Source organism: Zooshikella sp. RANM57, assembly GCF_050749885.1.
Classification (GTDB): domain Bacteria; phylum Pseudomonadota; class Gammaproteobacteria; order Pseudomonadales; family Zooshikellaceae; genus Zooshikella.
In genome coordinates this window covers 1-115,343 of sequence record NZ_JBOIUB010000010.1, presented here as the reverse complement: position 1 = coordinate 115,343, position 115,343 = coordinate 1, and the positions used below count along the sequence as shown (strand labels likewise).

At 39.8% G+C, this 115,343-nt stretch carries 91 protein-coding genes (1 of these 91 running past the window's edge); 35 read left to right on the top strand and 56 right to left on the bottom strand.

Annotated elements, in window-relative coordinates; all coding sequences use genetic code 11:
* Both ACQ96U_RS19595 and ACQ96U_RS19590 read right to left on the bottom strand, forming a co-directional pair.
* Nucleotides 1-1,058, bottom strand: partial view of a DUF3541 domain-containing protein gene (locus ACQ96U_RS19595; RefSeq protein WP_431722959.1) — the 5' portion only. It extends 37 nt beyond the left edge of the window; only the first 1,058 of its 1,095 coding nucleotides appear in the window; its start codon is at nucleotides 1,056-1,058; its stop codon lies off the left edge, out of view.
* A gap of 4 nt (nucleotides 1,059-1,062) precedes the next feature.
* Nucleotides 1,063-2,229 carry a DUF3541 domain-containing protein gene (locus ACQ96U_RS19590; protein ID WP_431722958.1) on the bottom strand — a complete coding sequence of 389 codons (1,167 nt, stop codon included), beginning with the start codon at nucleotides 2,227-2,229 and terminating at the stop codon, nucleotides 1,063-1,065.
* Nucleotides 2,230-2,468: 239 nt separating this feature from the next.
* Here ACQ96U_RS19590 and ACQ96U_RS19585 point away from each other — a divergent pair, with 239 nt between their 5' ends.
* From ACQ96U_RS19585 to ACQ96U_RS19575, 3 genes are all read left to right on the top strand, one after another.
* Complete coding sequence (locus ACQ96U_RS19585) at nucleotides 2,469-3,134, top strand: ABC transporter ATP-binding protein (protein ID WP_431722957.1); 666 nt, start codon at nucleotides 2,469-2,471, stop codon at nucleotides 3,132-3,134.
* On the top strand, nucleotides 3,127-3,924 hold the full coding sequence (locus tag ACQ96U_RS19580; RefSeq protein WP_431723041.1) for an ABC transporter permease: 798 nt from the start codon (nucleotides 3,127-3,129) through the stop codon (nucleotides 3,922-3,924). The genes ACQ96U_RS19585 and ACQ96U_RS19580 overlap by 8 nt, the downstream gene beginning before the upstream one ends.
* A 140-nt stretch (nucleotides 3,925-4,064) precedes the next feature.
* The gene (locus ACQ96U_RS19575; protein ID WP_431722956.1) at nucleotides 4,065-4,943 is read left to right on the top strand and encodes an alpha/beta fold hydrolase; all 879 of its coding nucleotides are present in this window, start codon (nucleotides 4,065-4,067) and stop codon (nucleotides 4,941-4,943) included.
* 81 nt (nucleotides 4,944-5,024) lie between these two features.
* On the opposite strand, the gene ACQ96U_RS19570 is transcribed toward ACQ96U_RS19575, so the two are convergent.
* The 3 genes from ACQ96U_RS19570 to ACQ96U_RS19560 form a co-directional block, all read right to left on the bottom strand.
* Nucleotides 5,025-6,254 (bottom strand): aminotransferase class I/II-fold pyridoxal phosphate-dependent enzyme, encoded by a 1,230-nt coding sequence (locus ACQ96U_RS19570; RefSeq protein WP_431722955.1) that lies wholly within the window; start codon nucleotides 6,252-6,254, stop codon nucleotides 5,025-5,027.
* Between the two features lie 160 nt (nucleotides 6,255-6,414).
* A complete protein-coding gene (locus ACQ96U_RS19565; protein ID WP_431722954.1) occupies nucleotides 6,415-6,834 on the bottom strand; it encodes a hypothetical protein in 420 nt (139 codons plus the stop codon).
* Between the two features lie 262 nt (nucleotides 6,835-7,096).
* Nucleotides 7,097-8,101, bottom strand: a complete 1,005-nt coding sequence (locus ACQ96U_RS19560; RefSeq protein WP_431722953.1) for an amino acid ABC transporter substrate-binding protein — start codon at nucleotides 8,099-8,101, stop codon at nucleotides 7,097-7,099.
* Nucleotides 8,102-8,588: 487 nt separating this feature from the next.
* Between ACQ96U_RS19560 and ACQ96U_RS19555 the strand changes: the two genes are divergently transcribed.
* The 4 genes from ACQ96U_RS19555 to ACQ96U_RS19540 all read left to right on the top strand — a co-directional run bounded on the left by ACQ96U_RS19555 (nucleotide 8,589) and on the right by ACQ96U_RS19540 (nucleotide 19,763).
* Nucleotides 8,589-10,577 (top strand): glycoside hydrolase family 18 protein, encoded by a 1,989-nt coding sequence (locus ACQ96U_RS19555; RefSeq protein WP_431722952.1) that lies wholly within the window; start codon nucleotides 8,589-8,591, stop codon nucleotides 10,575-10,577.
* Nucleotides 10,578-10,788: 211 nt separating this feature from the next.
* Complete coding sequence (locus ACQ96U_RS19550; protein ID WP_431722951.1) at nucleotides 10,789-11,658, top strand: hypothetical protein; 870 nt, start codon at nucleotides 10,789-10,791, stop codon at nucleotides 11,656-11,658.
* A 172-nt stretch (nucleotides 11,659-11,830) separates the two neighbouring features.
* Nucleotides 11,831-12,493 carry a hypothetical protein gene (locus ACQ96U_RS19545; protein WP_431722950.1) on the top strand — a complete coding sequence of 221 codons (663 nt, stop codon included), beginning with the start codon at nucleotides 11,831-11,833 and terminating at the stop codon, nucleotides 12,491-12,493.
* A 589-nt stretch (nucleotides 12,494-13,082) separates the two neighbouring features.
* Nucleotides 13,083-19,763: a hypothetical protein gene (locus tag ACQ96U_RS19540; protein WP_431722949.1), complete on the top strand. Its 6,681-nt coding sequence runs from the start codon at nucleotides 13,083-13,085 to the stop codon at nucleotides 19,761-19,763.
* A gap of 123 nt (nucleotides 19,764-19,886) precedes the next feature.
* On the opposite strand, the gene ACQ96U_RS19535 is transcribed toward ACQ96U_RS19540, so the two are convergent.
* The 6 genes from ACQ96U_RS19535 to ACQ96U_RS19510 form a co-directional block, all read right to left on the bottom strand.
* Complete coding sequence (locus ACQ96U_RS19535; protein WP_431722948.1) at nucleotides 19,887-20,534, bottom strand: PEP-CTERM sorting domain-containing protein; 648 nt, start codon at nucleotides 20,532-20,534, stop codon at nucleotides 19,887-19,889.
* A gap of 806 nt (nucleotides 20,535-21,340) precedes the next feature.
* Nucleotides 21,341-21,883: a hypothetical protein gene (locus ACQ96U_RS19530; protein ID WP_431722947.1), complete on the bottom strand. Its 543-nt coding sequence runs from the start codon at nucleotides 21,881-21,883 to the stop codon at nucleotides 21,341-21,343.
* Nucleotides 21,884-21,980: 97 nt separating this feature from the next.
* Nucleotides 21,981-22,370 carry a hypothetical protein gene (locus ACQ96U_RS19525; protein WP_431722946.1) on the bottom strand — a complete coding sequence of 130 codons (390 nt, stop codon included), beginning with the start codon at nucleotides 22,368-22,370 and terminating at the stop codon, nucleotides 21,981-21,983.
* 366 nt (nucleotides 22,371-22,736) lie between these two features.
* Nucleotides 22,737-23,771: a hypothetical protein gene (locus tag ACQ96U_RS19520; protein ID WP_431722945.1), complete on the bottom strand. Its 1,035-nt coding sequence runs from the start codon at nucleotides 23,769-23,771 to the stop codon at nucleotides 22,737-22,739.
* Complete coding sequence (locus tag ACQ96U_RS19515; protein ID WP_431722944.1) at nucleotides 23,768-27,283, bottom strand: toxin VasX; 3,516 nt, start codon at nucleotides 27,281-27,283, stop codon at nucleotides 23,768-23,770. Before ACQ96U_RS19515 ends, ACQ96U_RS19520 begins: the two co-directional genes overlap by 4 nt.
* Nucleotides 27,276-28,184 (bottom strand): DUF4123 domain-containing protein, encoded by a 909-nt coding sequence (locus ACQ96U_RS19510; protein WP_431722943.1) that lies wholly within the window; start codon nucleotides 28,182-28,184, stop codon nucleotides 27,276-27,278. Before ACQ96U_RS19510 ends, ACQ96U_RS19515 begins: the two co-directional genes overlap by 8 nt.
* 223 nt (nucleotides 28,185-28,407) lie before the next feature.
* Between ACQ96U_RS19510 and tssI the strand changes: the two genes are divergently transcribed.
* The 3 genes from tssI (at nucleotide 28,408) to ACQ96U_RS19495 (ending at nucleotide 33,120) form a co-directional block, all read left to right on the top strand.
* Nucleotides 28,408-30,420, top strand: coding sequence for a type VI secretion system tip protein TssI/VgrG (gene tssI / locus ACQ96U_RS19505; RefSeq protein ID WP_431722942.1), 2,013 nt, complete (start codon nucleotides 28,408-28,410; stop codon nucleotides 30,418-30,420).
* A 178-nt stretch (nucleotides 30,421-30,598) separates the two neighbouring features.
* The gene (locus ACQ96U_RS19500; protein WP_431722941.1) at nucleotides 30,599-32,020 is read left to right on the top strand and encodes a YcjX family protein; all 1,422 of its coding nucleotides are present in this window, start codon (nucleotides 30,599-30,601) and stop codon (nucleotides 32,018-32,020) included.
* Entirely contained in the window at nucleotides 32,017-33,120 is a 1,104-nt protein-coding gene (locus tag ACQ96U_RS19495; protein ID WP_431722940.1) for a YcjF family protein, read from the top strand. The genes ACQ96U_RS19500 and ACQ96U_RS19495 overlap by 4 nt, the downstream gene beginning before the upstream one ends.
* A 145-nt stretch (nucleotides 33,121-33,265) precedes the next feature.
* On the opposite strand, the gene ACQ96U_RS19490 is transcribed toward ACQ96U_RS19495, so the two are convergent.
* The 10 genes from ACQ96U_RS19490 to ACQ96U_RS19445 all read right to left on the bottom strand — a co-directional run bounded on the left by ACQ96U_RS19490 (nucleotide 33,266) and on the right by ACQ96U_RS19445 (nucleotide 42,684).
* Complete coding sequence (locus ACQ96U_RS19490; RefSeq protein WP_431722939.1) at nucleotides 33,266-33,949, bottom strand: helix-turn-helix domain-containing protein; 684 nt, start codon at nucleotides 33,947-33,949, stop codon at nucleotides 33,266-33,268.
* 838 nt (nucleotides 33,950-34,787) lie between these two features.
* Nucleotides 34,788-35,465: a 7-cyano-7-deazaguanine synthase QueC gene (queC, locus tag ACQ96U_RS19485; RefSeq protein ID WP_431722938.1), complete on the bottom strand. Its 678-nt coding sequence runs from the start codon at nucleotides 35,463-35,465 to the stop codon at nucleotides 34,788-34,790.
* Between the two features lie 463 nt (nucleotides 35,466-35,928).
* Entirely contained in the window at nucleotides 35,929-36,654 is a 726-nt protein-coding gene (locus tag ACQ96U_RS19480) for a queuosine precursor transporter (protein WP_431722937.1), read from the bottom strand.
* On the bottom strand, nucleotides 36,651-36,941 hold the full coding sequence (locus ACQ96U_RS19475; protein WP_431722936.1) for a hypothetical protein: 291 nt from the start codon (nucleotides 36,939-36,941) through the stop codon (nucleotides 36,651-36,653). The genes ACQ96U_RS19480 and ACQ96U_RS19475 overlap by 4 nt, the downstream gene beginning before the upstream one ends.
* Before the next feature lie 481 nt (nucleotides 36,942-37,422).
* Nucleotides 37,423-38,655, bottom strand: a complete 1,233-nt coding sequence (locus tag ACQ96U_RS19470) for a tetratricopeptide repeat protein (protein WP_431722935.1) — start codon at nucleotides 38,653-38,655, stop codon at nucleotides 37,423-37,425.
* Nucleotides 38,656-38,669: 14 nt separating this feature from the next.
* The gene (locus ACQ96U_RS19465; protein WP_431722934.1) at nucleotides 38,670-39,488 is read right to left on the bottom strand and encodes a TonB family protein; all 819 of its coding nucleotides are present in this window, start codon (nucleotides 39,486-39,488) and stop codon (nucleotides 38,670-38,672) included.
* Nucleotides 39,485-39,892 carry an ExbD/TolR family protein gene (locus ACQ96U_RS19460; protein WP_431722933.1) on the bottom strand — a complete coding sequence of 136 codons (408 nt, stop codon included), beginning with the start codon at nucleotides 39,890-39,892 and terminating at the stop codon, nucleotides 39,485-39,487. Before ACQ96U_RS19460 ends, ACQ96U_RS19465 begins: the two co-directional genes overlap by 4 nt.
* A 13-nt stretch (nucleotides 39,893-39,905) precedes the next feature.
* Nucleotides 39,906-40,430, bottom strand: a complete 525-nt coding sequence (locus ACQ96U_RS19455; protein WP_431722932.1) for a MotA/TolQ/ExbB proton channel family protein — start codon at nucleotides 40,428-40,430, stop codon at nucleotides 39,906-39,908.
* Nucleotides 40,430-41,800, bottom strand: a complete 1,371-nt coding sequence (locus tag ACQ96U_RS19450; RefSeq protein ID WP_431722931.1) for a MotA/TolQ/ExbB proton channel family protein — start codon at nucleotides 41,798-41,800, stop codon at nucleotides 40,430-40,432. Before ACQ96U_RS19450 ends, ACQ96U_RS19455 begins: the two co-directional genes overlap by 1 nt.
* A 41-nt stretch (nucleotides 41,801-41,841) precedes the next feature.
* Nucleotides 41,842-42,684, bottom strand: coding sequence for a DUF3450 domain-containing protein (locus tag ACQ96U_RS19445; RefSeq protein WP_431722930.1), 843 nt, complete (start codon nucleotides 42,682-42,684; stop codon nucleotides 41,842-41,844).
* Nucleotides 42,685-43,112: 428 nt separating this feature from the next.
* On the opposite strand from ACQ96U_RS19445, the gene ACQ96U_RS19440 reads away from it, so the two are divergent.
* Nucleotides 43,113-43,793, top strand: coding sequence for an OmpW family outer membrane protein (locus ACQ96U_RS19440; protein ID WP_431722929.1), 681 nt, complete (start codon nucleotides 43,113-43,115; stop codon nucleotides 43,791-43,793).
* 74 nt (nucleotides 43,794-43,867) lie between these two features.
* Here ACQ96U_RS19440 and ACQ96U_RS19435 read toward each other — a convergent pair whose 3' ends face one another.
* Nucleotides 43,868-44,749: an SDR family oxidoreductase gene (locus ACQ96U_RS19435; RefSeq protein WP_431722928.1), complete on the bottom strand. Its 882-nt coding sequence runs from the start codon at nucleotides 44,747-44,749 to the stop codon at nucleotides 43,868-43,870.
* Between the two features lie 657 nt (nucleotides 44,750-45,406).
* Between ACQ96U_RS19435 and ACQ96U_RS19430 the strand changes: the two genes are divergently transcribed.
* The 3 genes from ACQ96U_RS19430 (at nucleotide 45,407) to ACQ96U_RS19420 (ending at nucleotide 51,784) form a co-directional block, all read left to right on the top strand.
* Nucleotides 45,407-47,848, top strand: a complete 2,442-nt coding sequence (locus ACQ96U_RS19430) for an EAL domain-containing protein (protein WP_431722927.1) — start codon at nucleotides 45,407-45,409, stop codon at nucleotides 47,846-47,848.
* A gap of 166 nt (nucleotides 47,849-48,014) precedes the next feature.
* Entirely contained in the window at nucleotides 48,015-49,760 is a 1,746-nt protein-coding gene (locus ACQ96U_RS19425) for a PAS domain S-box protein (protein WP_431722926.1), read from the top strand.
* 452 nt (nucleotides 49,761-50,212) lie between these two features.
* Nucleotides 50,213-51,784, top strand: coding sequence for an ATP-binding response regulator (locus ACQ96U_RS19420; RefSeq protein ID WP_431722925.1), 1,572 nt, complete (start codon nucleotides 50,213-50,215; stop codon nucleotides 51,782-51,784).
* Between the two features lie 120 nt (nucleotides 51,785-51,904).
* Here ACQ96U_RS19420 and ACQ96U_RS19415 read toward each other — a convergent pair whose 3' ends face one another.
* Nucleotides 51,905-52,258: a hypothetical protein gene (locus tag ACQ96U_RS19415; protein WP_431722924.1), complete on the bottom strand. Its 354-nt coding sequence runs from the start codon at nucleotides 52,256-52,258 to the stop codon at nucleotides 51,905-51,907.
* A 377-nt stretch (nucleotides 52,259-52,635) separates the two neighbouring features.
* Here ACQ96U_RS19415 and ACQ96U_RS19410 point away from each other — a divergent pair, with 377 nt between their 5' ends.
* A complete protein-coding gene (locus ACQ96U_RS19410) occupies nucleotides 52,636-53,406 on the top strand; it encodes a substrate-binding periplasmic protein (protein ID WP_431722923.1) in 771 nt (256 codons plus the stop codon).
* Nucleotides 53,407-53,408: 2 nt separating this feature from the next.
* Here the strand turns inward: ACQ96U_RS19410 and ACQ96U_RS19405 are convergent, their stop codons facing one another.
* A complete protein-coding gene (locus ACQ96U_RS19405; RefSeq protein WP_431722922.1) occupies nucleotides 53,409-54,242 on the bottom strand; it encodes a substrate-binding periplasmic protein in 834 nt (277 codons plus the stop codon).
* A 340-nt stretch (nucleotides 54,243-54,582) separates the two neighbouring features.
* Here ACQ96U_RS19405 and ACQ96U_RS19400 point away from each other — a divergent pair, with 340 nt between their 5' ends.
* Entirely contained in the window at nucleotides 54,583-55,251 is a 669-nt protein-coding gene (locus ACQ96U_RS19400) for a hypothetical protein (RefSeq protein ID WP_431722921.1), read from the top strand.
* Between the two features lie 112 nt (nucleotides 55,252-55,363).
* Here ACQ96U_RS19400 and ACQ96U_RS19395 read toward each other — a convergent pair whose 3' ends face one another.
* Nucleotides 55,364-56,590: an RtcB family protein gene (locus ACQ96U_RS19395; RefSeq protein WP_431722920.1), complete on the bottom strand. Its 1,227-nt coding sequence runs from the start codon at nucleotides 56,588-56,590 to the stop codon at nucleotides 55,364-55,366.
* A 158-nt stretch (nucleotides 56,591-56,748) separates the two neighbouring features.
* On the opposite strand from ACQ96U_RS19395, the gene ACQ96U_RS19390 reads away from it, so the two are divergent.
* Nucleotides 56,749-57,459, top strand: coding sequence for an HD domain-containing protein (locus ACQ96U_RS19390; protein WP_431722919.1), 711 nt, complete (start codon nucleotides 56,749-56,751; stop codon nucleotides 57,457-57,459).
* An 82-nt stretch (nucleotides 57,460-57,541) separates the two neighbouring features.
* Here ACQ96U_RS19390 and ACQ96U_RS19385 read toward each other — a convergent pair whose 3' ends face one another.
* Nucleotides 57,542-58,408, bottom strand: a complete 867-nt coding sequence (locus ACQ96U_RS19385) for a helix-hairpin-helix domain-containing protein (RefSeq protein WP_431722918.1) — start codon at nucleotides 58,406-58,408, stop codon at nucleotides 57,542-57,544.
* 511 nt (nucleotides 58,409-58,919) lie between these two features.
* Entirely contained in the window at nucleotides 58,920-59,663 is a 744-nt protein-coding gene (gene mtgA, locus ACQ96U_RS19380) for a monofunctional biosynthetic peptidoglycan transglycosylase (protein ID WP_431722917.1), read from the bottom strand.
* Nucleotides 59,664-60,096: 433 nt separating this feature from the next.
* On the opposite strand from mtgA, the gene ACQ96U_RS19375 reads away from it, so the two are divergent.
* On the top strand, nucleotides 60,097-60,597 hold the full coding sequence (locus tag ACQ96U_RS19375; protein WP_431722916.1) for a DUF2059 domain-containing protein: 501 nt from the start codon (nucleotides 60,097-60,099) through the stop codon (nucleotides 60,595-60,597).
* 547 nt (nucleotides 60,598-61,144) lie between these two features.
* Nucleotides 61,145-61,804 carry a carbonate dehydratase gene (gene can / locus ACQ96U_RS19370; protein WP_431722915.1) on the top strand — a complete coding sequence of 220 codons (660 nt, stop codon included), beginning with the start codon at nucleotides 61,145-61,147 and terminating at the stop codon, nucleotides 61,802-61,804.
* Here can and ACQ96U_RS19365 read toward each other — a convergent pair.
* The 4 genes from ACQ96U_RS19365 to ACQ96U_RS19350 form a co-directional block, all read right to left on the bottom strand.
* Nucleotides 61,801-62,631, bottom strand: coding sequence for a substrate-binding periplasmic protein (locus tag ACQ96U_RS19365; protein ID WP_431722914.1), 831 nt, complete (start codon nucleotides 62,629-62,631; stop codon nucleotides 61,801-61,803). The two genes, can and ACQ96U_RS19365, sit on opposite strands and share 4 nt — an antisense overlap.
* A gap of 10 nt (nucleotides 62,632-62,641) precedes the next feature.
* Complete coding sequence (locus ACQ96U_RS19360) at nucleotides 62,642-63,400, bottom strand: substrate-binding periplasmic protein (protein ID WP_431722913.1); 759 nt, start codon at nucleotides 63,398-63,400, stop codon at nucleotides 62,642-62,644.
* A gap of 279 nt (nucleotides 63,401-63,679) precedes the next feature.
* Nucleotides 63,680-64,441: a 3-oxoacyl-ACP reductase FabG gene (gene fabG, locus ACQ96U_RS19355; protein WP_431722912.1), complete on the bottom strand. Its 762-nt coding sequence runs from the start codon at nucleotides 64,439-64,441 to the stop codon at nucleotides 63,680-63,682.
* A 23-nt stretch (nucleotides 64,442-64,464) separates the two neighbouring features.
* A complete protein-coding gene (locus ACQ96U_RS19350; RefSeq protein ID WP_431722911.1) occupies nucleotides 64,465-64,638 on the bottom strand; it encodes a hypothetical protein in 174 nt (57 codons plus the stop codon).
* 580 nt (nucleotides 64,639-65,218) lie between these two features.
* Here ACQ96U_RS19350 and ACQ96U_RS19345 point away from each other — a divergent pair.
* The 3 genes from ACQ96U_RS19345 to ACQ96U_RS19335 all read left to right on the top strand — a co-directional run bounded on the left by ACQ96U_RS19345 (nucleotide 65,219) and on the right by ACQ96U_RS19335 (nucleotide 73,718).
* On the top strand, nucleotides 65,219-65,689 hold the full coding sequence (locus tag ACQ96U_RS19345) for an FKBP-type peptidyl-prolyl cis-trans isomerase (RefSeq protein ID WP_431722910.1): 471 nt from the start codon (nucleotides 65,219-65,221) through the stop codon (nucleotides 65,687-65,689).
* 925 nt (nucleotides 65,690-66,614) lie between these two features.
* Nucleotides 66,615-73,106 carry an AvrE-family type 3 secretion system effector gene (locus ACQ96U_RS19340; RefSeq protein ID WP_431722909.1) on the top strand — a complete coding sequence of 2,164 codons (6,492 nt, stop codon included), beginning with the start codon at nucleotides 66,615-66,617 and terminating at the stop codon, nucleotides 73,104-73,106.
* A gap of 228 nt (nucleotides 73,107-73,334) precedes the next feature.
* Nucleotides 73,335-73,718: a hypothetical protein gene (locus ACQ96U_RS19335; RefSeq protein WP_431722908.1), complete on the top strand. Its 384-nt coding sequence runs from the start codon at nucleotides 73,335-73,337 to the stop codon at nucleotides 73,716-73,718.
* 40 nt (nucleotides 73,719-73,758) lie between these two features.
* Here ACQ96U_RS19335 and ACQ96U_RS19330 read toward each other — a convergent pair whose 3' ends face one another.
* On the bottom strand, nucleotides 73,759-74,748 hold the full coding sequence (locus tag ACQ96U_RS19330) for a class I SAM-dependent methyltransferase (RefSeq protein ID WP_431722907.1): 990 nt from the start codon (nucleotides 74,746-74,748) through the stop codon (nucleotides 73,759-73,761).
* 371 nt (nucleotides 74,749-75,119) lie between these two features.
* Between ACQ96U_RS19330 and ACQ96U_RS19325 the strand changes: the two genes are divergently transcribed.
* Together ACQ96U_RS19325 and ACQ96U_RS19320 are read left to right on the top strand one after the other, a co-directional pair.
* A complete protein-coding gene (locus ACQ96U_RS19325) occupies nucleotides 75,120-75,722 on the top strand; it encodes a TetR/AcrR family transcriptional regulator (RefSeq protein ID WP_431722906.1) in 603 nt (200 codons plus the stop codon).
* A gap of 3 nt (nucleotides 75,723-75,725) precedes the next feature.
* Nucleotides 75,726-77,636 carry an MFS transporter gene (locus tag ACQ96U_RS19320; protein WP_431722905.1) on the top strand — a complete coding sequence of 637 codons (1,911 nt, stop codon included), beginning with the start codon at nucleotides 75,726-75,728 and terminating at the stop codon, nucleotides 77,634-77,636.
* Nucleotides 77,637-77,724: 88 nt separating this feature from the next.
* Here ACQ96U_RS19320 and ACQ96U_RS19315 read toward each other — a convergent pair whose 3' ends face one another.
* Complete coding sequence (locus tag ACQ96U_RS19315; protein ID WP_431722904.1) at nucleotides 77,725-78,759, bottom strand: DUF4062 domain-containing protein; 1,035 nt, start codon at nucleotides 78,757-78,759, stop codon at nucleotides 77,725-77,727.
* A gap of 801 nt (nucleotides 78,760-79,560) precedes the next feature.
* Here ACQ96U_RS19315 and ACQ96U_RS19310 point away from each other — a divergent pair.
* Complete coding sequence (locus ACQ96U_RS19310) at nucleotides 79,561-81,000, top strand: alanine/glycine:cation symporter family protein (protein ID WP_431722903.1); 1,440 nt, start codon at nucleotides 79,561-79,563, stop codon at nucleotides 80,998-81,000.
* A gap of 34 nt (nucleotides 81,001-81,034) precedes the next feature.
* Here the strand turns inward: ACQ96U_RS19310 and ACQ96U_RS19305 are convergent, their stop codons facing one another.
* The 3 genes from ACQ96U_RS19305 to pomA are packed head-to-tail and all read right to left on the bottom strand — an operon-like array spanning nucleotide 81,035 to nucleotide 83,439.
* Nucleotides 81,035-81,664: a hypothetical protein gene (locus ACQ96U_RS19305; protein WP_431722902.1), complete on the bottom strand. Its 630-nt coding sequence runs from the start codon at nucleotides 81,662-81,664 to the stop codon at nucleotides 81,035-81,037.
* A gap of 17 nt (nucleotides 81,665-81,681) precedes the next feature.
* Complete coding sequence (locus tag ACQ96U_RS19300) at nucleotides 81,682-82,662, bottom strand: MotB family protein (protein WP_431722901.1); 981 nt, start codon at nucleotides 82,660-82,662, stop codon at nucleotides 81,682-81,684.
* A gap of 9 nt (nucleotides 82,663-82,671) precedes the next feature.
* Entirely contained in the window at nucleotides 82,672-83,439 is a 768-nt protein-coding gene (gene pomA, locus ACQ96U_RS19295; RefSeq protein ID WP_431722900.1) for a flagellar motor protein PomA, read from the bottom strand.
* 361 nt (nucleotides 83,440-83,800) lie between these two features.
* Here pomA and ACQ96U_RS19290 point away from each other — a divergent pair, with 361 nt between their 5' ends.
* The 3 genes from ACQ96U_RS19290 (at nucleotide 83,801) to dxs (ending at nucleotide 87,036) form a co-directional block, all read left to right on the top strand.
* Nucleotides 83,801-84,046 carry an exodeoxyribonuclease VII small subunit gene (locus tag ACQ96U_RS19290; RefSeq protein WP_215820905.1) on the top strand — a complete coding sequence of 82 codons (246 nt, stop codon included), beginning with the start codon at nucleotides 83,801-83,803 and terminating at the stop codon, nucleotides 84,044-84,046.
* Nucleotides 84,046-84,942, top strand: a complete 897-nt coding sequence (locus tag ACQ96U_RS19285; protein ID WP_431722899.1) for a polyprenyl synthetase family protein — start codon at nucleotides 84,046-84,048, stop codon at nucleotides 84,940-84,942. The genes ACQ96U_RS19290 and ACQ96U_RS19285 overlap by 1 nt, the downstream gene beginning before the upstream one ends.
* 186 nt (nucleotides 84,943-85,128) lie before the next feature.
* Nucleotides 85,129-87,036, top strand: coding sequence for a 1-deoxy-D-xylulose-5-phosphate synthase (gene dxs / locus ACQ96U_RS19280; protein WP_431722898.1), 1,908 nt, complete (start codon nucleotides 85,129-85,131; stop codon nucleotides 87,034-87,036).
* Nucleotides 87,037-87,136: 100 nt separating this feature from the next.
* Here dxs and ACQ96U_RS19275 read toward each other — a convergent pair whose 3' ends face one another.
* The 13 genes from ACQ96U_RS19275 to nrdR all read right to left on the bottom strand — a co-directional run bounded on the left by ACQ96U_RS19275 (nucleotide 87,137) and on the right by nrdR (nucleotide 96,178).
* The gene (locus ACQ96U_RS19275; RefSeq protein WP_431722897.1) at nucleotides 87,137-87,436 is read right to left on the bottom strand and encodes an ArsR/SmtB family transcription factor; all 300 of its coding nucleotides are present in this window, start codon (nucleotides 87,434-87,436) and stop codon (nucleotides 87,137-87,139) included.
* Between the two features lie 14 nt (nucleotides 87,437-87,450).
* A complete protein-coding gene (locus ACQ96U_RS19270) occupies nucleotides 87,451-87,873 on the bottom strand; it encodes a DUF6691 family protein (protein ID WP_431722896.1) in 423 nt (140 codons plus the stop codon).
* A gap of 17 nt (nucleotides 87,874-87,890) precedes the next feature.
* Nucleotides 87,891-88,310, bottom strand: coding sequence for a YeeE/YedE family protein (locus ACQ96U_RS19265; protein ID WP_431722895.1), 420 nt, complete (start codon nucleotides 88,308-88,310; stop codon nucleotides 87,891-87,893).
* Between the two features lie 215 nt (nucleotides 88,311-88,525).
* Nucleotides 88,526-89,113 (bottom strand): GTP cyclohydrolase II, encoded by a 588-nt coding sequence (ribA, locus tag ACQ96U_RS19260; protein WP_431722894.1) that lies wholly within the window; start codon nucleotides 89,111-89,113, stop codon nucleotides 88,526-88,528.
* Nucleotides 89,114-89,301: 188 nt separating this feature from the next.
* Nucleotides 89,302-89,952 (bottom strand): retropepsin-like aspartic protease family protein, encoded by a 651-nt coding sequence (locus ACQ96U_RS19255; protein WP_431722893.1) that lies wholly within the window; start codon nucleotides 89,950-89,952, stop codon nucleotides 89,302-89,304.
* 73 nt (nucleotides 89,953-90,025) lie between these two features.
* Nucleotides 90,026-90,505: a phosphatidylglycerophosphatase A family protein gene (locus tag ACQ96U_RS19250; protein ID WP_431722892.1), complete on the bottom strand. Its 480-nt coding sequence runs from the start codon at nucleotides 90,503-90,505 to the stop codon at nucleotides 90,026-90,028.
* A gap of 60 nt (nucleotides 90,506-90,565) precedes the next feature.
* Entirely contained in the window at nucleotides 90,566-91,543 is a 978-nt protein-coding gene (gene thiL / locus ACQ96U_RS19245) for a thiamine-phosphate kinase (protein ID WP_431722891.1), read from the bottom strand.
* Nucleotides 91,544-91,546: 3 nt separating this feature from the next.
* On the bottom strand, nucleotides 91,547-92,023 hold the full coding sequence (nusB, locus tag ACQ96U_RS19240; RefSeq protein ID WP_431722890.1) for a transcription antitermination factor NusB: 477 nt from the start codon (nucleotides 92,021-92,023) through the stop codon (nucleotides 91,547-91,549).
* A complete protein-coding gene (gene ribH / locus ACQ96U_RS19235; protein WP_431722889.1) occupies nucleotides 92,024-92,500 on the bottom strand; it encodes a 6,7-dimethyl-8-ribityllumazine synthase in 477 nt (158 codons plus the stop codon).
* Between the two features lie 54 nt (nucleotides 92,501-92,554).
* Entirely contained in the window at nucleotides 92,555-93,673 is a 1,119-nt protein-coding gene (ribBA, locus tag ACQ96U_RS19230; RefSeq protein WP_431722888.1) for a bifunctional 3,4-dihydroxy-2-butanone-4-phosphate synthase/GTP cyclohydrolase II, read from the bottom strand.
* Between the two features lie 92 nt (nucleotides 93,674-93,765).
* Nucleotides 93,766-94,440: a riboflavin synthase gene (locus ACQ96U_RS19225; RefSeq protein ID WP_431722887.1), complete on the bottom strand. Its 675-nt coding sequence runs from the start codon at nucleotides 94,438-94,440 to the stop codon at nucleotides 93,766-93,768.
* A gap of 109 nt (nucleotides 94,441-94,549) precedes the next feature.
* The gene (gene ribD / locus ACQ96U_RS19220) at nucleotides 94,550-95,683 is read right to left on the bottom strand and encodes a bifunctional diaminohydroxyphosphoribosylaminopyrimidine deaminase/5-amino-6-(5-phosphoribosylamino)uracil reductase RibD (protein ID WP_431722886.1); all 1,134 of its coding nucleotides are present in this window, start codon (nucleotides 95,681-95,683) and stop codon (nucleotides 94,550-94,552) included.
* Between the two features lie 3 nt (nucleotides 95,684-95,686).
* Nucleotides 95,687-96,178: a transcriptional regulator NrdR gene (nrdR, locus tag ACQ96U_RS19215; RefSeq protein WP_431722885.1), complete on the bottom strand. Its 492-nt coding sequence runs from the start codon at nucleotides 96,176-96,178 to the stop codon at nucleotides 95,687-95,689.
* A 353-nt stretch (nucleotides 96,179-96,531) separates the two neighbouring features.
* Here nrdR and ACQ96U_RS19210 point away from each other — a divergent pair, with 353 nt between their 5' ends.
* Complete coding sequence (locus ACQ96U_RS19210; RefSeq protein WP_431722884.1) at nucleotides 96,532-97,002, top strand: DUF962 domain-containing protein; 471 nt, start codon at nucleotides 96,532-96,534, stop codon at nucleotides 97,000-97,002.
* A gap of 195 nt (nucleotides 97,003-97,197) precedes the next feature.
* On the opposite strand, the gene ACQ96U_RS19205 is transcribed toward ACQ96U_RS19210, so the two are convergent.
* Together ACQ96U_RS19205 and ACQ96U_RS19200 are read right to left on the bottom strand one after the other, a co-directional pair.
* Nucleotides 97,198-97,977, bottom strand: coding sequence for an arylamine N-acetyltransferase family protein (locus ACQ96U_RS19205; protein ID WP_431722883.1), 780 nt, complete (start codon nucleotides 97,975-97,977; stop codon nucleotides 97,198-97,200).
* Between the two features lie 17 nt (nucleotides 97,978-97,994).
* On the bottom strand, nucleotides 97,995-98,522 hold the full coding sequence (locus tag ACQ96U_RS19200) for a GNAT family N-acetyltransferase (RefSeq protein ID WP_431722882.1): 528 nt from the start codon (nucleotides 98,520-98,522) through the stop codon (nucleotides 97,995-97,997).
* A 780-nt stretch (nucleotides 98,523-99,302) separates the two neighbouring features.
* Here ACQ96U_RS19200 and ACQ96U_RS19195 point away from each other — a divergent pair.
* The 6 genes from ACQ96U_RS19195 to ACQ96U_RS19170 all read left to right on the top strand — a co-directional run bounded on the left by ACQ96U_RS19195 (nucleotide 99,303) and on the right by ACQ96U_RS19170 (nucleotide 110,384).
* Nucleotides 99,303-103,895, top strand: coding sequence for a DUF4347 domain-containing protein (locus ACQ96U_RS19195; RefSeq protein ID WP_431722881.1), 4,593 nt, complete (start codon nucleotides 99,303-99,305; stop codon nucleotides 103,893-103,895).
* A 93-nt stretch (nucleotides 103,896-103,988) separates the two neighbouring features.
* Complete coding sequence (locus ACQ96U_RS19190; protein WP_431722880.1) at nucleotides 103,989-105,473, top strand: TolC family protein; 1,485 nt, start codon at nucleotides 103,989-103,991, stop codon at nucleotides 105,471-105,473.
* 40 nt (nucleotides 105,474-105,513) lie between these two features.
* On the top strand, nucleotides 105,514-106,296 hold the full coding sequence (locus ACQ96U_RS19185) for an efflux RND transporter periplasmic adaptor subunit (RefSeq protein ID WP_431722879.1): 783 nt from the start codon (nucleotides 105,514-105,516) through the stop codon (nucleotides 106,294-106,296).
* Nucleotides 106,297-106,298: 2 nt separating this feature from the next.
* Nucleotides 106,299-107,672 (top strand): efflux RND transporter periplasmic adaptor subunit, encoded by a 1,374-nt coding sequence (locus ACQ96U_RS19180; protein WP_431722878.1) that lies wholly within the window; start codon nucleotides 106,299-106,301, stop codon nucleotides 107,670-107,672.
* Nucleotides 107,669-109,735: a site-2 protease family protein gene (locus tag ACQ96U_RS19175; RefSeq protein WP_431722877.1), complete on the top strand. Its 2,067-nt coding sequence runs from the start codon at nucleotides 107,669-107,671 to the stop codon at nucleotides 109,733-109,735. Before ACQ96U_RS19180 ends, ACQ96U_RS19175 begins: the two co-directional genes overlap by 4 nt.
* Nucleotides 109,736-110,060: 325 nt before the next feature.
* Nucleotides 110,061-110,384 (top strand): hypothetical protein, encoded by a 324-nt coding sequence (locus ACQ96U_RS19170; RefSeq protein WP_431722876.1) that lies wholly within the window; start codon nucleotides 110,061-110,063, stop codon nucleotides 110,382-110,384.
* A gap of 123 nt (nucleotides 110,385-110,507) precedes the next feature.
* On the opposite strand, the gene ACQ96U_RS19165 is transcribed toward ACQ96U_RS19170, so the two are convergent.
* The 5 genes from ACQ96U_RS19165 to ACQ96U_RS19145 form a co-directional block, all read right to left on the bottom strand.
* A complete protein-coding gene (locus ACQ96U_RS19165; RefSeq protein WP_431722875.1) occupies nucleotides 110,508-110,849 on the bottom strand; it encodes a hypothetical protein in 342 nt (113 codons plus the stop codon).
* A 72-nt stretch (nucleotides 110,850-110,921) separates the two neighbouring features.
* Nucleotides 110,922-111,254, bottom strand: a complete 333-nt coding sequence (locus tag ACQ96U_RS19160) for a hypothetical protein (protein WP_431722874.1) — start codon at nucleotides 111,252-111,254, stop codon at nucleotides 110,922-110,924.
* A 352-nt stretch (nucleotides 111,255-111,606) separates the two neighbouring features.
* Complete coding sequence (locus ACQ96U_RS19155; RefSeq protein WP_431722873.1) at nucleotides 111,607-112,674, bottom strand: transposase; 1,068 nt, start codon at nucleotides 112,672-112,674, stop codon at nucleotides 111,607-111,609.
* Nucleotides 112,675-112,787: 113 nt separating this feature from the next.
* Nucleotides 112,788-113,033 carry a hypothetical protein gene (locus tag ACQ96U_RS19150; RefSeq protein ID WP_431722872.1) on the bottom strand — a complete coding sequence of 82 codons (246 nt, stop codon included), beginning with the start codon at nucleotides 113,031-113,033 and terminating at the stop codon, nucleotides 112,788-112,790.
* On the bottom strand, nucleotides 113,026-115,343 hold a 2,318-nt coding region (locus tag ACQ96U_RS19145), incomplete at its 5' end, for a zincin-like metallopeptidase toxin domain-containing protein (protein WP_431722871.1). The genes ACQ96U_RS19145 and ACQ96U_RS19150, both read right to left, overlap by 8 nt.

Sequence of the window (115,343 nt, the reverse complement as noted above, 5' to 3'; positions counted from 1 at the left end):
CAGGTTGACGTTTGTGTTAAATTGGGTCCTGGCGTCAACTGATTCGGCCAATTAAAAAAAGCATAGGTAAGCACATTACGATGCTCTCCAGAGCTGAGTGAAACATTACCCTCAGCTCCAGGAATAATGTAGTGTTTTTTATCAACCATTGCCAACAACTGGCGTTTCAGCCGGTGTAAAACCACTTGATCAGAAAAACCAACCAACTTCAAACATACACCAATTTCAGCCAATACATCCGCTTTAGCTCGCTTTTCAATAGTGTCTAATGTACTCACAAAGTACTTTGTTATCCATGCAAACTGCTCATCAGAAACAGGCTTCTGATAGTAACGACTTGCTGACAAAATAATATGAGTTAAGCCATATAGCTTATTCTGATATTCCAACTGTGACAGTTCAGTATCCTTTGAGATTGGGTAAATCGTTTGAAATTTCGTTATAAACTTTTCTGATAACTTAGCGATCCCCAGTTCCTCTAACCAAAAAACATAATTTGCAGCTTGCGCTGCATAAACACGAATAAAGGCTTCATCCAGGAGTAACTTAGCGATTGGTTGTTTTTGTAAATGATTGAGTAAATTAGAAAAATGTGTTGGTTTAATACCTAATTGATTTAGTTGCGCTAGTAGATAAATACTATGTAATTCAAAACGCAGTGCTCTAAACTTTGTTTGCTGCCAAAAAAGTCTCCGCTGAAGTCCACGACTTTTTTGGCCAAATGCGGATGTTAGATTATCAACTATCTGCAGCCTAAATTTTTCATCGTTTACATGTGCATCATACCAGCCTACACGAGACACTAAACGATACACATGATTAATAATTTCACCAACATACTTTTCCTGGCCAGTCAGGCGGTACATTCGTAAAGCATAATGTGCCTTGCGTTTGGGTGTCAGGTGCAGTTGGTTTGTATCATAAACCTCTTGAATTTTGAGTGCTGCCTTGTTTGCAGCTTGCTGCTCGGCATTTGTTGTTATGGCTGCTTGCACTCCATTACTTAACAGCCATGATAAAATAAGTAAACTCGCTTTATACCTACTGAATAGCTTCATACACTCATCGCTGTACAGATTTAATAACTACGTTTTTGGGTAAATACGAACGAAACTTGTCATCATTAGCCAGATAAGGTCCAGGATGTAATGGCCTCGGTAAATAAAACAACATAAATGCTAATACATTGCGATGCTCACCTCGCGCTAAATCCCACTCCCCATCGACAGAAGGAATCATTTTATGCTCTTTATCTATGGCTTGCCGAATAGACTGACGACACTGCTTGACCACAGGATGATAAGCTTCCCCCGCGAGTAAAAAACTTACGCCCACCTCGGCGATTACATCTGGCTTAGTTTCGCTTAAAATACGCGCTATATTTTTTTCAAAATAATCATAAATCCAGGCAAATTCTTTTTTATCTATTGGCTGCTGGTAATAGCGACTTGCCGCAAAAATAAAATGTGTTAATCCATAAACCTTATTGATGTAAGCATCCCCTTTTAACCTCGATTCATCCTCAAATGTTTTTATAAAAGCTTCTTTATAGGGCTTCCTTAAATCAACAATACCTAATTGATGCAGCCAATAAACCCAATTAGCAGACTGTGCTGCCCATGCACGTATGACTTCAGGTTTCAAAAGCGTTGACTTAAAATCATACTTTTTAAGTGCTGCATAGAGTTGTTCGTTATGAACTGACTTTAAACCTAATTCATCCAACCGGTTCATAAAAGGCAAAATAGCCGAACTATAAAATAAAAACTCACTATTTCCAGCTAACACTGCACGTCTTAAATTACCTTTATAATTATCAGGTTGTTTTCGTTGAGCTCGTTTTATATAGGATTTAATATAGCTTTCGTCACCTAAGCGATTAGCAATAAAATCCAAGTGATCTGCAACGACATATGTATCGTATAAACTTGTGGATAAATATTTTTTATTGCCTGTTAACCGGTACAAGCGGATGCCATAGTGGCCCTGTTTTCGTGGTGGTAATGTAAAAAGTGATTTTTCTAGCGTATGACGAAGTACATTTGAGGTTTGTTGGTTTTGCACGAGAGATTCATTATTACTCTCACTTGATGCCCAGGTATAAGCCCCGACAGTCACTGTTTGCATGATTGAAAAAACAACAAATGCCTTAAGGACACCTCTAAGACAAAGACCAAAATACGTTTTATTTTTTTGGGCATATACTGGTTTATTTTTGATTAACTTCATAATTTACTTCCAGTTTTCTGTTTTTATAATGTAATAAACCTAATGTTCTTACAACTCCTTCTAGCCAGTGATCATTTTGTTTAGTTAAGCCAGTTTCAACTCATGATTACCTAGAATGCCTTGTTGGCTATACTTAAGTAAATGATTAATACAGCTCTACTTGACACACAGGACATGCCTCTTGGATATAATGTGACAAACATCTACAAAACTTCTAAGTCTTCGTACACCTACAGCAAATGGTTTATATTCGTGAAAACCAAGTTAACGGCTGTTTAAATCCCAAACTAAGCATGAATAATTTTACGCCCTTACTGCAGGTCAAACATTTATCTGTACACACAATACAACAGATCAGCTTCAACCTTTTCGCCCAGGTATGTATGTGTATTCAAGGTGCTTCAGGAACAGGAAAAAGCCTGCTTTTAAAAGCACTGGCAGACTTAATCCCTGCACAAGGAGAAGTATTATTACAGAACCAAAAACAAACTGACATTGAGCCATCGCAATGGCGTCGCTATGTAACATTAGTACCCGCGATGCCAAGCTGGTGGCATCCAACGGCCAGAGATCACTTCTCCTGCAATATTGATAACTGGCTCACACAATTAGGATTATCTCATTCAATCATACAGCAGCCTATACATACGCTTTCTACAGGAGAAAAACAACGATTAGCTATTTTAAGAGCACTTCAACATAATCCTTATGTCTTATTGCTGGACGAACCCACTGCTAATCTCGATCCTGTTAGTCAATCACACCTGGAACAGTTTTTATTTGACCACTTTTTACAACAAACAGATCGCAGTATTATCTGGGTTGCCCATCATCCATCCCCCTGGTTGGTTAACCGAGCCAAAAACTTCACTTTACATGGAGGTTGCTTAAGTGAAGATGATTGAACTCAGCTACGCAGATTTAGCACTTTGTATACTACTGCTCAGTGTGCTTGCTTTATTTCAACGAAACCTAGCCCCTGGTCTTACACGACAGCTCTTTATCAGTATGGTACGGATGTTACTACAACTCAGCATTATTGGCCTGGTTCTAACGTGGCTGTTCAGCCATGTTCAGCTCAGTTGGGTTCTAGGAATTTCACTACTGATGATACTCGCGGCAGGGCGTGAAGCAAATGCTCGACAAACCTACGCTTGGGTAACACGTTGGAATATCTGGATTAGTACTGTCGCTTTATTTATCTCAACAACGAGCATGTTGTTTCTGATGCTTTTGGCTTTTATCCAAGCAACCCCCTGGTATCACCCACAGTACTTTATTCCATTGCTAGGTATGCTGCTAGGTAACAGTCTAAATGGCGTATCATTAGCGAGGGAGTACATGACAGTTACAGCACATGATGCTCAAGATCGCATTGAAGGACAGTTGATGCAAGGTGCTACTTGGTTACAAGCAACAGCTTTCCTTCGTCGACAAGCACAACACAATGCCATGATCCCCGCCATTAATTCGATGGCTGCCGCTGGTATCATCAGTTTACCTGGTATGATGACAGGACAAATTCTTGCCGGCACAGATCCATCACAAGCAATACGTTACCAAATTGCCATTTTAATCTTAATTACCATAGCCACTGGATTGGGAAGCTTTATTACAACATTTTTTACCGCACGACAACTGTTTGATAAACGTCAACGATTACGTCTCGATCAATTAAAGCCAGCCCGTCATTAAGCTTATTTATAATGAAAACTTTGTTTCTACGAGGTATACCGATTCCAAGCAGAATACCTGATTTTAACTTTCATTCCCAAGCTTGTTATACTGCTCGCAAAAGGCATAAATCGCCGTACAATTACAGGAAGTAACATACTATGCAACACATGCTACACTCGTGGACAATTAACCCCAAACAACATAAGCAATCTATTTTATTTGTGCATGGTGGACCAGGAAGCCACTCTCACTACTTTAAACACTGGGTGAGCCAACACCCACATTTCACGCAACACTTTGGCTGGGTATCCTACGACCAACGCGGTTGTGGACAGTCCAAGCCACATGACATGTACAGTCATGCCGCTAATATTGATGATTTTTTATTAATGCTGGAAACATTTGCAGATAGTGGTATCAATATCTCTGCTATTGCTGCCCATAGTTATGGTGCAAAGCTTGTGTATGATGCTTTATTAAATAAGCCTGAAATTAACAAAAAAATAATTCTTTTAGGACGTTCATTACGAGCCGATATTCCAGCCAAAAGAAACTTTATGATGGATATGATCCTCATGAAACTTTTTCAAAAAGAGGATTATAAAGACATTATGGCCTCCACTCAGTTTGACGTAAACGACCCTACAAGTTTATGGGAGGTCAAACAAAAATTTAAAGATGCCCTTAAAAACAGGGCTATCAGAAGCTTATTTAATTGGTCTAATTTTGCAGCCATGGAATCATTTGAAGCGATAAAAGCACAGTGCACGCTCACCGACAATGATGATATCTTTAAAGCGGTTGTCAGCAATATTCACCAGGATAGTAGCAGTACGCCATACTATGATATTGCCAAATTAACACAGCAGGTATTACATATTATGGGCAGCAACGACTTTCTCATGGCAGGAGATCTATTTCAACCGGAACATCACGACAATTACACGGCTTGTGTCTTTTCTAAATCAGGCCATTACCCCCATTTTGAAGAACCTACTAAGTTTATTGAAACCGTAAATGACTTCATAAAATCCTAATAATTATTCATGACTTGCTCTTGCAGGTTGTCGCTTTACAGCGACAACCTATAGATTAAGAATGACATGTCAGAATTAACATTAGATAATCTGGCAGGCAGCCAGTGCTGTTTTTAATTGATCCCAGCGCTGCGTTAAACTGCCAGTATACCCCATTGAAAATCGTACTAAGCCTGATGAAATATGAGCAAGTTGTTTATCTTCTTCAGTCATTTCACTCGATGTTGAACTGCCAGAACAGGACATCAATGTATCACTATAGCCCAGGCTAACCGCCATAAGCCCAAAATGCTGTTCATTTTGCAAAATATTCATTAATGCATTGGCTTTTTTTTCTGAACCAAGGTCTAACGTAAATAGCCCTCCAAAACCATATTCATCCACATTTCCACTGCTTTTTAATAGCCGATAATCTGGGTGATTAGACAAACCAGGATAAGTCACGGGTAACCCCATTTCATGTAGCTGCTGTGCTATATACATTGCTCTTTGACTATGGGCTTGAATACGCAATGGTAAGTGCGCTAATCGTGCACTAATACGAAAAGCAACGTCTGGATCCATGGTTGGTCCAAGCAGCATTAAAGACCCTGTGTGCAAATCCATTAACTGGCTGACAAAGTCAGTCGATGCACAAACTACCCCAGCTACCGTATCAGAAGCCCCGTTAATAAACTTAGTTAAACTATGTATGACAATATCCGCGCCCAGGGCAATCGGCTCAATAATGAGGGGAGAAAAGGTATTATCAACCACAAGAGTTAATTGATGCTTTTTAGCGAGTGTAGCTAATGATCTAATATCTGCGACACGTAGCGTAGGGTTTGCTATCGACTCAACATAAATAACCTTGGTTTTTGCCGTAATTTTTTGCTCAATTAGCGAGTGCTGATGAATATCGACAAAATGTGTATGTATATTATTCTTGAGAGGAAAGTAATCATGTAAAAGTGCGTAAGTCCCTCCATAGATCGTATGAGAAGCAATAATCTCATCACCAGGACACAACAGCTGGAGTAAAGTACTCGATATTGCCGCCATACCACTGGCCGTACAATAGGCTGACTCACTACCTTCTATACATGCCAGTTGTCTCGCTAGATTATAGACTGTTGGGTTAAAATGACGCCCATACAAATAACATCCACCCTGTTGAGGCCCTTTTTGACCTTGAAAGATTTCAGGCAGTGTATTAGCTTCCATCACAGTAAAGGTAGAACTGGCTTCAATTGACATGTTAACGCCACCATGTTCACCAAATTCATGTTTAGCGTTTGCAAGTCGTTCTACAGCATTCTTATTATTATTCATGTTTATGTCCCTATTTTTTATATAAAAATAAAACAATAATATTTTAATTATTTCTCTGGAGAATATAGGAAGATGCGCTAGGAGTGAAGGGTTAGCTCAATAAGACTTCATGTTTTATCGGAAACTTTTTATAACAGCCACGCAGGCTACTGTCCTAATCTTAAGTTTCAGTAGTAGTATTATCCCAATGAAAAACCAAATGATCAGTGCGAGCATGTGTAGACTCAGTGGTTAACTGGATATTACTGTGGTGTTTTAACCTCATGATGGTCTGTTTAACTGACTGCTCGTTCCCCTCCAATCCAGATAAAAAATCAACCAACTGATAATTCGTTACCTGCTTTTCCTTTTCAATATAGTCTAATGCTTGCTGTAAAAGGGAGGGCTTATGACGAGTAGTCTTACTATGAGTTGATGTAGGTACTGTATTTTCTAATTCACTTTCACAAGGAGTGGCAGCTTTGTTTTGTCTGCTCCAAACATCAAGGAGTTCAGATGCCATATTAAGCACGTCTTCATCACACGTTATTGTCAAGTCAATGGGTGTATTACCAACAGAACCCTTGATTCGCATAGCCATCAGCGCATACCTAATCAACCATTATTAATAAGCTACCATTATTCTTAAAGGTGCTTCTCATTACTAGGGCCTGTTAACAGGCCCTAGCTAAACCATATCCTTCAGAAGAAACGAATGCATTAAATTGTACGCTTAATATAAGCCTCTGAGAGCTTTCTTTTCAAGGTATACCTTTCGTTTTTAACGTTTATTACATTAATGGCATAAAATGAAAAACTAGCTAATCACCTCCGAAATAGTCTGAAATAGCGTCAAAAAGAACTTAAAGCATCTTAGTTAAAATATCACTCGGTTCAAACCATAATGATCGATTTGAGAGTGGGGTTTTCGCTGGTAGTTCTGGGTTATCCAGTCTAATCAAGCGACGTTTATTAAGATTAGCGCGTAAAATTTTATCTCGATGATACTTATAAAATATTTTATCAAAGGTTCCATTCGCGATTAATTTATTAAGCCCAATTTCAACCCGATTCGCCAGCTTGGCATTTTTCTTCGACATAAAAAAGTAGTAAGGCCATGGATAATACAATACCAACTCTTTTTCAACAGACAAGTTAGGATACTTATCTTTTCGACGCTCCAGAATACCATGAGCTTCATTTACGCCCAGAGGTAATAAATCAAACCGTTTTTTGGCTAGCTGAGGAAAGAGTAACTCAAATTTAAATACTTTATAAGGATCGATACCATTAGCCTGGTAAACTTTCACATCCCCCCAGTCCTGACCTTGACCAATTTTTAACTGCTGTAAATCTGCTAATGTTTGCACCTGCTGAGCTTTTAACTGCCCTTCAGGGTTGGCTAAGCTCAACCTATAACCAAGTAACCCTTTACGAAGAGGTATGCGAATGGGGTATAACTGCTCTTCTCTCTGTTGACTGGTTGAACTCCAGGTGATATTGATTAGCCGGTCCTTCTCAATTTCAACCAGCATTCTATCTTCGGTTAACCTCGCTCGAGTACTACTAAGTTCATAATCGCCATGACTTTCTTTTGTTATTTCCAGTGCTTGTGTCAACAGCTCTTTAACATCTTCCAGCCGAGCAGGCACTATAGGAAGTACGTACGAATCAACTGCGTTAGCTGAAAAGGAGGTAACCAGTAATGTCAGCGCACTTATTGTACAACTAAACCAGCGTTTTACTACGTGCATAGCATTGGTCTCTTTATTATTGGAAATGTATGACTTCTTACAGCGTCTGTATTCCATCTCCAGCAAAATATCCATGATGCCAAAGGCTGACTGCCGGCCAGACACTGTATACATTCAGCCCTGGTGACTCATATTACCCTGAATTCTTAGCAAATTGTAACCATTGCACTTTTGTTAAGCAATTGGTTATAAGCTAAAACTATTGTGCAAAAGAAAATGCACTTGATTCTTATTTTTTTTCTTATATCAATAAGGGCCTCAATGTAAACAGTATCCTATCAAAATAATGGTTAGCCTGATTGGGATGTTAAAAACTATTAATAGCATTAACAGTATACGTATAGTTTCGCCTGACTCTATTCGCTGGGTATTATGTTTCCATTTCTGTAACCAGCCGAATTACGCAACTCATATCCTTTTATTTTTCACGATTTCACTTAATTTCTTTCTGGAACGAAAGCCCCTATTCCAAAAAAGCATAATAAAAAAATAGCGAGTCAGTTTATTCGCATTTAAATTTATGTTTTGAAAGTGTACCAATTAATTTCGCATCAAAAAGAAAGTATTCATCTTAGTGTCATCAAACTGAATGGAGTCAGTCATGGCATCATTAATAAGCGCTATTTTTACGAGTAAACGTATAACCTCAGTCAGTACGGTATTGATGAGTCTTTGTATATTACCTACCAAGAGCTATGCAGTCGAAATATCACAACAGGAATCGGGTAATATATCATCCCAACAAATATCCGCCCCCTGGAATCTTATTTCCAGTAAATATACGGGCGAACGTGTTCACCTAAAATTATTTTATGATTGGGTGTGGGATAATAACGATCCCGATCGAAATTTTGCAGGGTTTAGACCATCTGATTACAATATTTATGTTGCTAAACGTACAGGGGTTGATTGGAAAAATGAAATTCAATATCAAAAACAACATAAAGCAACTGACAGTGATACTAACTGGGAAGCCAATAAAGAATATCATCGCCCTTTTAATGTAACTTCCAGCGGTAAAATTGTTGGCTTATACATGGGCGAATGGGGTGTGTGGGAACGTGCATTTCCTGCAGAACTTATCGCCGCAAATAATATAACGCATTTATTTTACTCATTTGCTGCAATTTGCGACTACGATCGTCCTAACGCTACAAAAAATGATGGATTAAATCGAGAGTTTAGTCCAGACGGCGGCGAAAGTCGTAGTTGGAAAGTCATGCGAGCCAGCTGCGGAAAAGGATTAGCGCCAGATGTCAATAATAATGAACGTGGAGACTTGGTTAAGCTTGGTGTCGTCGAACGCAATAATGACTTTGAAGTTTCAGAATACGACTATATTGCCGTTCCGCATTCAGTCGCCGCAATAAAAAAAATAAAACAACGTTACCCTCACTTAAAAGCCATGTTGTCCATTGGTGGCTGGACGCTCAGTGATCCCTTTTACGATATGGTCAGCAATCCAACATGGCGACAAACATTTGTCGACTCGGTTGTAGCTTTTATGGCACGTCATGATAATGTTTTTGATGGTGTTGATATCGATTGGGAGTTCCCAGGAGGAAGTGGACTCAGCCCCAATTTAACGAAAGGTTATATGCAAGACCGAGACAACTTAACCGCTTTAATTAAATTATTAAGAGCACGGTTAACCGCTGAGTTTGGAACCAAGTTTGAGTTATCAGCGGCACTATCCGCCTCTCCAGCAAAACTTGCTGCGGTAGACTTAAATGCATTACGGGATGAATTTACTTTCATTAACCTGATGACATACGACTTATACGGCGCCTGGGCTAAAGACCCAAGTCATCATGCAGCAGTCAATGCTAAACCCGTGATGGGTACTTACAACAGTTTATCAGGTATCGCCACGGATGAACTAGGTAATCCTATTCTCTTCAATGGAAACACTCGAACCAATAGTGAAGTTGCTCGTGGCTTCAGTACCCGAGGTGCTATCGAGACAGTTCGTACATTGTATCCAGATTTCCCGACAAATAAACTGGTTATTGGTGTAGCCAGTTACAGTCGTGGCTGGGAATATTTAAAAAACCGTAAATCATTCGGCAAGTTTTTCTGGCATGGACAAGCGCAGCATTGGCGCAACAGTCGTGGTTCTGGCTTGGGAGCAGCAGGAACCTTTCAGTTTGGTGTAAGCGATTTTCGTGATATTTATGACCATTATATGAAAGCGGGTAACAGTTACTTGTACTATGATACCCAGGCTGAATCAGCGTATATCTGGAAACCACATAATATGAATGATTCCACTTATCAATTCGCAAAAGTTGAAACATTCGACTCTCCTAGAAGTGTTATTGCTAAAGGCGAACTCGTTAAAGAATATAATTTGGCGGGTTTATTTATGTGGGAAGCCCAAACCGATAATGGCTTAATTTTAAATGCTATGAATGCAGCCGTTTGCAATAGACTAAAATCAGGAGGCTATTATCAATTTACTCAGCAATATGCCGGCGAAAGTAATACCGTTGTTACACAATGGGATAAAAACGGTATTCCATCGGCTGTAGAAGAGTCTATGTCTGGGCCATCCACTTATACTTTTAACGGTGCTGAATATTGTAAATAATGCGGGTGCAGCAAAATGAAGGGGGGGGAATCTCGCCTCCTTCTTCAGGAGAGTGTCGCCAAACTACTTATAACACTGTATTTAAAATCAAGGATACCTTCACAGTAATCATAGCTGTTAGACTGTCTTGCTAAAAAAATTGTTAATTTCACCAATATTTTCTGATAACATAAATTTAAGGGAGTGATTTAAACAGATAATAGTGAACCTCATGGATAACTTGTTTACGCAGTTGGCTGAAGACATAGGACCAATTGATAATTGCCAGTCACTTAGCCATAAAGTTTCTCTAATTAGTACTGGCAATCGTCAATTAATTGTTAAGAAAACCTCTCAGGTTGAGCTGTATTGTTACATAAGCCTGCCACACCAAATTCAGTCCTTTCAAATTAACTTTCCTCGTCTAATACACAGTATCAAATCAAATAATAATACAGTAATTGTTTTAGAGTTTATCAAAAATGCTAATCAGGATATTAACCAAAATGAACTCTTTAAACGTTTAGTCGAGTTTCATCAAACCAACCTTATGAATCTCAATCTTGGTTCACTGGCAAACCACTACTGGCAACCAGAGGATAATTATCTACTCTTACAACTGGCACCACCGTCCGATCAGCGCTGTTTACGTAATGTTTTGGATAATTTCTATTATGAATTCCAACATCTCTTTGCACCTGGCTGGCTAATTACAGGTGACAACTGCCTTGACAACTGGTGCTGCAGTACTGCTGGTGAGGTATATCGGATGGACTTAGAACACGTCAGTCTAGGCAGTCCCGCTATAGATTTAGCCTGTTTACAACCCAACTGGCCTTCTTTTAGCCAATGTCTACATACTGCAGACAATTACTTAAACTACAATCAACAGTTTAAACGTAACCGCTTCCAGTTAGCGGCTGACATTGTTGCTGCAACATTATGGCTCTTTGCTAAACGTTGTAACACACTACTTAACCCTGAAGATAATCAACCTATTCATCCTATCATTTCAGAAGCGAGAGAACGTCTGACAACATGGCTGAGAGGGATTTTTCAGCAGGTATATCAACACCCTGACTTCTATCAATTTTCATTATAATTACCTTTTACCTCGCAAAAGTCATCTCAGTCGATGTGCGTTTCACTTTTGCGGAAAATTAACTCTTTATCCATTGATCATTGCCTCAAAAGAACAAGATTAGGGTTACCTTTTTTTTCTTTATTAGCTATTGTTAAGATACATACATGATATAGACACAAGCTAATTTATTATGGATATAAAGCAATACGCCTATACACCTTTATATGTAACACGTATTATAAATAAATACTTGCTACTTACTGGATACGTCATGCTTTTGAGTGGTTGCTCAGGCTCTATCCCCTACTTGCAACCCGCCGTGTCTGAGCAGGATTTACTGGCCGCCGACTCCTCCATTAACCAATGCTTTATTAGCAGTGGTATTGCCTATGAGCTCATTAATAAAATCAACCAATATCAATTAGCAAAGATTGATGCAGAAGACGAATTAATTGCCAGTCAGGGTAATAATTTATCAGACTATTACTTGATGAAAGACTTGCTCGATGAGTACTACAACGTTAGTCCAGAAAAAGACGAGCACTCTCGTTTCATCGCGTCTTATTACTCTCGTTGCCTTAAAAAGTCCCAAGTGAACCCAGAGTTAATACCACAAGATACCCTCGCTCAATGTTTAGAACATAACAACCAACTTCATACCCTTTATCAACAAAGCAAACTTAAGCAATGGAGCGAAATCGCAAGCCTTGCTCAACAATACAATATAGCAACTGATGACGCTAAACAGGCTTTTCAATTTGGTACAGAGTATAACCAGCGTTATATCGCTTTACTGATGAAAAAATTTCGTCAATGTACAGATACTGAGTTAGTATCAGATACATCTAATTAAGTATAGGCTAGGTTGCCGACTCCTGCCGGCAACCAATTCAACGTGTGTTATCCAGTCTTTGTCTACCCCTGCTGCTCATCAAAATACCATAAGGTACTTTTTTTCATATTTTTTAATAAGTCATTCATTATTCTTTCCTTCCCTCCCCTTATATGTACTAATACGTAAAAATAGATTGACAACGATCTCTTTTTATTAGAAGTTATATTTTGCTCTCACATAGCGGGCAGATCCCCATATGTGTATAAAAATAAAAAATATTTATGGTGTTTACAAAAAAGCATCATTAAACGCAGTACCCCTTGCGTAACAATAAAAATAGATAAAAAACCCTTTAATAGGCTTTTTCTGGGTGAATTGCTAGTTATTTTATTTCTGTATTTATTAAGACGTAAATTATGCGCAAACGTACATCCTTACGAAAGACCTCATTATAGACATATTAAAATATTAACTAATTATAAATTATCGCACCTTGGGCTTTTAGTATGCCCAGCTATTAAAGACAGTCCAAGTAAAGTGCGATTTTTAAAACCATTTATTTACTGATTTAAACCGTCCATCTATTATAATTTTTGTGGTGTATTTCATGGAGTCATCAGTAGTTAATAATAATTCGCCATCGAACTCACGTTCTGTTTTATCATTATGCACCACGGAAGGAAAGCCAATAACCAGTGAAACGTTAGCCGTTGTTAATAAGCTTGCAAACCAACTAAATTCGCTTAAAGATACTGCACTCAGCCAAAATAATAAAAAAAATGCAAAAAAGATATCACAGGCAATTTCTCTTTTAGAAAATGTTCAGCTAAAGTTAAATTCACTCATTACAACAGAGGGTGAACACAGTACCCTGTCAACAACAGATACCGCATTTTTGTCATCTCAACTGGAAAAAACCAGCCAGCTACTAAATAAGTCTGACACAAAGACCCTAACCGCATTATTAGGCCAATATTTTTTTGCAAGTTGGTTAAACCAGGCTCGTAGTGAAATCAAAACTGATGTCTTTAATAAACTAAAAGGCATTGGCAACCCTGGGGCCGCAAACTCAACCACCTTGAAAATTGAAGTGAAAGGTGGTGGTAATATCGTTGCTACTAATCTTTATGGCAGTATAGGTTACAGTCATACGGATACATTAGACTCAGATGATGAAGGTTTATTTTTCCGCTCAAAAACTCGAGCCGCTAGCTTAGGATTAACAGCAGGTATTAAAGTTATAGCTGCAAAACTGGGGGGCAATCTAACCGGTAGCCATGCTTACACCACGTTTAAAGAATATAATAATGTCAAAACCTATGTGGACATGGAGGTTAGTAATTTAGCCTCATTAAATCGTGATGATACCTCACTTACAAAAACGTCCAAACAACTTGCTTGGCAAATTATCAGCAAGGTTTTTGCAGGGCCTCAACATAGTGCAATTGGGTCAGAATTAAAGCAGTATCATCAACAGCTACAAGCAGCCGTCAACAATCAACATAAACTTAATACATTATTATCAGAACAGCTTGGTATTGACAGTAAAGTCAATGTTACCTTACCCGTTATTCCTGAGACCCTTAGCGGCTATGTTAACACCACCTCAGCCAGTGCAACTGGCTCTGCTAGCATTGGCATTAACGGTACTGAATTACCGCTTGCAGCTTCAGCAGGTATTAACGTCACACTACGCCGAACTGAAATCTATGAGTTTGTGCCAGCTTACTTTTGGACGGTTATTGCAGAAAATGCTCAACGCTTAAAAGAATTGCCAGCATCTCTAACCACTTATGCAAAAACACTGCTAAATCAAGACAGTGCTAACAAATCGATCGTTGATCGATCTACCCACGCATTAGCAACACTTAATAGTGATTTTGATCGTTATATGACTGTTGTTCAAAAATATGATGCGGGTGATCAGTCCTCTCGTGGAGAAAAGCATGCGATTGAGTCACGGTGGGGAGTTCAAGGAAGACATGAATTTCTTCAAGCAATACACGCTTCCTACACACTACTAGCAGACCGTATTTGGAATGCAAATACAACACCTGAACAGTTTCAGCAAGCTACAGCACTATTAGATACAATAAGCAAAAATATCACGCAACCTACGATCACATATTCTAAAAGTAAGCTTGAAAATATCGCATCTTTTAAACAGCTGATTAGACTGAGCATCACGGATAAAAGCTTTAGTTTAAGTGGTTCTGTGGGTAATTTTGGACTTGAAGCCACCGTTTTACACAGAAACCGAATACACCCAAGCCGTTTACGTCACGGTGATTATATTGATATTTACCTTAGCTTTAAGGCAGGTATCACCAGCGGTGATGTCACAGGCTTTATTGATAACATGGTGTCAAAAATCAAAGGACAATATGATGCCACCGTTGATTCTGAGCAAATAAAAAACACCCTATCTGACCTCATTAATAATCATGTAGATGCCTCTGCATCAGGTAAATTTACCTTACAGTTACGCTACTTTAAAGCCGGCTATCAACATGATTATGGCGATAATCACTATCATAAACAGTTTTCTCGCTATTTATTTACCCATTCAGCCAACTTAGGTGTAAATGGTGAAGTACCCGTTGGTGGTGGTGCCAGTGTGGGTGGAAAAATTGGTATCGCTCACAGCAACACCGAAGTTTTAAAAGAGTCGCCTACAGCAGATACCCTCAGTTATGTTCTTACTCGATACAATCGTTGGTATCGAAACAAAGAAACTGAAGGCGAGTGGCAAGACTACTTTAAAGATCATAAAACAGAATTTAGTCAATTATTTAAACAGTTAGGCAACGCTGACACTACTGCATTTCTAGAAGCTCAACATTGGTTACAAGAGTTAATTTCAACAGCCGATACCGATAAAGCCTATTTCCAGACGCTACAAGAAGCGTTTAATACGGCTATGAACGCTTATCGAGAAGACAGCTCAGAACAAGCATTTAACACAGCAAAACACGTTTTTAATCAGTTTATGAGTGAGCAAATAACTCCTTGGTGGAACGCTCACCGTAGCCATTGGCAAGACCTTCCTTTTCAACCCAAACGTAGCTTTCTAGAAAAGCTAGCAAAACGCTTATCGAGCTTCCCTGATCAAATAAAAGACTCATTCAATCAGCTATTAAAAAGTAATGCTGTACTACCACAGCAAGATTTGTCGGATACAAGAGCTTTAACCAAAGCGTTAACACTTGACGATCAGCACTTATTAGACAGCTTCTTGCTGGTTTATAAACAGAAAGGTCTCAGTGCTGCCACCAGTTATACACGAAATATTTTGGCTTTGGGTTATCAACAATGGCTGCAACCAGATCAGGAGAATGTTCAAGCAAGTGGATTGACTGAACGCGTAAAACAGTTGCCTTCTCTTTATTTTAACGCTGTAAATAACGGGCAAGGAGCCAAACGTTTACGAAAAGCACTCGAACCATTCACTGAGGCAGGGGTATTAAAACTTCGTGTTGATGGTAACGACTTAGCGTTATTAATAAAAAATAAATCGGTCACCTTATTTAATGTCACCACAAGTGAAATCGTTACCACCAATACTATTCGTAAAGCAGTTGACTATATTTCATCTCAATATGACTTAAAACAACAAACATGGTCACTTGCACACACCACATTAGACCAAACCATAAGTGATACGCTTATTACCCAGATTAGCCGCCCTTATGTCACCGATCTGGACCTATTAGCACAAGCGGATAAAAACCTTGGCTTGCTTCCTATGGGCGAACAACACATCAGTCGTATAGAACTTTGGTTAGCAGGTGCTAAACTCAATAATGTAACGTTAACAACAGAGAATTTAATTTCACTGTCAACAATTGATGGATCACTTACACTCAACGCTGATCAAACACAACGCTGGATGAAACAACTCGATGGAAACCAGCGTTATACAGCTTTAGCGCGACTAAATCAGTGGTTAACAGCATCTCCTGCACTATTGCCCCAAAATACCAATTCCGTTGAAATCGTTAAACTGCGCAAACAGGCAGAGGCTATTAATTGGTTAGATCACCAGCTCCCTCTACTGTCATCATTAGATGAAAAATTAAATCGCTCTTTAGCTTCTGTATCAGAATTGCATGATCGTCAACAACGCTTATTTGGTTCTACCCCAGTCCCTAACCAAAAACTCAATAAGCTCGCAAGCAAAATTAATGGTGTAAATACCGCCATGAGCGTCATACGGCTACCAGGGAATATTTACCAAACCGTTGACGCATTTGCCCAAGGCGATACCTATCATGCTGTACAGTCACTAGCCGATACACTGACTGATAATCTTGATATTACACTGGATGTATTAGCTAACAGCACTAAAGTTCAGGCTGTTTCTACACGCCTTGCCAGTGTGGCCACAAAATTGGGGGCTATCACCAATTTCGCTGGAGCAGGCCTAGGTATTTGGTCTGCTGTCGATAATTTTAATGCCGCGGCAACTACGACAAATACCGATGAACGTATTGATTATATAGTTAATGGCTCGCTAGCCGTGGCAGGTGTTATTGTTTCTATTGCCACTGGTATTGCCTCATTAATTACGGCAGCAGCTGGGCCTATTGGGGCAGCTATTGGTTTAGCCATTGGTATTGCTGCCAGTATCTATAATACTGTTCGGGTCAGACAGCAACTTGCAGAAGCGGGGATTACTGGCTCTGATCTTGATCTAGCTGGTGCCGCTGTCTTTTTTGGTTTTCCTGTGCCTGAGCATATTGCCAATAAAGCTGCAACCAATATTGGTGAACGTCAATGGAATGAGATGCAACAAAAACGTTTAGAAATGTATGCCCAGCTTGGTGTGGATAAACTGGTTTATAGTACACCTAAAGTGTTTACTGCCTACGGTAAACTAACCAATATTAGCGAAGGTTATGATTACTATAATTTATCGCCTGCTGAGTTAAGAGAATATCATCGAAATAATCCAGGAGAGGTTGATTCTGGCTGGGTATTTCGGCAAGAGCCTAAAGCAGCCCAAGTTAAAAAACTTGATACATATAATGAAGAAGATGGTGTGACTCTCATTCAATTAGGTAAAGGCTTTGATTGGGCAAATGGTGATTTAAACCGCCGAAACATTTTTCTGATTGACCACAACCGCAGTGCATTTCAACGGCGATACAAAGGGGGCAATAAAGCAGATACGTTTGAAATACGTTCCCCGAATGCGCTTCAACGTTTTACCAGTACAGATTATTCCATTGTTGATGGTGGTGCGGGCATTGATACTATTTCATTCCGTTCAATGTATGCATTTACAGGAAAGAAAAAAGGTCTAGAAATTAGCCTTGACCCCCATAGCCACTTTGGCAATAAAGGAACTGTACAAATTCGTGATGGCCGACAAGACTTTTTCCTGATTGAAAATATTGAAAATGTTATCGGCTCTGAAGGTAATGATGAAATCATTGGTAACCGCTTAAGTAATTTTTTACAAGGCTCAGAGGGTGATGATGTCATTAGTGGCTTATATGGCGATGATCATTTAGTAGGAGGACAAGGCAGCGACTATTTAAGTGGTGGTGAAGGCACTGACACTTATACAATTACTGCTGATGACTGGGAAACAGACACTGACCACGACACAATCGATAACAAAGTAGAGGCCGGAGAACAGTTTTACCGAGTAAAATTGGATTATTTAGCCGAACACCCTGAAGCCTCCGATGAAGAAGCAAAGTTATATGCTTATCAACATACCCCAAAATCGCTAGCAACGGATCAGTTAATTACAAACTTTGGTGATTTAAGCGGCTATAAAGAAAATGACGATCTTAAACTCACGGTAAGTCAAGGCTGGTTAAATGCGCTGCGTTTAGCGAAAAGACTATTTTTAAGTCACCAAGCGGGTAATGATATACTACAGCTCACGGATGAATTATCTCTCACTAACACTGTTCTTAGTCATATAAAGACAGCGCTTGCAACAACCAAAGATCATTGGGAATTATTAACCTCTGAAAGCTTTAAATCTGTATTAGATCATTATCAGGAAAATGCACCTACACGTATCAATGTCATTACCCTGACGAATTACTTTAAAGGTAAACAGTACCAGCATATTCAATTCCGAGATTTAGCGGGTCATTTATATATCCCCTCTCTTCAAACTGATGGTCAGGTTATTTTTGATACCTTGGTTACCCGTGCTGCAGATGAGGGACATTATAAAGTTAACTTGAATAACGGTTACACTCACTTGTTCAATGGTGATGTACAACAACGCTTTAATTTACTTTCTACAAACATTACCAATGTCATTGGTTCTAAAGAAGATGACACCCTTAGAGGCAATAACCTTGATAACTTGATTGATGGTGGTGCCGGCTTTGATCAGCTGTTTGGTGAAGATGGCAACGATATTCTTGTATCGGGTGCAGATGGTGCACAATTAAGTGGTGGAAATGGCCATGATACTTATATGATTGGCGCCAATCAGAATATGGTTGTTATTACCAGTGATGACACAGATAATCAACGCGATACCATTAGTTTCCAAAATGGATTTAATGGTTTTTCTCACCGCTATAGCGCTGAAGAAAGTCGTTATTATCTCAATTATCAAGGTACAGAAATTATCCTAGGGAATCGCTACCAGCAGAATATCAATAAAAAACTCACCTTTGCTTTCCAGTCAACAACACAATCTGGCCAAGGTATCTTGTACGGTACATTTAATGAAGACCATAAATTCCAACTTTCAGAACTGGATTTAACTGCTCAAACTAATGATGGTTATACCATTGATGTGGGTAAACAAGCTTACCAGTCTTCCTCAGAAAGATTTGAGCTTTCCTATCCATTAATGTCGTTGTTTAAACTACGGACGGGTGATGGAGATGATACGCTTTATACAGGTAAACATGATGGCGTACTTATTGCCAACCTTGGCGCAGGGAATAACACTGTAAACATGAATAAGCACTCCAGTATTATTTATTTAGAGCAGTCATCACATACTACACTCACTGTGCAATGGGAAAACCTGGACTGGAATGATTTTAAAGTTTTATATAAAGAGGGTAATTTATCATTAATTAATAAAGCAAATTCTGATCAGGCACTTATTTTAAATAAAACTGAAGACGCATCAGATTTATCCATAAACATCATTGATAAAAATCATAACAGTCATTCCGTCGATATTAATTTACTCATTCAAATGGCAAGCCAAATGAGTGAATCTGATATTGAAGGAATTACTGTTCATGACATGCCACAACTTAATAATGTATTAACGTCATTGGTGCATACGGTCTAGATCTGTACTTAAACATTAATCCATAAAAAGATCAGTTACTTTAACGACAATCATGACATATGATTAGAAGTAACTGATCTGTATGCATCTATACACTTTACTGCAGGTTACAAGGATAAAAATCTAGTACATTTTCCGTCTAAGAAAAATACCTGTTAATAATGCAAATAACCCTAGTGTTCCAGGCTCAGGAATAGGATCTGGTTCAGGTGTTGTACCTGCATTATTGAACTGTAAATCATCAATATAATGGAATAACCCTACATCAGAACCAGTACCATAACGTAAAGTTACGCTAGTTACTGCTTCGTCACTGACAAAGCCAATAAACTGGTCAGCAAAGTCATTCATATTGGCTACAACACTGATGGTATCAATCAAACCACCTACATCAAAAATATCAAGAAAAGCTGTAAAGGTACTACTACAACACGTGTCGTCATTACCAAAATACATACCAACAGATGAGGCAGGTGTGTCAAAGTCAATCATAATAGGATCAGGGTATGTATTAGTTGATAACCCTTGAGTTCCAGAAGGTGTAACCCCGCTTGTATGACTACTAGCACTGGCTAGAGCAACTCCCGATGATGACGAAGCAGTGAACCCAGGAACAAAACTACCATCCTCAAAATCTTCTAACGCATAAGGACCTTGACTCATTCCAGCCGTTGAGCCAACCTGGGTAATAACTGCGTGTGCGGAAAAGCTTAAAGCGAGTATTGTCGTAACAAATAAATACTTAAATGACTGACCACATCGACTATTCATAAAATCATCTCCATGTGTGAATTTATGTAAAAGCTTTTTCAAGGTACATGCCAATCTTTATACTATCTGCTACATATGAGGTAAAATCACAAATATAACACCAGTAACCTCATATCAGAAAAGCAATAAAAGCATATTATGTAAATAAATTGGACAAAAACGTATGAGTCATAATTTTTAATGACGTCAACCCTGTACTTTTTTTGATATATGGCCAATATAAACACTCTATAAACCAGTCCGTATTCTCACCTATAATCTTACATTCATCTGCAACAATAAATTTTTAATAATTCAATTAAACCTTCATTATTAATGATAATGCAATGGAAAACTTTTGAACGCATTTAAAGTGCCCACATGTTAAATATTACTATTGCTAAAACAAATATATCCTGCTTCACTATCAGAGGGGTTATAAACCAGATCCAGTATCACTGAAATCCATCATTTGACACTTCCTATTTGTTTAAAGTCCTCGATCAATATTGGCTCTGGCCAGTACTACCTATAAGTTAACCGTCATATAGACTCACCACTTGCCAGACGACTTAATCCCCTACGCACACCATCCATGGAGGCTCAACTGCCGCTAGCTTGCGGCAGAAGGTTCTCCGTGGATCAAATCGTCTTTACCCTTTAGTGTACATACAACACGTTTGGTAGTTACAGTTTAAAGGGTGATTTTTAGGTTTGAAAATTGCGTAAGGTGAATGGAGCCGTTGAGGATTGTTTATGTAACAGACGCCAATAACGCTTAACGACTAACAGCACTAACACTAATCACATACTTGCTCAGCATTCATTTATTCTTTTACCTGATCTCTCCTGACCTTTTTTCTAGGGTCATACACTGGCATGTTTTCATCACCCAATTTTCCTCCCTGCTCATAATAAGTCATAGCTAATGCATTGGCTTCCTCTAATTCTGGTGAGGGTTTACGCCACTGACTTTCTGGGATAGGCTCAGACCAACGTTTAAGCTCATCTGATAATGTGACTTTTGGAATTTTTTTTTCATGCCAATCACTCAGCCAGTATGCAAAGTATGAATAATGCATCCAGTCCCAAATTTTTTGTTTGTATATTTGCCAACCAACTAAAATACCATTTTCTTTCCAACGACGGCGACTATCTTTATATTCTTCTAAAGTATCAAGATTACTTGGTGAAGGGCAAGCATCTGGCCCCTCTTCCATAAATGCACGAATACATTCCCATTGCATAATACAGTTTATTTCAGCTCCACACGCGACTTCATAGCGTCCTCTAAAATTAGTTACATCGGTAGGACTGGCCATCGTAATGGTTAATGTGGATAAAGGTATAGCAGTCGTATCTGATAACATCAGTGTAGTGCCAGCCCATGCGTATATTTTTTCCCAAGGAATAATTATAAACTGGCCTTTTTCACCAAACGGTAAAGCAACCTGTCTACGCTGGCGATTAAAGCGGATAAAACGCTGTTTTTTTTAATGCAAAGTAACCTCTTGCTATAATATGAAAATAAAACAAATGTAGCCCAAAGAAAACCATTAGAAAAGCATTTAAAAAAAACTGATAACCAGATCTGGACACAGGGAGAAATATAATAGTTAATAACAGTGCTCCTCCAAATATTAAATAAACCAAATTGCAAAGTAGTGCTAAGTTTTGCGCCCCTACCCTCACACTTTTATGACCAATATCTAAATAGACATCATTTTTTGCTTTTATAACTCCTTGCCCATCCATACAAGGGTTATTAGTAGTAATAGGTAATGGAGATAACACCAAAATCCGATTTAATTTATCTTCAAAAGATTTGCCCGCTATCATTTGCTGTCGGCTGATCATTCGTGCTCACAACATAACCCATTATCAGTACTTATTAGCATAGGCTAACAATGTCCCAGACTGTCAAATCTGCTTCGAACACGCCGTCAATCCTTCCCTGGAAGCTCAACTGCCGCTTCCCTGCAGCAGATGGTTCTGCGCAAATCTGACAGTCCTAATACCTGTGTGCTCATACTCATCAGCAACATAAAAAGGTTTCTAATAGTGACTTAAACATTCATTCTAGATGAATAGTGCAATGGTAATCAGGCCGTTGAGGATTGTTTGTGAAACAGGCGCCGGGAGTGCCGTACCCATTGCAGGCCAGGGATTGGCCTTGTGATGGGTGTGGAGCAAATAACTCTCAACGAGCCAACACGACAAATGTCATGGTTCATCAGGCTTTTTTTCTTGTTGGTTAAATGTCACTTTTTTGCGAGGGTCATACACGGGCATATTTACATCACCTAAATGTCCACCGACATCATAGAAATCGTGTGCAAGAAAATTCGCTTCCATAAATTCATCTGAAGGCTGTTGCCATTGATCTTCTGGAATGGGCTCTGACCAACGTTTAATATTTTCTGGAATAGTTACCTTGGGTAGTTTTTTTTCATGCCAGTCACTCAACCAATGCGCAAAATAGGAATAATGTAGCCAATCAATCAATTTTTGTTTTATCCATTGCCAAGGACCCAATTCCTTACGCATCTGCCTTCGGGCCGCTTTATACTCTGTCAGCGTATTCACTTTACTGGGTTCAGGACAAGCATCTGGCCCGTCTTCCATAAAGGCTCGAATACACTCCCATTGCATAATACAGTTGATTTCTTCACCTCCAGCTACTTCATAACGGCCTTTAAAATCTGTCGCATCGGTAGGGCTCGCCATGGTGATGGTCAATGTTGATAACGGAATGGCTGTTGATTCAGTAATCATCATAGATGTCCCCGCCCAGGCATAGAGTTTTTCCCAGGGGATAATCACAAAATCCTGAGTATCCGTAAACGGTAAAGCCACCTCCCGACGCTGGCGATTAAAACGAATAAATTTAAATTGTTTTAAACTGAAATAATTTCGAATAATAGATTGAAAATAAAGAAAGTGGGTTCCAATTAAAGTCCCAAAAAGCCAGTATAATAAATAATAAGTCCCCCCCCTCATTTCAAGCCAGAAGTACGATAATAAAAGAGCGCCACCAAACCCCACATTAACAATATTAATCATCAACGCTAAGTTTTCGGTCCCTTCACACACACTCTTATGACCAATATCCAAATACACATCAGTTTTAGCTTTAATAATGTGTGCACCATCATGAGCGTTATGTTGGGTCTCAATAGGCAGGGGCGATAACACCAGAATCCGGTTTAATTTATCTTTAAAGATTTTACCCGCCATCATTTGTTGGCGGCTGATCATGGTGTATTGCCTGTTGTATCAATATGTTCAAAGCGTAAAGCCTTAAGGGGTTGCTGGTCGACGCGAAGGAGTACATCGGAGAATTTAAGTGCCTTTAAGTTACCCACCTGTTGGATATTATCACTGCTATAGCGGATATAGCCTTCTGTGCTATTCAGAGGCTTATGCGCCAAATCAGGTATAACGGAAAGAATCCACTCAACACTCCCTTGGGCCGTCGTTAAATATTCAGGCAGGGTAAATTCAAGGACTAATCCTTGTTCTAATAGGGTATAGTCACTGGTTAATAACACATCGTCGGTAATATCCAGCCATACGTCTTTTGCTGATTTTGCTATCTGTTGATAAGTTGATGTTGTGGCTACTGCCGAGCTAAGTTGCACCGCAACGGATAATGCGATGGGCGATGGTTCATTGGGTTTAAGGCTAAATAAACGAGCAGGTGAAAACCCCATAATAGACAACACATACTTTATGGTTTTCGCGGTTTGTTTTATCCCATACCCAGCAGTACCTAACTGTTTAGACCTTTTGCCAGCTTTCACTTGCAAGGTGGGTACGGTAATGGCTTCTGCCAGTAATTGGTGGGAGGTTTGCTCATCATATCCGCGATTATCTTTGCCCCATGGAGATTCTTTCACCCATTTAATCAGCTTAGTGGGGTTAAAATACTCATAAATTACCGTGCCAATCACCACAAGCACTATCGCTGCTAACAACCAGACATTAAAACGTGCTAACACAGTGGTACGACTGGCCAAGGCACCACGCCAGGTTTCGGTCCGCTTAAAAATAACACTGTTGACAATATCAACATAGATATGAGTTTGTCGTGTTGAAGCGTATAAATTGATAACATTCCCCACTTGTTTTACCCCCAAGCCCACCTTAGCACCAGTATTACCCTCCTTAATTGCTGTTTCTAAACTCTCCATATCATGCAGCATAGTGCTGAAGCTTGAAAGAAAATTTAGTAATGCACCTGCACCACCTGTTAACACGGTGACTTTCGCTAACCTATCGGCCAATAAGCGCGATGGATTTTGCTCTAAGGATGCTTTGATACGGTTACGCTTCATTTCGGATATGACGGTATTAACCGCACCTGCAGCACCTGCTAAAGCACTAACATACAACTTGAGATCCGTTCCACTCATTTTGCTTTTAGCATTGACTTCACTTTGCACCTTCACAAAATTCACCACATTGGCGATAAGAACCGCCAGTGATAAATAGCCAGGCTTAGCTACTTTGAGTGCTGCTGCTTTTGACTTCGCTGCATAATAGGTCTTTAACAGCGCTTGCTTGAGGTTGTTATAGTGTGTTCTTAGGGCCGGTAGTTCGGAATGGGTCACGGATACGGCGATCACACCACGGCCAGCACTGTTAAGTGGGTCCGTCATATCCGCAATATCGTCTAAAAGCGTCATTTGCTGTTGTCGTATTTTACTAATTTCCCCCCTAATGTGCTTATATTCTCTAATAGCCTGTTGTCTCATAGACTGATTTGTAGCTGTCTTACAACGCTGTTTTAATTGACGACTAGTCTGAGTGAACTGCTTTAAGGTAGACTGGGTTTGATTCAGTTGCCGCATTAATTGATCAAATTGATTGATATCCGCCTCAGAGGCAAGCTTCATACCACCACCCTCAGTGCTTAATATCCCTTCAATAAACAAACTCCGCATGCCAGGGCCAGCTTTCTCCATCAACGTGATAAAGGGGTTGGTGCCAGTAATGCCACCTGTCTTTCCCACTTCTCGCAGGCTGGTTAATTCAGCTTTAAAGGTTTGCTCAACTTCAAGAAGATACGCTGGCTCTAGCGCATTACGAATCATATGGGTAGCAGGTGATGACTGCTTCATTCGGTCAACCAGCTGCTGATCGACATCTGCCGATAGCAATAAGTCGGATAGTTTATTTGCATCTTCAAGTGCATTGACATAGGACTTGATTTTATCAGGAACAGATAGCGCCTTTCGGGTACTGGCCACGATACCTTGCCAATCAGTATCATCGCTCGGCATCAACTCCAGCATATTTTGAATACCGGCTTGCTGGATAAAATAATCATGGGCAAACGCGGTGCCGGCGTGGGTATCACAAATGTAATTAATGCTGGCAAATAACGCATTGCTGTAATACTTATGTTGGTCTTGATCTAAAGAGTCGAAGAACCACGCAGCTTGATAAAAGCGTGGGATCACCTTAGTGCGATCCTTTACCACTAAATCACGGAGTTGATCATGCCGCCGTAACCAGGCTCGGTATTGTTTTAGGTAGGCGGTCATTTCCTTAAAACGGGTTTGGTTTTTGACTCGAGGCGCCCAGCCACCCATGTCTGATTTCATAGAATCTTTTGCATCAGCGTATTGATCAAACGCATCATTGGCTGTTTCATAATGTTTACCTAGTTGACCTTCCAAGGTTGAGTCTATTGCTGTTATTTCTTGGTTTATTGTGGCCAGTCGATCTTGCTTTTCTTTAGTCGCAGGAGTCCACTCTATCTGTTGATAGCTATACCCTGATCCTTTCAGCAAGTCTCTAAGATTGCTTCTTTCTCGCTCTAACTCTCTACGTTGTTTTAATAATTCATACTGTTTTTCAGTGACCTGTATTTTTTGTTCAGTCTGTTCCTCAATACTTTGTTTGGCTTCATCAAATTTATAGGTATACAACCCTTCAATAAAGTCTGCGGTAAAAAACTTATGTTGTTCTTCTGTGCGCCATTTTTCTTCCCACTCGGCTAGATAGCCCTGATAGTTGGTTAAATCTCTTAATACGGCTAACACATCAAACATTAATATAAATGCAGATTGATCTGTTGGAGTTTTATCAAAAAGACTTAAGTGATGGCCTCCTGGAGACTTAATTTTATTGAGTGACCAATAAAAACCAGATGTTTCAAACTTAAAAAGTGAATCATTTTTTGTCTGTTTAGATTGCTGTTGAGTATCCGTCGATGTTTGTTTAGCTAATGGATCACTAAGGATTAAAGGTTTACATTCAGCAATACGCACAGAGCCTTCAGACCATGGCATTAAATGATCAGAACCATCACATGCAGAAAAACCACTTAAAAACACTTTTTGCATAAGTTTATCGCGCATTCCCAGTTCATTAGTAACAATCATTGTCTCCTTTTTCTCAGTCCACTTTATTTCCGAAAAATAAAACCATAACATGCCCTGCTTAGGAAGTTTAATTGGACTTTCTCCAGCAAATGCTCCCTTACTGGTAATAATCTTTAAACGTAGCCTATCTGGTTTATCTGAGTGAATATAATAAAAGTAACCTTTTCTTGCTAAACGCAACCCCATTGGTTTGATTTTAGTATCAATTCCAGGCTGAAACGCAGGATGGGAATCATTTGTTTCTTCTACTAAGGCATAACGTAATGGGTAAATAAAAATATGGTCATAGGTATACGGACAAGCTTGACCACTTTGTTTTGGCGACTGGGTAGATGCCTGATATGCTGCAGTATTAGGATCTTTAATTGCTTTAGCCATTACTAACCTTGCTGTTTACGGTTTGCTGTGCTTTTATCGAAGCTTCCTTGATACGCTGGGAGGGTGTAAGCGAACTTGACTGTGTTAATAAGGTATATATTTCTGGGTAAATATTTGGTTGCAAAACATCATGTCCTAAAAAGCCAAGAACATTACAATAAAAAAGGATGTCCTGTTCTGTCTCGAACTTTAAAGAAGCTGCTTCATTACATAAGCTATCCGCACGATTTAACTTTTGTTGCAGATCCAATCCAGCAAAATATACAGGAAAAAAATTATCCATATGCTGAACTAAACGCTTTAGAAAAAAATGATACTTTGCCTCAAACACAGCACTCCATTGATTTTGTCCTAGTGTTAGTAATTCATCGTACGCATTATCAGCATTAGGTTGAGGATTTTTCACGACCAACCAGGAATCCTCACTATAACAATACAATTCACTAACAGGCCCAAGTAAGTAGCTTATCTGCTGCGCAGAACTTGCTTTAAACAGCCAACCACACAAGTTCGGATCATATAGTCGACAAACTGCTATATCATTGCACTGATTTAATACCCTGCACCACCATTGACAATGAATGATTAATTTTTCAAATGAAAATTCACTCCATAAAATAATACCTGCTTGCAAGTTTAGCCCTTCATCCATAAAGCGCGTCCATAGTTGTGAGTACATTTCAACCTTGACCAACACTGGAGAAACAGCAGCTATATCATGTAACTCAGTGTTCAAATATAATGTTCTCATTTCAGGAATAGGTTCAGCCTCATAAATCCAACGTTTAATATTATCAAAGCGTACCGCATCCAATAATAAATAAGCTGTAGTATCAGGCCATTCAATATTTTCTTCATTTAAGAACAAACGGCAATTGTTTTGAGTTGAGCTTGCATTCATAATCTAAAACATCATTTTTCATCGTCAGTCTATTTCCAGAATAGGCGATTAACAGCGTTCACTTAAACTTGAATACTTAATTTTAAGCATATAAATACCTTTTATAGCGTATACTTTAACGATAGACCTAGCTCACCAACTAAATACCAACACTGTAAAGTGTATACATCACAGCATTTTCATTAATAACCATTTTGCCATAGGGTTAACGAAAAGGTTTATTATGGAATACGGTCATACTAGTGTATTTAACTGTGCTATAGATGGCTGCGAAGAAACATTAAGGGTGGTTTCATTTGAAGTGTGTGAAGAGATATCATCACTTTATAGTGTATCTATTACTTTTGCCTGTACAAATGCAGATCTTGAATTAAAAGCATTACTCAATAAATCAGGTTTTTTATCACTATTTGATGAAAATCAACCACGCTATTTTCACGGCAAGGTCTGTGAAATTAGTTATTTGGATACCGGACGGCGCTTTTCACAATATCATATGGTCCTTAAACCGGAAATATGGATGTTGACCCAACGTCGTAATATGAAAATATTTCAAGATGTGGACTGCCTTGATATTATTTATACCCTTCTACTTAATGCGGGTTTACAGGAAAAACAGCATTTTAGAATAGAAGTCGGTAACCGTCCTCCCAAACGTACCTATTGTACACAGTATAAAGAAACCGATCTTAGTTTTATCCTGCGATTAATGAGTGAAGATGGCCTGCACTATCACTTTGAACATGAAAAAGACAAGCATATTTTAGTGATCAGTGATTCCAAATATATTTTTAAACCAATCGCCTCATCAGAATTACCACTCATTAATGACCGAGGTATGATAAAAGCTGAATATGTTATCCACCGCTTCAATTTGAGGGAACATTTAACCGTTAATAAGATTACCTTAAGAGATTATAATTTTACAAAACCAAATCTTGACTTAGAACAACAAGCACAACTTACCCCAGAAGCTCAACGGGAGTTGTACTACCATAGTGGTCTGTATCAAACCATATCCACTGGATCACACCAGGCCAATGTAAAACTCCTTCAGGCACAAAGCCAAATAACTCTAGGCCACGGAGAGAGTAATTGCATTTATCTTTTACCTGGCGGACTCTTTGCGCTACAAGAACATACCAACCCTCAATTAAATCAGCAGTATCTCGTTACAAAAACCCGTCATCATGGTAAACAGCCGCAATCACTCGAGGAAGGCGCCAGTGACGAGCCGACTACTTATAACTGTCATTTTAATTGTACTCGCTTTGAAGATATTGAATACAAATCCATCGCCTCTCCCAAAGTTATCAAAAAAAATCGATGTTATAGCGTTGAATCTGCCACAGTCGCTGGGCCAAAAGGCGAAGAAATCTACACCGATCAATATGGCCGAATTAAAGTTCAATTTCACTGGGACCGTGATGGTCATTATTCAGAACACGCTTCTTGTTGGATACGTGTGGTACAACCTTGGACAGGCTCAGGCTGGGGAGCCTTGCAATTACCACGAGTAGGTCAGGAGGTTTTAGTTAGCTTTATTAATAGTGATCCTGATCGCCCAATCATTAAAGGAGGGTTTTACAATGGACTGAATATGCCACCTTATCAATTACCTGAGCATAAAACCAAAACTACGATTAAAACCTGTAGCACACCCAATGCCGAGGGATTTAACGAATGGCGCTATGAAGATAAAAAAGGTCAGGAGCAAATTTTTGTTCATGCCGAACGCAATATTGATATCCATGTCAATCATAATAAAACGACATATATAGGTAATCAACAACATGAAATTGTTGATCAATCACACCATAGTCATATCCACCAAAATTTTACACAACACATACATGGACAACTCAATACCCAGGTGGAACAACAGCAATACATTACTGTACATGGCAATCTGCATGAAAAGTCCAAACAAAAAACGTTTACAGACAGCACTCAAGAAATCCATTTACAATCCAGTAGTAAATTGATCATTGATGCTGGAATGGAGTTAATCGCCAAGGGTAATAACAGTTTTTTTAAGTTAAATCCCGGTGGGGTCACCATGAATGGCCCAAGTATACGTATTAATGCTGGAGGAACACCAGGTGTTGGTACACCAGCACAATCAGTTGCATTAAAAAGTATGGCATGGGATGTTGATGCACAAATTGTTAATGTTAAAAAAGCCGCTGCTGTTGCTGATATACAATGTGATTTGTGCAAAAAAAATAATACGTAATGGCAGTTAATGCATTACATCAATTAATATTCTCCTCCCTTAATAGAAGACTATCCTTGATCTCTACTGCTAATCCGCTTTTTGCCATACCTCGATCATTATACTCATTACCAGAACTTGGCAATCCTTGACTAGTCGAATTACTATGAAGTACACCACACCTGGTTAAGGAGTATGAATGAAAATAACGTCTGGTAGTGCTTGGCAGCGTATACAACAGCAGGGGTTTGATATACTACAACGGGGCCTGGATCGCCATATCCGGCTAGCCGTCACCGGCTTAAGCCGCAGTGGCAAAACCGCTTTTATTACATCCCTGGTCAACCAGTTATTAGAAGGCTGTGATAACCAGCATCTGCCGTTTTTTGATGTCGTACGCCAGGATCGATTTTTGGGTTGTCGCCGTATCAGTCAGCCCCACCCCCATATTCCAAGCTTTCGCTATGATCAGGCGCTACAGGTTTTATCATCACAACCAGCTCAGTGGCCAGAACCAACTCGTGGACTCAGTGAGCTACGATTAGCTATTCGTTTTCGGCCTGAAAAAGGCGTCACCAGTTGGCTAACGGATACGGCTACCCTATTTTTAGATATTGTTGACTACCCAGGCGAGTGGCTTCTCGACTTACCTATGCTCAACCAGCAGTATTTGATATGGTCACGAGAGCAACTACAGCTTTTACAAAGTGAACCCCGTGCGACGAAAGCCGCATCGTGGCTACAAAAAGCACAACAAATTAAGCCTGATGATCCTGTAAATGAAGATTTACTGAGAGACTTAGCAGAAGAGTATACTGAGCTACTGCACTACTTTAGAGAAACACTTGGCTTACATTTACTTCAGCCAGGACGTTTTTTATTACCAGGTGAAATGGCAGGTGCTCCCCTACTACACTTTTTTCCACTGCCTGCTGCCGCTAAATTGGAAGACAATATAACACCATCCCCTGACAGCCAATTAGAACAACTGGTTAAACGCTTTGATGCCTATCGCGACCATGTTGTAAAAGGCTTTTATAAAGAACACTTTGCTCAGTTTGATCGACAAATTGTGCTGGCTGATTGCTTACAGCCCCTTAATGCGGGCCCTGCAAGTTTTCGTGATTTAAAACGAGCTATTGAATTAATACTCGAAAGCTTTAACTATGGTCGAAGCAGTTTATTAAACCGATTATTTGCCCCTAAAATAGACCGACTTTTATTTGCTGCCACCAAGGCAGACCACATTACTCCAGAACAACACAGCCATTTAGTGGCTTTACTGGGTCAATTGGTTCATGGTGCAAAACAACATATCCGTTTTGATGGCATTCCCTGTGACACCATGGCTTTAGCCTCTATTCGGGCAACGTCTGCCGGTTATTGTCAGCATCAAGGCGAATCCATACCTGCTATCCAAGGTCATAAAGCCAATACCGGTGAAGCCATAACCTTATTCCCAGGTGAAGTGCCCAATGTGTTACCCAACGATACGTATTGGCAAGACAACCATTTTGAGTTTATAAGCTTTGCACCTCAAGCCAAAAAACCAGATCAACCTTTAGCCCATATTCGCTTAGACCAAGCATTAGCTTTTTTGTTAGGGGATAAACTGCAATGACAGCTAATAACAATACGCCAAACAATCAAGCTAAACCACTTAAAGCCGCTATTCGCTTTGATGACAATATCAATAATACCCCTTCACCAACCCCCACACTAAAATCACAACAGGTGTTGGATAGTGATCTCACACTTGAAGAAATCCCCGCTTCCGAACTTGAACAGACATTAGAACAGCTTGCCAAGCAAAAAAATGTTCCCAAAAAGTCTCGCAGTATTTTACTTCGTTTAGGACTCATTACTCTGGGTGCAGCTGCAGTTATCGAATTAGGACAATTTTTATGGAATAGCTGGCAGGAATCACCTATTCTCGCTGGGCTTTTTATGACGGGAATTGGCTGCCTCTCAATCGCAACACTGAGACTTATTTTCCGCGAATTAGGGTCGCTTAAACGCCTGCGTGGTGTGCATCATTTTCAAGAACGGGCAGCTCAATTATTAGCCAGCGAGCAACAAGGTGAAGGTGTTGTCTTTTGTGAAAAACTGGCAAAACGTTGCAACCACGATAAACATGATTGTTTTCAGCAATGGACCGCACAACTTACCAATGTACACACAGATAAAGAAACACTACAGCTTTATAACCACACCGTATTAAGCGCCTTTGATCAACAAGCAAAACACACTGTAAATCGTAGTGCATCTGAATCCGCTTTATTTATTGCAATCAGTCCTCTCGCATTAACCGATATGATGATTATGATGCTGCGCAATGTAAAACTCATCAATGATATTGCAGCAATTTATGGAGTAAATTTAGGCTACTGGAGTCGTATAAAACTCGTCAAGTCGGTATTATTTAATGTGTTTTTTGCTGGAGCCAGTGAACTTATTGCGGATTTGGGTATGGAATTATTGGGAACAGAACTCGCAGGCAAGCTTTCAGCCCGAATGGCTCAGGGAATAGGTGCGGGATTAATGACTGCCAGACTCGGCTATCAAACCATGGCATTGTGCCGCCCATTAGCCTTTACTGAACAAGAGCGGCCAAAGCTAAAACAAATCCACCAACAGTTACTAACAGAACTCAAACAAACACTGTGGCAAACATCGACTCAGTCACTGAAAAATTCCATCAAACAAAAAGATCCCTTTTAACAGTCAGCTCATTCGATCCATCAACCTTACTTCAATAACTAGAAGGGGCATGTGAGCTATCTGCCGCAAAATCGCGGCAGTAAAAACAATCAAGTAATGAAGTGTATAGCTGATCTATAAAATACTCTTTGCAAAGGCTATAGGATCACTTGTGGTGTGTATTTGCATACACCTGAATAACACCACCCACAACTTGATAACTGCTGCTAACACCGATTTTTATGATTTGGCTTTCTGGGTAATATGACAATAAAAGCTCATCATTATGACTGATAATGTACTTTCCTATTGTCAGTTCATTTTTACCTTCAAACCGTATGGCAACCAACATATTGACTGATGGCTGCAAATTAGTATCAACAAAAAAGATTGAACCAGGCTTAAACATTGGTTGAATATCTCGATCTAACTGGAAAGCCATGAGTGTTTCATTGGCCTCAACCAATTTTGTTTCCACGACGCCTAACGATTCGCCAAAAGGATCAGATAAAGAATAAAGCGGAACAGAAACCTCTTCAGTTAACAGGCCTGTCTGTTGCGTCTGGATATCAACAACGTGTTTACGCAGTCCCAGCAAATCATCCAATGTGACATCAAAACCATCAGACCGAAAATAATCAATAATTTTGATTAGTGTCTCTATGGTCGGATTTGTTACACGCTTACTGGGATCAGAATGAATTAACCTGGACACTAGTGATCTAGGCACATTTAACTCTTTAGCTAATCGAGAAGCCGTGAACTTGACATTATCCCGTTTCGATTTCTGCTGAATAAGATCACTAATCACCCAGTGAATAGCATCTGTTGTAATGTCACTTCTGGTCACAATTCCACACCGCCTACTTCTTACTAATAACCAATCATTAATGATATATCCTTCTTTGCGGTCAAAATGAAACACTCGTTAACAGAAATTTATAAACCTAGTGTAGTATATTAAAAAACTTTAATTTTTTGTTAACCATGACCGTTTCTAAGGATACTGAACATTCGCTGTATTTCTAAATATAAGCTTTTAAGAGCGCTACGAAAAGACTGTATTTCATGATAGCTATATTTGCGCTCTCCTTAACAGTGACTGTCAATCTACAGAGCAACCTTGCTACGTCCTAAAATAACTATTTTTAGATACGCCTATCAGCCTTTCCTACCATACAGCTTTTAACAAAAACCAAGCAGACTTTTTTGGATAGCTTACATTGAAATACAGCGAAACATTTATATAAACACTATATATAATATACACTTTGTTTTAAGGCTAAAAGCCTCAGCACTCACTACAGATCCAAATGCCAAACGCTAGCCACGCACTAAAAATCAACCTCAATATGCATACCTTTTTTCAGACGATACAAGTACGTATTAGTACTATCAATTTTAGTAAATCCCTATTATACGTATTTTGTTGTATATTATGAAAAGATTCAATAATGTTTTTTACTAATACGACTCTATATAACTACAACGAATCATTTTTAGTAGTTTTAACTAGCTTAATTTCCCAATGAATGAGAGCAACACAGCAATGGTGACACTCATAACGAAAGGCTTACTACTTTGACGAAAGAGGAGGAGAAAGGTTCAAGCGCTACATCCTTGGCTTCAAGCACTGACCCCAGCCTCTATGAGGCTGGAATGATAAAGAAATTAACGCGTATTACTCGCTATGACTGAACATAATGGGTAGGGTCTTCAACACCCGCTTCACTAAAACCTTTTTTACGTAAATAGCAGCTATCGCATTCACCACACGCCTCTCCATCGTCATTAGCACGATAACAGGAGACTGTTAACCCATAATCTACACCTAACTTGTGTCCAAGCTGTATGGTTTCCGCTTTATTGAGACGAATAAGCGGTGTTTCAATGCGAATAGGTTTTCCTTCAACACCCACTTTAGTGGCTAACTCAGCCAGCTTTTGATACGCCTCAATATACTCTGGCCGACAATCTGGATAACCAGAATAGTCAACTGAACTCACACCTATAAAAATAGCGTCAGCTTCCAGTACTTCAGCCCATCCCAAAGCAACCGCAATTAAAATGGTATTACGCGCAGGAACATAAGTAACAGGAATCTCACCATCATCAGCATAATCAGGAATATCAATTGACTGATCTGTGAGTGCTGAACGCGTTAGCTGGTTAAGCTGTAGAGGAAGTACTTCGTGTCTAACGACATTCATTGCCTGTGCAATTCGCTTGGCGGCTTCCAGCTCAGAGTTATGCTTCTGACCATAATCAAAGCTTATCGCATAACACTCATAACCTTGTGACTTTGCATAGGCCAAACATGTAGTAGAATCCAACCCCCCAGAAAGGAGCACAACAGCCTTCTTCATCAGTAGTCCTCTAACTATTTATAACTTGACTTAACCTTCTATACTCAACACCAACAGATGTGAGTCTCCATAGCAGACTCTTCCTCGTCAAGAGTATACATTTTGTAAAAGCGCTCATCAGGTTAATATCAGAAATCCACTTAAGTAAATGTTATTTTATATCCTGACGTCAAGTCTCTGAGTCATTTTAATGACACATGGTAAGAATACAGTGGTTAGTTTTATCCTCGTTGCATTAAATTTAAATCTTTCACCACTAGAGAAAAGTAGCAAAAAAAGGAGAACATAGGATAAAGACTAAGTAATGGCTGGTTTAGTCAGTAATAAGAGAGGCCGTTGATATTAAGGGCATCTCTAAAAATGTATTTTTTAAGAAGTGCCCTTAATATCAATGGTCCCCTTAGCAGAAATAAGCTCCCTTGCAGGATACAGATCCAGTTATACGCGAAGAATTTTATATACCTCAAAACCGGTTTTGTTGCTTAGAATAGTCAGCATCCATACTGAACAAAGAAAAGTCAGTAAGATCATCATACATATCCAGTTGTTCTTGGCGCTTTATATACTTTGATAAGCTGACAGAAAGAGGCAAGCCTAAAATCTCAATTAAAATTTTGATGGCACAAACATTTATAATCAAATCAACCACATCAGAAAAGCTATACATACCGTAAAATGCAATCAAGACAAAAATAATGGTATCTATCGAAGCAGCAACAATCGTCGACAAAACAAAACGTAATCCGACATAAGCCCCATTCATTAACACTTTCATCTTGGCAACAATGTATGAGTTAACAGGCTCACATAGCATATAAGCGACAATTGACCCTAAAATGATCCGACTATCCGTATTTATTAACTTATTAAAACACTCGTTATTGGTTGCAAATGATGGACTCGGCAAACTGACCAATAAATGACCATAACCAATAATTAATATATTAAATAACAAAGCGGACCAAATAGCCCGCCTGGCATGCTTATAACCATAAACTTCAGTAATAATATCCGAGATTAAAAAACTTAATGGAAAGATCAATGTTCCAGGTGATATCACTAAACCAAATACTTCGATCAACCTACCATCAAACCAGTTCGCTGTCGCTATGATCATGGAGTAGGATAAAATTAAAAACCATAAGTACTTTGGCTGGACAATTGCTTTACCACTAATGACTTCTTTCACTTTTTACACTTCCTAACTACTGGTTTATCAAACGTAACAACCAAATTATCCGCGATTGATTTGCCAATAGCCAATCCTAATTTTTCTACTTCGCTTTTATTTAACGACGTTACGGTTGTACTGCAAAACTTATCATGATAAATATGTCGCTTAAAAGCCTCGTGACTCGTTACTATCAAAGACTCACCATCGTATACAATGCTATCTAAACGCGTTTGAGCAGGATTAAGCTGCAAATATTTACAACACCACTGATCCAGGGTTGCAATCACTTTTTTAATTTTCATTAACCCCTAGCCTATTTATTTTTTATAACACGTTATTTTTTTCAAAAATTATTAAGGATTAGCCTAGAATCCTTTAGGCCAGCAACACTATTTCCAATTAAACTTCATGCTGTAAAGTGTCCGTATATATAAGAATATTACTTACTGTTCTTGCTGCACATAGGCTACATATATTTCCCTCCCCCTATTTACAATTTACGCTATCTTTCCTTCTTTATATTTGCAATTGCATTATTATATACAACACACCCTATATACATAGCGCAAACAAGCTAAAAAGTGTTTCCTAAACTGTCAAGTAATTCATAAAGGAAGACTTCATATTAAACCGGAATAGAATACTATACTCAATACAATAACCTGTTAAGGACAATCGCTGAGTAATAATGCCCCACTGTTGAGTAGTAATAAAGTACCACCAATGTATCAAGAGTACATTAAAACAACTAGGCAGGCCCATTAGGAAAATGACGTGGTACTTTTATGACTGGTAGAGCTTAGTCCGTTGCTGTAAATAGCTCAACCACTGACGCGCTGTTTTTTCTGAGTGGCTGTACTTCAAGGCTTGCTGGAAATAACTTTCAGCCTTATCAAAGTGCTCTGACTCCATAGCAGCCATACCAGCAATAACTAAATGTGCGCCTTGATCTTTATCACTCTTCAAATGCTTAAATACCGTTGAGTGTATTTGTTCAATACGACTCCACAACTGCATTTCATAATACAACTGTACCAATATTTTATAAAATTCTGTATCAGGTGTTGCCACCAAATAGTTTTCCAAAACCTGAACCGCTTTCTTCCGTTCTCGGGCTTGCAACCAGGCATTGACCAGTAATTGATAATCCTGTCGTGTACCTGTCAAAAGGCCTTGTTTTAAATACTTCGTCTGAAGTGTCGCGGCTTGATATGGGTTTTTTTGCTGTAAATATAAAGAAACCAACTGTTTTACATCTTTAGCTTGCTGCAAAATTCCTTTTTTTATCCCAAGCTCTAATGTTGCTACTGCAGTGGTCATGTCTTTCAGCTGATAACTCACAAAGCTTAGTTGTCGCCAGTAATTAGCCTGTTTAGGATAGAGAACAATCAGTCTTTGTTGCAGGAGTTTTTGTGCTGCAGCATAACGTTGAGTCTGCATATAAGCAGATAAAAGCAGTTGATATGCATTTTTCGGAGGCTTTGTGTAAAGTGTTAATGTACGTTTAACGGGATGAATAACTGCCGGATAGTTTCCCAGCTGATAATACGCATAACCGAGCGTCATAAGGCCTGTTGCAACCTTAGCTGAAGTCTTTCCTGTCACTCGCTGATACCAGGGTTGTAACCACTTTACAGCCTCTTTTGCCTGACCTTGTTGGACTAAAAGCTGTCCTAATGTCACGGTTAAATCATCGAGCGTAGTTGTGGGTAATTTTTTAACTGCTAATACTTTTCGTAATCTGATGATGGCTAAATCAGGTTTTCCCTGTTGCAAAGCATTATGTACGCCTAACTGAATAACCAATGAATAGCCATAACTTTGAGGTTTAAGTTGCTTTTCAAGCGCAGTAATTTTATTAGCCGCTACCTGCCATTGTTGGTTATGCTGCAACTGCTGAATAGTTTCAATTTGACGATATAATGCAGGCGGTAATGCTGGTGCTTTCGCATAGGCAGCTTCGGCAGCAAAGTGACACCCAAAACTTAAGAGTATGACTGCAAGTGTTTTTTTCATCGCCTGCCCCTAAACTAAAGCTTATATTCGATCACTTGAATCATGTTATGGCGCATAACCGCTTTGCCATTTACCTGTTTGGGTTTAAAGCGCCAATGTTGCAAAGATTGCAGTGCAGAGCGATCAAACATCCCTTGAGGCTTGGCCTCCACCACCTGTAGATTGGTGGCTCGTCCTTGAGCAGTCACATCAAAACGAATTTTTACCCAGCCCTCCTGACGCCGCTGTAAGGCTCGCCTGGGGTATTGAGGAGTGGCTTTGTGGAGCACCATAACTTCCTGCCCTACTGATAAATCACCGATTACCGATGAAGGGCTCGCAAGACGATCAGTGGTAGAGAGGTTAGTTGCAACGGCAGAAGGTGCCATAACTGGCTGAACTTGCTGTTTCTGGGTAGGTACAGACCTGCTCTGGACACCAGCCAGTACACTTCCTGATACGGCAGGCGTTATTTCAGGTAAATCCAGTTTAGGTGCATCAACCTTTGGGGAAGACATAGCAGTAACAGGCTGAATGATTGGCTCAACCATTGGATTTGGCAGCTCTGGTGGCTGGTCAGCGGCAGGCGGTGGAGATGTCTCCGGTAAAGGTTCTGGTAATTCGGCAATGGGAGAGTCAACCATCATTCGTAAGAACGATACACTGGGAGAAACTGATATAGATTCAGGTTCAGGCGCTTTTGTCAGATGACTCATTAATAAAAAAAGCGCCAGAGAAATACCGACTGCACCACCAAAAGCAATGCCAGAACGTAACCATACACTTTTATCCTGCCATACGTTACGACACTTGTCGTTGTTACTAACTTGATAGGTGGTGTATGTACTCATCATGGTTGTACCGTTGCCACTGCGATTTGCGATATTCCGGCCAGTTTAATCTGATCCATCACGTTAATCAGGATGCCTGTTCGTGCCTCACGATCGGCTTGAATAACGGCACTTGCTTCAGGCATCTCAGCTTTAAGTCGCTCAATATGCGCACGTACACGCCTAATATCAACCTGTCGTTTATCAATCCAGATATCACCTCCGGGTTTGATAGCAACTAAAATAGCACCCACAGGTTGAGTTTGAGCAGTTTGGGCTTCTGGGCGACTGATGGTCACCCCCGACTCCCGAACAAATGAGCTAGTCACAATAAAAAAAATCAGCATGATAAACACCACATCCAGCATGGGTGTCAAATCAATCCCCGACTCATCAGCGTCACTGCTTGCATGCCTATTAACTCTCATAACTTATACTGGCTCATAACTGATCTGCTAACTCATGAAGATAAATTCGGGTTCGCTGCTGTATTAGCGCACGAAAATAAATACCTGACAGCGCAACAACCATTCCTGCCATGGTTGGCATGGTGGCACTCGCCACGCCATTAGCCATTGCCCGCATATTTCCAGCCACCATTAGTGCCTCAAAAACCTGAATCATGCCCGTTACCGTTCCTAATAACCCTAATAATGGACATATCACCACCAATAGTTTGATATAACGCTGACCTTGTTCCAGTAACTGTTGATACTGATTTAAAAGATGAGCCTTATACCACTGCCATAAACGGTTATATGCAGGCTCCTCCAGGCTTGGACTCCCCTGACGAAAAGTAGCTCCTAACGCTAATAAGGATTGAGCATCCTGTTTACGCTGTCCAAAAAAATACAGTAAGCGCTCAAGAATCAGCACCCACAGCACCAGGCAAACACCGGCAATCAGCCAAAGAACCCATCCGCCCTGCTGTAAAAAAACAGAGATATGCCACCCTATCGTTTCCATCAGGCTACACGCTGTGTTGTGACTGCAGAGTGATCCTGAATAAATTGCTGCGCTAATAATCCTGCCGCCTGTTTATCCAAAACCTGAATTAATGCTTTACTACGTGAAGAAATGGCTGTGTGTAAAAACAATAAAGGAATCGCGGCTATCAAGCCTAATACTGTTGTGATTAATGCCTGGGAAATACCCGCAGCCATCAACTTGGGATCACCCGTCCCAAAAAGGGTAATTGTTTGAAAGGTAACAATCATCCCAGTCACTGTACCCAGCAGCCCCATTAATGGCGCAACTCCCGCCAGCAACTTAACAGTGCCTTGCCACCGCTCTAATTTCGGCACTTCATGCATAATCGCCTCATCCAAACAAAGCTCTAATTGATCAAGATTCTTTGTTTGTTGTTGATGATAAACGGCTAGCACTCGACCTAAAGGGTTATTTTGTTGAGGCGATGCAGGCTGAGCAAGCTGTTGCTTAACCTTCTTTTGAATCAACATAAGTTGTAGCAGTCGGCCAACACCTAACAGCATACCTATGGTGCCTAATACACCAATAATCATGCCTACAACCCCTCCCTGCTGCCACCGTTCTACCCACGTTGGTTGCTGCTGTAGAATATTCAGTACATCACCTTGGGTTGGATCAATCGTAAGCGGTGCTGTTGCCTCTTTAGACTGTAACCAGCTCTTCATTTGGGCCAATGTACTACTTGAAGGCTGGCTCGCTAACATTTGCAAAGGGCCATCAGGTACATAACGCAAATAACCTTGAGTGGTCACTACATTGAATGAGCCAACCCGAGTGACCTCTTTTTTTTCTGTCTTTCCACCCTCACTCGTCACGGGTACCGTAAAAGATGTTACTTCACCTGAAGCGGTCATTTCCCGTTGCAGCTCATACCATAACTGTCGTAGCTGATGGGTCGTTGGCAACTGTTTTGTTTCAGATAATGGGCGTAGTTGTGTAATACGTTCTGGGTATTGCGCGGTAATCAACGACTGCTGTAGTGTAGTTTGAGCATCATTGGCTAACTGACGTACCTGGCCAAATAACTCACCTAAATGGCCACTGCGTTGCTTTAATGTTTGCTTAAGCGATATTAATGATTCTGCTTGCTCATCAAATGTTTGCTGAAGTTTTTCATTTTCAGCCTGAGTCTGCGCCAGCGCCGCCTCAGCTTCAGCCAATAATTTAGCTTGTTGTGCTTGCGCCTTTAAAAAGGCCGCTTCACGCTGCTGATTAAGGGTTTGCTGCTGTTGTTGCTGCTGTAATATTTGCTGTAATAACTGCTGGGGAGTTCCAGGCACTGGTTGATCAGCTGCTAGCCCCGTACAGCCAAAACCCGCCATCAACACTAATAATAAGTACTTCATATTTCTCTTCATTGCTCCTGCCACTACCTTCACTCTGTCTTTTACTGTGTGCTGACAGCATTTTGTTTATAGGTTACATGTGTTGGTGTACTGACAGGCAGCGATAATAATTGAGGTGCTTGCTGCTGATGCGCCAAGCGTATGGCATGCTGTAATTCAGATAAATACTGCTGATCAAGAGGTTGCCAGTGCCGCTGTTGGTTATTCCACATCCCTAATTCACTACCATCAGGTGTTATGTAGTACAACCCTAAACGCCCCAGTCGGAAAAACTGTACCCATTGCACATCCTCAGATTTTTCCTTAGGACCAGATTGATTTTTATTGGTGACTAATGGGCCTTCATAGGCTTCAATGGTGTTGCCATATTCAATTTCTATTTGAAAAGCTTCCAACAACTGTCGGTATTTTTCCGCAACACTGACCTCACTATTAACCAGTAACTGGTCAAGCTTATCCAGTCGTGCTTTACGCTCGGTTGTTAAAAAAGGGATATCCATTGCTACAAACTGTTTCAGCCCTTGGAGCATTTGCTGCATAAGGGGAAGAATTGACCGTTGAGTTTCTTCAATACTCTCAATCTGGTCAGACAACTCACTTATTTTTTGCTGCTGCGAATCAGTCAGCAACGTTAATTGTTGATTGTAAAGTGACAGGCTCTGTTGCTCAGCAACCACTTGCCGATAAGACTGCAACATCTGCTGAGTTTGATCATCGGTTTTATCAATATGTTGCTGAGTTTTTACGCCAGACGTATGAGTCTTCTCCAACGATTCAAAAGCTTGGCCTAAGTCATCAGCCAAGACAAATTGACTCATAAAAAAACCAACTGTACCGACTATTAATCCAGTGACGATTTGATTACGCCTTTTTTCACATGTCATGCTTCACAACCTATACAACAGTGAGTGGCCTTGAAGAAGGACTCGTTTATAGAGAGCATGTTTACCACAAATGATAACGATTCTCAATTAATTTAATCATACTAGCGCATCGCTACTTAACCAACCTATCAAACTTTATGTCTATTGCGTCAAATCAACTTTTATTAACAATTTATTTTTACAATACGAATCCTGAAGTATAAGTCATAAGTCGTTTACCTTTCGTCACTTGGTGCCATCATGAGGAAGGATCAAGGGTATACAACAAAAGCAGCATGGATAAAACCTGCGACGTAATAAAACATTTTCATTAATAAACGTAATTTTTTGCAGCTATTTATGTAATTTCTCTCACCTCTGTACGCCACCTTTTGTTGAGAGTTATTGCGGTTAATAACAACCTGTGAACACACTAAAAGGTAACTCCTATGAAGTTAACGCCTATCGCGCTTATCACATTAACCAGTGTCAGCCTTTCTTTACTCCCTTCGCTAGCCTCTGCCCACAAAGCGGGTGATTTCATCCTACGTGCAGGTGCTGCAACAGTTGACCCTAATGAGGATAGTGGTTCAGTGTTTGTTGGGGGAGCAAATACAGGAATGGAAGTTGGAGCTGACAGCAATACCCAGCTGGGTTTAACGTTTACCTACATGCTTGCAGACCACTGGGGAATAGGCTTATTAGCGGCTACCCCCTTTGAGCACACCTTAAGCTTAAAGAAAAGTGTACTGGGTTTAGGTGATGGTACGCTTGCAGATATGAAACACCTGCCGCCTACCGTCACTTTACAATATTATTTCAATCAACCAACAAGTACTTTTCAGCCTTATGTTGGTGCAGGTATTAACTACACAACATTTTTTGATGAAGATTTCAGTTCTACCCGAAAAAATCAAGGGTTTAGTAGCTTAGATTTAGATGACTCCTGGGGTTGGGCTGCTGAAGTTGGCCTAGACTATCAAATCAATGATAAATGGGTTGTTAATGGTGCATTGTGGTACCTTGATATTGATACCACTGCAGAATTTAGATTTGGTGGATCAAAATCCAAAGTTGATGTTGATATTGACCCTTGGGTTTACATGCTGGGTGTAGGTTATAAGTTTTAACCTTCTTCTATTCTGCTAATCATTGTTGGTTTGTCTGCCATATTGACACGACAGACAAACTAACAAGCTAGGCCTCAATTATTTTGCTCATACAGTTTTTTCATTATTCTAACCAATCCAGTTCGCCACGGTTTAGCATGAATACCAAAGGTGCGCAGAATTTTTCGATTGGCTAGTCGGTCATTACGACGAGCACGGAGTCGCTCTAATTGCTCCGTCTCAACCACATTAATACAGTTAATCGGTAAATCTTCAAACTGAGACGCTTCGTTATAAATCACCTCATTAAACTTACTCTCTGATACGGCTTCTACACCCGCATAATGATAGGTACCAAACACCTGCGCATCACAGTCCAATTGATATAGGATTGTCATAAACACTTTGGCAACATTTTCAGCAGGGGTCGGATTCCCTAGCTTATCACTGGCAACCGTTATTGGTTTGTGTAACCGCAACGCCGTTAATGTACGATTGACCATATTCTCTCGCCGAGCACTAATAACCCAGCCCACACGTAGAATAATATGTCGAGGACAACGGTCACGGATCTGTTGTTCTCCCTGCCAGATACTACATGCCAATACACCTTGAGGGTTTGGCTCATCTTCCTCGGTATAAGGGTCAGATTTACAACCATCAAACACCAGATACGATGATAAGTGTATAAGTATCATACCCATTGCATGACACAAGTCTGCCAGGGCTGCAACAGCATCCCGGTTAATTGCAAAACAGCGGGAAGGCTCTTGCTCCGCACGACTTAGGCTTCTGTAACCTGCACAGTTAACAACCATGGAGGGTTGAAACTCATTCAAAATATCATGAAGTGCTTGTGCATTAGCAATATCCAGTTCACTTCTGGAAGGTGCCAAAAACTCAATATCTTTTTGGCGTAATATTTCACACAAGCGATGTCCAGTTTGGCCTGAACCACCAATTGCCAGAACTTTCATGCTGTTTTTCTACTAACTCCTATACATGTTACCCTCTGACAGTCAATGAACGCTCTCCCATCAGAAAGTCTTCATATACCCACCATCTCAGTTGTTATGTACAACGATCAAGCAATAAAGCTCAGGAGCTTATATTAATAAGTGGTTGGGGTGAAGAGCTTCAACGTAAAACCTTAGCTAACTTATCAAAGAAAATAGTGAGAAGAATATAAGCACACTAACACTTTTGATTAAACACTAAGAACATTCATGGTCAACTAGACCTCGTATAAATCCTTTCCAGACTCGTTTTAATCATAGGCTGTTCATTTTACTTTTATGTCCGCACTTATACGCGTAATCAATTTGCAATAAAATATTATATTAAGAACGCTATTCTTAAAAACGTCATCCCGCCTTCACAAATCACTTTTATCGTACTCCTGCAAAATATAACCAAATATAGAAACAATATAATGGCACATAACGAAGACACTTCATTGTTCTATTATGGTATGAACTATAATTCATATATGAGTTAATACTACAGTCAGCAATGACTAATAAAATAACATGCTCTAGCGACAAGGACGTTATTGTTTAAACCACTTGTATAATGAAAATTAGGCAGCTGATTATGCTTATTTTCAAAATCAGTAGGACGAGGGCTGCGTCTTTATGAATACGTCAAACATTCTTGTCGTTGAGGATGAAAAAGTAGTTGCCCTGGATATAAAAAGGCGCTTGATACGTCTCGGGTACAATGTGACAGGCATGGCTTCAAGTGCTGTACATGCCGAGCGACTTATCATTAAAACGCTGCCTGATCTGGTCTTAATGGATATTCATATTCAGGGAGATACTGATGGAATTGAACTCGCTAGTGTTTTGCAAAAACGCTATCACATTCCTGTCATTTATCTAACCGCTTATTCAGAAGAAAAAACCATAGCCCGTGCCAGTGAAACAAAACCCTATGGTTATCTTCTTAAACCTTTTTCAGAAAGAGAGTTACATGTAGCGATTCAAGTAGCAATCGAACGGTTTAAATCAGATCATTCATTGAGAAAAAGTGAAACACACCTAAGACTCGCTTTAGAAGCAGCCAACTTGGCCACATGGGAAACCAACCCCAATATTTGTGAAGTTTATTTTACCAAAAATACTCAAGGCGTCTTATCTCCAGTTGAAAGCTGGAATGAGTTACTGGAAAAAATCCATAGAGAAGATAAAAGTAAAGTCCTCAAGAGTATTAATCTACTACGACAGCAGCATGAACAACGTATGGAGTTTGAGTTCCGTGTCGTCGATACTTTATCCCACTTGAGGTGGTTCAAGCTTTATGGAAAATCATTTTGTATTGAAAATACAGATGAGGTTCAAGTGGTTGGTGTTATACAGGATATTACACAATTAAAAGAAACCGAAGAGCAACTGAGTAGTGCCGCGATCGTATTTCAAAGTACGGCAGAAGGGATAGCTATCCTAAATACCTCAAAAAAAGTAGATAGTATCAATAATGCATTCACCGTTATTACCGGTTTTGATCAAGAAGACTTATTAGATAAAGAGCTGCCTATACTGTCAAAAATCAATCTTGGCAATACACGTTACCAAACGATTTGGCAACACGTTTCTCAAGAGCGATATTGGCAGGGAGAGATTACAACATTTAGACATAATGAACAGCTGGTTTATATGTGGGTTAATATTTCCACCGTAACTAATGCTAATGGCTCGATTTCGAAGTTCATTGTGGTTATTTCTGATATTTCTGCGATGCGTGAGGCCCAAGAAAAACTCTCTTACATTGCTTACTTTGATGGCTTAACAGATTTACCCAATCGTACCTTACTCATGAATCGACTTGAGCAGGAGCTTAAGCGGAGTAAACGCTATAAGCAAAAACTGGCACTTCTTTTTATTGACTTAGACCACTTCAAAAGAATCAACGACACTCTGGGCCATCAAGTAGGTGATAAGATGTTACGCGCTGTGGCTAAACGTTTAAAATCGGTCTTACGTGATTCAGATATAGTCGGTCGACTCGGTGGTGATGAATTTATTGTTATTATGTCTAATTTACCTAAAGATGAAGATGCCGCCATTCTATCCAAAAAAATTCTGAAAACACTCACAGAACCCATGTTATTAAGTAATACTGAAATAATCCCAAGTTGTAGTATTGGTATAAGCCTTTACCCCAAAGATTCGAATAAACAAGATTCACTGATTCAAATGGCTGATACCGCCATGTATGCCGCAAAAGAAAAAGGTCGTAATAATTATTCCTTTTACTCACCAGAGATGACCGAATATGCCGTTCATTACTTAACCCGAGAAAATGAATTAAGAAAGGCTGTACAAAAAAATGAATTTAAACTCTTTTTTCAACCTCAAGTTGATACCAACACCGGGAAACTCATTGGTTTGGAGTCGCTCATCCGCTGGGAAACCGAAAAACACGGTTTAATGCCCGCCTCTGAAATCATTCCTATTGCTGAATCAAGCCACTTAATTATCAGTGTGGGCAACTGGGTCTTAACAGAAACATGCCGGCAAATAAGAGCATGGCTTGATCAAGGGATACCATTGCTGCGTGTAGCCGTCAATATCTCAATTCGTCAACTCACTGATGGAAAACTTCCTCAGTTTATTAGTGAACTCCTAAAAAAATATCGTCTGCCTCCAGACTGCCTTGAGTTGGAGGTAACAGAATCCTGTTTACAGGACGATGATATGTGCCTGCTCACATTAAGGAAAATAAATGGGTTAGGCATTACTATTTCAATAGATGACTTTGGTACAGGCTACTCTTGCATGGGATCACTGAAACAATTACCCATACAACGTTTAAAAATAGACCAAATATTTGTTAAAGATATTCCTAAGCAAGATGATGATTGTGCTATTGTTTCTGCGATCATTGCGCTAGGTCACCAACTACATTTAAGGGTGATCGCTGAGGGCGTTGAAACATTAGAACAATATAATTACTTGAAGAATATTCATTGTGATGAATTACAAGGATATTATTTTTGTATTCCCATGAATGCACAAGATACTGAGGAATACTTACTTTCAGCCGTTAAAAATAATAAATTTGAGCCACTGAAATAATTTACATTATTTTAACTCTCCTAAAAAAACCTACCCTATTTCATCGATAATGGTACTATTAATTGATTAAATGCATTAAATTGTCATACGTATACTATAGTTGTTACATACTTACACTACACAATAGTTGTTAATCGTCATTCATTCTCTCCTTCGTTGGTAGAATATGGAAAGTTCGATAAAAACCAAAGATATGGTGCACCTTGCGGTCGAAGCATCGCCAAACGGTATGATACTTACCAATAAACAGGGCCATATTTTACTGGTAAATAAAACAACTGAAGCCTTATTTGGTTACCAACGAGAAGAACTCATTGATCAACCGATTGATATTTTAATACCAGAGCGCCATAGAGAGAACCACCCTCAACTTTTACAAACCTATTTCAATGATCCCAAAGCACGACCAATGGGATTAGGCCTGAACTTATTTGGCTTACATAAAAGTGGTAAAGAAATTCCCATCGAAATAGGCTTAAACCCAATACAAGCCGATGAAGACATTTATGTTTTAGCCGCCATTGTTGATATCCGAAAACAAAAACATGCTGAAGAAATGATGCACTTAGCGGTTGAAGCCTCCCCCAACGGTATGATCATGGCTGACGCCAAAGGTATCATTGTACTGGTCAACTCTGCGACTGAATCCATGTTTGGCTATTCACGAGATGAACTTATGGGACATGAGCTTGATAAGCTTATCCCACAACGCTTTCGTGCGCGCCACCCGGTATTACGTGAAGAATATCTGAAACACCCTAAAACCAGACCCATGGGGCAAGGTAGAGAACTTTTTGGACTGCATAAGGCAGGCCATGAGTTCCCTGTAGAAATTGGTTTAAACCCTATAGAAACCTCTCATGGTCTGCTAGTACTGGCCTCTGTCATCAATATTACCGAACGCCACCACGCTGAAGAAATGGTCTCTCTAGCCGTTGAAGCCTCACCCAACGGCATGGTGATGGTTAACCGTGATGGCGCCATTATTATGGTAAACACAACTGCAGAGACATTATTTGGCTACGCTCGGTCTGAGCTTATTGGGCAGCCGATTGAAATTTTGGTACCAAGCCGCTTTAGAAAGCTCCATCCTGAACTTCGTATGAATTACTTATATTCACCGAAAGCTCGTGCTATGGGACATGGCAGAGATCTCTATGGGTTACACAAAAATGGAACTGAATTTCCTGTAGAAATTGGGCTTACGCCTATAAAAATGAAATCAGGTATGAGTATACTTGCTTCCATTGTGGATATTACCGAGCGTAAAGCGCAAGAAGGCCAACTACGAAGTGCGTTGCATGAAAAAGACGTACTCTTGGCCGAAGTACACCATCGAGTGAAAAATAATTTACAAATTATCGATAGTTTATTGGGCATGCAGTCAGATCAGGTTTTTGATGGGAAAGCACTGGAAATACTGACAGAAAGCCAAAACCGTGTTCGCTCGATGGCACTTATTCATCAAACACTTTATGAGTCCCGAGATTTCTCCAGCGTTGATATCTATGATGTCATTCCAAGCTTGGTTGATAACCTTTGCTACTCTTACACTCTCGATGCGACCCAAATTAATGTCGAAATGAACATTGTCAAAGCCCAGCTTCCTATTGATATCAGTATTCCATTGGGACTGATCATTAACGAACTCTGTTCAAATGCTATTAAACATGCATTTCCAGACAATCTCGAAGGTACCATTCAAATTTGCTTTAAAGATATGGGGAATGGCCAATACCAACTATCTGTCACTGATGATGGTATTGGTATTCCTGAAAGTTTTGATATTGAAGCCTCCTCATCATTGGGCCTTCTGCTCATCCAGCACTTAAGCGAGCAGCTCAATGGCAACCTTGTCATCAACCGCGCGAAACCTACTCGGTTTGAGCTAACATTTCCTGTTGACGCCTAGCTTTTTCCACAAAAAACCAGACCACATCAGCGCTTACCTACAATTACAAGTGCCATGAATGCGTATTTTTTTACATTCACCTCTTAAGGGATGACACGAAAAATGTTATTTTCTGCAAAATCAATCATAATAACCACGTTTAAATGATAGCTCAGCGAATACAATCCCCTCTTCTTCTAAGTATTATTCGTTAAGCTACAAACACTAAACGCCATCGTATTTGGTTTTAAGGATGGCATATTGGCTATAAAGTATTCAGCACACTGTTTTCTTTGAAACAAGTCTCAAGTTGAAACATCGATAAATGAAACGCAGATGGAGCCAAACCAAACACAAATAACAAATTGAAAGTTAGCGTACTGAACCCTAGGTATACATGTTCAGCTTATGAAAGATCCATTAAACACACAGTACAAATTCAGGTTTAAACGTACACAGGAACGGCAGTATCCATGAACTCTGTTGAGCAAAGCCAAGCAAATAACAAGAATGCCGAGAATGACCGAATTTTGCTGGTTGACGACAATCCCGCCAACCTGCATGTGCTATTACAAACGTTAAATGGCCGTGGTTATAAGCTGCTCATCGCGAAAAATGGTGAAAGTGCGCTTAAAATTGCTCAACAAGAAAAACCAGCCTTAATATTACTGGATATTATCATGCCAGGGATAGATGGTTATGAGGTCTGCCAAATACTCAAAGCGGACCCTTTGACTCAGGATATTGCTATTATTTTCCTTTCATCCCTGGATGAAACCAAAGACAAAGTTAAGGGACTCAAGTTAGGTGCCACGGACTTTATTTCCAAGCCCTTTCAATCAGAAGAAGTCATTGCACGCGTTGAAAGCCAACTGAAAATCCACCAACTTGAACAAGCACTCGCTAAACGTAATAGACAGCTTGAGGCAGATAATGAACGCATTCTAGCCTCTATGACAGAAGGCGTCATTGGTGTTGATCAGCAAGCGCATATTACCTTTGTCAACCATGCCGCGACTCAATTGACGGGTTGGCATGAAGAACAATTGATCGGCCAAAACTTTCACCCACTTTTGCTGCATAGTTATGCAGATATGACACCTTGTGATTTTGATGAAACACCACTGTGGTATGTGCTACATCATGGACAACCACAACAGGTGGAGGATAGTATTTTTTGGCACCAACAAGGACATTGTTTTGCTGTTGACTATTCCTGCACACCGATTATAGAAAGTGGTCACACAACAGGTGCTGTCATTGTATTTAAAGATATCACTGAACGTAAACGCAGTGAGCAAGCACTTCAGCAAGCATTATCAGAACTGCAAGAACAACAGGATCGGTTAACTCATGTCTCTCGTTTGAGTACCATGGGGGAGATGGCCGCCGGGTTTGCCCATGAAGTCAACCAGCCACTCACTGCCATATCAAATTACTCACAAGTTTGTACTCGTATTTTAAAGCGAGATAATGTTGATTCAGACGTTCTCACTGATGCACTGGAAAAAATCGCAACTCAAGCGCGTCGTGCGGGTGAAATTATTGCACGTATCCGAAGCTTCGTTAAAAAGCCTGAACATTGTATTGAACAGGTTGATTGCAACAAGTTGATTAGTGATGTTGTAAAACTGGCGGAAGTGGATGCACGTCATAACACCATCCAAATACACTTTCACCCAGGGGAAGATATTCCACCCATAGCCGCTGATCCAGTACAAATTCAACAAGTTGCACTTAACTTGTTGCGTAATGCTATGGAAGCTATGAAAGGATTAGAAACCCAAGAAGAAGGCGTTCATATTTCAACCAATAAAATCAATGAACAGTTTGTCAAAGTGATGGTGATTGATCGAGGCCATGGATTATCACCAGAAGTAGCCGAAAACCTGTTTACGCCCTTCTTTACCACCAAGTCTACTGGTATGGGCATTGGCTTATCCGTGTGTGAATCCATTATGTCTTCTCATGGTGGAAAGTTAGGATTTGAGAATAATCCAGAGGGAGGCACTATTTTTTACTTTACCATTCCTATTGCGCAGTAAGTGCCTCACCTATTACTTATAGCACTGCACTCTTTTATTAATACATCATTTAATACCCAGCTTCAGCCAGACCATAGGCCTGCACATGCAGGCTATGTATTAAAATAACTACAAAGTGCCTTATGGCTTTCTAGGCTGCATCCGTTGGTCCACTTCTACATAATCAATAACAGCTAATTGCTCAACCCCTTGCACCATTTGCTTTAAATGTGCTTCATCTGTAGGTTCTGTACAGATAATAAGTCCTTTCTCTTGAAAACGTCGAATAACATAAAATGGATTCAGAATACTCACCTTACTTAACTCTTCAGTATATGCATCCTCCAATGGTTTCTTACCAGGATGGACTTGGTCATTAAAAACGACGATAAGGCGAACGCCACCTGAAGTAGGTGTTGTGCAGTCTGCCGCTGTTACACCAGCCATGGAGTACCCCAATACCAGCAAGCATATTAGAATTGATTTCTTGATCATTTGCTAATCCTTTAACCACTGTTTTTTCACGATAATACTACACATAGCGCATGTGTCCAGTCATCCGCATACATATAACCACATTACAATAAGCGACTATTTGCCATTTTCAGCAAACTCATACTAAGCTATCCATAGCGCACTTCATATCATTAAAACAATGCTGACTAAAAACTATCATTTGATGGTATGCCTAAATCCTCTCCATTATGTCAATTTCCTACACTGTATTTTATGTGTAATAGCACAATTAAATATATCCTTAACGAAGGATTTTTAGTGAAACTAGCCAGATATATTCAGGCTAGTGATGGCAGCATACAAACTGGAGTGTAAAGCGTCGATAACAGACCCTAAGTGACTCGTAAAGGGTATAAATGAAGATTCATATTATTTTAGCCATATTTTTTTCAATTTTTTGGCCATTCAATGTGGCAGCAAAAGAAGAAATCAGTATTGCAATTGGTGAATGGCTTCCTTTCATCAGCAAAGATCTTCCCCATTATGGAGTTGTCCCTCATATTTTGACAACCATTTTTTCCGCTAAGAATATCGATATTAAATATGGCTTTTTCCCCTGGAAACGATCATACCTTTATGTTCAGACAGGAAAGTGGCATGCTTCAGCTTTATGGGGAAAAACGAAAGAACGGCTTAACGACTGTTACTTTTCAGACATTGTTTATAGCGGTGAACTGGTTTTATTTCATCTAAAAACAACACCCATCACCTGGCAAGGTGATCCTGAAAAGCTTTATCAATTAAAAGGACTACATATTGGTATACCCATGGAATCTGCTAAAGCTAAACTCCTTGTCAAAGCAGAACAAGCGAAACTTATTAACTACATCACTGGAACAGATAAAATATCAACATTCCGCATGCTCATTGCCAAGCGATTTGAAGCACTTGATGAAAATAAAGATGTGGGGTTACATATCATCCATTCTCAGCTGCCTGCCGAATATCTAGATGAAATCTCCTTTACCAAGCCGTATGAACGTTGGGATTACCACTTAATATTTTCAAAAGAAATAGAGCAAAATAAATCCTTTTTGAAGATTTTTAACGAAGGATTAAAAGAATTAAAATCTACAGGCCAATACCAACGACTTTGGAATGATTTTTATAATGGAAAGTATCATTAGATTCATTGCCAGTCTTTTACGCCATATTTTTTTAAGATTTCCTCCAACTTGCCACTTGCTCTCAAACTGTCCATTCCGTCGCTCAAAATATCAGCATACTCTTTTGCTCTATCGTTCACAGGGGAAAAGGCAACGTACATTTTATCTTTAGAAATACACCCAGCCTCTCTAATTGTTTTTGCTTTTTTATTTTTAAAATAATAATCCATCACTTCACGACCATCGATGATAACATCAACGCGTCCCTGCTCTACTCGTCGGATATTGGTATTAAGTGCATCCTTATCCTCACCTGAAATAGGTATTACCCAATAGCCATTGATTTCCTGTTGAATATATTGATCCAACTCCCCCCCATTATCATAGTCATAATCTTGTACGACCCCCAAACGTAGACTGGCTAAAGACTTAATGCCATCGTACTGCCAAGTAGAATTAAGTCGTGTAAAAAAGCACATATGATAGTAGGATTGACCTTTTTCAGGAAAAATAAAATCCGGTACTGTGGCCGGAACAGTGCCCAACAAACCATCATAAATACCATTTTGAGCACCACGAATAGCCCTGGTCCATGGGACAACAACGAGATTAACTTGATGTCCATGCTCACTCAATATTTCATGAACAATCTCTACAAAAAAACCAGGTTGATCATTTAAGCCTGTTTCACTTGAAGCATCAGGACAAATATAAGGACACCAACTCCCTGTCGCTAATACAATGGTATCACATGCCCCTTTTATAGGGATGCAAGCCGCAAAGCATAATGCTATCAGGAAGATGAAATGTAATTGTCTTTTGCTGTTCACTCTGACGTCAATCTCAAAGTCTGCCATATTAATACTTATGGGTACCTCTAAAAAAAGTGCACTTTTAGAGGTGTCCTTACAATAAACTATAGACATTAATTGTGACCACGATAGTTTTTTAAAGCTCCTTCAAATAAATCACGCTAAGTAGTAAATTAACTCACCCAAAAACTGATTACATTATAAATACATTGACTCACCTTATTCACAAAGATGAACTAAATTTAATATTTCGCACTTTCAAGCAATAATTAAATTTAATTATCATCAATCTTATAAAGATATATTTACTTTACTAACGCTATTAGGTTTAATCTATCTTGCTCACTTGTTTTCACACTCTATTTTCACACTTCAAGAGGCACCTATGTATCACCTTAAAACAAAGGTTTCTACGTTATTCGTTTGGTTTCTTATTATCTTTAGCAGCTCTGCGCTTGCATCCCAAACACCCTTAACAGTCGATAATAAAAAACTTCGCCCTCTACTGAATAGCGAGCGTATTGAGTTAAAGTTTGGAAGCTATGGGATAGATGTACTGGAATCAGGCGCATCAACGAGAGTCTCTCGCTTATACAGTACTCATGGTGCTAACAAAACAACCAGAACATTAGCCATTGTGCGTTACCCCGAACACGTTGACTCATCTTTTTCCACTGCACATAAAAAAATCCTCGGTGGCGGCTCCATTGGTGCCGTGTTAAAAGCCGCAGGTTGGAAAATAACTAAACAGCCTATGTACTTTGGTGAACTAAAATCTAGCAGTGATCTGGCGCCATTATACAAAAGCTTTCATGTAACAATGAAAGAAAATTTGGCCATTCATATATACTCGCTATATATTGAGAAAAATAATCAAAAATTCATGTATGCTACGATCGCAGAAGTTCATCAACCAACTTACTTAACGCTCAATGATTTAAAAGAAATATATAATAAAGATTATGATAATTTTAATAAACCGACTGACCATGTTCAGCAAATAATATCGCTTATTCACGATAAAATTAAATCCTTAACTATACCAACAACATAATATCCCTATTTAATTAAAACAAAAAATAAGCACTATTATAAGCGCTTATGCTTCCCCCTCATTAAAGGGCACCTCTAAAGTATCTTAAGGCTAAGACTTAATCTTACCAAAACTAACCTTTTACACAGACAATTTGTTTGAGCGTATAAACGACTTCTATCAAGTCAGACTGCGCAGCCATGACTTTATCAATCGGTTTATACGCGGCGGGCGTTTCATCTATAACAGCTTCATCTTTACGACACTCTACTCCTTGTGTTGCCGCTAAGTGTTCTGCCAATGTAACCACTTTCTTTGCTTGAGTTCGAGACATAACACGCCCAGCACCATGGCTACAGCTATGAAAGCTTTCAGGATTACCCTTACCTCGCACAATAAACGATTTTGCCCCCATGCTTCCAGGAATAATCCCTAACTGTCCCTCTTTGGCACTCACAGCACCTTTGCGAGTAACCCATACATCATTACCATAATGATGCTCACGATTCACATAGTTATGATGGCAGTTAACGGCCTCAACATGCGCCTCAAACGTTCGATGCAATACCTTTTGGACAGCCTGAATCACCCGCTGCATCATGACCTCTCGATTAATACGAGCATAGTTTTGAGCCCATTCAACACTTTGCATATAGTCCGCAAATAACTCAGAACCTTCAGGCAAGTAAGCCAAATCTCGGTCAGGCAACTGAATTTGCCAACGCTCCATTTCTTTCTTAGCAAGTTCAATAAAGTGGGTTCCAATTCTGTTACCCACACCACGGGAGCCACTATGCAACATAAACCACACACTGTCTTTTTCATCCAGACACACTTCGATAAAGTGATTGCCTGTGCCTAAGGTTCCCAAGTGATTCACATTATTGGTTTGTTTTAATACAGCATGCTTTTCCTGCAGCTGATCAAAGACAGTAGCTAATGAACGCCATGCACAAGCTACATCATGAGGAATATCTCCCCAGGCACCTTTATCACGCCCTTTTCTGGCTCTCGCTGACCGCCCATGAGGAACAGCTTGCTCAATTGCACTTCGAATTCCGCCAAGATTTTCAGGTAAGTCACTGGCTGTTAAGGAAGTTTTGCACGCCATCATACCGCAACCGATATCCACACCTACTGCAGCGGGGATGACACAATCAATAGTAGGTACCACACTACCTATTGTGGCTCCCTTACCAAGATGCACATCAGGCATTACCGCCAACCACTTATATACAAAGGGCAATTGCGCTATATTCAATAATTGTTGTTTAGCAGCTTGTTCAAAGGCAACATCACATGTCCACGCTTTAATGGGTACACCTTTTTGCCCTTGAACAACTTCATATTTTCTACACATTGGAATGTTATCTCGTTTAGTCAAATAAAAGTAAGATAATCAACATTAAACAAAGACCATGCCAAAAATTTTTTACTTAAAATTCAATGGGATATTAAATAACTCTCTAACTCTGACTATCTATAAAGATAGATAGTTATCAATAAAGTGAAAGCCATATGTCCGCCGACTCTATATCTTCCCAATTACTGCATCATCCAGTCATTCGTAAACTTTATGGTACCTGGCGACAATCCCTTTATGCGGCAAAAGCAGAGTGTGACCACCAAACTCAATATGAGGTTTTTGCCCATCTCATTTCACAATATCAACAGCCTCACCGCCACTACCATACTATCTACCATCTGGCACATTTGATAACGCTTGCAGAACGGTTTGCTCACTTATGTCAGGACTTGCCAAGCATTATTTTGACCATCTTTTATCATGATAGTGTGTATAAAAGATTCAGTAAGAAAAACGAAATAGAAAGTGCCAAACAAGCTGCACAAGCATTACCACTACTGGGTGTGGATACGACTCACATTGAAAAAATCAGCCAATGGATACTTGCTACAGAGCAACATCAACCCAGTTCAAACAGTAAAGATGAGCAATTTTTTCTTGATTTAGATCTAGCTATACTTGCAACACCTGAAGCACTTTATCGGAGGTACCAGCAACAAGTGCGTATGGAGCACCGTTATATACCCTTATGGTTATACCGACGCTTAAGGAACAAAGTACTTTCCAGGTTAATATCGCGCCCAACCCTTTATTTTACACCTACATTACAATCACGTTGGGAAGAGCAGGCTAGAATCAATATCCGACAAGAAATTCTGGGAGAAAGGGCCACTACATCTGACTATAAGGAATGTGGTATTTGAAACATTTTCAATAGCAAAAAAAAGCTACCTTTCGGTAGCTAGCAACATGTTGTTGGAAACAAAAATTGGTCTACAGGCCGTGCTAAGAAGCAGCCTGACGAATATTCTCAAGTGTTTTCTTGCCCACTCTTGGCAAAGAGGTCAGTACCTCTTCAGGAGCTGCAGCAATTGCGTCTAATGACGTATAGCCTTGATTAAACAGTGTTTTTGCATTAGCGAGTGATAAACCGGTGATGACACGAGTTTCCTCTTTAATAATCAAGTCACTCATCCAGTTTTCTTTGCTTTTAAGCTTTTTTTGCCCCCAGCTATTCCACAGTGGATTTGCATCCATTTTAGCGCTCAACACTTTTAACTTTTCCTCATACGCTAAATTGCTTTCAACTGTTTCTCGGCAGGTTATTAAAAATGCTAAATACTCTGACTCCTCAACAAAGCCAATATCACTTTTAAACATGCCATTTTCATCAGTACGAAGTGCAAAATCAGCTGAACTTATCCACTCACCATTTTTCTTTTGTGTCAGCTCTTCAGGCAGTTCAGCAACGTGTTTACCATGCTGCTGAAGCACATCCAATGAAGTATATAATGTTAAGTTAGCAGCAAATACAAACGCGCCTCCTTCGGCCAGTGTTTGTGGCTCTATAGGAGTATCTTCACGTTCATCTTGTGTCACTGTAACCTGTTTAACATCCTCATCTTGTTCACTCGACTCAGGACAAGTCGAGTCAAACTGCGTTGACTTGTCTTGTGGCTCATTCTCTGCCACGGCAGCTTGAATATCCTCTGAAGACTGATCGTGAATAACTGGCTGATTATTCGCAATATTTTCTTGAGCCTGATGCGTTTTATCCTGCTGATCATTCAGATGATCATTATTATTTGTCTTATCACTAGTGTCATCTTCACTAGTTTTAGCACTAAACCATGAAAAGAGTTTTTTAAACATTCAGCCTCCGTCATTAAAACGTACTGAAAGTATCTTCAATAATGACTTACTTATGATGACTACTACTTCCATTTCGTAAACATGAACAACATGCCGTATAGGTTTTCATATCACCACATTCTCTGTATATCCCTTGTTATCAGCATATACAACTTATGGCAAATGATAAGCGTCATAAATTCAAGTCCCTATTGAAAATATAATATATACAGTGAAATAAAGTTACACGGGGTAAGAAGTCAATACTACTCTATGATAAAAAGCGTTGACCAGTTACAAACCAATAATCAAATAAAAAAACACTATATTTATGAGATAACTCACACTATAAAATAGTACTTAAGCAATATGAATATCACAACAATACACAAAAAAACATAATGTCACATGAATATATCCTCAACGAAAGATCGTTAAGTGCAACTATCAAGTAACGATAATGTATCATGCTTCGAAATTTTAAGCTAAAGAGTAGCACCCTTAAATATCTAACAATTAATTTAGCTGTTATTTATTTACCCTTAGGTACAAACTGCGACAAATAATTAAATCCACCCAACTGCTTAACTTGCCGTCTAATCCAGTTACTGCGTTTAACAACATAGTTTGATGGCCGATCGACTCGATAAATAACAGGGTTTGGTAATACCGCTGCTAATCTTGCAGCCTGCCAACCATTGAGTTCACTGGCGTTAATACGATAATACTGTTGTGCGGCTTGTTCTACACCAAAGGTACATTCACCAAACTGTGCCACATTTAAATAAACTTCTAAAATACGCTGTTTAGACCAAAACAGCTCAATTAAAACTGTAAAATAAACTTCCAAGGCCTTTCTAAATATGTTTTTAGCAGGCCAAAGAAAGACATTTTTTGCAACTTGCTGTGATATAGTGCTACCACCACGTATTTTTCCAGTCTTTAAGCGTGTCTGTAGGGCACTTTTCAACGCAGAAAAATCTAATCCCCAATGCGTTGCGAACTTTTGATCTTCTGCCGCTATTACCGCTATTGCAAGTTGCTTAGACGTTTGAGACCAAGGGGTCCACTGATAGCGAATAGATGAACAAGAAGTATCTGCAGATAACCGTTGCTGCAACATAAAAGATGTTGTTGGTAGCGGTAACCAACGAAAAAGCAGAACAAGCATGACCGAAAAGAAAACCCAGATTAGCATTAAACGCTTCATAAAATGCGTTACACGCATCATTAAGTTTTGTTTTTTACGTTTATGCCGAGCGTTTTTAGTCGCCATATGTCTTGAACTGTTAGGTCTGAAGTTGACAAGAAATACTCTAAACCGAGCTATTTATCTGGTTCACCTGAGAGCTGTTGGGCTCATAAAAACGTAAATAGTTCCTACTAACCTATTGTTATCCACCACTTTTCTGCTCTCTCTTGCATTGACTGTAAAACGGTACTTACCGTGTACTCCTTCAGCAACAGTATGTCTAAATAGCTACTCTTTATCGCTGCACAACATAGTTATACAAACTAAGCACGTTGATATAATCAGATTTTAAAAGTATGAGTTATATCATACTTTTAAAATCTCCGCGAAACCCCAGGGATGAGGAAGTGACTAACCCTAGAACACATAAGCCCCATCACAACGGTAAAACTTTTTGTTCATTGCTGATGTAGGGGATGCTTCTGATATCACGTTAAACTTACTCAAAAGGTCAATAATGAAAAATGCGTTAAAGCTTACCCTGTTAGCGACTGTACTCTGCGTCCAAGTTCCTGCAAACGCTGATACTGCAAGCCATCAAGCCGCAGCAGAAACGTTACTGACAGTAATGAAAGTAGAAAACATGTATGAACCTCTTTTCAGCCAATACAAAACGATGTTCACATCTCAGCTGACACAATATGCTAAAGATCCAGCAACCAAAGCAAAAGTTGAAAAACATGTTGCTCAAATCACATCCATTCTTCAAACAGAGCTCACTTGGAGTGCAATCAAAAAAGACTTCGTTAACATTTATATGAAGCACTACAATGAAAACGAATTAAAAGAAATGACCAAGTTTTACCAAACACCTGTTGGGCAGAAAACAATTAGTATCATGCCAACAATTTCTAAAGAATCGATGCAGATAGCACAAGAACGGGCCAAAAAGCTAACCCCTCAAATTCAAAAAATATCAATGGATCTCATCAAATCATTAAATGCAGAAAAGAAATAGCCACTGCATACCACAAGTAAGTACTTGACCCGTTTATACCCTTAAGACAAAGGGTATAAACTTACTTCCCATTTCACCCATCATATTAAACGTGTTTTAGTGATGGTTGGATCAACATCTTAAACACCCATTTTAAATGCCTGTCCACTTTATGAAACATGTTGGTGGATGTTGTCTTTGATTCGAGGCAATTTCTTGATACATGACTAGGTTTTTGATAAAAACTGACTCGTCTTTCGAACGTCATAACCACTTAAGTTGTGTAGCCTCAGTAATCACCTTTACTAAAGGCTAAGTAAACCCATAACAAGTAGGGTTATGACTTCACAAGTTTTATACATTTAACCAGTCACTATGGGCTCTCTCATTAATCACCACCTCAGAGGTAAAGGCCTAGAACACGAGTATGCGAATAACAAAGCGTTCACTTTAGCCCGTACAGGTTAAATTCAGGTACTACCTCACTCGTCCAAGGTACACTGGTCAACCCAAAAGCAATAAGCAAATGTAATGCACTTTGCTTTCCTTGCAACAAAGTCGGATATGTATGAAAACCTTAAAACCCTTATTTGATAAGAACCAAGCATGGGCGGCCCGGGTTACTCAAGAAAGCCCTAATTTTTTCGCCAACTTATCAGCCCAGCAATCGCCAGAAATACTGTGGATTGGCTGCTCTGATAGCCGAGTACCAGCCAATCAGATAGTTGATATGGAACCTGGCCAACTGTTTGTTCACCGAAATATCGCCAACCAGGTCATCCAAAGTGATCTTAACTGTTTATCTGTTGTGGAGTATGCAGTCAACATTTTAAAGATTAAGCACATCATTATTTGCGGGCATTATGGGTGTGGGGGCGTACAAGCAGCCTATGATAATGTACAGAATGGCTTGGTGGCTTACTGGCTTGCACATATTCGAGACATTAACTTGAAGCACCAAGCTAAGCTGATGACATTTAGTAAAGAGGATCAGCTTGCCAAGCTTTATGAACTCAATGTCATTGAACAGGTTTACAACCTTTGTCGTACCCCAGTCATACAAAAAGCCTGGCAACGAGACCAAACACTCTCTATTCACGGATGGATTTATAGTCTTCACACAGGACTGATAACTGATTTATCGGTATGTGTTACTCAGGAAAACGAGTTAGAGCAAGAATACAGCAGCGCAATTGAAAATTGCTATCAATCAGAAACGAAGTGTTAATGCTCCAATGGGGCCTGCTCTTGAGTAACTTTGCGGGTCCCAGGCACAGTATATTGGTCATATAGCGCATGGTAAAAGTCCATTTGCTTGGCCTGTTGAATTATCTTATTCAAATATTCCACATCAGCAGCAGGTACGCTCGCTCGACTAAAAATAATAAAAAGAGGATTGTCATGTACTTTATAAGGATGAATATCCACTAAATCTGCAACCCCTGTTTTTTTCATATGGTGCTTAAGAAATATCACATCATTGACAACACCATCTGTCCGGCGATTAACCAATCGGGCAAGGTGTTTATCCATATCAGGATCAAGAGTGAGCAAGTGCTTATACTTAGGGTTATTATCTAACAAGGCAAACTCAGAACCATACCAGGCGCCAAGTAACCCCGTTAAACGCATATCCAAACTTGCAATATCACTTAGGTGATTCAGCGGCCACCGACGAACTTCACCTTTTCTGACCGCAATTCGCATCTGCTCCCAACGATATTCTTCAGAGTAATAGGCATACTGGCTACGCTCTGTAACCCAGGATGACGCAGCTGTCAGGTCAATAGATCCCTGTTTAATTTCATATAAAACACGATTCCAAGGTCGCGACTTAAAGGTTAATTGACACTTAGCTTGACGAAATACTTCTTTTACAAATTTAATATCTAGCCCTGTGACTCCCTCATTTACATCGTAATACATCAGTGGCTCGGAGTGTTCATCCCAGCCCATGATAAATTCTTTCTTGATGCAATTGGCTGATACCCATAATGAGCCGATTAAACCTATCGCGAGTATTAACCATCTAATGTTAAAAAATCCATCATTCATCTTAACCGCCCTACAGGTATTTCTTGATGATAATATCGAGCGGCGAGTAAAAGCCGTCTTTGGGTTTACCTTTAATAATATCTACGCCTTTTTGTAATAACTTAACGGCATCTGGATTTGATTTTTTGTTAAAAGCAAAGTGGGTTTTTGTTTTAGAAACCACATAAACAACTTCAAAATCTTTCGAGTTATAACCTAAATTATCTAACATCCAGTAACCAACAATATCGTCATAAGACCACGCGTGAATACGTCCTTGTGCAAGCATTTTAGCAAGATTTTGAGGATAGCTTGAAAAGTAAATACCTGATTTTGGTATTCCCAAATTAACTATCACTCTTTCGCCAATATCATCACGTACTGCACCAATGCGTAAGTTATGTAAATCTGCGACGGTAGTTACTTTTATTTTACTATCTTTACGTGCAATTAAACTATTATTTACCTCCATAATAGGTCCCACCCAAGTAAATAGCTTTTCTCGCTCTACTGTTCTACTCATTCCAAAAAGCACAACATTGCTTTCAGACAAAACACGCTTATACCCCCTGGCCCAGGGTAAAACTCTAATCGCGGTGCGTTCTACTTTGCATTTCACTGAGGTTGAGGCTGCAATTAAAATATCAACAACTATGCCTTGCAGCACATTATTTTCTATATAGCTATGTGGCGGGTATTCTTCAGTAATAAAGGTAATATCCTGTAAAGGACAGGTAATAGCCGAGATTGAATAGGCAATAAAAAAAAATATACTAATGAATTTAATCATTTAAACAAATAATCATACAAGAATATTTTATTTAACTTGAAGGTACCTCTAAAAATAGTATTTTTTTTGTGAGAGCAAGGAAACACGGCACGGAGGACCACAGTGTATAAGGCATACATGAGGATCCGAGTACAGCGCTGACACAACTTTCACGAAAAAGTGCATTTTTAGAGGTGCCCTTGACTTAATTCTAGACTTTATTTGGAAGGAACACATTTATGCCCCCTTGCGGGGGATTAATATATGCACAAGAGGGCCTAAATGGGTACAACAGTAAGCTTACAAGGCACCCTCAGGTAACAGCTGTCCACCATCAACGACCAGTGTCTGGCCGGTAATAAAACTGGCATCCTGACTGGCAAAAAAAGCAACCGCACGCGCAATATCATAAGGTGTGCCAAGTTTACCGGTAGGAATGGCTTGAGCTACCGCATTGATATAATCGTCTCCCTGCTCCAAAAGCGACTCTGTAAGAATATTTCCGGGTAACACCGCATTAATCGTCACATTATGTGATACTAACTCTAAGGCTGCACTTCTCATAAAACCTAGCATTGCAGCCTTACTAGCACCATAGTGAGTCCAACCTGGATACCCGGTAAAAGGACCCGTAATGGATGACATTAATACCACTCTTCCATAGTTTTGCTGTTTCATAAGAGGTAAAAACCCCTTAATGGTAAAGAAAACACTTTTCAGATTGATATTTAAGACAGCATCCCACTCTGACTCCGTTATTTTATCCATCGTCGTACTAGGGTAAATACCTGCACTACAACACAAAACATCAAGCTTGCCATAAGTATTGCTGATAAAAGCGACTAACTCTTGTTGACTTTGCTTGTCCGTTAAATCACCTTGAAAAAATACAACGTGTTTATCCTGTTTTTTATAATGCTCAACCAGCTGCGCACCTTGCTCCTGATCTCGACCGACAAAAACCACATTAGCATTTTTAACAGCAAAATAGTCGACAATTCCCTTACCAATCCCCTTCGTACCTCCTGTAACAACAACCACTTGATTACTAAACTGGCTCATTAGAACTCCTTTTTCTTAAAGTGCTACTTACTTTCAGGTGTTGCCTGATCCAACGTTGATAGAATCATGCAATAACCACGCTCATCGAACGTTGCAACCACTATTGCAATCGCTCGTCTTGACATATTTGACAACGCCCGAACGATGCTTTTTTGAGTATAAAAAATAACGCTACTGCATGCGGTAGAACCATCCATATTTATACTTATACTGATGTATTTTTTAGGAGAAGGTCAAGCAATACATTGCCTGCAGTATGAGGCAGCAAATCCAGTAAGCAACCTAAAACTCTCTGTCAACCACAACATTAAACACAAATTGAAAATGTCTTACCAAAGCAAATTCCAGAAAACCCTGTAGAAAATGAAAATCTGACCCTGATAACACCTATCAAGTTTGAGAAAAAGTAGTGCAAATCCCCATTTAACCTATGTTATGCTTGCCAGCTCTGATGGTTTGAACACCTTCAGAAACTCTGGCTAGGTGCTTGTGTTGGTGGTTTCATAGCCTTACTTTATTCAGATAGAAGATAGCCTGAGAGGCCCAGCTATCACTTTTATTTTATTGTGATGGCATTATCTGCTATAGAATATAGAGAGTAATAACAATACCATCTCAGGTTCCATCTCAGTCACTATACTTGTGTATAGTGGGTCAATAGTCATAAAGCTTTGGTGTTTTACCCACGATAAACGGTCCACCAAAGAAATGAGTCAGATCTAGTATCGTTTCCACTTTACTGGGTAATGTTTAACCAACTAAACTAAAAGCTTACTTATGTCATTACTGATTGAAAAAAACACTGTTGTTAGCTTCCATTACACCCTTACCAATGCTGAAGGTGACGTACTAGACCGCTCTGAGCAAGATGCGCCTATGACTTACCTCCATGGTGCAGGTAACATTATCCCAGGCCTGGAAAGCGCCCTTGTAGGTAAAACAACAGGTGATCAGCTTAAAGTAACTGTGGCTCCCGAAGAAGGATATGGTGAAAAGCACCCTGACTTAGTCCAGACAGTTTCCAAAGAACTTTTTGAAGGCGTTGAAGATATTCAGTCAGGCATGCAATTTCAAGCTCAATCTCCAGATGGTCACGTGCAGGTCATCCGTGTTGTAGACGTTGATGGCGATGATGTTACAATTGATGCCAATCATCCTTTAGCAGGTGAAACGCTTCATTTCGAAGTTGAAATCACTCACGTACGTGAAGCGGCTGACGAAGAGCTTGAACATGGTCACGCCCATTAACAGTTAACCTTTGTTATTGCTATGCCTATTGCACCATCTGCAATGGGTATAGCCACTGCTTCCCTACCTTGACAAGCCGATCATACAAAATTTCCCTCATACTCTCTCAGAAAAAAGTGCAGTATTAATATTAAGACTGTCGATAAACTAATTTGCACATCACTTTCCACGTAAATAATTTACATTTATTTTCTATACATATAAGTACAGCGGTTCCCCATATACACACTTTATATGTAACATAAAATCATTTAAGACAAACAAAGAAGCTCTAACTATATTTTCATCTACCAGTTTTGAACTCATTTTTTAATTACAAATTAATCATCTTATTTAAAATTATTTAAAGATAGCTACCACCTTAATTAAGCCCCTACTAATTAACACCTTGGTACGTGTTAAAATTAATACGTCGAATCATGACTAAAAAGTATTGAAATTCTACTATTTTTTTTATAGCTTTGGTTTTACAAATAGATCACTCTATATATATGAGATGAAGCTAATCACTTAATGAAGCAAGTTATTAAAGTAACGTCAGCAATGTCACTCAAGACAACACACACCTAATTTAATTAATGCGAATATAACTATGCTGTTAATTACTAGTAAAAACAGACCATTCAATCAGGAAGACAATATTATTTTCGTTACATCAATTAATTACAAACCGATACATTTCAACCAAAAAAAATCAAATTATTAATACATCATTAATAGCATCTAAAAATTTAAAATATTGGGTATCTAAGCAGTCATATTTTTTCATAAAAGCAAGACAATCACACTAAAATAATCGCTATTAATTTATAGTACAAATACATTCGAACATTGTTATCTTGACTTTAAATATGAAAAAATTTCATTTTCAGGATCCCCTGTATATTGCCTATTTATACTTACTATATACACTTAAAGGTCAATTATGATGTGGTCTGCAAAAAGCATTCATCCTGATAGTTTTGTTGTTCCAGCTGATCTAAAAATAAATGCTGAGATTACTTCCATTCAACAACTAGCCAGTGAAAAGTACACCACCACATGGATGCTTGACGAATATGGTAAAGTTCACGTAGTCAATTATCATGAAGGTCAACGAAAACATCCTGCAGATCTATCTTTTCTACATACTATATTACAAGAATCCAGTTATACATTTTCCCAGATTATTGCCACAGATACAGGATCAATTTTCGCACTCGACAAAGAAAATAATATTCATCGATTTCAATTGGATGATCAAAGCCTCTACTGGCAAGTTGCTCAATCAACCACAGTAGACAGTGCTTCCCCCCCCGACTTACAACAATCGATACAGCGGACAGACTTAACCTACACAGATTTACTCACATTTAAAGCCAACGCGGCAGATACTTTTGCTTCAGTCAATACACTATGGAAGAGGTTAAAAGCAGGTGAAACAAGTGTTAGTATCCCTGGAACAGGCAATAGTGTAGACATCACTAATAACGTTTTAACTGGACCTGCCCCCTTCCCCAACAACGCTGCTAAAAACCTGGCCACGCCTCTGATTAATTACTTTAAAGCACATCTTATTAATATTGATCCAAGTAAACCCTGGTCTGCCCATAGTTTTCCTCGCCCCATAAAAACACTCTCCTATTTTCTACAACACAAACTCACAGGACGAAAAGGGCTAACAAACCTTTACCTAGCGACTAAGACGCTTTATGCAAACCTGGCCAACAAATCTCATAGTACGATAAATGTTAATATTAATACGCTATTGAACCAGCTCAGTAGTGATGACCGCCCAAATAATCATCGCCTCAACGATACACACGTTGCTGAAGCTAAAGACTTCCTAAGTTCGTTATACCAACACTCAGAGCAACAACTGACTCGTTTAGAAAAAAAACTGGGTATTTTAACAGAAGCAGGAACCCTAAATTCAAACTACAAAGCTAATAAAACTGCTCATATTACTGCCGCATTAAACCCCAACGTTACATCTGAAAACCTAACTCACCTTTGGAATAATTATTGGTCAACTTTTACAGACCAAGACTCTGATAACTCAATAACAGATGTTAAGCGTATTGCTCAGTTATTAGTCGAAAAGGAAACTTTTTTAAAAACACCCTCTGCAAAAAATAATTTTATGCGGAGGGATCAGTATGACAACGTAGGCCTGATCAATGCAGATATTTCTCTCGATTTAAGTACTCACCAACAAGTCATTGCATTGCTTCGGGATGTCCAACTAAGAAAAATCAGCACTGCAGATTTTTCATCTCGACTAGAATCAATAAAAGACAACTATACAAATAATCCAATTAAAAAAGTTGCCGATTTAGGTTTTTCTAACTTTGATCGCCTTGAAGCCGCCTATGACAGCTTTAAATATTTCAGCAAGGTGCTTAATAAATCTCACCATGCTGTTAATGTCGCAGCAGGAACATCCCTGGAAACGACCGATAGTAAAAATACCATTGAAAAACTACATAAAATTGTTAAAGAACTTTCTTCAGGGGAGTCTGTATCCTTAACACGTGATTATGGATTCGGGTTAGGTACACGATTGGTTGTTAAAGGAGTGCCTGATTACCTTGACCCTATCCCTGTGATGTCCTCTGGCATGGACCGTAGCTATCAGCTGATTATTTCTCGCAGCGATGACGGTTACAATGTTATTGTAGGTCGAGATGGCACAATCCCTCTCTTTTTAGGCTACACCCGAGGGATGTCCCATGAGCTTAATGGAGAAGCGAATGATAGCACTGCTACAGAAGGTAGCGATTGGCAAACCAAATTAAAATTACCAGGCGTTTATGGCAAATTCCTATTCAGGGCAAAGTTTAATAATGAAACAAACCTTGAGCTAACAGAAAAAGAGTTTGATCAATTCTATAAACTACTGACCCAAAAAGATGCCAACCCCCTAGATTTAATGACTTTTGCTCAAAAAGTTGAATTTAAGCGAGGTCGAAAACTGGCTTTTGATGCTGATATTGGTGCAGGTACTGACTTGAATGTTGATAATAAGTCTTTACTGCCTGTTGACAGTATAAGCCAAATGTTGCGCTTTCGGGGTCGTGCTCGAATTATGGTTAACGTATTATCCGCTACTAAGGAATGGTCAAGCACGACAACGTCAACTGGAGAAAATAGTCATAGCCATTCCAACAACAGCTTAAATATTGCTAATAAGGCGAAAGCTGAAGTAGGTATTGGCACTGTTATTCGCGGTGGTCCAGAACCCGATCCTGTTGGTGGTGGTGGCATGTCTAAAACAGACATTGCCCTTGAAGCGGGGATTGATAATAAAAGTGGCAAAAAATACGACTGGAGCTTTGTTAAAGCCGATTCAGTCGAAATAGAAAAGTGGTCAGTAACAGCAACTAACTTACTTACCCACCATCGTAACCAGCTCAATAATTCTCTGAAAAATCATTTAATTTTACTCGAAAATATTTACTCTAATGATGAAGTAAGTATTCTCATTCCTAAACTACAACAAAATATAAACCAACTTCTTGAATCTGATAATATATCTACTGAATTCCGTAGCCAGCTTAATGAGCTTAATTTGTTAATTCAGCAACAATCTCTTGCAGAAAAAGGCTACAGCCAACTGAGTAAAGTCAGCTATAGCAAAACATATTCTAATTTAAATCGTATTGACCAACCTACCTTTTGGCGCCAGCTTTTCCCAAACAGCGAAAGCCATGTGCATAACTTGCAGCAATTAATAAACGATGATGCTAAATTTCGCGTTATTGTAGCAGCCCTGCAAGCTTCAGAAGGAACCGAGTTAAAAATTAAATTAAGTTTAACAGATGAGGCCAGACTCAAACTTCAAGACTTATTACTTAATAATGAGTCACACATGAGTGAAAACTTTGGAGATGAGTTAACAACAATAATCAGTCAGGAAAGTAATTATCGCATACAATCAATGGAAGTTGCTGCGACAACACAAAATGAAACATCCTTTGATGTGTTTGTCGGCGCCAAATACAAAAGCACAGCATCATTTGGAATTAAACGCCAGTTAGGTAAAGTGGCGTTCAATTACCAAAATGGAGTACTTACTGGCTACCAGCTATCAGGCGATTTAAATGAATTAACAGCAACCAATTTAACCCATGCTGTAAATAAGTTAAACAATAAACGCCACATTGCAGATCCTAAGCTACTATCAGATTTAACGGAATCACTACAACAAACACGCACTGATCCTGATACGCCTTCCCATCAGAAACTGATGAAAAGCGCTCGCACTATTGGCAAGTTCAATATGGGCTTACAGCTAGCACAGTTGCCAGGTGCAATTTACCAAATTCAAGATGCAATTAATCGTGGTGATGTCAAAAATGCGGTTAAGGGAGGACTTGCCACAGGGTTTGATACATTAGACCTATCCCTAGATTTGATTGCCAATAGTCGACATATGCAGCATTTATCGCAACGACTGGCCAGTTCAGCGGGTAAAGCGGGCGCATTTACCAGCTTTGTTGGTGCAGGCCTATCAGCGTGGAGTGCTGTTGATTCATTTAATGAAGCCAGTCGAACCACAGGTCAAGCCAGAGTAGATGCTATTGTTAATGGCTCATTAGCCATCGCCAGTAGTTTAGTCGCAATAGCTACAGGCTTAGCTTCGTTAGTCACGGCAGCCGCTGGGCCTATTGGTGCAGCGATAGGATTGGCAATTGGTATCGCTCAAGGGATATATAATGCGGTTCGCGTAACCCAACAACTTCGCGAAGCGGGTATTAGCGAGGGTGACTTATGGCGAGCGGGTGCAGCAATATTCTTTGGTTTTCCAGTACCTGAAGATATTCAAAATAAAGCTGTTCGTAATCAGGTTTTCAAAGCCTATCAGGATCAAATGGCTAAACAATTTGAGCAATTAAGTCGTTCAGGTATTGATAAGCTGGTCTATAGCGAGGGGCATGTCGAAACCAGTTATGGTAAGTACATGACTCAAGCTGATCGTCATGACTACCATAATTTATCAAATGCAGAATATCAGGAATATTTACGACACGTACCTAACAATAATGAAGGACTTGTGTTTGGTCATGATCCTAAACCTGCATTAGTCATGGAAAAACCAAACTTGACCAGCAATGGTACGACTTTGTTTATGCTAGGAAAAGGCTACGATGCTGCAAACGGCGATTTAAACCGTAAAAATATCTTTCAAATAAATGGCTGGGGTAGAAAGCATTTAACCGGTGGCAACCAAAGTGATTTGTTTGAGTTTAATGGATGGCGTCATGGTGAGGGTAATGCTGATAATGGACAATCAACATTTTATGGAGGTGATGGTGAAGATACCATTTCTTTTCGCAGTTATTTTAGTCATCGACCATCCCGCTACAATCATGGTGTCACTATTGATTTAGTAAAAGGCAGTGGTGATACCCCGGCCACCTATAACTTTTTAGTGAGTCAAATTGAACATGTACTGGGCTCAGAGAAAAATGATCAAATAAAAGGCAATAACTTAAATAATGCACTGACGGGCTTTGAAGGTGACGATAAATTAGAAGGTATGGCGGGTGATGACACTCTGGCTGGCGGCAAAGGCACTAATCAACTTAATGGTGGTCAAGGCCATGATTCTTATTTAATTCAAGCAGATGACTTTGATAGCATTGAACATAGCAACCTCATCAATAATTACGATAACCACTACCAAAAAAATTGGCAGGAATTATACGATGATTATTATGCATCTGGGATGCGACTTAGAGAACAAGGTATTTCCTATCTTGATGATGAATCATTAGATACCCTTGCTACGCAGTCTCGCTGGCATGCTGATCGACAAATCAAAAATCCTAATACCTCATTACCTGCCAACCCTGCAGAAGACTTTCTAATTACCAATATTTATAACCTAGAGCTTGTACAACACGATAAAAACTTAGTAATCCAAGCCCAACAACAGTCCTTACGTTGGCAACAATTATGGCAACAGTTACAGCGAGTCAAAAATCAAAATAGTGAGCAAACTGACTATTTTACTGAGTGGCAAAAATTACTCACACAACGTTTCCCTGCAATGAATATCAATCAGCAACTGTTAACATCCATTGAGCAAGCAATTGAACATCCTGCAGTCATTGCAGGTCTGCATCCTCAATTGTCGCCAATAAAAGCTCAACTGGAAGATACAACTCAATACCAAGCAATAGCTACTGTTGAAAATTATTATGAAGGACGCGCCTGGCAACATTTATCTCTAATGGACTTACAAGGTAATCATTATTATTTTTCAGCATTGGAGACAAATGAACCACTGACCATTAACCAAGTTCAACTCAGTGATCACCAGGAATTAAAAGGATATAGCGTTAATTTACGCACAGGACTGGTGGAACAACAACTTAATTCAGGAACCCAGGTAACCAGCTTACTAAGCAATCACATCAGTTTAGTTCAAGGTAGTAAAGCTGATGATGAAATTCGCGGAAATGAACAAGATAACTGGTTAATGGGTGGATCAGGTTTTGACCGAATATTTGGTGGCGCCGGTGATGACATATTAAATGCGGGTGAACAGGGTGGTCGGCTGATTGGTGGTAATGGTCGCGACTTATATCAAGTCGATGGCAACCAACAGCAGGTTTTTATCAATAATAAAGCGGATGATGGGCTTACAGACATACTTGAATTAACCAGCGGTTCTCAAGCTTTAAGTACCTCATTGACCAATAAGCACTTAAAGCTGCAGTACCAGAACACACAGGTTCTTTTGCGAGAGTGGCGTTTAAATGGTGAAAATCAACATCTTGTCGTTAAAGTTACCGATTCAAAGCAGGCATCCTTTGGTAGCCACTACTTTCAAATTAATAATGAGGGTACATTACAGCTAAACTATTTGCAGCTACATACGGCTAACGTTGACTATGCAGTGGATCTGACCACACAACAACTGAAGTGGAATGATAATCATCAAACTTTCTCAAGCTCTATGGGTACATTAGCTGATCAAATTTTTATTACCTTAGGTGATGGAAATGACCGAGTTATTGTTGACCAGCAGCTCACACATTTAACACTGGGCAATGGCCGAGATACTGTTGAACTGAATGACCAAAGTACGGTTGTTGTAATTGATAACTTGGCAACTGACCATCAGCAAGACACTGTTGCATGGCATTCACTCCAACAGGATCAGCTGGAGGGCTACTTAGTAAATGATGATTTAGTGTTGTTGAACCAAAGTAAGCAACAGACACTCATTGTTAAAGACTGGGCAGATAATGAAGATAACCAACACATTACAATCACCACTCAAAATGGTAACACGTTAGGTTCTAGACAGTTAGAACAGTTAGTGCAATCAATGAGTCATATGTCCGATGAGTCGTCAGCTCATGATACATTGACGAATATCTACAACAGACTCAATACTGACAATATACTGACTGCTCATACCTGATAATATAAGTGGTATCCAAATAAAAATGCTTATTTGGATACCACGTTCAAAATAGCATTAAAGCAAATATATACACTTAACCCTAGATAAAACAAACACCCTGCTCTTTATTTATTTTCATATTATTTGTTAGGATTAATCATAGCGCAGATTTCAAATTGAGGGTTAAGGGTATAATACCCATACTTTAAATTGCGACAAAATGGAGCACTCAAGGAGCAAGCCAAGATGGAATTACAACCCACCATTCAAGCAGATCCATTATTACTGCAAATTGTTGATAACTTTATTCAAAAAGACATGCGTCTCAATATGACCGTCAGTATTAATGGACTATTGGTCAAAGGGCAAGCCATTAGTTTTCAGGATTATTTAAAAGAGTTAGAAAATAATTTTCTAAATCATGTTACGCTTGACTTAAGTGGCAAAGCAGATACCACTGAAGAGTTTTTTAAATCAGTTAAAGCTTCAGCAAGCTACCAACGCCAACATCATATTGCCCCACATTATCTTCACCTAAACCAGGTCCACTATTTAAGTCAGGTTGATACTGATGCTCCTCGATTACTAAGAATACCGCTTATGGCAATCAATACCTTTGCAATTGGCTAAACCTATTATTAAAAAATAAAACCCTTCATTAGGACATATATCATACTTCATCTTCTTCTGTGGCTGTTGTATCTGCCACTTCCTCTTCTTGCTCGGTATCATGCTCTGCCTCAGTCGCTTTTAACTCAGCGGCTATTAACACATACTGCACAATATTATTTTGTATTAACCAACGCAAAACCCTCTCCAAAATTTTTAGACGCAGTCTGACGTCTATTGCAATAGAGGCTTTTAATGTATTTGTTTGTTGTTGAACCCAATCGCAAAATCCTCCTAAAACATCCACAGTGATATCTCTACAGTTGACGATCTTAAAGCCCGCTTGATCAAGCCTCTGCTTGTAGATAGCTTCAGGCACAATATTTTCTTCAGGAATTCTACAAATCGCTAGAAATCGTCTAAATAGCCAAGCTTGCCAAGGTACACTCAAGGGCTGTGTGAGCAAAATATCCGTAATACCCAGTAAACCTCTAGGTTGCAAAACACGGCTTGCGTTATCAAAAAAGACTTGTTTATCTGAAAAAAAATAAACACAGTCTAAAGCGATTACTTTATCAATACTTTTGTCTTCTTGTTGTGCAAGCTGCTTGTGATTACCTGACAACAACTCAACTTGTGGATAAGCCTGACAACGTTCCCGCGCTAATTGTAAACGCCAAATGTTAAGACCACAGGCTTTAATCGTGTCAACCTGATAAAGATCAGCCCATACCAATAATTGGTCAGGAGAGCGAAAACCAGCATCAAATAGATTATCTTTAGGAACTAGATGAACTTCATCTGCCACAAGTCCAGCAAGGTTCATACACGCCTGTACGTAGTTACTGACATTCCGCCAATACCCAAAATTACACCAAGTGAACAAGGGAGCAGATGATGTATTTAGTAGCCATTGTTCAGGAGTAAAGTATTCACCATTTACACGCTGGTCATTGATCGAGCCACGGCATACGCTTATGATCAAGTCAGCCATCCCCGACATGACTAACCAAGTTACAAGCACCCCAATAATCAATCCTAGAATAAACATAATGTCCTTATTCTGTTAAGCGGGTCGCTACCCCAAAATATAAGTCATTAAGTGACTATTTTTACATCAACATATCTTTTATTAACTCGACTGTTTCGTCGTTTTCTCAATCTAAGCTATCAACCCCGTCCAATAACAGACTCACTCATTAGCACTTTAGTGCAATTGAATTACTCTGTTTCTTTCAAGGTTCTTATAGAATAGCTTTACTCACTCTGCCCTATATTGAGGGCTTGACGGATGTACAACAGACTTTGTTAGTGTAGCACTCAGTAGGCTGAAAAATTTTAATTGAACATTGTTTAAAACATGCTATCATACTGAACACTGTTTAATTACAATTATTAACCTTAAATTGAACACTGTTTAATATGGCGCGACGCAATCAACATACCAAAGAAGAAATCCAGCAACTTGCTATTCAGGCTGTGGAAACAATGCTTCATCAATACAGTCATGAAGCAATCAGTACCCGCATGGTGGCTAAAGCCATTGGGTATACGGTGGGAACCCTTTACACGGTTTTTAAACATCAGGCGGATATGCTATTGCATGTCAACGCAAGAACGATGGATCGCATGTACTTACATTGCCAGAGAGGCATAACAGATTCCAATACACCGGAACACAATCTAACCCTCATGGCTTTAAGCTATCACCAGTTTGCACTTCAAGAACCCAATCACTGGAATCTGGTATTTTCGCTTAGGTTACCTGAAAATGAACCAATACCTCAGTGGCAACAAGCCAATATTGACCAAATCTTTCATTTATTAGAAAACGAGCTGACGCGTTTACACCCCAACACACCTCAACAAACAATTCAAAAAAATGCGCGTATTTTATGGAGTGGAGTACATGGGATGACAACACTTGCCCTTAATAATAAGTTATTTATTGAAGGTATTACTGAGATAGAAACCCTATTACCTAGCCTTGTACATCAACTGGTATTTAGCTGGTCAGGAGCATAAGCTATGAGCTCTCCATCTGCGAAACAAGCCCCCCTTATAAAAAGTAAACGTTTTTTACCCTTTTTTATTACACAGTTTCTAGGGGCGTTTAATGATAATGTCTTTCGAAACTCACTTGCTCTGTTAATTGGATTTCAGTTAACCCGTTTCGAAAGCAGCCTTCCTTTCGCAGATAATAAAGATATTTTGATAAATCTGGCAGCGGTTCTATTTATTTTGCCGCTATTTATTTTTTCAGCAACAGCAGGACAACTTGCAGATAAATACGAAAAGTCTAAACTAATCAGAATTATTAAGTTCAGCGAGATAATAATTATGTCACTCGCTGCTCTAGCCTTTTACTTCAATAGTCTTATTGGTTTACTATTGGTACTTTTTTTAATGGGAACACAGTCAAGCTTTTTTGGACCTGTTAAGTACGCTATTATCCCTCAACATTTGAAAGAAACCGAACTAGTTGCTGGAAATGCCTGGGTTGAATTAGGCACTTTTGTTGCTATTTTACTAGGCACAATTTTAGGTGGATTACTCACAGAATTGCCCGCCTCCACCACATGGATTTCTTGCTGCATCATTGGTTTTGCTACATTTGGCTATTTAAGTAGTCGCCAAATACCTCTCGCACCATCAAGCGCACCAAACCTCCATGTTAACTGGAATCCAATTACCCAAACATTTCGAACATTGCGCTATGCAAGAGAAACAAGAGCCGTTTATTTATCCATTCTAGCAATTAGTTGGTTTTGGTTTTTAGGTATAGCTTACCTAACTCAACTGCCTAATTTTACAAGCTATGTTATCAATGGTAACCCCAATATTTGGACCTGCTTACTAGCCTCGTTTTCTATTGGTATTGGCTTAGGATCGCTTAGCTGTGATCGACTATCTGGGCATAAAATAGAATTAGGTATTGTGCCTATTGGCAGTATTGGTTTGACATTATTTGGTATTGACCTCTTTTTGGTGAGCCATGCACTTCCTCCTCATAATTTAGAAGAAATCACTATTATTAATTTTTTCAGCATCACATCTAATCTGAGAATTCTGATTGATTTAGCACTGATTGGTTTCTTCGGTGGATTATTTATTGTTCCACTTTATGCTTTGGTCCAATCGAGAACAGATGAAGCCTATCGTGCTCGAGTCATTGCCGCAAATAATATCCTAAATGCTTTATTTATGCTGACCAGTGGAATTTGCGCCATCGTTAGTATTGGCCTGCTTAAACTCAGCATTCCACAATTCTTCTTAATTTTGGCGCTCTCTAATGGGTTAGTGGCAATTTATGTATTCTCTGTCGTGCCAGAGTTTACTGTGCGTTTTTTGATATACCTGTTAAGCCACTCAATGTATCGTGTTAAGTCACTCAATCTGGACCGAATACCTGAAACAGGCGCTGCAGTGATCGTCTGTAACCATGTCAGCTATGTCGATGCCTTACTGATTGCTGGCGCATGTCGTCGTCCTATACGCTTTGTGATGGATAAACCTATTTATGACTTACCTGTACTTAACTTTATTTTCCGGGTCGCAAAAGCAATTCCTATCACAGCAAAAGCCAGGCACCCAGAAACATTTAATCAAGCATTTGACCGAATTGCAGAAGAACTTGAACAAGGTAATGTGGTTTGCATTTTCCCCGAGGGTAAATTAACCAAAACCGGCGAAATCAATACCTTTAAACGAGGTATCGAAAAAATCATTAGCCGTACCCCCGTCCCCGTCATTCCTATGGCTCTACAAGGTTTATGGGGAAGCTTTTTCAGTCACCATGGTGGTCCAGCCATGGCCAAACGACCACGACGCTTTTGGTCTAAAATTAAACTCATTACAGGACAACCTATCTCAGCAGAAGACGCGACTGCCGAAAGATTACAACGAGAGGTGGCACAACTTAGAGGGGAGCATGCTTAGGAGACGGCACTCATCAAAATTGCTGATAAGTACATTAATGAAAACATACTGCAGCTAGCGTATTAAAACTAAAGTCTACCCAAGATAGTTAGTTATTAACTGCAGTATGTTGCCTAATATCCTCCAATACTTTACGTCCTAATGGGGTAAGCTGCCAGACAGCTCTACTTCGATTAGAATGAAGCGTGTCCTTTCGAATCAGCCCCATACGCCGTAAATGCAGTCGTATCATTCGCAATGAGGTATCTGTAAATTGAAAGCTACTGACGGCATGAGCATCCTCATAAGCTTCATGAATATGATGGGTATAACGCTCTGCTAAAAACTGAGCGAGAGACTGCTTTATCTTGTCCTCTGAAGCACTACTATCCAAGTCTATAGCAAATGCGTTAAAAACATCCTGCCAAATTAACGTAGCTTTAGACGTAATTAACTTACAGTTCCCCTCAATATAAATATTACAAGCAAAGGAGAGCTCCACTAACTCTTGTAAAGCATTTATTGAATTTGATTGAGAAGGTGACAAATGTTGAAGCGCGTGTTTCACCTCTTGTAAATCAGCCAGTTGTTTTCGTAAATCTAGCTGTTTCTCTGCTTGCCCATCTCCAGCATCTGCAGCCCTTATCCACCCCGGCGCAGGTAATTGCTCAATAAATGTAGGCAAATGCTGCCTCAAAAGAGAAACGAGTGTCTCCAATGTATCCCAAGAGTAATTATTATGCTTCTGCAAAGACTCTCTAAACACCCGCAAACGGGCAACACCTTCAGCAGTCACCTCTTTTTTATTTGCGGCTAATGGTGCTTTTAAATCACGTACAAAACACAAAATTGGCTTACGCAAAGTATGTGCATAAGTATATTCACGGTGAAGGTAGCTAATACCACTTCGTGTTAGCGAACCATAACGGCCACCAGAAACCAACACTACATAATCACTCTGATCAATGGCCCGCCGGACGTGAGGCCAATTATCCTGATCTGGATTTCTAAACCCAGGGAGAAACTCAGGCCCCACAGGGATACAGCCCAAACTGAGCAAAGCATTGACCAGTGCTTGGCGTTCCTCAACTAAATCACGATATGTGGAGCTAATAAATATTTGATAGCGTTTCAATAACGACATTCCGTCTACAACGTACTAACGGTAAAAATACCCTAAAAAGACCATATTTTTACCAATGTTAAACAAGTATAGCGATAAAGCCCTGAAAACGTTACTGACTTATCGGCTAAGGTATTAGACCCATAAGTGTTCCCTTTCATTCATACACATGAAGCGTGAGCAGCTCATTCATTGCTTATATTAGGCATGATTTTTTCTTTTATTCCTTTATATCATGCCTTGCCAGAACGACATACCACTATGAACATAACCTCCATTTGTTCAAAATAGGCCGGAAATCCTGGCTACAGCAGGATAATAATTGCACAAAGTGCATATAATATTTTTTATTATTCCATATTATTATATAAAATGATTATAGCATTATGCTTTTTGCATTAAGGCTACTAGAGTACAATGCCGCGCAATTAGTTCATTTTAATAAATTTGTGCCACAACAGAAACAGGAGCTTTATGTTACAAAAATATGACAAAACTCATTGAATGATTAAAATTTCATCATTATTAAGTTTGCCAACAAGAGAAATCAGTACAACCGCACTTATTACCTCAAGCTTCATAATATAAGGCCTGGAAGTGTGAACAACCACAGCAATCTGTAGAAATTTCCTGGCAAGCTAATTCCCTGAATATTTATCAAAAAATCAACAACCTAGCCTCTGTAGTCACATTTTCACTCCATTGTCACTACGTACAAATACTGCTTTAAATCAGTACTTTGAGCATTATGCTTCAGCCAGGTTGATTTTTCAGCATTGATGAGAAGGCGAGAATATAACAGTAACAACCAAAGGTATTTCTATGGATACAACTGCTATCACATCGCTGCTTAATGCAGCAAATAGCTTTATTTCCGGCAACATACTGATCTATGTGCTGATTGGCGCAGGTATATTATTTACACTACGCTCTGGGCTCATACAGTTTCGTTTGTTTGGCTATGCAGCTAAGTCATTAGTTAAAAGCCGCCAAGTTGATCGTGACCACATTTCATCTTTTCAGGCATTCTGCACCAGCCTTGCGGCACGTGTAGGTACTGGTAATTTAGCAGGTGTAGCTGCAGCGTTATCAGTGGGTGGACCTGGTGCTATCTTCTGGATGTGGTTAATTGCTTTACTAGGTATGGCCACTAGCTGTATTGAGAATACATTAGCCCAAATTTATAAAACAAATGATCATGACGGTACCTACCGTGGTGGTCCGGCTTACTATATTGAAAAAGGGCTTGGTCAACGCTGGTTAAGTATTATTTTCTCTATCTGCCTTGTTATTACTTTTGGTTTTGCTTTCAATGCCATACAGTCAAAATCCATAGCAGAAGCTGTTGAAACAGCCTTTAATATCGATCAAAAATACATGGGGCTTGTCATCGCCGTAATTGCATCCATGATTATCTTTGGCGGTATTCGCTCTATTGCTCGTTTTGCTGAAGTCGTTGTGCCCTTTATGGCGCTAGCCTATATTGTCGTTGCATTAGGCGTCGTTGCATTTAATATCACAGAGCTACCCAAAGTCTTTTCAATGATCATCAACCATGCATTTGGTTTAGAGAGTGCCGTTGGTGGCGGAATGGGGTATGCCGTTAAATCAGCTATTCAACAAGGTGTTCAGCGTGGACTGTTCTCAAATGAGGCTGGTTTAGGAAGTGCTCCTAATGCTGCAGCAACTGCTACTCCCTATCCACATCACCCTGCAACTCAGGGGCTGATTTCCATGGTTGGGGTATTTGTAGATACCATCATTATCTGTAGTGCTACTGCTTTCATCATTCTGCTTTCAGGACAACTGGATCCTTCTTCTCAAATGGAAGGCATCACATTAACGCAGTCTGCCTTGCAAACCCATATTGGTGACTTTGGACCTATTTTTGTCGCAATAGCCATCTTACTCTTCGCATTTACATCAATCATCACCAACTACTACTATGGTGAAACAAACTTGATGCTAATGAAGCAAGACAAATCACTTTTGATGGTTTACCGCGCACTTGTATTAATCATCCTTATTGTAGGTCCCGTTGCAGAGCTACCCGTGCTGTTCTCATTTGCAGATGTGTCAATGAGTGCCATGGCTCTTGTAAACTTGGTTACTCTCCTACTGTTATCTGGCATTGTACTTAAAGTGGTTAAAGATTTTAGGGAGCAAGTAAAAATGGGCATTGAGCCTGTTTTTGACCGGAAAAAATTCCCATTCCTAGATAAAACCATGGATAAAGATGTTTGGAATGACAGCCATAAGTAGCTGAATTTCATTGAGTAGTAATTATTGAAGTAACTTAACGTTCTGAGGATGGCATATCGTCGTCCTCTTTGCCTTCGACATCAAATAAATCTTTTTCAAGCCCTGTGCGTCCTTGCTCTTGCAAAATAGCACTTTGACGTCTCACAACATGTTGTATCAGGGCTTCCTTTCCAGCTTCATCAGTATCAAAGAATGTTAGCCTAAGTAAATATCGATTATGCTGCGCATCAAAACTGCAAATCACTACTTCAGCTAGTGTTGTCACATACTTTTCTTCTGGCCTGAGCATAATTTCCAACAACAACTTAGAGCCCACAGGGATACCTTCTTCATGATATAGCGCTAAACCACAAGCACTTATATTGACTGACTGAATAGCAAAATTACTAATAACCCCTTGCGCTTGAAGCTGTTCTACCAGCTCCTCAACTTTTTGATTCAGTAACCAAGCAACAGTTGCCGCTTCTTCACACACTTTTCTTAGACTGGAGATAGCCTGACCTAACTTAAGATCAAGATTATGACTAAATAGCCCATGGTTTTGCTGTAGTTTCTCAGCGTTTCCATTTTCAACAAAGCTTTGCCATTCTTCCTCACTCAGTACACGATAACGGAATCCCACTCGATCAGTGACTCGAAAATAGCGACGTCTATCCTCACTCATAATAGGCTGATCCTTACTCAAAAAACCTCTTCAGGTCGAAGCCGGAAATCATCCTGCGTGGAGGGTGCTTCAGATTCAGACTCCAACTCAGGTAGCTTTTCTGATAATACTGGAGGTTTAGCAGCTACACCTGGATACACCACAATCTCAACACGCCGGTTTTTTGCTCTATTTTCACGGGTATTGTTGGGTACCAACGGACGAGTATCTGCAAACCCTTTAACTTCAATTCTGCTAGGGGGAATTCTGCCATCTGCAAGAATTTCATGAGCAACCATCACCGCACGCGCTGAAGATAATGCCCAGTTAGAAGGAAACTCAGCCGTTTCAATAGGAATAGAGTCAGTATGCCCCTCCACAGAAATAAGCCCTTCTGTTGATGCTAACTGGTTACGAATTTTTTCCATCGTAGGGATAAAGCTAGGTCTTAAATTTGCCGCACCAGAACCAAATGACCCTTTTTCCTGAATACGAATAACGATATTGCTCCCTCTTGTCTCCACCTCAATACTGCCTTGGTCTACTTCTTCTTTTAACGATGCAGTCAGTTTTTCCGCAACAGCTTCACTCTTCTTCCTCATTTCTTCTGTTTGTGTTGATATCTCTTTTTGCTGCTGACCCGCAGTAGTTAACTTCCGACCTTGTTTCGTTTCTTTACCAGGTTCACACTGCTCATCCAGCTTGGGCTTAGGTAAGTCCATTGTAAATTGCCTAACCATATTTAACGGTGTTGGCTCAGGCTTTCCAGGGCTAAAGTGACGCATAATGACACTGGTTCCTTTGGGAATATCTTTTTCCTTAATGACCTTTTGAACGCCAAATGCCTCTTTCATTGTGTCGGCAATCTGCTTGTACTTCATCGCATCGATTTCAGAAAAAGTCAGTAACAGAACAAAAAAACAAAGTAACAGAGACATTAAATCAGCGAAAGTAGCTAGCCATCCAGGCAACCCAGGAGGGGGATCAGGACATTGACACTCTTCCTCATCATCAGTCACGGTTTCATCCTATGCCTCTGCACCTTCTTCTTGCACACGTTGTGCTCCAGGCAGATAAGTGCGCAACATAGAGTCAATCACACGAGGATTTTGCCCCTCTTGAATCGCTAACAGCGCATCTATGATTAGGGCTTTACTTAACGCCTCTTCATTCCTACGAATGGTTAGCTTATCTGCAATAGGGATAGCAATCATATTGGCTATCATGGCACCATATAATGTTGTTAATAACGCAACCGCCATCGCCGGACCAATTGATTTAGGATCATCCATATTGGAAAGCATCTGTACTAATCCAATAAGGGTTCCAATCATTCCCATTGCAGGCGCAACATCCCCCATTGCCGAAAAGATCTTTGCACCCGTCTCATGTCGGGTAACTGCCAGTGCCATATCACGGGTTAACAGTCGCTTTACTACTGCAGGGTCATGGCCATCTACCAATAACTGCAAACCATATTTGAGAAACGGATGGCCAACTTCTTTTTCCTCAAGCGCTAATAAGCCTGACTTACGAGCCAAGTCAGCCAACTCAATAATTTCATTAATCAGTGAGGGTAAATCGATAGGAGTAAACTTGAATGATTTCCCTGCAATACCCATCGCGCCAAAGAACTGCTTCAAGTTAAACTTCATGAGTACCACAAAAAGCGTACCAATAATCACTATGAGAATGGACGGTACGTTGATAAAAACCAGAGCTGACCCACCCAGTAAAATAGCTGCCAATACAATAGCAAGGCCACCAAGTAAGCCTGCCAGGGTCGCTAGATCCACTGGTTACTCCTAATGAAAATTGTATATATCATGATGATATCTATGCTATTGCCAAATTTATTTTGGTAGTGCTGCATAGGTTGAAATACAGTAATAAAACAAGAGTTAATTGAACAAGGAAGTCCAATCCTTTAGTGCTCCCCCAAAAGATTATTCTCAAAGAAAAATACTACATCCTGATAGGCAGCCAAGTCCTCAGCGGTCAGATAGGAGCTAGCCTTGGACCGTGTTTGTAATTCTAGACGGTATTTTCAATACCTGCCCAGCTGAGAACAGAGTCATACATCCCTTTGAGTCCATTGACCAAAATCAAACTGTCGGGTACTGTTGCGTGCTTGATGAATACGACAGGATGACCATCATGCCCCGGAAAAAGCAAGCTCTTAACTTTGAGCAATCTCTTCAGGCACTGGAAAAACTTGTCGAACAGTTAGAGTCTGGTGAACTATCACTAGAGGAGTCCTTGCAAACCTTTGAGCAAGGCATCAAACTCACTCGACAGTGCCAAGAGGCATTAAAAGAAGCAGAGCAAAAAGTTCAGCTTTTAGTGGAAAAAAATAACTCTCTCTCAACTCAACCCTTTGCGGAAGAAGATGACGCGCAGTAATGACGCTAAGTAATCTCATTATTCATTATCAGCAGCGTATTGAGCAACAACTCGACATGCTATTAGCTAGCCATGCTTCTCCTGCAGGTACACTCCAAGAAGCGATGCGCTATGCAGTACTTGGCGGAGGAAAGCGGATTCGTCCAATATTAGTGTATGCCAGTACTGAAGCTTGTGGTGGTGACATAGCATTTGCAGATCCTGCAGCCTGTGCCGTTGAACTTATTCATGCTTATTCACTGGTGCATGATGATCTTCCTGCCATGGACGATGACGACTTGCGCCGAGGACAACCGACCTGCCATAAAGCCTTTAATGAGGCAACAGCCATCTTAGCAGGTGATGCCCTACAAAGCTTAGCCTTTGAAACGATTACCGGAATGTACAGCGACTCAGCGAATCTCTCGCCAGCACAGCAACTTAATCAAATGAAAACGCTGGCGGTTGCGGCAGGGGCAAATGGGATGGTCGCAGGACAAGCATTGGACCTTGCTGCAGTAGGTGACCAACAAATGACTCTCGCCGAATTAGAGCAAATGCACCGTCATAAGACAGGTGCCTTAATTCAAGCAAGTGTCCAACTTGGGGCAATAGCAGCTAATGCCACTGCTGAGCAACATCAGGCACTTACACATTTTGCAGATAATATTGGACTTGCTTTTCAAGTAAAGGATGACATTTTGGATGTAGAAATGGATACAAGTGTATTAGGTAAAAGACAAGGGGCTGATGCGGCAAAAGATAAACCAACGTACCCCGCTTTATTGGGCTTGGAGATTGCCCGACAAAAAGCACATCATCTCTACCACGAAGCAATAAAAGCTCTGACTATGTTTGATGAGCATGCTGCGCCCTTACGTGAGCTTGCTTCGTTTATTGTTGAGCGACGTCACTAATATCGCAACATTGTGGCTAAGTGTTTTATTAAGCATTCAGAAAAGGTATATTGCTTAAGGTAAAACCACCATAAACTAAACCGCCAAAATGACCATCAGTCAAACATACCCTTAAACCCAAGTGCTTAACTTGAAGAATACGTAATAAATGACAAGATTATGCACTTACTGAGTTCGTGATTGCCCATGTTCCACGACATACCTCGCAGCAAGCCTGAAACACCACTGTTAGATGCTATCAGTTCACCTGAGCAGCTTAAGCAACTTCCAGAAGCTCAATTACCAGAGTTAGCAAACGAGTTACGCCAATATTTACTGTTCTGTGTCGGGCAAACAGGTGGACATTTTGGTGCTGGTTTAGGCGTTATTGAGCTAACTATTGCTCTTCACTATGTTTTTAATACCCCCGATGATCGCTTAGTGTGGGATGTGGGTCACCAAGCTTATCCTCATAAAATTCTTACTGGACGCAGGGAATCGATGCACACGTTGCGCCAGCAAGGAGGTATGGCTGGCTTTCCAAAACGCACAGAAAGTGACTATGACACCTTTGGGGTTGGGCACTCCAGTACCTCAATCAGTGCTGCTTTAGGCATGGCAATCGGAGCCCATCTACAACAGCAAGAACGCAAAACAGTCGCAATCATAGGTGATGGGGCAATGACTGCAGGTATGGCATTTGAAGCGCTAAATCATGCTTCAGATGTAGGTGCCGATATGTTGGTTATTCTAAATGACAACGATATGTCCATTTCTGACAATGTGGGTGGGCTATCAAATTATTTTGCTAAAATCCTCGCCAGCAAAATGTACCACTCTGTGCGAGAAGGTAGTAAAAAAGTCCTGAAAAAAATGCCAAAAGCATGGGAGTTAGCCAGCCGAACTGAAGAACATTTTAAAGGTATGGTTGTTCCTGGTACGCTATTTGAAGAATTAGGTTTCAACTATATTGGCCCTATCAACGGCCATGATTTAGATGCGTTGGTTCATACTTTAAAGAATATTAAGGAACTTAAAGGCCCTCAGTTTCTACATGTTGTCACCACCAAGGGTAAAGGATTTGTTCCTGCAGAAGAAGACCCTATTGGTTACCATGCAATTACCAAGTTAGAGCCATCGCCTCCCGTTCAACCTATTAAGCCTACAGTGAAAAAACCTAAGTTCTCAAATATTTTTGGGCAGTGGCTTTGTGATATGGCTGAAGTGGACTCCCAACTGGTTGGTATCACCCCTGCGATGAAAGAAGGCTCTGATCTCATTCAGTTTGCAGAGCGATTTCCTGATCGTTACTTTGACGTCGGTATTGCTGAGCAACATGCAGTAACCCTTGCAGCAGGTATTGCCTGTGAAGGCGGAAAGCCAGTCGTTGCCATTTACTCTACTTTCTTACAACGTGCATATGACCAGCTAGTACATGATGTAGCCATCCAAAATCTGAACGTATTGTTTGCAATAGATAGAGCAGGACTCGTTGGGGAAGATGGACCAACTCATGCTGGCTGCTATGACATTCCTTTTATGCGGTGTATTCCCAATATGGTGATTATGGCACCGGCTAATGAAGACGAAACACGTAAAATGTTAAGCACGGGGTTCCAACATAAGGGGCCAGCAGCTGTTCGTTACCCCAGAGGAACAGGGCCTGGCGTTCCTATAGATCAGTCTTTGGAGACATTACCCATTGGTAAAGGTGAAATAACAAAGCAAGGAAAAAAAGTTGCTATTCTCGCGTTTGGCACTTTACTTTCTGAAGCTGAGGCCGCAGCTGCCAAACTAGGTGCAACAGTCGCTAACATGCGCTTCATTAAACCTCTGGATGAATTACTTATCAGCGAACTAAGCAAGAGCCACCAGCTGCTAGTAACTCTTGAAGAAGGTGCCATTATGGGTGGTGCAGGGTCAGCTGTTAACGAATTTCTTCAAGCTGCAAATATTACGATTCCCGTCGTCAATCTAGGTATTCCTGATCGCTACATTGAACATGGTAAGCCTAAATATCAGTTAGCTGAATGTGGATTAACAAAAGAAGGCATTATTCGTGCTGTTGAAGCCAGACTAAAATTATTATCGATAGGTAATAGCTCCACAGCTTAGCTATTAATTTATACTCCTTCATCCTTCTCACACAGAGTATTAGTACATAAATAATTACACTTAAAAAAGGTAGCCTCACTTAAGACTACCTTTTACTCTTCTATTTGTCGCAATACAACTTATGCAGTACAGTAATGATTTCTGTCACTTCATAGCTATTTAAAGCGTAATAAATAGTTTGTGCATCTCGACGCGTTTTGACTAACGACTCTTGGCGTAACCAGGATAAATGTTGAGATAACGTTGATTGAGGCATGGGAAATAGCGTATTTAGCTGGGAAACAGAAAGCTCTTTTTCCTGCAGTGCACATAAAATCATTAAACGATGCTTGTGCCCTATCGCTTTTAGTACTTTTACTGCTCGGTCTGCACTACTTTCCCATTTTGCATAATCTTGCATTACTGCTTTACCAATTATTTACGTGTTAATTGTGCCAATAATGGGGAGCATTTCATACCCACTAACATAGCACCAATAAATGCGACAATTTTTAGATCACCACCACTTAGATTTGCCAAAGCAGGTCCTGGGCAAATTCCGGAAAGTCCCCAACCAATACCAAAAATTATACTACCCACAACAAGCGACTTATCAATTGTTTTTTTTGTAGGCAAAAAAAACTGCTCTTCAAAAAGAGGCTTATTTTTAGGTTTTATCCACAGTAAATAGCCTATGGCATAAATAAATAATGCTCCAGCCATCACTAATGCGAGGCTAGGATCCCAATTACCTGAAATATCTAGAAAGTTTAATACTTTTTGAGGATTAACCATTTGTGCAACAGTTAAACCTATGCCAAACAGTACACCACAACATAGTGCAATAATTTTATTCACAGCCTGGCCCTCATTCATTAGAGCAAAACATGCCGAGTCACAAAGACAACTAAGCCTGCTGTTGCCATAAATAACAACGTTGCTGTTATTGATCGCACAGATCCCCGACCTATTCCACAGATACCATGGCCACTCGTACAGCCAGATCCCAGCTGAGTACCTACTCCCACTAAAAAGCCTCCACTTAGCACTGCGACCCAGGACAAAGATAAATCAGTAGGAAGAGAAAAACCGAGTTTTGATGCCACAAAAGCGCCTAATACAATCCCCAAAATAAAAAGCCAGCGCCAACTTAAATCAGACTCCTTAAACTTCACAGCACCATTAACAATGCCTGAAATTCCAGCTATACGTCCACTTAACCAAAGCAGCAAAAATGCAGATAATCCTATGGCAACACCCCCAATGAGAGATGAAATAGGCGTAAACGATGTCATATTAATCCCTTTTTAAAAAGTCTCGATTTTTTTAATTTTCAAACAATAAAAGCACTCACTCATCTCACTGCAGTTCAGCGGTATACGCTTTAGAGATATTAAATCGTATTTCGCAAATATACAATATAATAAAAGGAAAATCCTTGCAAAAAAAAAAGCTCTAGCACTATTAGCTAAAGCTTTTAGAAACAGGCAAAACAAAACATAAAAATGTTTTAAGGAAATAAATGTCCTAACTTTCCAGCTTTAACAGCTAAGTACCGCTCATTATGTGGATTTTGCCCTGTTTGTAAGGGAATCCGCTCAACGACTTCCACCCCTTGCTGTTCTAGTGCTTGGACTTTTCGAGGGTTATTCGTTAATAAGCGAACCTGAGAAATACCAAAATGACTCAACATTGCTTTACACATATCGTACTTACGCAAATCCGCTGCAAAGCCTAACCGTTCATTAGCTTCTACAGTATCAGCACCATCATCCTGTAACTCATAGGCCCTAATCTTGTTTAGTAAGCCAATACCACGACCTTCCTGTCGAAGATAAAGCAGCACTCCCCTGCCATTTTCTGCAATTGTTTTTAAGGCAGCTTGCAGCTGAGCACCACAGTCACATCGTAAGCTAAAAAGCGCATCACCTGTAAGACACTCAGAGTGTACTCTCATCAAAACGGGCTCATCAGAGCCTAAATCCCCCATTGATAAAGCAACATGCTCTTTTCCCGTATGCTCATCCGCAAAACCGTGAAGTGTAAATGTTCCAAATGGTGTGGGTAATTGGGATGCAGCAACAAATGATACTGTCACACAAGACTCCTAACTAATTCTTACTACCAGCAAGCTACAACAACTTAAAAATAAAATAAGTAAGTCTTTAATTTAACATAGGAAGTGGCTGCATTATGCCGCTCTGTAGTAGTACCCCTTGGGTATGCAAATATACTCTACAATAACAGTGTACACCTGCAGGAAAGAAACAAAATAAAGAGACATCTTTATTTTTCCTCAAGGTACATAATGCCATCTTGCTTTGTCATTTTCACTTTATTTAAAAAGTTTGTTCCCAATAGAATTTCGTGTGGAGAACTCCCCTCAATAATGGCTGCTTCAAGGTTATAATGCACAATACCTTGTACCTCGACTTTACGTAACATAACATTAAATGTTCTTACCGCCCCTCCAGCGGTTGACGCTGCAGCGAGTTTGCCATCTCTTATGTAGTTAATATTCAGTTTTCTTGCATGCTCTGAATTCATCGCAATTAAACTTGCTCCAGTATCCACTAGCATACGAACAGGCATACCATTAATTACACCATGTGTATAATAGCTTCCCCGGTTATCCATAAGAATGGGGACACGCTTTTTAACAGGCGCGCTAAATCCTTCTGAATAGTCTCGCGATAACGGAAATGTTTTTTGAACCCCGTCAATTTCAAGGGTTGCGGATGCTACATCGGCAGAAATTAACCTGACACCCTGTTTGGCTGGTTTTCCAACCTTTAGCAAATGGCGCTGACCATTAATATTTACAACAGCTGCGCCATTATTGAACAATCCAATAACCTGAACATGTGGAGAAGCCTCAGCTATAAGCCAAATAAAGAGCACTAAACTGCCGAAAACCCACCTCAACACACCAAACATAACAACTCCCAACTGGACTACTTTTTTGATTATAGTTGACTGTTACTACTCAGCACGATGGCAGCAAAAACTGCTATCCAAAAAGCAAAATCAATAAATGAGTGGCAAACAACCCCATAATCCCAGCCATTACATCATCCAGCATGATGCCTAACCCACCATGTACATGTTTATCTACCCAGCCAATAGGCCATGGCTTAATGATGTCAAATATTCGAAACATAATGACGCCGATCAAAACCCAATACCAATGACTGGGCACAGCAAATAGCGTTATCCATAATCCAACAAACTCATCCCATACAATGCCAGGATGATCATGAACACCCAACTTGGCAGAAGCAAACCCACACAGCCAGATGCCTAATACTGCTGCCAGCAAAACGACTACGGCATAACTTATTAACGGTAATTCATGTAATAGTAACCAAAATGGCAACGCAGCTAATGTTCCGACAGTACCAGGTGCTTTAGGTGATAAGCCACTCCCCAGGCCAAATGCTAACCAGACTCTCGGATCACGCCCCAATATTGCAGGAGTAACCACCTTCATTTTTCTGTAACTCCTTATGCAGATTTAAAACCATTACTTTTACTGATGATTTCCCCAACCTTAAGAAAAATGCTGGTAACCACCCTTGATGTCAGTGATAGGCTGGCCCGATGTAGTTGCAACACCTGGCACTTGGTTGATTTGACCAATACGTGTTACAGGGCAAGAAGGCGAAAGCGTTTCAATAATGTCTTTTGCCATATGAGGAGGTGCAGTAAAACAAATTTCATAGTCATCCCCCCCCGTCAACATAACCTGTTGCCGTGTTTCTAATTCAGGCAGCACTTGTCGTAAGGCATTAGAAGCAGGTAAAGATGAGAGGTCTAATAACGCCCCTACTTGACTCATTGTTAAGATATGGCCTAGGTCAGCAAGCAGTCCATCAGAAATATCAATTGCACACTGACAGCCCAGTGCTACAAGTTGTTGTGCCGCAGCCACTCTTGGTTCTGGCTGATAATAGTGACGCCACAATGTCTTTAAATATTCATCGGTGGGACTTTCAACTAATCCTTGCTGAAGATAAGGCAACCAAGCTGCAGCATCACCTAGCGTTCCTGTAACCCAAATATCATCACCAGGTTTTGCACACTGTCGGGATAACCAGTTATCAGTTTTCACCAAACCATGGACTTGTAATGTAATGGTTAAGGGACCTCGCGTAGTATCCCCACCCACTAAAGAAATACCTACTTTCTGGGCCAATTGCTGTAAACCTTGAGCAAAGCCAAACAGCCATTCTGGGTTTGCTTCAGGTAGTGTTAAACCTAAGGTAAACCACGCCGGCTCAGCCCCTATTGCGGCTAAATCACTTACTGTTACGGCAAGTGCTCGATAACCAATGAGTTCAGGTGCCGCTTCGGCAGGAAAATGAACGTCAGCAACGAGTGTATCCATTGAAACAGCAAGCTGTCTGCCATCAGGTACTGACATAACAGCACAGTCATCACCAATTCCTAGCTGGGGAGACCATGGCCCAGCACTTGCCAAGCCAGGTTGTTGAAAATAGCGAGCAATCAAACCAAACTCAGATAGCACGTGTTACTTGCCCCGTAACGCTCGTATTTCTGCCATTCGTGCTCTTGCAGCGACCTTATCCAAAATACCATTAACATAGCGGTGACTTTCCACTGCACCATAGCGCTTCGCAAGTTCAATGGCTTCGTTAATAACCACTTTACAAGGCACATCTAAACGATACAGTAATTCAAACGTCCCTATCCGTAATGTTGTCAACTCAATCGGATCCAACTCATTGAAGTTCCGATCCAAAAAGGGTTCAAATCCATCCTGAATTGCTTTTAGATGACGTGGTATCCCATGTAACAGCTCAGAGAAATAGCTCAGATCAACTTTTGACATGTCGTAGTCAGTACGGAACTGAGCATCAATATCCGTCAAGTTGGCTCCAGCCATATGCCACTGATACAACGCCTGTAGTGCATACTGACGCGCCTTTCTTCGCTCAGAGGGTTTTGGTCTGGCTGCATTGTTAGGATTGGAAACTGTATCGTTCACTTAAGACCCCAGCTGATTAAGTAAGCTAACCATCTCGAATGCAGTCATTGCGGCTTCTTCACCTTTATTACCCGCCTTGGTTCCTGACCGTTCAATCGCTTGTTCAATACTATCAACAGTTAACACGCCAAATGTCACCGGAAGTTCTGCTTCTAAAGACACTACACCCAAGCCTTTAGCACACTCTCCAGCAACATAATCAAAGTGTGGTGTACCACCACGAATAACCGCACCTAATGCAATTATGGCATCATATTTACCAGAGTTAGCTGCTTTCTTGACTACCAAAGGCATTTCAAAAGCACCAGGACAACGAATAACGGTAATATGATCTTTCGCAACGCCATGACGTAGTAAAGTATCCAATGCACCTTGTAACAAACTTTCTACAACAAAAGCATTCCAGCGGGTTACAACAATCGCATATCTTCCATCGTTTGGTGTTAATACACCTTCGAGGGTTGTTATGTCTGACATAGTTTCCTCGTTAACAAAGACCGCGTGTATAGCATTAACCAATAATGCAGCACGCTACTGAGCGCAACTGATATATTCCACAATTTCCAGATCAAACCCAGAAATTGCACTAAATTTTATGGGTGAACTCATTAAGCGCATTTTTGTGACACCTAATAAGCGTAAAATCTGCGAGCCTGTCCCTACAGTTAAATAAGCACCACTACTATTATATGCAGGATTACGTGGTCCTTTTTTGTCAGGATAAAAGAAGCGTTGCATACTACCAGCAAAATCAATGGTTTGCTCTGAGTCCAACAAAACAACGACACCTCTTCCCTCTTCTGCAACCACCTTTAATGCTCTTTGAAAGGTCCAGCGCGGTGATTCTGATTTCTGAGCACCTAATAAGTCTCGAAAAGCATCTGCAACATGGACGCGCACTAAAACAGGTTCATCTGTACGCACATCACCTTTAACCAAAGCAAGATGTGTCTGTTCTTGAACCGTGTCATGAAAGACCACCAGCTCAAACTCGCCAAACTCAGTGAGAACCGATTGTCGTTGTGTTTCGACAACCGTCTTTTCATGTAAAATTCGGTACTGAATTAACTCAGCGATAGTACCAATTTTCAGCTGGTGCTTTTCTGCAAATAGCTCCAGGTCAGGGCGACGCGCCATAGTACCATCTTCGTTCATAATTTCCACAATCACTGCTGCCGGGGTTAATCCTGCCAAACGCGCTAAATCACAACCTGCTTCCGTATGACCGGCACGACTAAGCACGCCACCAGGTTGAGCGCGTAATGGGAAAATATGTCCTGGCTGAACGATGTCTTCTGGCTTGGCATTAGGATCTACCGCCACCTGGATTGTTCTAGCCCGGTCAGCGGCTGAAATACCCGTCGTTACCCCCTCTGCCGCTTCAATTGACACCGTAAAATGCGTTCCGAAAGGCGTTTTATTCGATGGCACCATCGGGGTTAAACCAAGGTAATCACATCGCTCATTAGTCATTGGCAAGCAGACTAAACCTCGAGCATGTGTCACCATAAAATTAATGGCTTCAGGTGTAACCAGCTCTGCCGCCATGATTAAATCACCTTCATTTTCCCGGTCTTCATCATCCATCAGGATGATCATTTTTCCGGACCGAAGATCGTCAATGAGTTCAGGGATGGTATTTAATTTCATGGTTACTCCTGAAAAACACAGCGGCATTACAAAATATTGCTATCTGAATTTATTGTTAACACACATTAAACCAATTAACAGGTATATAACTATTACTTCCTTGGTGTTAAAAAACCATGTTCAGCTAAAAACTCGGAAGTGATTGAAGGTGAAGACGTATCAGGCTCTGCAGCCTTGTCACCTAAAAGCAGACGCTCAAGATGTCTTGCTAAAATATCAACTTCAAGATTCACCTTAGATCCTACTTGGTAGTGCTGAATAATGGTCTGATTAATGGTATGGGGTACAATATTAAGTTCAAACCAACTGCCGTTTACTTGATTAACCGTTAAACTGGTTCCATCAACTGTAATCGACCCCTTTGCAGCAATGTATTTCGCCAATGCCCTAGGAGCACCAATACCTAAGCGTCTAGAACGCCCATCAGCATGCAGCTCATTCACTACACCCACACCATCTACATGCCCGCTAACGATATGCCCACCAAGATGAGATGTTGGCATTAGTGCTTGTTCAAGATTAACCTTATTGCCCACCTGCCAGTGTGCTACTGTCGTGCAGTCCAACGTTTCTTTGGACACATCCGCCCAATAACCTTTTTTAGCGATTTTTGTTACGGTCAAACAAACACCATTAGTAGCAATACTATCACCGATAGCTACCGTACTCATATCAAGAGCACCCGCATCAACATGAAGGGATATGTCTTGACCATGGTGTTGTATTGAAAGGATTTGGCCAACAGCCTGAACAATACCTGTGAACATAAAGTTGCCTATCAGAGCCACACACTAAAAACATTCTTTATAAATGTGGTATCAAAAACACCATCAGCATATACCTGCATTTCACCTATCAAACCAAGTTATTTCCTGATTAATTGTAAACAGGATATGCAATCAACCGCCAATCATCCCCCACTTGCCGCCAATCAGCAATCTTTAATGTGACTTTATCTGTCATTGATGTCCACTGTGGTGTAAGAAAAGCCGGTCGTGTTTGACTCCCCATTAAAACTGGCGCGGTATAAATGATTAATTCATCAATTAAATGATCAGCTAAAAATGCACCCGCTAATGTTGCTCCTGCTTCAATCAAAACGTCGTTCACTTCCGCTCGTGCTAGCTTTTTTAATACGGCAGTTAAATTTATCTTTCCAGCGCGATCACTTTCTACTTCCCATAACTCAATCCCTTTTTCTTTCAGTGACCGCTGCTGGTCAATCGCAGCCCCTGTAGAATGCACAATAATCACTTTTCCTTTCGTGTGCAGAAGCTTTGCGGTCAGGGGAATTTGTAAATGGCTATCTAAAAGTACACGTATCGGAGGTATTTTTTGCTCAGCAATTTCTGGTAATTGTGCTTGAGTCAAACGCACATTAAGTGAAGGATCATCAGCAAGTACAGTACCAATCCCAGTGATGATAGCAGCACTTTTAGCTCTATATTTATGCACGTCCACTCTAGCCGCAGAGCTTGTTATCCACTGACTTTCACCATTTTCCATGGCTGTTGCACCATCCATGCTCATGGCTACTTTGCAACGAACATAAGGCAAGCCTTCACACATGCGCTTAATAAAACCAGGGTTGAGGGCTTTTGCCTCCGTTTCAAGCACACAACAAACGACGTCAATACCTGCTGCTTGTAAGTATTTTATCCCTTTCCCAGCCACTAATGGATTAGGATCTTCCATTGCGATAACAACTCGCTTTACTCCCGCTGTAATCAATGCATCACTACAAGGTGGTGTTCGGCCATGATGGCTGCATGGCTCCAGGGTGACATAAACAGTCGTGTCTTTTGCTTGACCTGCAGGAAGACTAGAAAGTGCGTCAATTTCAGCATGGGGCTCTCCAGCTCGTCTATGCCAACCTGACGCAATGATCTGGCCGTTTAGCGTAATGACACAGCCTACACGAGGATTGGGATGTGTAGAATAGGTACCTTTAGCCGCTAGTTGTAAGGCTTTCGCCATCATAGCTTGATCAAAGGCAGATACTGTCGGCATAACTTATTGTTCTGAAGATTTATAACGATCAGTGATGTGCTGAGGCTCTTTTTCCAGCCGATCAATTTCTTCACGAAACTCATTAAGATCTTTGAAACGCCGGTAAACAGATGCAAAGCGGATATAAGCCACTTCATCCAGCTTTTGTAATTCACGCATAACCAGTTCACCTACAATGAGTGACTCTACTTCCCGGTCTCCACAGGCACGAAGGTTATGCATTATTCGATTGATAGCGTCCTCAATCTTTTCGACGCTCACTGGACGCTTTTCCAATGAGCGCAGTATACCAGCACGAAGTTTATCTTCATCAAAAGGCTCACGACTGCCATCTTGCTTTATTAATCTAGGCATGACTAACTCAGCGGTTTCATAGGTCGTGAAACGCTCTGTACATGAAAGACATTCACGACGTCGCCTGACCTGTATACCGTCAGCGACAAGTCGAGAATCAATGACTTTGGTGTCTTTTGCACCACAAAAAGGACAATGCATGGCTTAACTAAATCCCTGAAACACTATTAAGAGCAAGTCAAGCGCAATCGATAAACCATGGTAATAGATTTATTTGATGTAGACTGCTGTAATCATAGTACAGATATATTTAACTAACACAAGTCTATTGTCGTAATTTTCTACTGAACCTTATCCTTTCTGCATACTGTCACTTTTCTATGTCACGTTATTCCCATAATTGATGTTTCTTTTTCAAAAACAATAGTTCATTAGCGAGTATAAACCAACAACGACATCAAGCATGGCCGTTAACGCAATAAAACGACTATTAAAGAAAACTCAAAACACGTTCAAACGGGTTATCTTAATTAGACAACAAGGAGCAGGCAGCAATGGCAAAAACACTTGATCAATGGTTTATAGAATACAGCTCAAGTCACCAACACCCTTTAAACAAAAAAATTCACTTCATTGCAGTTCCAACCATTTATGCTACTGTGATTGCTTTATTATGGTCAATCCCATTACCTGAGATCTTCACGTCTTTTGTTTGGCTTAACATAGGTACGCTATCAGTATTACTCGTCGTTGCCTTCTATAGCACGCTATCCATTCAGCTCAGTATTATCATGCTATGTTTTTCTGGAACCATTCTTTTAGGATGTTACTGGTTATCGTTGTATAGCCCATGGCCATTATGGTTAGTTGCCCTACTACTCTTTATCTTTATGTGGATACTTCAGTTTATTGGTCATGCAATTGAGGGCAAAAAACCTTCTTTTTTTAAAGATCTACAGTTTTTATTAATTGGGCCTGCCTGGGTGATGGCTTGTTTATTTCAGGGGTTAAAACAAAGCAACTAGATCCTAAATCCAAACTTTGTAAACAAAAATTAGCATCTTTACTTTCCTAGCATTTTACCCCAGCCGTGAAGCTATCAACGACACCTCGCCTGGGGTAGCGGTGCTCAACAAGTTCTATTAATCGCCTTGACAGATCAGACTGGCCCCACTAAAAATCCTTCGCTATACGTATGTTTTTAGAACAATGATTACGCACTAACTCGCTGACACAATTGCGCTTTCAGGCAACACCCCAAGCAAAAAATACTCTTTAAAAACTGCACCTAAACCACCTAATTGCTCTACAGGTGTTTGTACCTTGGTTCCCTGGCGATTAGTGCTAATTAAGGTCGTATCATTCAATGTCACACGCCCATCCACTAAAGCACGTGAACACAGCAGGTTTCGTTTAAACTTAGAAGCATAAGAAGATTGGTGATAATGACAACGTTCAGCAAAATCACTCAGTTCCACAGGCACAACCTGAAAACGATATTGAGGCAACCACTGTAATTGGGTGAATATTTCAAGTTGCCAATAGTCATCCTTTTTCTGTAACCGGTAATGTCCAGAGATATCGGTGTGTTCCTTACCTGCCAACAAAGGCAGTGGTGACCGAAAACCATCACCAAAACCCACATCAACTAACCAAGGCTGATCTAAATTAACAAGCAAAGCAAGGTGATCAAAGGGAGGTGTAAATTCTTTTTGCTTTTCATCATAAACTTCAGCAGCAATCATATTGACACTATAACCTAGCTCACCTAGTAACCAACCAAATAAACCATTTAACTCAAAACAAAAACCGCCTCGTTGCTGAAAAACTATTTTTTGGTATAACCACGGCAGTTTCAGTTCTATTGGTTGACGATAAATAACACTTAAGTTTTCAAACGGCACTTGCTGTAGATGAGCCTGATGCAGCTTACGTAAGTAAGTGAGTGTAGGCTGTTCCTTTTTACATCCAAACCGCTCTAAGTAGTGTGCACTGTCCATATTCCCACCCTTTTGTTTTAATCAATAGCTCTTTTCCTAAAAACATAAATATCAACGACCTTGCCATCCACAACACCAGCTTGCCTGAGCTTTTGTTTTATTTCAAACCCTAACCGCTTGGCAACAGCAATGCTGGCTGTATTACCTGCATGACAGTGAATTTCAATAGTGCGAAGTTTTAGCTGCGAAAAACAGTATTGAACTAATTTATCAGCACAACGATGAATAATCCCTTGCCCCGTGAAATCGATATCCAGCCAATAACCTAATGTAGCTACTCTTTGCTGCCAGTTGATTGTATTTAAACTAACAGATCCAACAAGTTGACGGTTAAAATAAACACCTCCTAACCAAATGGTATGATATCGCCAGCTTTTATCGGCTACACGGCTGAGTAATCCCTTTATAAAAGCTTCAGTTAGGTGAATATCATGCCACCAAAAGAGCCTTGGTAGGTTTTTAACTGCCAACCGATGAAATTGATTAGCATCTTGTGGTTTTAACGTTTGAAGGGTAAGGTGCTTATCTACCTTTAGTACAAACACTCATATCAACCTATTGTTATTGCTTATCCAGTGGCAATCTTAATGTCTATTTTAGAGTTAAAGACATGACCATGTGATTTACAGTTTTTTTACTATTACATTATTTGTACGGTCTTACCATATTTAAAACCAAAAATTTACTACTACACAGCTTAATGCAGGTCATGTAACTGCTTTTCTTTAATTCCTAAACGCTACCCTTTCATAGACAATCATTCATCAAGAATGAATCAACAATAACAGCATTTATTTAGTACGAATATGCAAGCATTTATTATCATAACTAATTGAACTTTAAGAATATATTAAATAGAATAACTTACGCACCTTATCTTATACTACTGTTAATGGAACATATTTTCAAATATTCATACCAGCCCCAACTGACGACTTAATTATCGACCACACAATATCCACCCCAGAAGAATCCGATATAGCCTATTAATACTTTTTTTATATTTCTGACTAAAAATATAAAGCAACAGCAAACTACTGTAGAAGTAACGACCACTTAATCAATCATAGAATTAAGCATTATTGTGCCTATAATCCATCCAAAGCAAAAAGTAATTAATATATTTCCCTATTCATTCAATAATCAATTTTTGATTAGTTACTTTATTTTTTATAGTCATCAATCAGTATTAAACCACGAAAGGTGCAACATGCATTATACTAAAGACAAAACCCATAATATTTTTATTGGCTTTTTTTCGCATTCTCTACAAACTATCTAATAGTACATATTTAAAGTAGTATTCGTATTTTGGAGCACTTGCTATGTTCAAAAAAAATACCCTTGCAGTACCTGTTATGGGTATTGAACTTTTGGAAAATCGTGTTTTATTTGATGCAGCATTTGGTGCAACAGTAGATGCTATTGAAACACAACAAGATATGGATAATTTTGAAACTCCTATTCAGCCAACCGAATTAGACTCAACTGAAACACTTAGCACCATAGTCATCATTGATAGTCGTATTGAAAATAGTGAGCTAATTAAAGCAGAGTTTCCTGAAGCGCAAGTGTTTAGTTTATCAAATCATCAAAATGGTGTGGAACAAATACACGCCATTTTGAAACAGTTTCAATCCAGTGAAACAAAGCCTCAAGAAATAATTTTATTTTCCCATGGTAAATCAGGTGAGCTATTAATTGGCAACAACGCTCTTACATTAGATGCTATCAATCATAATTACACAGACTTACTTAAAGACATACGCAACCTGACAGCCGATGATGCCGTATTAGCTATTTATGGGTGTAATGTTGCAAGTAATTACGAAGACCAAATAGCGCTCGATACCCTTGCCAACTTAACAGGACTTGATATTGCCGCCTCAACAGACCTGACAGCTTCAACAAGCCTCGCAGGTGACTGGGAGTTAGAGTATTCGACCAATAACGTTATAATTGCACCCACTTTATCCACACAATTTCAATTAAATTACCCAACAACACTTGCAACACCAGGCAATGTGGCAAGTGCCAACCTAACTCTATGGTTAAAAGCCGATGCGGGCGTTACAGAATCAGGAGGATCTGTATCAGCTTGGGCAGATCAAAGTGCAGCCGGTGGTAACAACTCTGTTAGCCAAGCAACTGGCACTCAACAACCTCAACGCCAGTTAAGCACTGTTAACTTCAATCCTTCACTACTTTTTGATGGAACTGATGATGAACTAACAAAAATAAATTTTAATGGAACAGATATTATTTCTAACAACAACAATACCATGTTTGCTGTTGTCAATGTTTTTTCGCCTGGCGTTGTTGCTCAGTGGGAGCATAATGATGGAGTCCTCCGCACAGATAGAATAAATATTGAATATACTGGCCCCAATAATCCACGTTTTGATTTTTCAGATGATGTAGGGGGGAAAATTTCTGGTCCAACGGTTTCCAGCACCTATCATATTGTATCTGGTGTGGCGAATATTCCAAATAATTCCCTTTATGTTGATGGTTTACGCAGCGGAACTACGGCAGCTGCTCCTGCTGCTGATAACTCACTATTAGGTAATCTATCTATTGGTTCTTATCCTGATGCACTAGGTACTGTGAATGCAGGAATGAATTTAAGTGAAGTTATTATTTATAACACCACTCTTTCTTTAGCCGATAAGCAAAAAGTTGAGACTTATCTGGCTGTAAAGTACGGGATTACCCTTGATCCTACCGATAATGAAGGAGGTATCACTGAAGGCGATTATGTTACATCTACAGGAGTAACAGCGTGGGACTATACAGCTAACTCCGGATACCATAACAATGTAGCAGGGGTTGCTATTGATTCAGGGAGTGACCTCAACCAATTAAAATCAAAATCAATTAACTCAGGTAGTGCAGTTACTATAGAAGTAACTTCATCTCTTGATGATGGTGACTATTTAATGTGGGGTAGTAATGGGGCATCAGGTGAAATTTCAACAGAAATGCCCGCAAACTCAGGATTCTCTAAACGCTTAGCTACAGAGTGGAAACTTCAGGAAGTCCAAGATTTCGGTAATGCAACGATTACGTTTGACCTCAACGCACTTGGATTAACAGGAAAATCCTCAAGTGACCTTTTAATGGTTGTTGACACTGATGATGGAGATTTTTCCAATTCTTTTGCCTTTACTTCACCCTCCTCATTTGGAGGATCTACTGTAACTTTTGATGTACCGTATCTAAACAACGGGTTTTATTTCACACTTTTTACTGAGGCCAACACTGCTCCAGCCATAAATAATTTAGATGGTGATTCAACAACATTAAACCCATTTGCAAGTTCCACTGTCACACTTGATCAAGGTACCTCTGCAACATTTACAGATACAACCAGTTCCAACTTACAAGATGGAGCATTAACAGTTCAGTTCACAGCAGGCAGTGATCCGACTGAAGATACATTAGTGATTAACAACCAAGGTGTTGGCTTAGGCCAAATTGGTGTTGCGGGCGCTAATGTAACCTATGAAGGTACCACCATTGGTACATTTGCTGGAGGTAATGGAGGCACCCCACTCACTGTTAATTTTAATGTTAATGCCACATCTACAGCTGTTTCTGCTTTACTACAACAAATCCAGTATACCAATACTGATCCTGGTAGCCCTACTTTAGGCTCACGAACCATTATCTTCTCGGCTACGGATGGGGATGGCGGTACCAGTAATACTGCGACTGTCACATTAAACCTAGCCAATGCAGCACCCTCTCTTAACAATTTGGATGGCGATACGCAAACCATTAACCCTACTGTAACGGCAACAACAACCCTTGACCAAGTAACTGCAGCAACCATTGTTGATACTGATAGCCCAGACTTCAATAATGGCAGTTTAGTGACCCAATTCACTGCGGGTTCAGACCCAACAGAAGACACATTAGTGATTAATAACCAAGGTGTTGGCTTAGGCCAAATTGGTGTTACTGGTGCTAATGTAACCTACGAAGGCACCACCATTGGTACATTTGCTGGAGGTAACGGAGGCACCCCGCTCACTGTTAATTTTAACATTAATGCTACACCAACGGCCGTTTCTGCTTTACTACAACAAATTCAGTATACTAATACTGATCCTGGAAACCCTACCTTAGGTACACGAACCATTACCTTCTCCGCAACTGATGGGGATAGTGGTACCAGTAATACTGCGACTGTCACTCTAAACCTGGCCAATGCAGCACCTGTCGTTAGTAATTTAGATGGCGACAACCAAAGTATTACTCCAAATATTTCAAATACAACTTTTCTTGATCAAGGCACTGCTGCTTCTGTGACTGATGATGCCCCTAATTTTAATACCGGTAGTCTCACGGCAGCCTTTACTGCAGGTAGCGACAGTACAGAAGATGTTTTAAGTATAAATAATCAAGGCACCAACCCAGGTCAGATTGGTATTTCAGGTAGTAATGTCACCTATGGCGGTACCATTATTGGCACATTTACCGGTGGCACAAATAATTCACCTTTAGTGATTACATTTAACGCAAATGCTACCCCTGCTGCCGTTACAGCACTTACACAACAATTACAGTACACCAATACAGACACAACGGATCCAACAGCTGGCACAAGAAGTATCGATATTAGTGTTATTGATAATCAAGGCACAACAAGTAACACTTCAACTGTCACCATTACCGTCAACAACATCAACCCTACTATTAATAATTTCACTGAAGTTATTAATGTGAATCCTGGTGACCCAACTACATTTCCTTTAGATGGTGGTACACCCGCTACTATTGTTGACCCAACCAGTACTGATTTTAATACAGGTACACTGACAGCAACATTTGTCAGTGGATTAGTACCTGGAGAAGATGATGTAACAGTGAATAACCAAGGTAATGGCCCTGGTGAAATAGGAGTAAGTGGCTCAACGGTTAGTTATGGAGGAACCCCTATTGGAACCTTTACAGGCGGTACAAATGGCGTGCCTCTACAATTTAATTTTAATAGCAATGCGAACCCAACAAATGTCTCAGCATTACTCCAACAAATTACCTATGTTAATCAAAACCCAGATAACCCCACTGTAGGTACTCGAATCATCCATGTAGTTGCTACTGATGGAGATGGTGGGACCAGTAATGTTGCAGAAATTCGCATTGATATAAATGGAGCCACACCAACAATACCCACTCATCCAACAACACCAGGTGTTGATGGTGAAAGCAGTGGAGAAGAATCTGAAGTTAAACCCAGGTTACAACCTCATCCGACATCATCTCCAATTACATCAACATTATCGCCAGGACTCACACCACCCAGCTTATTATCCAGCCCATTACCTGAATCATTAAAACCAGCAACGACAGTATCGATTGATGGAAAAGCGGTATACCACCCATTACCTCATCACAATTACGATTCTGAACGTATTCAACATATGGTATTTGGTCTCACCAACTATGACCGTGGAGATATTGCTAATACGATAACCACTAAAGTACTTGGCGAGCCCGAAGCTAATATTCTTGATCTAATTTTTGTTGAAGTGGAAAAAGTACACGACAGCTGGGCTGGTTATATTGACCATTCTGTGCAAATTAATGGACAAGCTGTAACAGGCTACGGTGGTTGTGTTATGGAAGCACCCAGTCATGCAAATTTTTCATTGGATACTCAGCGTGGTGTTTTTAACCTGAACCTTTCTAGTGGTGAAACCGCAAAAGTTCATCTCGAAGTTTATTTAGCGAATGGTGAAACCATTGAACAAAATGTTGTCATCGATGGTTCGACGGGTTCAGTTTCTTCGACAGAATCAAGCTCAGTTAATTGTAAGCCGAATGCACAAGCAGCAGTCGACTTCCCTATTAATCACAACGCTTTTAATAACCAGTTAAACAAGCTAGTTACGATGTATTATGAGCACTAATAAAACAATTTAATACGCTTTATTAAAGATAAAAAATAAATCATTTATCACTTTACCCCACCACCAAGGGTCAATGAACTGGAGTGGAACAGCATGTTGAAAAACAAGAAAATAGTCCGTTTACAGCTTTCAAGTTTATTTATTGCCATAGCAGGCTGTAGTATTCAACCTGTACCCTTTACCGAACAGGAACACTCTGCACGGATTACAGAAGATCAACATGCTCTCGCCATCCAACAAATTAAAATTAATGGGGTGTTAACGCTAGAAGATGCCTTTCAACAAGCGTTAAAGTATAACCTTGATAAACGTGTTGCGATGATGGAAGGAATGCTTGCTTCCAAAGAAATGGAAGCAGCCAAATACGAAATGCTACCTGATTTACTAACCAAAGCTGGATTTAATCATCGCACCAATATTGATGGATCATCTAGTCGATCAATTGATACTGGACAGGAAACTTTAGAGCCATCAACATCCACTCAACGTGATGTAGGAGAAGCCAGTCTGGAATTAAGCTGGAACGTATTGGACTTTGGTTTATCTTACATTCGCGCCAAACAACAGGCTGACCGTTATTTACTCGCCAAAGAGCAAATTCGTAAAATGTCTCAGCAAATATTGCTGGATGTGCGTGCGGCTTATTGGCGTGCAGTCGCCCAACAGCGTATTATGGATTATATAGAGCCTATTTTAGCAAGAGCAGAAAAAGCCTACGACAACACTGAGCAAATTCGTAAAAAACGTTTGCAATCTCCTTATAAAACACTGGTCTACCAACGTGATTTATTAACCATTATTCGTGAATTACATATTCTAAGAAAAAATATTCTTCACGCAAAAGCTGAACTGGCCAAACTTATTAATGTTTCGCCAAGCACTAAATTTCGTGTAGAAGCACCAAGTCCTGAAGAGCTTTCTATCCCTGCCGTGGCAATGTCAATTGAACAATTAGAACAACATGGTATTCGTTACCGCCCGGAATTAATCGGAGAAGCCTATAAAGAGCGCATATCAGCCGATGAAGCAAAAGCCGCTTTACTTGAATTACTACCTTCTCTCAAACTGAGAGCAGGAGGTTATTACAACAGTAATGATTTTCTGGTCAATCAAAACTGGGGAAATCTTGGTCTTGATTTAAGCTATAATCTGATGGGATTATTTGCTGGCAATAAACGCAAAGAGTCTGCAGAACTCGCGGTTGAAGTAAGTAAAGTCAGAAGACTAGCAATGCATATGTCGGTACTGGCACAAGTTCATGTGTCTTGGCAGAGTTATCAACAATCCATAAAAGAGTTTGAAAATGCACAACAATTCGATCATGTTGAATTACGCATTGTAAAACACCTACGAGCTAACGCTCAAAAAACTAAAATTGGTGAAAATGAAGTACTCCGTGCAGAGCTTAATTACCTGCTTGGACAACTAAGACGTGACCTGAGTTATGCCGATGTACAGTATGCTTATGGCCAATTACTACTTGCTGCAGGAATGGAACCCCTTGAAAACACACCAGAATTAACCAAAGCCAGTATTAACAAGCAAAGCAACCAGCTTATCTCACAGATTTATTACTGATTTAATGTTACCGGTCAGGATGTTAAAACGAAAAATGGCAATGAAAGTTAATATATTAAACCCACATATTGGTAAATTAATATTTACGTTATTAATGTGTGTACTTACTACAACTAATTATGCAGCTGATAGTTCACTGCGCGGCATAGTCCAGGCTAAGCAGCGCTCTATTTTATCGGCTTTAGTTGCAGGACAAATAACCCAATTACCACTTCAAGCCGGGCAAACATTTAAACAAGGTGATTTACTTATGGCACTGGACTGCCGCCATTATCAAGCGGCTCATAAAGGGGCTAATGCTGAATGGCGAGCTAAACAAAAAACCTTTACTAATAATCAATCACTACAACAGTATAACGCCATTGGCAAACTCGAGGTTGAGCTTGCTCGCAGTGAACGAGATGTAGCAGAAAGCAAAGCAACACAAGCTAAAGTTACCGTTGAAGGGTGTAAAATTAAAGCACCTTATGCTGGTACTGTTGTAAAAACATTTACCCAACTTTATCAGACAATCAATGTTGGAGATCCTGTTATAGAGATTATTGATAATAAAAATTTATCTGTTGAAATGATCCTACCTTATCAGCATTATTTTGCTACTCATCCTGGGGATAAGATTAACTTTATTATTGATGGACAACCCAATAGCACGCCACTGAAAATTACTCGACTTGCTCCCGTCATTGATACCGTCAGTAATACTTTTCGCGCTTATGCCGACTTCACCAATTTATCCCCATCACAACCTGTCTCTCCGGGTATGACGGGTATCATTATATTAAACAACAAACCCAGTACGACAACCTCTCAATTACAGCCTTAGCAATGAATGCGTCATTACATGCTCACTTAAAAGATAGTCATAATCCTAGAACATTACCTGTACTGTCTTGTTATCACCAGTTTATAAGTACACTCTATGAACAACATTCCAAAGAAACAATAGCCTCGCAAATTACTTGTCCGCCAAGTCAGCTATTAAACTACGATCTTATATTATTTATTGGTTATAAAAATAAGCAAGTCTTCGTATATAGTGTAAGTCATAGCCAGCATATCAATCAAAAAGCACCGCTCATTCATGCAGCAAGGAAATTAATACAGTCTAAATTAATAAGCAATAAACACTCAACATATTCAATTAACCAGATTTCAGATCAGTCATTACAAGCAACATTTAACAAATCAGGATTAAATCAGTTTTATTGGTCTCCTTTTAATACAGGAAAGAAATACTTTGGAGGGCTACTTTATTGCCGGCATACACCCTGGTATCGATCAGATGAAGAGATGATTCAACTATTAAATTACCATTATCTTTTTCTTGTCGAGCAACACCATTTTGGCAGTTTAAAAACATCTAACTCTAGCAAAAAAAGAACTGTAAAATATCTTAGTATATGCACAGCACTCATATTAATCATGATGTTGCCTATTCGTTTATCTGTATTAGCCCCTGCTGAGATTGTTCCACAAACGCCAATCCCTATTACTTCTCCCTTAACAGGGATAATCAATAAAGTGTTAGTCAAACCAAATCAACTGGTTAAGCAAGGTGATATTTTATACCAATATGAACCCGTTGAATTGAAAAACAACTATCAAATAAAACAGGAACAACTCCAAGTTGCTGAGTCACGCTATAAAACGGCGCTACAAAATACCCTTGTACAATATAATAACCAGGCATTTGCTCAACAGAAAGCAGAGTATGAATTAGCCAAAGCCCAGTTAAACCTCGCCAAAGAGCAGCTGGCATTTATCCATGTTAAAGCACCGAAAAATGGGGTCATACTATTTAGTGATACCCAGGCATTGATTGGTAAACCTGTCAGTATGGGTGAAAGGATTATGTATTTAAGTGATCCCAATGACACTGAACTTTCTATATCACTTGGCGTACAAAATTTTACTCCGTTAAAAAAAGGCAATGAAGTACTTTTCTTTCGCAATGCAGAAGCAACAACGCCCATTTCTGCACAATTAAGCTCAATTAGCTATTTCCCTGATGTAAAACCAGAAATAGGTTTAAATTACCCACTTCGTGCACAATTAACCCTTAACGATAATGAGTTTAAAAATGAGCAAGTTCGCATAGGCCTACAAGGCACTGCCAAAGTGTATGGTGAACAAGTAACACTCTTTTATTATCTGTTCCGCCGTCCACTTACTGCAGCTCGTCAATGGTTAGGTTTATGAGTGAACTACCAGCTTTGCGCCAAGAATTACAAATCCAACCAGGCCCAATGACCGCACATGGCTTACCCAGTTGGACATTATATGATCCCATACAGCACAAATACTTTCGCTTAGATGAAACGGTATTTACTATTTTAGCGCAATGGAGTACATCCCCAACTAAAGAAACATTGCTCAAAAAATTAGCACGGTTCACCATTGATGAGCAGCAACTTTCAACAGTAGAACAATTTTTAAATACACATCAGTTAATTAAGCACGCTAAAAAAATATCAAAACCAAAATTAACATGGCATGATGCATTACTAAAATTATGCTTCTTTAACATTTCATTATTCCAACCGCAAAATGCTTTACAAGCTTGGTTACCCTACTTTGGTTTTATATTCAGTAAATATTTCATAGGAACCTGGCTCATTTTAACCAGTTTAGGTTTATTCTTAGTAAGCCACCAATGGGATCAATTTACACACGCCTTTAACTATTTATATCAACCATCAGGGTGGTTATTACTCAGTATTTGTCTCATTTTTCTTAAGTTTTGCCACGAACTTGGACATGCATTAATGGCAACTCGTTTTCAGGTGCCCGTAACCTCAATGGGTATCGCCTTTATCGTTTTCTGGCCTCGTTTTTTTACGGATACAACAACAGCATGGTCACTTGCATCTCGACAACACCGACTGGCTATCTCCTGTGCAGGCGTCATGGTAGAGTTAATCATTGCAGGTTTAGCATTATTTATCTGGTCATTTTTACCCACTGGCCCTTTCCAGACTTGCCTTACCTTTATTATAACAACCAGCGTTGTCATGACGCTTCTGGTCAACCTTAATCCATGCTTGAAGTTTGATGGGTATTACTTTCTCGCAGATGTTATTAATATTGATAACCTGCAAAGCAAGTCATTTGCACTTGCTCGTTGGCAACTACGTCATTTAATTTTTGGTGCCCAATATCCAGAACATGTACATCACTTCCATACCCATAGAATATTTCTTATCAGCTACGCCTGGCTTACTTGGATTGTACGCTTGGTTTACTTTCTAGGTATCATCTATGTTGTTTATAACTTTGTGTTCAAAGCACTAGGGATTATTCTTTTTATTGTCTTAACCTTTAAATTATTGCTTATGCCTATTTTTAAAGAAATACAGCTGTGGTTTACCCATTTATTACCCACTACGTCAATGTATCGTAAATTATGTATCAGCAGCTGTATCGCTATACTCCTTCTAATATGCGCTATACCACAGCAATGGTCTATCAAGTACCCTGCTGTTTATACTCCTCATGAGTCAATCAAACTATATCCTGTTATGCCATCTCAGGTCAGTGAAATAAATATTTACGAAGGTAAACAAGTACAAAAAGGTGATATTTTAATTCGTTTTACTAACACCCAATTAAATTTGGATATTGAATCAACTCGCGTTACTTTAGCGGTTATTGATGAGCAAATTCGTCTAATAATGGGTTCAAAAGAACACCTTATTCAGTACGAAATCTTACTCCGACGTAAATACGAAGCAGAAACCAAACTTTCAGGATTAGTCAAAAGTAGAACATTACTGACAGTTCATGCGCCATTTTCAGGGAAAATATCATGGGTAGATCCTGCACTCACAGAAAAGATGTGGATAAATAACAACTACCCTTATGCTCGTTTATCCAGTGAAAACCATGGTCAACTCAATGCCTTTATCACTGCAGAAGATTTACAATTATTTCAACCAACTTCAGCCACTTTCTACCCAGAAAGCCCGGAATTAACTCCACTACCAGTAACCGTCATGGAAGTAGGGTCAGTCAATTTACTCGCCATAGATGAACCTTTGCTTCAGTCTACATATGGAGGAGATATCCCTATAAACCAAGATCAACAACAACAAAACAGCCCTGTTACCAGCATTTATCCACTGCAAACATCACTAAACAAATCCCCTGAATACCCCATCATGCGCTTAAAAGGTACCATTGTTGCCAAAAGCAAACCAGTGAGTCTAGCTGTTCTTGCTTGGAAACGAGTGCTTTCTATTTTACGTAGGGAAGTGAGTATCTAAGCTGTTTTCAAACAGTTTTATAATATATATGTCACTCATAGAAGAAGTACTCTATATAAGCAATATATAATGATCACCTAATTTAGCATAACAAACAAAAATGAATACCATACATAAATAGCAATATAGCCAAGAACTTAGCTGTCACTAACAACTATCGTTTAACAACAAGTAGCTAGTGGATAACTATTTTTTCTTCGACATAATGAAAATACCACTTATAATGCCCCTTATGATTTACAAATATGCTGTAATTAAGTGAGTAAACTATATAAATCACAAGGCACCAGTGATTTATTTTTCCAATACAATTGAAGGAAAAACAATGAAAAAAATATTTTTATTTTTATTTTTATTTCTTTGTACAATTTCATTAATGGCAAATTCTGAGCCTAATTATCAAAGTGGTAAAATTGTGAACCTTACAGCGATAACGGGTGGTATTATGATCATGATGGATAAAGGACTACCTGATAACTGTGTAGGCTCGCCATATGGATGGATGCTAATAAAACAAGAATACAGTGCAATGACATCCGTTGTTATAGCAGCATGGGCTTCAGGAAAAACAGTTGGAACCGTATATACTTCCGGAAGAGAAGATGGACAAGGTTACTGCTTAGTCACACAATTTGACCCTGATAACTAGTTTAGGATTATAAGACCCTGTAAATATTTCTGTTTGTCTTAACATACTTAAACTCAACACTCCTTATTTATAACAAGGAGTGTTGAGAGTTCACAACTATCTACTTCTGATTATAAATTGATATCAGAACTGAAACATGTACCTTGCCCGCAGGTATTCTTTATTACCTGAATCATCACCACATGTCCCTAAAAATTTCACATTTGATCCTGAAGCTTTAGCTGACATTGCAAGGCTCAAGATCGCTTTTGCTCCCTTATCACTTTCTTTCATAAAGGCATAAACTGCATGTGGACAGCCTTCAGCTCCCCAACCATTTTCATTATAAAAATAATAATTCACCTCTCCCCCTTGGGAGCTAATACCAACTTGGATACGATCTATTTTTTTCTCTGCAGTAACATCGTTTGCTTGTAAAGATAACGATATAGCAAACAAAGTAATCATTAAAACTAATTTTCTCACGAGCGCTCCATATATTCCTTTACTAAAATAAAGAGTATTAATATAAACCATATAATTGATACACGTCATTTATTAACGGATTGCAATATACCCAATACGACAAAAACCATTTTCATCCTTTGAGCTATAAATTGTCACTTCAGCTTGAGCAAACTTTGCAGCTAATAATGCGCTTACATAAGTATCATATATTGGACTGTTGTCAGTCTTTTTTAAGTAAGCAAATCTATGATCATTTTTACACATAGAAGGAACGCCTTTTAGTATCACCCTAAAAGTCATATCGTCTGTACTGCTCACATCAATTTGCTCAATTTGGCCTTTAACAGTACCATCCCAAACTTTGTCAGCAAGCGTGATTGTAGAAAATAGCCCGACTAAAACAGCAATAATAATTTTTTTCATACCAATAATACCCTACCACTGACTCATTAAACCGCCAATGGATCTATAAAATCATTTAAAAGTTGAGGAATTATACTTGAAGAATATCCAATATTCATTCAAATCAAGAAGAATAATGCAAGAAAAGTTCTTTTATTGAAAATAATAAAAGAACACCCACTATTTATATAACTAAAAGTCAACCTAATATCAGTAACTCAAATGATCTTGATCGAGGATGTGAAACGCAGCTTTTGAAATAAACTGTCTGCGGCAAAACACATAAGGGATGAATTCGCTGCTTGTTCAACGACTATTCAGTGACTGATACTAAACTAAAGCATCATTATAACTTATAACAACCTACTGCAGCTTATGTATATATGCTTTGTCCAGAAAATAGCTGCTTAGCCAAACTTATTCCTTTAATAAACTTACGTTGCCATTGCTCAGCTATTTTTTGAAAATTATTCTCTGTTCCTATCACATCAATAAACCTTTTTTCTTTTCGACTAACATAAACCAACAACTCATCTTTATTGATATTCAAACGTTCCAGTATAGGGGGATGCAGCTCGCTGATAGCACCTCTTTTATCATCTCGAATAGCTCTTCCTAACCAGTCCACCAGTTGCAAATAGTCTTTTAATGTAAAGGGTATCGTAGTTTTTTTATGCTGTTTTTCATGACCGGAAAATCGCAATAAGGGTACAACAGGAGCAGCTTGTTTAGGCAGCTTAGTGGTCCTAACAATACGTTTATTTGATAACGTTTTTTTCTGCTCCCTTTTTTGTTGTCGTTTTACCCACGCCATCATCCTCGCTTGAATGGAAGTAAAATCGGATGCTTCAGGTGTCTCTGCCATACCCGCACGCACGGGGTTTAAATCTACATAACTCATGCAGGTTATTAATGCCGCTTCATCCAATAATGCTTGGCTTTTAAAGCGCCCTTCCCAAAACCGACCTTTACAACCATCTTCATCATTGGCCCATCGAGCAATAGGTTCATTTAAACAGCGCATAAACCAGGATAAATCAGATAACCGCTGCCGCCATTGCTGCACAATATCATTAACCACTTTTAATTCAGCTTTATCCAGCGTCGCTCCCGCTAAAAAACGCTGAATCATGGGTGGTCCGTGGTATAACTTCCGCCAACGACGAATGACTTCATCATCCGTCCATTGTTCTGCCTTTTCCTTATTAATACGAACCACTAAATGATAGTGATTTGACATCACCGCATAGGCACATATATCAATGGCAAACACCTTAACCAGCTCGGTGAGTCGTTCAACCAACCAAGCTTTTCGGTGATCAAAGTTTTGACCCGTTACCCGGTCATCGCCGCACAAAAAAGCACGACGCACACACCGACATATACAATGATAATACGGAGTATCCGCCACACTTACTAACTGACTTCGTGGCCGTGTCATCCTTAAACTCCCACTCAAAACTGACTACTTTATAGCCAGAAGTATAGACCTACACACCTGGCTATTTTTTGATCATAGTCAAATCTTGGCTGTCCTCTTTTTTTCGCTGCTACTCATAAAATGTCTGGAATCTCAGTTTTTCCATCAGGGTAGACAATTACACTCAGAATATCATCGAAACCTTCTGGAAGACCTTCAATTTTAAAGTATACAGTCCACTTTTCGGGGTAGCGGTCCCCTGTATACTGTCCAAGCTCTCCCTCTTTGTTATAATGCACACCATGTACTTTTGGCAACTCCTTAACTCCTGAGTCTTTAAGAGCTTGTTCCGCAAGATCAATCGCTTTTTCATTATTCATTGATAACCTTCCACCCTTTTATCTGATGCTTTTGAGCAAGATCATTTATATACCATGTTGCATGCTTTATCTCATCAGCATTAAATAAATGCTTTTGATTAATTATTTTTTCATAAACCCGCCGCTCTCTTTCAAATACTCCAAGTTTCATATATTTTTCATAGCCCAACTCTATAAAATCTCTAGCATGCTTTAATTCATGTGTTACTTCATATCTAGTTGCACCTCTTCTAAGATATAGTTTTTTTTCTGATGGGCTAAACCCTCCTCTATACTTTTGACCGCTTTTTCTACCTAAAGCATCCAAATAAGCATCAGAATTTTTAACTAAAGAAACTCCATTCTTCTCAAGTTCCTTTTTTATTAAATACAGCTCTCGTCTTTTGATTCTCTCTCCACCTAAATACCCTTTTCCACTTACAGGCCTCTCAGCTCGCATCAGCCTACTTTGATTATATGACTCTTTCCTCATTGATGTCTTAGAGGACATATAATCAACAAAGCTATCAATTTTACTATCTATTTTATCTAAGTGCGCCCATAAAACATCACGTGTAGAAAGTACTTTTTTTATTCCACCAGCACTTCTTAAAGATTTGCTCACATCTTTTACTACGTCAACAGCATTCCCAATAACTTTAGGCGCCTTTATTGTAAGAGCAAAAAGTCCTCCAACTAATGGTAATGTATTCAAAAACTGTGTTGTTTTTAAGTCACCATACCTTTCAATCATTTGATCTGTTGAAATTAAACCCAGCGCATACGAAGACTTTAATAATATTTCTTCTTTATCAAGAGCAACAGTTTGCCCAGCACCAACCGCGTTTCCTATATAGGGGGGAATTGTAGCCAAATCAGCAAGTAAAGAAGTGCTACCAACAGTATTTAGCTTTTCAGTTGTTAAAGTGGTAAAAAATGAAGCCACTTTATCTTGAGAGTGATTATCAACATTAAGTACTCTTTCTGAAATATCATTTGCGTATTCAGCTGTAGATCTAACAGAACCAACAAGACTTTTAACTAAGTCCTTTTCATTCAATGAAAGAGCTTTTAAATCTTGCAATCTTGAAATTTTTGCAAAAATAGAGTTATATCCATTTAGCTTCATATCATCAATAACAAAATTTTGAAACTCTTGCTCATTTTCAAGACGATCAGCTATATATAAAAGATCTTGACTGTATTCTTGAAAAGTTTCACCTATGATTTCTGCTTTTTCTGAATAACTTAAGTTTTCAAAATTATCAGTACTTTCAATATTCTCAAGTAAGGGATCAAACTTATTTAGTCTTTGTTCTATTTCTAAAAATCCTTTCCTCCTCTCTGAAATAATAGTTTCACTGCTTTGAGCCAAACTCGCCTGCTTATGCTTAACAGCCTGTTCCTGATGGATACGAGAGTTTCCTTGGCGCTGCTCCATAAACTGCCAATTGGTGCTAAAGTGACCTTTAATCGCACCTGTAATCGCGCTAGAAGACACATTGGCAAACTCAAACTTCCGGCCATAAATTTTAGAAGCAACTGCTTCTTCTACAAGCGCACTCGTCGCCGCTCGAGTAGCTTCTTCCTGTGCGATTTCCCACTGACCACTATCTGGGTTAAGTTCACTTTGACCATTGATATTTCTGCTAATACCCGTTGAAATCACAGAAGCAGCAGTCGAGCGCCAATCAAACTTCTTCTGGTAGCCAATTGCCTGCTGAACACCTTGTACAGCAAGATTACTGATTCCCGCTCTTGCAACCGCCTGCCAGTTACTAACCCCTTTTGAAGTGCCAATAATATTTGCAACAGCAGGACTCGCCTTAGCCAACTGACCTAGCCCATGCCCTACACCTGCCGATATAGCCGTAGTGACACCGCTCTTAAGCGCTTGCTTAAAGGAGATACCATCTTGTACTCCCATCGCAACACCAGCCATTTGCCCAGCCAGTGAACCAACAACGCCCCCCGCAAATGCGGCTGTCGCAGTTGCAGCAAAGCCAAGCCCTGCTGAGCCAGCCAAGACACTTGCCCCCAGAGACATGGTTCCAAGTGTGGTTGCACCAGCCGTGGCAGCCGCGCTGCCCGCAGCAGCCATAGCAGCGCCTGCCGCCCCCGCCGTAAAAATAGTGGCTGCAATCGCAACAACAGCAATTATGACGGCCGCACCACCACAACCGCCACCCGCGGGTTTAATCGGCGGCGGTGGCATATCCGGTAACGTCGGACTCACATCACCAATCGCCACCCCAGCGTTATAGGGGCGGAAGGTACTGCTGTTATTGTGGATATTGGTGACTTTGTTCGGCACCGTGAGGAAGGTGCCCG

What these genes read in the sequence shown, in the direction of transcription:
- ACQ96U_RS19500 (WP_431722941.1), top strand. Translation starts at nt 30,599, where the DNA reads ATGAAAATAACGTCTGGTAGTGCTTGGCAGCGTATACAACAGCAGGGG.
- ACQ96U_RS19155 (WP_431722873.1), bottom strand. Translation starts at nt 112,674, where the DNA reads ATGACACGGCCACGAAGTCAGTTAGTAAGTGTGGCGGATACTCCGTAT.
- ACQ96U_RS19465 (WP_431722934.1), bottom strand. Translation starts at nt 39,488, where the DNA reads ATGATGAGTACATACACCACCTATCAAGTTAGTAACAACGACAAGTGT.
- ACQ96U_RS19450 (WP_431722931.1), bottom strand. Translation starts at nt 41,800, where the DNA reads ATGAAGTACTTATTATTAGTGTTGATGGCGGGTTTTGGCTGTACGGGG.
- ACQ96U_RS19150 (WP_431722872.1), bottom strand. Translation starts at nt 113,033, where the DNA reads ATGAATAATGAAAAAGCGATTGATCTTGCGGAACAAGCTCTTAAAGAC.
- ACQ96U_RS19315 (WP_431722904.1), bottom strand. Translation starts at nt 78,759, where the DNA reads ATGTCGTTATTGAAACGCTATCAAATATTTATTAGCTCCACATATCGT.
- ACQ96U_RS19335 (WP_431722908.1), top strand. Translation starts at nt 73,335, where the DNA reads ATGGAATTACAACCCACCATTCAAGCAGATCCATTATTACTGCAAATT.
- ACQ96U_RS19205 (WP_431722883.1), bottom strand. Translation starts at nt 97,977, where the DNA reads ATGGACAGTGCACACTACTTAGAGCGGTTTGGATGTAAAAAGGAACAG.
- ACQ96U_RS19425 (WP_431722926.1), top strand. Translation starts at nt 48,015, where the DNA reads ATGGAAAGTTCGATAAAAACCAAAGATATGGTGCACCTTGCGGTCGAA.
- mtgA (WP_431722917.1), bottom strand. Translation starts at nt 59,663, where the DNA reads ATGGCGACTAAAAACGCTCGGCATAAACGTAAAAAACAAAACTTAATG.
- ACQ96U_RS19210 (WP_431722884.1), top strand. Translation starts at nt 96,532, where the DNA reads ATGGCAAAAACACTTGATCAATGGTTTATAGAATACAGCTCAAGTCAC.
- ACQ96U_RS19405 (WP_431722922.1), bottom strand. Translation starts at nt 54,242, where the DNA reads ATGGCAGACTTTGAGATTGACGTCAGAGTGAACAGCAAAAGACAATTA.
- ACQ96U_RS19310 (WP_431722903.1), top strand. Translation starts at nt 79,561, where the DNA reads ATGGATACAACTGCTATCACATCGCTGCTTAATGCAGCAAATAGCTTT.
- ACQ96U_RS19495 (WP_431722940.1), top strand. Translation starts at nt 32,017, where the DNA reads ATGACAGCTAATAACAATACGCCAAACAATCAAGCTAAACCACTTAAA.
- ACQ96U_RS19395 (WP_431722920.1), bottom strand. Translation starts at nt 56,590, where the DNA reads ATGTGTAGAAAATATGAAGTTGTTCAAGGGCAAAAAGGTGTACCCATT.
- ACQ96U_RS19585 (WP_431722957.1), top strand. Translation starts at nt 2,469, where the DNA reads ATGGTTTATATTCGTGAAAACCAAGTTAACGGCTGTTTAAATCCCAAA.
- ACQ96U_RS19435 (WP_431722928.1), bottom strand. Translation starts at nt 44,749, where the DNA reads ATGAAAGTTCTGGCAATTGGTGGTTCAGGCCAAACTGGACATCGCTTG.
- ACQ96U_RS19305 (WP_431722902.1), bottom strand. Translation starts at nt 81,664, where the DNA reads ATGAGTGAGGATAGACGTCGCTATTTTCGAGTCACTGATCGAGTGGGA.
- ACQ96U_RS19525 (WP_431722946.1), bottom strand. Translation starts at nt 22,370, where the DNA reads ATGATCAGCCGACAGCAAATGATAGCGGGCAAATCTTTTGAAGATAAA.
- ACQ96U_RS19440 (WP_431722929.1), top strand. Translation starts at nt 43,113, where the DNA reads ATGAAGTTAACGCCTATCGCGCTTATCACATTAACCAGTGTCAGCCTT.
- fabG (WP_431722912.1), bottom strand. Translation starts at nt 64,441, where the DNA reads ATGAGCCAGTTTAGTAATCAAGTGGTTGTTGTTACAGGAGGTACGAAG.
- ACQ96U_RS19185 (WP_431722879.1), top strand. Translation starts at nt 105,514, where the DNA reads ATGAAAGTTAATATATTAAACCCACATATTGGTAAATTAATATTTACG.
- ACQ96U_RS19410 (WP_431722923.1), top strand. Translation starts at nt 52,636, where the DNA reads ATGAAGATTCATATTATTTTAGCCATATTTTTTTCAATTTTTTGGCCA.
- ACQ96U_RS19445 (WP_431722930.1), bottom strand. Translation starts at nt 42,684, where the DNA reads ATGACATGTGAAAAAAGGCGTAATCAAATCGTCACTGGATTAATAGTC.
- ACQ96U_RS19420 (WP_431722925.1), top strand. Translation starts at nt 50,213, where the DNA reads ATGAACTCTGTTGAGCAAAGCCAAGCAAATAACAAGAATGCCGAGAAT.
- ACQ96U_RS19325 (WP_431722906.1), top strand. Translation starts at nt 75,120, where the DNA reads ATGGCGCGACGCAATCAACATACCAAAGAAGAAATCCAGCAACTTGCT.
- ACQ96U_RS19360 (WP_431722913.1), bottom strand. Translation starts at nt 63,400, where the DNA reads ATGATTAAATTCATTAGTATATTTTTTTTTATTGCCTATTCAATCTCG.
- ACQ96U_RS19390 (WP_431722919.1), top strand. Translation starts at nt 56,749, where the DNA reads ATGTCCGCCGACTCTATATCTTCCCAATTACTGCATCATCCAGTCATT.
- ACQ96U_RS19575 (WP_431722956.1), top strand. Translation starts at nt 4,065, where the DNA reads ATGCAACACATGCTACACTCGTGGACAATTAACCCCAAACAACATAAG.
- ACQ96U_RS19530 (WP_431722947.1), bottom strand. Translation starts at nt 21,883, where the DNA reads ATGTTATCAGATACGACTGCTATACCTTTATCCACATTAACCATTACG.
- ACQ96U_RS19265 (WP_431722895.1), bottom strand. Translation starts at nt 88,310, where the DNA reads ATGACATCGTTTACGCCTATTTCATCTCTCATTGGGGGTGTTGCCATA.
- ACQ96U_RS19345 (WP_431722910.1), top strand. Translation starts at nt 65,219, where the DNA reads ATGTCATTACTGATTGAAAAAAACACTGTTGTTAGCTTCCATTACACC.
- ACQ96U_RS19535 (WP_431722948.1), bottom strand. Translation starts at nt 20,534, where the DNA reads ATGAATAGTCGATGTGGTCAGTCATTTAAGTATTTATTTGTTACGACA.
- ACQ96U_RS19560 (WP_431722953.1), bottom strand. Translation starts at nt 8,101, where the DNA reads ATGTATACAGTGTCTGGCCGGCAGTCAGCCTTTGGCATCATGGATATT.
- ACQ96U_RS19290 (WP_215820905.1), top strand. Translation starts at nt 83,801, where the DNA reads ATGCCCCGGAAAAAGCAAGCTCTTAACTTTGAGCAATCTCTTCAGGCA.
- ACQ96U_RS19275 (WP_431722897.1), bottom strand. Translation starts at nt 87,436, where the DNA reads ATGCAAGATTATGCAAAATGGGAAAGTAGTGCAGACCGAGCAGTAAAA.
- ACQ96U_RS19195 (WP_431722881.1), top strand. Translation starts at nt 99,303, where the DNA reads ATGTTCAAAAAAAATACCCTTGCAGTACCTGTTATGGGTATTGAACTT.
- nrdR (WP_431722885.1), bottom strand. Translation starts at nt 96,178, where the DNA reads ATGCATTGTCCTTTTTGTGGTGCAAAAGACACCAAAGTCATTGATTCT.
- ACQ96U_RS19375 (WP_431722916.1), top strand. Translation starts at nt 60,097, where the DNA reads ATGAAAAATGCGTTAAAGCTTACCCTGTTAGCGACTGTACTCTGCGTC.
- ACQ96U_RS19590 (WP_431722958.1), bottom strand. Translation starts at nt 2,229, where the DNA reads ATGAAGTTAATCAAAAATAAACCAGTATATGCCCAAAAAAATAAAACG.
- ACQ96U_RS19385 (WP_431722918.1), bottom strand. Translation starts at nt 58,408, where the DNA reads ATGTTTAAAAAACTCTTTTCATGGTTTAGTGCTAAAACTAGTGAAGAT.
- ACQ96U_RS19455 (WP_431722932.1), bottom strand. Translation starts at nt 40,430, where the DNA reads ATGGAAACGATAGGGTGGCATATCTCTGTTTTTTTACAGCAGGGCGGA.
- ACQ96U_RS19340 (WP_431722909.1), top strand. Translation starts at nt 66,615, where the DNA reads ATGATGTGGTCTGCAAAAAGCATTCATCCTGATAGTTTTGTTGTTCCA.
- ACQ96U_RS19170 (WP_431722876.1), top strand. Translation starts at nt 110,061, where the DNA reads ATGAAAAAAATATTTTTATTTTTATTTTTATTTCTTTGTACAATTTCA.
- ACQ96U_RS19190 (WP_431722880.1), top strand. Translation starts at nt 103,989, where the DNA reads ATGTTGAAAAACAAGAAAATAGTCCGTTTACAGCTTTCAAGTTTATTT.
- can (WP_431722915.1), top strand. Translation starts at nt 61,145, where the DNA reads ATGAAAACCTTAAAACCCTTATTTGATAAGAACCAAGCATGGGCGGCC.
- ACQ96U_RS19565 (WP_431722954.1), bottom strand. Translation starts at nt 6,834, where the DNA reads ATGGCTATGCGAATCAAGGGTTCTGTTGGTAATACACCCATTGACTTG.
- ACQ96U_RS19470 (WP_431722935.1), bottom strand. Translation starts at nt 38,655, where the DNA reads ATGAAAAAAACACTTGCAGTCATACTCTTAAGTTTTGGGTGTCACTTT.
- ACQ96U_RS19550 (WP_431722951.1), top strand. Translation starts at nt 10,789, where the DNA reads ATGGATAACTTGTTTACGCAGTTGGCTGAAGACATAGGACCAATTGAT.
- ACQ96U_RS19580 (WP_431723041.1), top strand. Translation starts at nt 3,127, where the DNA reads ATGATTGAACTCAGCTACGCAGATTTAGCACTTTGTATACTACTGCTC.
- ACQ96U_RS19545 (WP_431722950.1), top strand. Translation starts at nt 11,831, where the DNA reads ATGGATATAAAGCAATACGCCTATACACCTTTATATGTAACACGTATT.
- tssI (WP_431722942.1), top strand. Translation starts at nt 28,408, where the DNA reads ATGGAATACGGTCATACTAGTGTATTTAACTGTGCTATAGATGGCTGC.
- ACQ96U_RS19515 (WP_431722944.1), bottom strand. Translation starts at nt 27,283, where the DNA reads ATGGCTAAAGCAATTAAAGATCCTAATACTGCAGCATATCAGGCATCT.
- ACQ96U_RS19285 (WP_431722899.1), top strand. Translation starts at nt 84,046, where the DNA reads ATGACGCTAAGTAATCTCATTATTCATTATCAGCAGCGTATTGAGCAA.
- ribD (WP_431722886.1), bottom strand. Translation starts at nt 95,683, where the DNA reads ATGCCGACAGTATCTGCCTTTGATCAAGCTATGATGGCGAAAGCCTTA.
- ACQ96U_RS19180 (WP_431722878.1), top strand. Translation starts at nt 106,299, where the DNA reads ATGAATGCGTCATTACATGCTCACTTAAAAGATAGTCATAATCCTAGA.
- ribBA (WP_431722888.1), bottom strand. Translation starts at nt 93,673, where the DNA reads ATGAAATTAAATACCATCCCTGAACTCATTGACGATCTTCGGTCCGGA.
- ACQ96U_RS19350 (WP_431722911.1), bottom strand. Translation starts at nt 64,638, where the DNA reads ATGGATGGTTCTACCGCATGCAGTAGCGTTATTTTTTATACTCAAAAA.
- ACQ96U_RS19365 (WP_431722914.1), bottom strand. Translation starts at nt 62,631, where the DNA reads ATGAATGATGGATTTTTTAACATTAGATGGTTAATACTCGCGATAGGT.
- ACQ96U_RS19255 (WP_431722893.1), bottom strand. Translation starts at nt 89,952, where the DNA reads ATGTTTGGTGTGTTGAGGTGGGTTTTCGGCAGTTTAGTGCTCTTTATT.
- ACQ96U_RS19225 (WP_431722887.1), bottom strand. Translation starts at nt 94,440, where the DNA reads ATGTTCACAGGTATTGTTCAGGCTGTTGGCCAAATCCTTTCAATACAA.
- ACQ96U_RS19520 (WP_431722945.1), bottom strand. Translation starts at nt 23,771, where the DNA reads ATGATCAGCCGCCAACAAATGATGGCGGGTAAAATCTTTAAAGATAAA.
- ACQ96U_RS19415 (WP_431722924.1), bottom strand. Translation starts at nt 52,258, where the DNA reads ATGATCAAGAAATCAATTCTAATATGCTTGCTGGTATTGGGGTACTCC.
- ACQ96U_RS19540 (WP_431722949.1), top strand. Translation starts at nt 13,083, where the DNA reads ATGGAGTCATCAGTAGTTAATAATAATTCGCCATCGAACTCACGTTCT.
- ACQ96U_RS19570 (WP_431722955.1), bottom strand. Translation starts at nt 6,254, where the DNA reads ATGAATAATAATAAGAATGCTGTAGAACGACTTGCAAACGCTAAACAT.
- queC (WP_431722938.1), bottom strand. Translation starts at nt 35,465, where the DNA reads ATGAAGAAGGCTGTTGTGCTCCTTTCTGGGGGGTTGGATTCTACTACA.
- ACQ96U_RS19475 (WP_431722936.1), bottom strand. Translation starts at nt 36,941, where the DNA reads ATGAAAATTAAAAAAGTGATTGCAACCCTGGATCAGTGGTGTTGTAAA.
- ACQ96U_RS19320 (WP_431722905.1), top strand. Translation starts at nt 75,726, where the DNA reads ATGAGCTCTCCATCTGCGAAACAAGCCCCCCTTATAAAAAGTAAACGT.
- ACQ96U_RS19430 (WP_431722927.1), top strand. Translation starts at nt 45,407, where the DNA reads ATGAATACGTCAAACATTCTTGTCGTTGAGGATGAAAAAGTAGTTGCC.
- ACQ96U_RS19160 (WP_431722874.1), bottom strand. Translation starts at nt 111,254, where the DNA reads ATGAAAAAAATTATTATTGCTGTTTTAGTCGGGCTATTTTCTACAATC.
- ACQ96U_RS19555 (WP_431722952.1), top strand. Translation starts at nt 8,589, where the DNA reads ATGGCATCATTAATAAGCGCTATTTTTACGAGTAAACGTATAACCTCA.
- ACQ96U_RS19460 (WP_431722933.1), bottom strand. Translation starts at nt 39,892, where the DNA reads ATGAGAGTTAATAGGCATGCAAGCAGTGACGCTGATGAGTCGGGGATT.
- dxs (WP_431722898.1), top strand. Translation starts at nt 85,129, where the DNA reads ATGTTCCACGACATACCTCGCAGCAAGCCTGAAACACCACTGTTAGAT.
- ACQ96U_RS19510 (WP_431722943.1), bottom strand. Translation starts at nt 28,184, where the DNA reads ATGAATGCAAGCTCAACTCAAAACAATTGCCGTTTGTTCTTAAATGAA.
- ACQ96U_RS19330 (WP_431722907.1), bottom strand. Translation starts at nt 74,748, where the DNA reads ATGTTTATTCTAGGATTGATTATTGGGGTGCTTGTAACTTGGTTAGTC.
- ACQ96U_RS19400 (WP_431722921.1), top strand. Translation starts at nt 54,583, where the DNA reads ATGTATCACCTTAAAACAAAGGTTTCTACGTTATTCGTTTGGTTTCTT.
- ACQ96U_RS19175 (WP_431722877.1), top strand. Translation starts at nt 107,669, where the DNA reads ATGAGTGAACTACCAGCTTTGCGCCAAGAATTACAAATCCAACCAGGC.
- ACQ96U_RS19250 (WP_431722892.1), bottom strand. Translation starts at nt 90,505, where the DNA reads ATGAAGGTGGTTACTCCTGCAATATTGGGGCGTGATCCGAGAGTCTGG.
- ribH (WP_431722889.1), bottom strand. Translation starts at nt 92,500, where the DNA reads ATGTCAGACATAACAACCCTCGAAGGTGTATTAACACCAAACGATGGA.